The sequence below is a fragment of the Ignavibacteriales bacterium genome (assembly GCA_020635255.1).
GTDB lineage: Bacteria > Bacteroidota > Ignavibacteria > Tepidaquicellales > Tepidaquicellaceae > JAEYVS01.
On sequence record JACKAC010000001.1, the window covers coordinates 403,701 to 519,043 of the forward strand.

The 115,343-nt window shown below is 35.9% G+C and carries 114 protein-coding genes, 2 tRNA genes and 1 pseudogene (2 of these 117 cut by a window edge); 68 read left to right on the forward strand and 49 right to left on the reverse strand.

What is annotated here, in order from left to right; all coding sequences use genetic code 11:
* From H6614_01785 to H6614_01810, 6 genes are all read right to left on the reverse strand, one after another.
* On the reverse strand, positions 1 to 633 hold the 5' portion of the coding sequence (locus H6614_01785) for an inorganic pyrophosphatase (GenBank protein ID MCB9242388.1). 42 nt of this gene lie to the left of the window's left edge; only the first 633 of its 675 coding nucleotides appear in the window; it begins with the start codon at positions 631 to 633; its stop codon lies off the left edge, out of view.
* An 8-nt stretch (positions 634 to 641) separates the two neighbouring features.
* The gene (gene ruvA, locus H6614_01790) at positions 642 to 1,241 is read right to left on the reverse strand and encodes a Holliday junction branch migration protein RuvA (GenBank protein MCB9242389.1); all 600 of its coding nucleotides are present in this window, start codon (positions 1,239 to 1,241) and stop codon (positions 642 to 644) included.
* Positions 1,242 to 1,243: 2 nt separating this feature from the next.
* Positions 1,244 to 1,816, reverse strand: coding sequence for a crossover junction endodeoxyribonuclease RuvC (gene ruvC / locus H6614_01795; protein ID MCB9242390.1), 573 nt, complete (start codon positions 1,814 to 1,816; stop codon positions 1,244 to 1,246).
* A 51-nt stretch (positions 1,817 to 1,867) separates the two neighbouring features.
* Positions 1,868 to 2,608 carry a YebC/PmpR family DNA-binding transcriptional regulator gene (locus H6614_01800; GenBank protein ID MCB9242391.1) on the reverse strand — a complete coding sequence of 247 codons (741 nt, stop codon included), beginning with the start codon at positions 2,606 to 2,608 and terminating at the stop codon, positions 1,868 to 1,870.
* A 62-nt stretch (positions 2,609 to 2,670) separates the two neighbouring features.
* Positions 2,671 to 4,416, reverse strand: a complete 1,746-nt coding sequence (gene recJ / locus H6614_01805) for a single-stranded-DNA-specific exonuclease RecJ (protein MCB9242392.1) — start codon at positions 4,414 to 4,416, stop codon at positions 2,671 to 2,673.
* A 25-nt stretch (positions 4,417 to 4,441) separates the two neighbouring features.
* Positions 4,442 to 4,525: transfer RNA gene (locus H6614_01810), tRNA-Leu, on the reverse strand.
* 112 nt (positions 4,526 to 4,637) lie between these two features.
* On the opposite strand from H6614_01810, the gene H6614_01815 reads away from it, so the two are divergent.
* The 3 genes from H6614_01815 to H6614_01825 are packed head-to-tail and all read left to right on the forward strand — an operon-like array spanning position 4,638 to position 7,784.
* Positions 4,638 to 5,444, forward strand: coding sequence for an ABC transporter ATP-binding protein (locus H6614_01815; protein ID MCB9242393.1), 807 nt, complete (start codon positions 4,638 to 4,640; stop codon positions 5,442 to 5,444).
* Positions 5,425 to 7,341 (forward strand): hypothetical protein, encoded by a 1,917-nt coding sequence (locus H6614_01820; GenBank protein MCB9242394.1) that lies wholly within the window; start codon positions 5,425 to 5,427, stop codon positions 7,339 to 7,341. The genes H6614_01815 and H6614_01820 overlap by 20 nt, the downstream gene beginning before the upstream one ends.
* Positions 7,342 to 7,358: 17 nt before the next feature.
* Complete coding sequence (locus H6614_01825) at positions 7,359 to 7,784, forward strand: ATP-binding protein (GenBank protein ID MCB9242395.1); 426 nt, start codon at positions 7,359 to 7,361, stop codon at positions 7,782 to 7,784.
* 54 nt (positions 7,785 to 7,838) lie between these two features.
* On the opposite strand, the gene mdh is transcribed toward H6614_01825, so the two are convergent.
* The 3 genes from mdh to rplU all read right to left on the reverse strand — a co-directional run bounded on the left by mdh (position 7,839) and on the right by rplU (position 9,444).
* The gene (mdh, locus tag H6614_01830; protein MCB9242396.1) at positions 7,839 to 8,774 is read right to left on the reverse strand and encodes a malate dehydrogenase; all 936 of its coding nucleotides are present in this window, start codon (positions 8,772 to 8,774) and stop codon (positions 7,839 to 7,841) included.
* Between the two features lie 89 nt (positions 8,775 to 8,863).
* Positions 8,864 to 9,121 (reverse strand): 50S ribosomal protein L27, encoded by a 258-nt coding sequence (rpmA, locus tag H6614_01835; GenBank protein ID MCB9242397.1) that lies wholly within the window; start codon positions 9,119 to 9,121, stop codon positions 8,864 to 8,866.
* Between the two features lie 11 nt (positions 9,122 to 9,132).
* Positions 9,133 to 9,444, reverse strand: a complete 312-nt coding sequence (gene rplU, locus H6614_01840; protein ID MCB9242398.1) for a 50S ribosomal protein L21 — start codon at positions 9,442 to 9,444, stop codon at positions 9,133 to 9,135.
* Between the two features lie 143 nt (positions 9,445 to 9,587).
* Between rplU and H6614_01845 the strand changes: the two genes are divergently transcribed.
* Positions 9,588 to 10,085, forward strand: coding sequence for a hypothetical protein (locus tag H6614_01845; protein MCB9242399.1), 498 nt, complete (start codon positions 9,588 to 9,590; stop codon positions 10,083 to 10,085).
* A 46-nt stretch (positions 10,086 to 10,131) separates the two neighbouring features.
* Here the strand turns inward: H6614_01845 and H6614_01850 are convergent, their stop codons facing one another.
* The 5 genes from H6614_01850 to H6614_01870 all read right to left on the reverse strand — a co-directional run bounded on the left by H6614_01850 (position 10,132) and on the right by H6614_01870 (position 13,906).
* Positions 10,132 to 10,686, reverse strand: coding sequence for a hypothetical protein (locus H6614_01850; GenBank protein MCB9242400.1), 555 nt, complete (start codon positions 10,684 to 10,686; stop codon positions 10,132 to 10,134).
* On the reverse strand, positions 10,683 to 11,378 hold the full coding sequence (locus H6614_01855) for a hypothetical protein (protein MCB9242401.1): 696 nt from the start codon (positions 11,376 to 11,378) through the stop codon (positions 10,683 to 10,685). Before H6614_01855 ends, H6614_01850 begins: the two co-directional genes overlap by 4 nt.
* A gap of 13 nt (positions 11,379 to 11,391) precedes the next feature.
* Complete coding sequence (locus H6614_01860) at positions 11,392 to 12,231, reverse strand: DUF2589 domain-containing protein (GenBank protein ID MCB9242402.1); 840 nt, start codon at positions 12,229 to 12,231, stop codon at positions 11,392 to 11,394.
* 247 nt (positions 12,232 to 12,478) lie between these two features.
* The gene (locus H6614_01865; GenBank protein MCB9242403.1) at positions 12,479 to 12,934 is read right to left on the reverse strand and encodes an NUDIX pyrophosphatase; all 456 of its coding nucleotides are present in this window, start codon (positions 12,932 to 12,934) and stop codon (positions 12,479 to 12,481) included.
* Between the two features lie 18 nt (positions 12,935 to 12,952).
* The gene (locus H6614_01870) at positions 12,953 to 13,906 is read right to left on the reverse strand and encodes a fatty acid desaturase (GenBank protein ID MCB9242404.1); all 954 of its coding nucleotides are present in this window, start codon (positions 13,904 to 13,906) and stop codon (positions 12,953 to 12,955) included.
* Between the two features lie 82 nt (positions 13,907 to 13,988).
* On the opposite strand from H6614_01870, the gene H6614_01875 reads away from it, so the two are divergent.
* The 22 genes from H6614_01875 to H6614_01980 all read left to right on the forward strand — a co-directional run bounded on the left by H6614_01875 (position 13,989) and on the right by H6614_01980 (position 40,064).
* The gene (locus tag H6614_01875; GenBank protein ID MCB9242405.1) at positions 13,989 to 14,237 is read left to right on the forward strand and encodes a hypothetical protein; all 249 of its coding nucleotides are present in this window, start codon (positions 13,989 to 13,991) and stop codon (positions 14,235 to 14,237) included.
* Between the two features lie 57 nt (positions 14,238 to 14,294).
* Entirely contained in the window at positions 14,295 to 15,530 is a 1,236-nt protein-coding gene (locus tag H6614_01880; GenBank protein ID MCB9242406.1) for a T9SS type A sorting domain-containing protein, read from the forward strand.
* A 1,691-nt stretch (positions 15,531 to 17,221) separates the two neighbouring features.
* Positions 17,222 to 19,402 carry an SBBP repeat-containing protein gene (locus H6614_01885; protein ID MCB9242407.1) on the forward strand — a complete coding sequence of 727 codons (2,181 nt, stop codon included), beginning with the start codon at positions 17,222 to 17,224 and terminating at the stop codon, positions 19,400 to 19,402.
* A 241-nt stretch (positions 19,403 to 19,643) separates the two neighbouring features.
* Positions 19,644 to 20,297 (forward strand): fructose-6-phosphate aldolase, encoded by a 654-nt coding sequence (fsa, locus tag H6614_01890; GenBank protein MCB9242408.1) that lies wholly within the window; start codon positions 19,644 to 19,646, stop codon positions 20,295 to 20,297.
* A 6-nt stretch (positions 20,298 to 20,303) separates the two neighbouring features.
* Positions 20,304 to 21,386 (forward strand): glycine cleavage system aminomethyltransferase GcvT, encoded by a 1,083-nt coding sequence (gcvT, locus tag H6614_01895; GenBank protein MCB9242409.1) that lies wholly within the window; start codon positions 20,304 to 20,306, stop codon positions 21,384 to 21,386.
* 88 nt (positions 21,387 to 21,474) lie between these two features.
* The gene (locus tag H6614_01900) at positions 21,475 to 22,308 is read left to right on the forward strand and encodes a 2-phosphosulfolactate phosphatase (GenBank protein ID MCB9242410.1); all 834 of its coding nucleotides are present in this window, start codon (positions 21,475 to 21,477) and stop codon (positions 22,306 to 22,308) included.
* A gap of 34 nt (positions 22,309 to 22,342) precedes the next feature.
* Entirely contained in the window at positions 22,343 to 24,850 is a 2,508-nt protein-coding gene (locus tag H6614_01905; GenBank protein ID MCB9242411.1) for a DNA translocase FtsK, read from the forward strand.
* Positions 24,851 to 24,888: 38 nt separating this feature from the next.
* A complete protein-coding gene (locus tag H6614_01910; protein ID MCB9242412.1) occupies positions 24,889 to 26,070 on the forward strand; it encodes a low temperature requirement protein A in 1,182 nt (393 codons plus the stop codon).
* 89 nt (positions 26,071 to 26,159) lie between these two features.
* Entirely contained in the window at positions 26,160 to 27,995 is a 1,836-nt protein-coding gene (locus H6614_01915; GenBank protein MCB9242413.1) for a S9 family peptidase, read from the forward strand.
* A 14-nt stretch (positions 27,996 to 28,009) separates the two neighbouring features.
* A complete protein-coding gene (locus H6614_01920) occupies positions 28,010 to 28,408 on the forward strand; it encodes an SPOR domain-containing protein (GenBank protein ID MCB9242414.1) in 399 nt (132 codons plus the stop codon).
* Positions 28,409 to 28,441: 33 nt separating this feature from the next.
* Positions 28,442 to 29,536, forward strand: coding sequence for a glutamine-hydrolyzing carbamoyl-phosphate synthase small subunit (carA, locus tag H6614_01925; protein MCB9242415.1), 1,095 nt, complete (start codon positions 28,442 to 28,444; stop codon positions 29,534 to 29,536).
* 13 nt (positions 29,537 to 29,549) lie between these two features.
* Entirely contained in the window at positions 29,550 to 30,434 is an 885-nt protein-coding gene (gene folD / locus H6614_01930; GenBank protein ID MCB9242416.1) for a bifunctional methylenetetrahydrofolate dehydrogenase/methenyltetrahydrofolate cyclohydrolase FolD, read from the forward strand.
* Between the two features lie 14 nt (positions 30,435 to 30,448).
* Entirely contained in the window at positions 30,449 to 31,300 is an 852-nt protein-coding gene (prmA, locus tag H6614_01935; GenBank protein MCB9242417.1) for a 50S ribosomal protein L11 methyltransferase, read from the forward strand.
* A 12-nt stretch (positions 31,301 to 31,312) separates the two neighbouring features.
* Positions 31,313 to 31,804 (forward strand): hypothetical protein, encoded by a 492-nt coding sequence (locus H6614_01940; GenBank protein ID MCB9242418.1) that lies wholly within the window; start codon positions 31,313 to 31,315, stop codon positions 31,802 to 31,804.
* Positions 31,805 to 31,827: 23 nt separating this feature from the next.
* Entirely contained in the window at positions 31,828 to 32,154 is a 327-nt protein-coding gene (locus H6614_01945; protein MCB9242419.1) for a cupin domain-containing protein, read from the forward strand.
* A gap of 70 nt (positions 32,155 to 32,224) precedes the next feature.
* Positions 32,225 to 33,448, forward strand: coding sequence for a mechanosensitive ion channel (locus H6614_01950; GenBank protein ID MCB9242420.1), 1,224 nt, complete (start codon positions 32,225 to 32,227; stop codon positions 33,446 to 33,448).
* Positions 33,448 to 33,945 carry a cupin domain-containing protein gene (locus H6614_01955; GenBank protein MCB9242421.1) on the forward strand — a complete coding sequence of 166 codons (498 nt, stop codon included), beginning with the start codon at positions 33,448 to 33,450 and terminating at the stop codon, positions 33,943 to 33,945. Before H6614_01950 ends, H6614_01955 begins: the two co-directional genes overlap by 1 nt.
* 228 nt (positions 33,946 to 34,173) lie before the next feature.
* Positions 34,174 to 34,686, forward strand: a complete 513-nt coding sequence (locus H6614_01960; protein MCB9242422.1) for a hypothetical protein — start codon at positions 34,174 to 34,176, stop codon at positions 34,684 to 34,686.
* Between the two features lie 53 nt (positions 34,687 to 34,739).
* Entirely contained in the window at positions 34,740 to 37,028 is a 2,289-nt protein-coding gene (locus H6614_01965; GenBank protein ID MCB9242423.1) for a TonB-dependent receptor, read from the forward strand.
* Between the two features lie 60 nt (positions 37,029 to 37,088).
* Positions 37,089 to 38,099: an NAD-dependent epimerase/dehydratase family protein gene (locus H6614_01970; protein MCB9242424.1), complete on the forward strand. Its 1,011-nt coding sequence runs from the start codon at positions 37,089 to 37,091 to the stop codon at positions 38,097 to 38,099.
* A 236-nt stretch (positions 38,100 to 38,335) separates the two neighbouring features.
* Entirely contained in the window at positions 38,336 to 39,811 is a 1,476-nt protein-coding gene (locus H6614_01975; protein MCB9242425.1) for an OmpA family protein, read from the forward strand.
* 67 nt (positions 39,812 to 39,878) lie between these two features.
* Positions 39,879 to 40,064 carry a hypothetical protein gene (locus H6614_01980; GenBank protein ID MCB9242426.1) on the forward strand — a complete coding sequence of 62 codons (186 nt, stop codon included), beginning with the start codon at positions 39,879 to 39,881 and terminating at the stop codon, positions 40,062 to 40,064.
* 12 nt (positions 40,065 to 40,076) lie between these two features.
* Here the strand turns inward: H6614_01980 and H6614_01985 are convergent, their stop codons facing one another.
* Together H6614_01985 and H6614_01990 are read right to left on the reverse strand one after the other, a co-directional pair.
* Positions 40,077 to 40,871 carry a DUF3298 domain-containing protein gene (locus H6614_01985; protein ID MCB9242427.1) on the reverse strand — a complete coding sequence of 265 codons (795 nt, stop codon included), beginning with the start codon at positions 40,869 to 40,871 and terminating at the stop codon, positions 40,077 to 40,079.
* Positions 40,872 to 40,923: 52 nt separating this feature from the next.
* The gene (locus H6614_01990) at positions 40,924 to 41,736 is read right to left on the reverse strand and encodes a DUF3298 domain-containing protein (GenBank protein MCB9242428.1); all 813 of its coding nucleotides are present in this window, start codon (positions 41,734 to 41,736) and stop codon (positions 40,924 to 40,926) included.
* A gap of 150 nt (positions 41,737 to 41,886) precedes the next feature.
* Here H6614_01990 and H6614_01995 point away from each other — a divergent pair, with 150 nt between their 5' ends.
* Positions 41,887 to 42,540, forward strand: coding sequence for a hypothetical protein (locus H6614_01995; GenBank protein ID MCB9242429.1), 654 nt, complete (start codon positions 41,887 to 41,889; stop codon positions 42,538 to 42,540).
* A gap of 25 nt (positions 42,541 to 42,565) precedes the next feature.
* Here the strand turns inward: H6614_01995 and H6614_02000 are convergent, their stop codons facing one another.
* A complete protein-coding gene (locus H6614_02000) occupies positions 42,566 to 43,972 on the reverse strand; it encodes a T9SS type A sorting domain-containing protein (GenBank protein ID MCB9242430.1) in 1,407 nt (468 codons plus the stop codon).
* Positions 43,973 to 44,117: 145 nt separating this feature from the next.
* A tRNA-OTHER gene (locus H6614_02005) sits at positions 44,118 to 44,194 on the reverse strand.
* A gap of 255 nt (positions 44,195 to 44,449) precedes the next feature.
* On the opposite strand from H6614_02005, the gene H6614_02010 reads away from it, so the two are divergent.
* Complete coding sequence (locus H6614_02010; GenBank protein MCB9242431.1) at positions 44,450 to 47,707, forward strand: DEAD/DEAH box helicase family protein; 3,258 nt, start codon at positions 44,450 to 44,452, stop codon at positions 47,705 to 47,707.
* A 137-nt stretch (positions 47,708 to 47,844) separates the two neighbouring features.
* On the opposite strand, the gene H6614_02015 is transcribed toward H6614_02010, so the two are convergent.
* From H6614_02015 to H6614_02040, 6 genes are all read right to left on the reverse strand, one after another.
* Positions 47,845 to 48,882 carry a site-specific integrase gene (locus H6614_02015; protein ID MCB9242432.1) on the reverse strand — a complete coding sequence of 346 codons (1,038 nt, stop codon included), beginning with the start codon at positions 48,880 to 48,882 and terminating at the stop codon, positions 47,845 to 47,847.
* 3 nt (positions 48,883 to 48,885) lie between these two features.
* On the reverse strand, positions 48,886 to 49,194 hold the full coding sequence (locus H6614_02020) for a hypothetical protein (protein MCB9242433.1): 309 nt from the start codon (positions 49,192 to 49,194) through the stop codon (positions 48,886 to 48,888).
* Positions 49,195 to 49,270: 76 nt separating this feature from the next.
* Positions 49,271 to 50,884 (reverse strand): ATP-binding protein, encoded by a 1,614-nt coding sequence (locus H6614_02025; protein MCB9242434.1) that lies wholly within the window; start codon positions 50,882 to 50,884, stop codon positions 49,271 to 49,273.
* 134 nt (positions 50,885 to 51,018) lie between these two features.
* Positions 51,019 to 51,420: a hypothetical protein gene (locus H6614_02030; GenBank protein ID MCB9242435.1), complete on the reverse strand. Its 402-nt coding sequence runs from the start codon at positions 51,418 to 51,420 to the stop codon at positions 51,019 to 51,021.
* A 1,016-nt stretch (positions 51,421 to 52,436) separates the two neighbouring features.
* A complete protein-coding gene (locus H6614_02035; protein MCB9242436.1) occupies positions 52,437 to 53,675 on the reverse strand; it encodes a hypothetical protein in 1,239 nt (412 codons plus the stop codon).
* A 232-nt stretch (positions 53,676 to 53,907) separates the two neighbouring features.
* Entirely contained in the window at positions 53,908 to 54,351 is a 444-nt protein-coding gene (locus H6614_02040) for a helix-turn-helix domain-containing protein (GenBank protein MCB9242437.1), read from the reverse strand.
* Positions 54,352 to 54,475: 124 nt separating this feature from the next.
* Between H6614_02040 and H6614_02045 the strand changes: the two genes are divergently transcribed.
* Together H6614_02045 and H6614_02050 are read left to right on the forward strand one after the other, a co-directional pair.
* Complete coding sequence (locus H6614_02045; protein ID MCB9242438.1) at positions 54,476 to 54,994, forward strand: hypothetical protein; 519 nt, start codon at positions 54,476 to 54,478, stop codon at positions 54,992 to 54,994.
* A 241-nt stretch (positions 54,995 to 55,235) separates the two neighbouring features.
* Positions 55,236 to 55,568: a hypothetical protein gene (locus H6614_02050; protein ID MCB9242439.1), complete on the forward strand. Its 333-nt coding sequence runs from the start codon at positions 55,236 to 55,238 to the stop codon at positions 55,566 to 55,568.
* 8 nt (positions 55,569 to 55,576) lie between these two features.
* Here the strand turns inward: H6614_02050 and H6614_02055 are convergent, their stop codons facing one another.
* The 6 genes from H6614_02055 to H6614_02080 form a co-directional block, all read right to left on the reverse strand.
* Positions 55,577 to 55,900: a DUF2958 domain-containing protein gene (locus tag H6614_02055; protein MCB9242440.1), complete on the reverse strand. Its 324-nt coding sequence runs from the start codon at positions 55,898 to 55,900 to the stop codon at positions 55,577 to 55,579.
* Between the two features lie 206 nt (positions 55,901 to 56,106).
* Complete coding sequence (locus H6614_02060) at positions 56,107 to 56,754, reverse strand: hypothetical protein (GenBank protein MCB9242441.1); 648 nt, start codon at positions 56,752 to 56,754, stop codon at positions 56,107 to 56,109.
* Entirely contained in the window at positions 56,735 to 57,391 is a 657-nt protein-coding gene (locus tag H6614_02065; GenBank protein ID MCB9242442.1) for a ThiF family adenylyltransferase, read from the reverse strand. Before H6614_02065 ends, H6614_02060 begins: the two co-directional genes overlap by 20 nt.
* Positions 57,379 to 58,218, reverse strand: coding sequence for a hypothetical protein (locus H6614_02070; GenBank protein ID MCB9242443.1), 840 nt, complete (start codon positions 58,216 to 58,218; stop codon positions 57,379 to 57,381). The genes H6614_02065 and H6614_02070 overlap by 13 nt, the downstream gene beginning before the upstream one ends.
* Positions 58,219 to 58,230: 12 nt before the next feature.
* A complete protein-coding gene (locus H6614_02075) occupies positions 58,231 to 58,494 on the reverse strand; it encodes a hypothetical protein (protein ID MCB9242444.1) in 264 nt (87 codons plus the stop codon).
* 38 nt (positions 58,495 to 58,532) lie between these two features.
* Positions 58,533 to 58,844, reverse strand: a complete 312-nt coding sequence (locus H6614_02080) for a hypothetical protein (GenBank protein ID MCB9242445.1) — start codon at positions 58,842 to 58,844, stop codon at positions 58,533 to 58,535.
* Positions 58,845 to 59,024: 180 nt separating this feature from the next.
* Between H6614_02080 and H6614_02085 the strand changes: the two genes are divergently transcribed.
* The 5 genes from H6614_02085 (at position 59,025) to H6614_02105 (ending at position 66,247) form a co-directional block, all read left to right on the forward strand.
* Positions 59,025 to 60,155 (forward strand): cysteine desulfurase, encoded by a 1,131-nt coding sequence (locus H6614_02085; GenBank protein MCB9242446.1) that lies wholly within the window; start codon positions 59,025 to 59,027, stop codon positions 60,153 to 60,155.
* Between the two features lie 9 nt (positions 60,156 to 60,164).
* Positions 60,165 to 61,754 carry a DEAD/DEAH box helicase gene (locus H6614_02090; protein ID MCB9242447.1) on the forward strand — a complete coding sequence of 530 codons (1,590 nt, stop codon included), beginning with the start codon at positions 60,165 to 60,167 and terminating at the stop codon, positions 61,752 to 61,754.
* A gap of 30 nt (positions 61,755 to 61,784) precedes the next feature.
* A complete protein-coding gene (locus H6614_02095; protein MCB9242448.1) occupies positions 61,785 to 63,581 on the forward strand; it encodes an ATP-binding protein in 1,797 nt (598 codons plus the stop codon).
* A 63-nt stretch (positions 63,582 to 63,644) separates the two neighbouring features.
* Positions 63,645 to 65,273 carry an AAA family ATPase gene (locus H6614_02100; GenBank protein ID MCB9242449.1) on the forward strand — a complete coding sequence of 543 codons (1,629 nt, stop codon included), beginning with the start codon at positions 63,645 to 63,647 and terminating at the stop codon, positions 65,271 to 65,273.
* A gap of 8 nt (positions 65,274 to 65,281) precedes the next feature.
* Positions 65,282 to 66,247 (forward strand): hypothetical protein, encoded by a 966-nt coding sequence (locus tag H6614_02105; protein ID MCB9242450.1) that lies wholly within the window; start codon positions 65,282 to 65,284, stop codon positions 66,245 to 66,247.
* On the opposite strand, the gene H6614_02110 is transcribed toward H6614_02105, so the two are convergent.
* The 14 genes from H6614_02110 to H6614_02175 form a co-directional block, all read right to left on the reverse strand.
* A complete protein-coding gene (locus H6614_02110; GenBank protein ID MCB9242451.1) occupies positions 66,240 to 66,632 on the reverse strand; it encodes a hypothetical protein in 393 nt (130 codons plus the stop codon). The genes H6614_02105 and H6614_02110 overlap by 8 nt on opposite strands.
* A 642-nt stretch (positions 66,633 to 67,274) precedes the next feature.
* Positions 67,275 to 68,372 carry a phosphoadenosine phosphosulfate reductase family protein gene (locus H6614_02115; GenBank protein MCB9242452.1) on the reverse strand — a complete coding sequence of 366 codons (1,098 nt, stop codon included), beginning with the start codon at positions 68,370 to 68,372 and terminating at the stop codon, positions 67,275 to 67,277.
* On the reverse strand, positions 68,356 to 71,592 hold the full coding sequence (locus H6614_02120) for a hypothetical protein (protein MCB9242453.1): 3,237 nt from the start codon (positions 71,590 to 71,592) through the stop codon (positions 68,356 to 68,358). Before H6614_02120 ends, H6614_02115 begins: the two co-directional genes overlap by 17 nt.
* Positions 71,564 to 72,472, reverse strand: a complete 909-nt coding sequence (locus H6614_02125) for a DUF4007 family protein (GenBank protein MCB9242454.1) — start codon at positions 72,470 to 72,472, stop codon at positions 71,564 to 71,566. Before H6614_02125 ends, H6614_02120 begins: the two co-directional genes overlap by 29 nt.
* Positions 72,473 to 72,570: 98 nt before the next feature.
* Positions 72,571 to 72,777 carry a hypothetical protein gene (locus tag H6614_02130; protein MCB9242455.1) on the reverse strand — a complete coding sequence of 69 codons (207 nt, stop codon included), beginning with the start codon at positions 72,775 to 72,777 and terminating at the stop codon, positions 72,571 to 72,573.
* Positions 72,778 to 72,835: 58 nt separating this feature from the next.
* Positions 72,836 to 73,405, reverse strand: a complete 570-nt coding sequence (locus tag H6614_02135; GenBank protein MCB9242456.1) for a bifunctional (p)ppGpp synthetase/guanosine-3',5'-bis(diphosphate) 3'-pyrophosphohydrolase — start codon at positions 73,403 to 73,405, stop codon at positions 72,836 to 72,838.
* Positions 73,406 to 73,412: 7 nt separating this feature from the next.
* On the reverse strand, positions 73,413 to 73,970 hold the full coding sequence (locus tag H6614_02140) for a hypothetical protein (GenBank protein ID MCB9242457.1): 558 nt from the start codon (positions 73,968 to 73,970) through the stop codon (positions 73,413 to 73,415).
* A 13-nt stretch (positions 73,971 to 73,983) separates the two neighbouring features.
* Positions 73,984 to 77,475, reverse strand: coding sequence for a hypothetical protein (locus tag H6614_02145; protein MCB9242458.1), 3,492 nt, complete (start codon positions 77,473 to 77,475; stop codon positions 73,984 to 73,986).
* Between the two features lie 174 nt (positions 77,476 to 77,649).
* Positions 77,650 to 78,159, reverse strand: a complete 510-nt coding sequence (locus H6614_02150; protein MCB9242459.1) for an HAD family hydrolase — start codon at positions 78,157 to 78,159, stop codon at positions 77,650 to 77,652.
* Positions 78,156 to 79,307, reverse strand: coding sequence for a DNA-protecting protein DprA (locus tag H6614_02155; GenBank protein MCB9242460.1), 1,152 nt, complete (start codon positions 79,305 to 79,307; stop codon positions 78,156 to 78,158). The genes H6614_02150 and H6614_02155 overlap by 4 nt, the downstream gene beginning before the upstream one ends.
* Positions 79,301 to 80,266 carry a hypothetical protein gene (locus H6614_02160; GenBank protein MCB9242461.1) on the reverse strand — a complete coding sequence of 322 codons (966 nt, stop codon included), beginning with the start codon at positions 80,264 to 80,266 and terminating at the stop codon, positions 79,301 to 79,303. The genes H6614_02155 and H6614_02160 overlap by 7 nt, the downstream gene beginning before the upstream one ends.
* 24 nt (positions 80,267 to 80,290) lie before the next feature.
* A complete protein-coding gene (locus H6614_02165) occupies positions 80,291 to 82,072 on the reverse strand; it encodes a trypsin-like peptidase domain-containing protein (protein MCB9242462.1) in 1,782 nt (593 codons plus the stop codon).
* 35 nt (positions 82,073 to 82,107) lie between these two features.
* Positions 82,108 to 83,064 carry a hypothetical protein gene (locus H6614_02170; GenBank protein MCB9242463.1) on the reverse strand — a complete coding sequence of 319 codons (957 nt, stop codon included), beginning with the start codon at positions 83,062 to 83,064 and terminating at the stop codon, positions 82,108 to 82,110.
* A 36-nt stretch (positions 83,065 to 83,100) separates the two neighbouring features.
* Positions 83,101 to 83,892, reverse strand: coding sequence for a hypothetical protein (locus H6614_02175; GenBank protein ID MCB9242464.1), 792 nt, complete (start codon positions 83,890 to 83,892; stop codon positions 83,101 to 83,103).
* A gap of 98 nt (positions 83,893 to 83,990) precedes the next feature.
* Here H6614_02175 and H6614_02180 point away from each other — a divergent pair, with 98 nt between their 5' ends.
* The 14 genes from H6614_02180 (at position 83,991) to H6614_02245 (ending at position 93,264) form a co-directional block, all read left to right on the forward strand.
* On the forward strand, positions 83,991 to 84,452 hold the full coding sequence (locus H6614_02180) for a hypothetical protein (GenBank protein MCB9242465.1): 462 nt from the start codon (positions 83,991 to 83,993) through the stop codon (positions 84,450 to 84,452).
* Between the two features lie 12 nt (positions 84,453 to 84,464).
* On the forward strand, positions 84,465 to 84,701 hold the full coding sequence (locus tag H6614_02185) for a hypothetical protein (protein ID MCB9242466.1): 237 nt from the start codon (positions 84,465 to 84,467) through the stop codon (positions 84,699 to 84,701).
* Complete coding sequence (locus tag H6614_02190) at positions 84,701 to 85,258, forward strand: thermonuclease family protein (protein ID MCB9242467.1); 558 nt, start codon at positions 84,701 to 84,703, stop codon at positions 85,256 to 85,258. Before H6614_02185 ends, H6614_02190 begins: the two co-directional genes overlap by 1 nt.
* Positions 85,259 to 85,266: 8 nt before the next feature.
* Positions 85,267 to 86,127: a hypothetical protein gene (locus tag H6614_02195; GenBank protein MCB9242468.1), complete on the forward strand. Its 861-nt coding sequence runs from the start codon at positions 85,267 to 85,269 to the stop codon at positions 86,125 to 86,127.
* A 31-nt stretch (positions 86,128 to 86,158) separates the two neighbouring features.
* A complete protein-coding gene (locus H6614_02200; protein MCB9242469.1) occupies positions 86,159 to 86,527 on the forward strand; it encodes a hypothetical protein in 369 nt (122 codons plus the stop codon).
* A 39-nt stretch (positions 86,528 to 86,566) separates the two neighbouring features.
* Positions 86,567 to 88,054: a DUF2779 domain-containing protein gene (locus tag H6614_02205; protein ID MCB9242470.1), complete on the forward strand. Its 1,488-nt coding sequence runs from the start codon at positions 86,567 to 86,569 to the stop codon at positions 88,052 to 88,054.
* A 19-nt stretch (positions 88,055 to 88,073) separates the two neighbouring features.
* The gene (locus H6614_02210) at positions 88,074 to 88,934 is read left to right on the forward strand and encodes a WYL domain-containing transcriptional regulator (protein MCB9242471.1); all 861 of its coding nucleotides are present in this window, start codon (positions 88,074 to 88,076) and stop codon (positions 88,932 to 88,934) included.
* Between the two features lie 73 nt (positions 88,935 to 89,007).
* Entirely contained in the window at positions 89,008 to 89,853 is an 846-nt protein-coding gene (locus H6614_02215; protein ID MCB9242472.1) for a hypothetical protein, read from the forward strand.
* The gene (locus H6614_02220) at positions 89,781 to 90,380 is read left to right on the forward strand and encodes an NAD(P)H-dependent oxidoreductase (GenBank protein MCB9242473.1); all 600 of its coding nucleotides are present in this window, start codon (positions 89,781 to 89,783) and stop codon (positions 90,378 to 90,380) included. Before H6614_02215 ends, H6614_02220 begins: the two co-directional genes overlap by 73 nt.
* A 77-nt stretch (positions 90,381 to 90,457) precedes the next feature.
* Positions 90,458 to 90,763, forward strand: coding sequence for a phosphoribosylpyrophosphate synthetase (locus tag H6614_02225; protein ID MCB9242474.1), 306 nt, complete (start codon positions 90,458 to 90,460; stop codon positions 90,761 to 90,763).
* A gap of 127 nt (positions 90,764 to 90,890) precedes the next feature.
* Positions 90,891 to 91,274, forward strand: a complete 384-nt coding sequence (locus H6614_02230) for a hypothetical protein (GenBank protein MCB9242475.1) — start codon at positions 90,891 to 90,893, stop codon at positions 91,272 to 91,274.
* A gap of 14 nt (positions 91,275 to 91,288) precedes the next feature.
* Positions 91,289 to 91,936: a sigma-70 family RNA polymerase sigma factor gene (locus tag H6614_02235; GenBank protein ID MCB9242476.1), complete on the forward strand. Its 648-nt coding sequence runs from the start codon at positions 91,289 to 91,291 to the stop codon at positions 91,934 to 91,936.
* 9 nt (positions 91,937 to 91,945) lie between these two features.
* Positions 91,946 to 92,590, forward strand: coding sequence for a GTP cyclohydrolase I FolE (gene folE / locus H6614_02240; protein MCB9242477.1), 645 nt, complete (start codon positions 91,946 to 91,948; stop codon positions 92,588 to 92,590).
* 5 nt (positions 92,591 to 92,595) lie between these two features.
* A complete protein-coding gene (locus H6614_02245) occupies positions 92,596 to 93,264 on the forward strand; it encodes a flavodoxin reductase (GenBank protein ID MCB9242478.1) in 669 nt (222 codons plus the stop codon).
* A 329-nt stretch (positions 93,265 to 93,593) separates the two neighbouring features.
* On the opposite strand, the gene H6614_02250 is transcribed toward H6614_02245, so the two are convergent.
* The 4 genes and pseudogenes from H6614_02250 to tkt form a co-directional block, all read right to left on the reverse strand.
* Positions 93,594 to 94,226 (reverse strand): hypothetical protein, encoded by a 633-nt coding sequence (locus H6614_02250; GenBank protein MCB9242479.1) that lies wholly within the window; start codon positions 94,224 to 94,226, stop codon positions 93,594 to 93,596.
* 45 nt (positions 94,227 to 94,271) lie between these two features.
* Positions 94,272 to 95,234, reverse strand: a complete 963-nt coding sequence (gene tal / locus H6614_02255) for a transaldolase (protein MCB9242480.1) — start codon at positions 95,232 to 95,234, stop codon at positions 94,272 to 94,274.
* A 24-nt stretch (positions 95,235 to 95,258) separates the two neighbouring features.
* Positions 95,259 to 95,701, reverse strand: a pseudogene (locus tag H6614_02260) (RpiB/LacA/LacB family sugar-phosphate isomerase).
* Positions 95,698 to 97,707, reverse strand: coding sequence for a transketolase (tkt, locus tag H6614_02265; GenBank protein MCB9242481.1), 2,010 nt, complete (start codon positions 97,705 to 97,707; stop codon positions 95,698 to 95,700). The pseudogene H6614_02260 and the gene tkt overlap by 4 nt, the downstream one beginning before the upstream one ends.
* A gap of 788 nt (positions 97,708 to 98,495) precedes the next feature.
* Here tkt and ric point away from each other — a divergent pair.
* From ric to H6614_02320, 11 genes are all read left to right on the forward strand, one after another.
* Positions 98,496 to 99,242: an iron-sulfur cluster repair di-iron protein gene (ric, locus tag H6614_02270; GenBank protein MCB9242482.1), complete on the forward strand. Its 747-nt coding sequence runs from the start codon at positions 98,496 to 98,498 to the stop codon at positions 99,240 to 99,242.
* A 608-nt stretch (positions 99,243 to 99,850) separates the two neighbouring features.
* Positions 99,851 to 101,383, forward strand: a complete 1,533-nt coding sequence (locus H6614_02275) for a multicopper oxidase domain-containing protein (GenBank protein ID MCB9242483.1) — start codon at positions 99,851 to 99,853, stop codon at positions 101,381 to 101,383.
* A 12-nt stretch (positions 101,384 to 101,395) separates the two neighbouring features.
* Positions 101,396 to 101,863, forward strand: coding sequence for a hemerythrin domain-containing protein (locus tag H6614_02280; GenBank protein MCB9242484.1), 468 nt, complete (start codon positions 101,396 to 101,398; stop codon positions 101,861 to 101,863).
* Between the two features lie 35 nt (positions 101,864 to 101,898).
* Positions 101,899 to 102,282 carry a DUF488 family protein gene (locus H6614_02285; GenBank protein ID MCB9242485.1) on the forward strand — a complete coding sequence of 128 codons (384 nt, stop codon included), beginning with the start codon at positions 101,899 to 101,901 and terminating at the stop codon, positions 102,280 to 102,282.
* Between the two features lie 208 nt (positions 102,283 to 102,490).
* Positions 102,491 to 102,811 carry a hypothetical protein gene (locus tag H6614_02290; GenBank protein MCB9242486.1) on the forward strand — a complete coding sequence of 107 codons (321 nt, stop codon included), beginning with the start codon at positions 102,491 to 102,493 and terminating at the stop codon, positions 102,809 to 102,811.
* A 305-nt stretch (positions 102,812 to 103,116) separates the two neighbouring features.
* Positions 103,117 to 103,419, forward strand: a complete 303-nt coding sequence (nuoK, locus tag H6614_02295) for an NADH-quinone oxidoreductase subunit NuoK (protein ID MCB9242487.1) — start codon at positions 103,117 to 103,119, stop codon at positions 103,417 to 103,419.
* Positions 103,420 to 103,429: 10 nt separating this feature from the next.
* Entirely contained in the window at positions 103,430 to 103,642 is a 213-nt protein-coding gene (locus H6614_02300; GenBank protein MCB9242488.1) for a hypothetical protein, read from the forward strand.
* Complete coding sequence (locus H6614_02305) at positions 103,643 to 103,723, forward strand: hypothetical protein (protein ID MCB9242489.1); 81 nt, start codon at positions 103,643 to 103,645, stop codon at positions 103,721 to 103,723.
* Positions 103,724 to 103,732: 9 nt separating this feature from the next.
* Positions 103,733 to 103,846, forward strand: a complete 114-nt coding sequence (locus tag H6614_02310) for a hypothetical protein (GenBank protein ID MCB9242490.1) — start codon at positions 103,733 to 103,735, stop codon at positions 103,844 to 103,846.
* Positions 103,847 to 103,898: 52 nt separating this feature from the next.
* Complete coding sequence (locus H6614_02315; GenBank protein ID MCB9242491.1) at positions 103,899 to 104,114, forward strand: hypothetical protein; 216 nt, start codon at positions 103,899 to 103,901, stop codon at positions 104,112 to 104,114.
* A gap of 13 nt (positions 104,115 to 104,127) precedes the next feature.
* On the forward strand, positions 104,128 to 104,574 hold the full coding sequence (locus tag H6614_02320) for a hypothetical protein (protein MCB9242492.1): 447 nt from the start codon (positions 104,128 to 104,130) through the stop codon (positions 104,572 to 104,574).
* Positions 104,575 to 104,749: 175 nt separating this feature from the next.
* Here H6614_02320 and H6614_02325 read toward each other — a convergent pair whose 3' ends face one another.
* Positions 104,750 to 104,965: a hypothetical protein gene (locus tag H6614_02325; GenBank protein MCB9242493.1), complete on the reverse strand. Its 216-nt coding sequence runs from the start codon at positions 104,963 to 104,965 to the stop codon at positions 104,750 to 104,752.
* Positions 104,966 to 105,121: 156 nt separating this feature from the next.
* Between H6614_02325 and H6614_02330 the strand changes: the two genes are divergently transcribed.
* The 8 genes from H6614_02330 to H6614_02365 all read left to right on the forward strand — a co-directional run.
* Positions 105,122 to 106,624, forward strand: coding sequence for a hypothetical protein (locus tag H6614_02330; protein ID MCB9242494.1), 1,503 nt, complete (start codon positions 105,122 to 105,124; stop codon positions 106,622 to 106,624).
* A 167-nt stretch (positions 106,625 to 106,791) separates the two neighbouring features.
* Complete coding sequence (locus H6614_02335; protein MCB9242495.1) at positions 106,792 to 107,016, forward strand: hypothetical protein; 225 nt, start codon at positions 106,792 to 106,794, stop codon at positions 107,014 to 107,016.
* A gap of 26 nt (positions 107,017 to 107,042) precedes the next feature.
* Positions 107,043 to 108,281: a T9SS type A sorting domain-containing protein gene (locus H6614_02340; GenBank protein ID MCB9242496.1), complete on the forward strand. Its 1,239-nt coding sequence runs from the start codon at positions 107,043 to 107,045 to the stop codon at positions 108,279 to 108,281.
* Positions 108,282 to 108,445: 164 nt separating this feature from the next.
* Complete coding sequence (locus tag H6614_02345; GenBank protein MCB9242497.1) at positions 108,446 to 110,920, forward strand: T9SS type A sorting domain-containing protein; 2,475 nt, start codon at positions 108,446 to 108,448, stop codon at positions 110,918 to 110,920.
* Between the two features lie 174 nt (positions 110,921 to 111,094).
* Entirely contained in the window at positions 111,095 to 112,036 is a 942-nt protein-coding gene (locus tag H6614_02350; protein ID MCB9242498.1) for a hypothetical protein, read from the forward strand.
* Positions 112,037 to 112,227: 191 nt separating this feature from the next.
* The gene (locus H6614_02355; protein MCB9242499.1) at positions 112,228 to 112,536 is read left to right on the forward strand and encodes a hypothetical protein; all 309 of its coding nucleotides are present in this window, start codon (positions 112,228 to 112,230) and stop codon (positions 112,534 to 112,536) included.
* Positions 112,537 to 112,538: 2 nt separating this feature from the next.
* Positions 112,539 to 112,787: a hypothetical protein gene (locus H6614_02360; protein MCB9242500.1), complete on the forward strand. Its 249-nt coding sequence runs from the start codon at positions 112,539 to 112,541 to the stop codon at positions 112,785 to 112,787.
* Positions 112,788 to 112,969: 182 nt separating this feature from the next.
* Positions 112,970 to 115,343 carry the 5' portion of an AAA family ATPase gene (locus H6614_02365; protein ID MCB9242501.1) on the forward strand. The gene runs 269 nt beyond the window's last position, so 2,374 of the gene's 2,643 nt are visible here — the first part of the coding sequence; it begins with the start codon at positions 112,970 to 112,972; the stop codon falls past the right edge of the window.

Consider the following 115,343-nt stretch of genomic DNA (forward strand, 5'->3'; position numbering starts at 1 on the left):
ATTGATGTAATCATCATAGCTTCTCCTTACTATTTCCTGTGCTTCCTCTTTATTGTATACGTGTGTTATCTCGACCTCCTTACGATGCTTACCGGGCGCTTCTTTGTATGTAAGGAAGTAGTGCTTTAACCTGTCTATCAATTGCTCCGGACAGTCCGTTATATCTTTCCAGTTACCATAAACACTGTCGCCCTTCATCACCGCGATTATCTTATCGTCCGCTTCATTGTTATCTATCATCCTCAGACCACCGATAGGGATTGCCTTCAGCAAAATATTTCCCATATTGATAACCTTTTCTGTCAGCACGCAAATATCCAGCGGATCGCCGTCTCCCTTGATAGCATCCCTTCCGGCTTTTTCACGGCAATACTCTGCCACCTTTTCACCGCAATAAGTCTGCGGTATAAAGCCGTATGGCGTTGGGCATATATTGGAATACATTTGCGGACGGTCTATCGTTAATATCCCGCTGTTCTTATCAATTTCATATTTAACCGTGTCGGTAGGAACTATCTCTATGTAGCTGGTGACTATCTCCGGGCAATTTTCTCCTATATTTACTCCGTGCCACGGGTGAGCCTTTAATATGCTTCTTATCTCACCCCATATTTTCGCAAGTTCTTTTTCCATGTATGATTTTATGAGTTATACTGTAATGATCTGCGGATTATTTCCTCTGTGCTGAGCTCCGATGCACCGTTCTTTGTTACCTCTGTAATTACCTTATCGGCTTCGTTCTTTGTAAAGCCCAGGTTTACGAGTGCGTTTATTGCGTCCAATATGTTCCTGTCTTTTGAATCTACTGTCTGCTGACCGCCTGTAATTTCCTCACCGCTTGTTATCTTGAATATCTTATCTTTCAGAGTCATCGCTATAAGCTCTATCTTCTTTGCTCCAAGCCCCGGTATCTTAATGCCTCTTCCTGTTCCCGTGATCAATCCCATTACTTCCTCGAATGATGAATGTGTCAGCACGTTGTGAGCGAGCTTCGGTCCTATCCCGCTTACGCTTATAAGAAGTTTAAAAAGCTCTCTTTCTTTATCATCGGCAAACCCATACAATATAAGCGAGTTCTCTTTTACGTCGAGGTATGTTATGACTGCTAACTCGGTATCGGAGTCTTCCGTGCTTTGTGCCAGTTTTTTCGTAACGAATATCTGGTAACCCACTCCGTTTACGTCGAGCAGGATCTCATTTTCGCGTGATGATATTAATTTTCCTCTTAGAGATGATATCATACTTATCTGGAAGAGATTATTTTTTCGGGATTTTCCTCTATATATTTTTTCCAATCATACTTCTTCTTGCCTTTACCATTGGTCGTGATCTTACTCGTTATATTAAAGTAATGACATACTGCTACCGCTAATGCATCGGACGAATCCATGAATTCCGGGTCCTCTTTAAATTCCAGTATGTTCTTTATTATCGTCCTCACGTGCTCCTTTGATGCTGAACCTTTTCCCGTAACGGATTTTTTTATTTCCCTCGGAGAGTATTCCGATATTGTAAGACTGTGGTTTACCGCTGCTATTATTGCCACGCCCCGTGCCTGTCCCAGCTTCAATGTTGACTGCACGTTCTTGCTGTAAAACGCCGTCTCTATCGCGAATTCATCCGGCTTGAATTCATCTATGCACTGCAGACAATTGTCATATATCTTCTTTAATCGGTTGGGGAGTGGTTCGGCAGGCTTGAGATTTATACTGCCGTAGTGAATAAGGGTTACATCCTTGCCGTTCCTGCCGGTAAGGCATTCTATGATACCAATTCCTGTTATCAGCGTGCCGGGGTCTATGCCTATTATGCGCATATTGATATTAACTGCGAATCCCGCCTCTAACACCCGCGGGAATCCTAAAATCTATCCTGCCTCTTCCTCTACTTCCAGGTCGGCATTTGAATATACGTTTTGAACGTCGTCGTTATCTTCTATTGCTTCAACGAACCTTATTACGTCCTCTGCTTCCTTTCCTTCCTTCTCTACAAGGTCCTTAGCTAAATACTGCAGTGAAGATTCTTCGCTTTCTATCCCTTTTCCCTCGAGAGCTTTACGCACGTCCTCGAAATTCTCCACGCTCGATATTACTTCATAATAATCATCGTCGCTTTTCAGATCATCCGCGCCCGCTTCGAGTATTATCTCCATTAGGTCGTCTTCTTTTATCAAACTCTTCTTGATCGAAATTACTCCCTTACGCTCGAACATCCACGCAACCGATCCGCTCTCACCCATGTTACCGCCGTTCTTTGAAATAAGGTGACGCAGGTCAGCCACCGTCCTGTTCTTGTTATCTGTCAAACATTCTATTATAACCGCGACACCATGAGGACCGTATGCTTCGTAGTTGATTTCTTCGTAGCTCACCCCTTCCAGCTCACCCGTTCCTTTTTTAATAGCCCTGTTGATATTATCCATAGGTGTATTATTAGACTTGGCAGTATTTATTGCAAGCCTTAACCTTGGATTTGCATCCGGGTCTCCGCCCTTCTCTTTTGCGGCTACAGTGATTTCCTTGAGCAATTTCGTGAAAATTTTGCCTCTTTTAGCGTCTATTGCCGCTTTTTTCCTTTTAATCGTTGACCATTTGGAATGTCCTGACACTTTATCTCCGGTAAGATTTATTTACTTAAAAATTTCCCAAAAATAACAAACATAGGCTATTTTTAATATGGAAATTTAATATCCCTGATTCTGAGCTTTGTCTTGTAGGCGCCGTTCCAGTAGTTATTATCTATGGAATAGCATATATCGCAGTACCTGCCCGGCTGTATGTCATCGTGAAATTTCTCCGACGAAAAGAATACCGCGTCGAATACAAGCTCACTTTCTTCTTCTTTTACTCGGAATATATGCGTGTGGCTCTTTGCGTAACGTACGTCTCCAACGATCTGCACTTTTTTCGTCGTGAATATAGGCGTCATGTTTTCAGGTCCGTACGGTTCGAAGAATGTGAGTATTTTCACGAACTGGTTGCTTATATCTTCGAATGAAAGCTCAGCGTCTATGAGCATTTCCGGTAAAAGCTGATCCTGTGAAAGCTCCTCGCTTGCTATCTTATTGAGCATAGTCTTGAATCCGTCTATCTTATCTATCTCAATTTCCAGTCCCGCCGCATGGTAATGTCCTCCGAACTGTATCAGTTCGTGCTCGCACTTCTTCAGTGCTTCGTAAATATTAAATCCGGTTATACTTCTTGCGCTTCCTTTTGCGACCCCGTTCACCGTTGTCAGCACGACCGAGGGAAGATGAAATTTTTCCACCAGCCTTGCCGCGACTATCCCGATAACACCCGGATGCCAATCTTCATTATGTACTACAAGCGTATAGTTGCTCGATTCTACCACAAGCTCCTCGCATTCTCTTATAGCATGCTCAGTGATTGTCTTATCGATCTCTCGCCTGTTCAGGTTTTCCTCGTTCAGCTCATCCGCGAGCTTCACTAGTTCCTCATCATCAATACTGGTTAACATCTCCACTGCGCGCTTTGCATCGCCTAGTCTGCCCACAGCGTTTATCCTGGGAGCTAGCGTAAACACTATCTTTGCCGTGTTTAGCGTTCCCGGAGTAACACCGCTTGCCTCGAGTATTGTCCTGATCGAGGGACGCGGATTGTTATTTATCATTTCCAGTCCTTCGTGAAGTATGATACGGTTTTCGTCTATGAGAGGTACGATATCGGAAGCGGTTGCAATCGCGACAAAGTCCAGAAGCGTATAAGCGAACTCTTCTTCCTTCATCAGCTTACATGCGCCTTGTATAAGTTTGAATGCAACACCGGTACCGCAGAGATACTTGAAAGGATATGTGTCGTCTTCCCGTATCGGGTCCAGTACTGCAAACGCATCAGGGATCCTGTCCGGCGGTCTGTGGTGATCGCATATAATAAAATCTATACCGAGTGTCTTTGCGTACTCGACTTTATCATATGCGGTTATTCCGCAGTCTATCGAAACGATGAGTTTTATTCCCTGCTCGTGAGCCAGGTTGATAGCCTTCTCGGAAATTCCGTAACCCTCTTCTATTCTGTCTGGAATGTAAATGATTGAATCTACTCCGAAGTGCTTGAGGAAGAGATAAAACATTGAAACACCGCATGTTCCGTCGACATCATAATCGCCCAATACCATTATTTTTTCTTTGCTGGCGATTATATCGGAGATGCGCTCTGATGCTTTCTGACCGTCCTTTAAAAGGAACGGATCGTAAAGCCTTTCTTTGGTCGGCTTAAAAAACTTTACCGTCTTAGCGTAATTGGTGATACCTCTGGAAAAAAGCAGCCGCAAGATCATCTCCGGAACCTGTATGTTCGTCCGGAGAGCTCTCATCTCTGTTATAAAATTGTCTATGCTTTCTTCGTGATCGGACCCATTACTCCCTACTAATTCTTTTAATTTCCAAATTTTTTCCAACGCCCATAATTATTAAATTAATTTGTGCTCAAAGGGGGAGTCGAACCCCCACCCCGTTGCCAGGACTGCGCCCTGAACGCAGCGCGTCTACCAGTTCCGCCATTTGAGCTGGAAATAGTCTCCATTATGACACAGAGACGGCATAACGGAATGTAAAAATATAATCTTAGAATTGCAATCAATTTAGCTTGGCTTGCACCCCATTCCGGTAAAATTTAACATTGGCTATTAGACTTGAACTAATAGGAAGTGTTTTCATAAATTACCTTATGATACAGGTAAATAATGTATTTAAAGAATATCCCGGTGGAGTGAAAGCGCTCGAAGGGGTGTCCTTTAATATACAAAAAGGGGATATCTGCGGTTATATAGGAGCCAATGGCGCCGGTAAAAGCACCACAGTAAAGATACTTACCGGCATGCTGGAATTTGATAAGGGTGAGGTTGTCATCGGGGGAATAAATGTTAAGGATGATCCCGTAGGACTGAAAAAGATAATCGGTTATGTGCCCGAATCCGGCAATATGTTTAATTCCCTCACTCCAAGAGAGTTTCTTAGCTTCATTACGGAAGTAAGGAACATCGGGAGCGACATAGCAAAACACCGCATCGAAGGATTCGCTTCGATATTCGACCTTACCGCGATGCTTGACTCTTCACTCTCCACTCTTTCGAAAGGGAATAAGCAAAAAGTACTAATAACCTCTGCTCTCCTGCACGACCCTGAGGTGATTTTTCTGGATGAACCTCTTAACGGGCTGGACGCAAATACCATTTTTACATTCCGTGACATGATAGAGGACTTCTCGCGAAGAGGGAAGACCATCTTTTATTGTTCACACCTGCTTGATGTAATAGAAAAGATTTCCTCACGCATACTGCTCATCGATAAAGGCAGGATTGTTCTCGATAAAAACACCCTGGAACTGAAAGGCTCAAAAGATTATACTAACCTCGAAACCCTGTTTAAGTCACTCGAACCCGAAGAAAATAGAAAAAAGTTTTCTTATGAAGAGATTTTTGGTTAGCATGGCATTTTTTTCATGTACTGTCTCCTGCTTTGCTCAAAGCCAGGACAGCATTACTTCTATTGATATAGACTCCGTGCTCACCGGGAATTTCTTCCTTACTGACTTTGACAACAACGTCAGCAGTGCGTTCCTTACATCCCGCGTTAATTATGAATACGAGAATAAGCAATTCAGATTTTTCCTCAATAATAGTTTCAAATCCAACATAACCAAATTACAGGAAAACTTCATTCGTGATTTTGACGACCTTACAATGATAATTGATTATAAAGTAGCGAACGACTTCTATACGGGGCTTGGCACCAGCATCAGTACATTATCGGATGATAAAAACGTCACCCTAAATCAAAGCGCGCACAATTTCTACTTTACTAACTTCGATTTTTACCCGACCTACGGATTATACCTCAATTCAAAACTCGGTTACCTCACCGATGACCAGATCGGAGAGAAGAATACGGGCATCCGGGGTGAAATAAATTCCGAATTGACCGATCTCAATATAGAGGATTATCAGACTAATGCGATCGTGCGCCTCTCGTATGAAGACCTGACACAAAAAGTTAATTACAATTACCAGCTTGCTTCCGAGGTATATAAAGTTTTCTCCCAATACTCCAATAACAGAGCTCGCGTAGGTTATTATAATAGACGTAATGATTTTTATTTCCCGGCTTCGACCGACGTAATGAATACTTTCGGAGTACAGAACAATATAGAGTCCCGCATAGAAAATTACATAAATCTCGAGGATGAAGTTCAGTACCTCATCGGTGAGAATTACCTGCTCACAATAAATGGGGGATTTACTTCAAAGAATATATTAAAGGAGCTGAAATATAAATCCAATACCAGCTCGATCATCTTTGATAATAACTATGATTCCGAGAGAACGGAAAACAGGCTCCGTTTTGGAGCGGACCTTAACTTTGGTTTCCTCAATAATATTACACGTATTGGTCTCCTTCACCAGGAGAGATCGGAAAATAACGTCCCAGTGAATCTCGGCGGACTAAGTCCTGCAACGATTCGCCAGCTCGAGGAGGTCGAAAAAGAGAAGAACAATAACAGCTCCCGAACGTCTCTCTTTCTGGATAATACATACCGCCTTTCCAATACTAACTCGTTTAAATTTTCCGGATCTTCGTCCATACTAAAATATGATACCGATAGTGATCAGAATTATGACGACAGGGACGAACTCCTGCTTGTTGGTTCACTTTCTCACATCTATAATAACCTGAATAACTTTATACTCGAAACAATATTCGATGCCAGCTCAAATAAACTCTCTTATATATATAAAGAGAGGAGCTCGAACAACAATACAAACACCATATACCGCCTCACTTCAAATAGTACCTATGCACCTCTGAAACCCTTGCTGATAAAGAACTCCGTGCAGGTGCTTGCTAATTATACAGTTTACGCATTTGAAGACCTGGTGTCACAGGTCAATAGTTTCTCATACAGACAGCTCACTGTTAAGGATTCAATTTATTATAACATTACAGATAACTTTTTCGTAAATTTATTTACCGGGCTTAAGTTTTCCGAGCAGGGGGAATTCAATGACGATGAATTCTCGGTACGCCCCCTGAGCTATTTCGAAGACGTCAATATGGCTAGCTCGCTCAATTATCTTTTTTTTGAATTTGTAGAGCTTTCCGCAGGGTATAAGTTTTACCAGCAAAAGCGTTACGATTACGTCGACGGAGTAAAAGTATTAAGTAATACGGTGCGCAACTTCGGTCCTGTTGCCGGGGTAAAAGCCTTTTTAAAAAATAATTCATACATTCACGTTACCGGGGGAATTGATTTCTTTAAGTACGACAATTCGTCGAGCGATAATTCTTCCGCGTCTGTGCTTGTTAGAATAATTTGGAATATTTGAAACAAAATTAAATTTATTTGAAGACTCTCTACATCGAACTCGACAGCCAAAGGTCTGAAATCGCAAAATTCGAGGAAGTTCTCGCCCGCGTCAATGAGGAGACCATGTTTGAGATTGAAAGATTTATTAATCTGCAAATAGCTGTCTCTGAAGCGCTCGTCAATGCCATTGTTCACGGCAATAAGGAAAACCCTTCCAAAAAAGTTCATGTCATTATTAATTATGATAAGGATATGATAGAGGTAAAGGTAAAAGATGAGGGTGATGGTTTCGATATTTCGATGTTACCCGATCCTACAAACGAAGAGAATCTCCTTAAGGAATCCGGCAGAGGAGTTTACATTATCATGTCGCTCGTAGATGAGTTCAGTTTTGATTCCAATGACAGCGGTACGGAAATGAGCCTCGTGATCCGCAAAGAAAAAAATTCTACACCGCAATAAAAAAAGTGACGGCAATTGCTCACCGTCACCTCGTACTCTGATACGAATTTTATTTTATCCCTTCATCATATTATCATACACACCCATAACCTCTCGTACTGCTACGGCAGAGTCATTGAGCAGTTTCGTTTCGTCTTCGTTCAGTTTTAGCTCTATTATCTCTTCTATTCCGTTAGTGCCCAGCTTTACCGGTACACCAAGGTAGATTTTTTCCATGCCGTATTGTCCTTCCAGCCATGCGCATACCGGGAATATCCTTTTCTGATCCCTTACAATTGCCTCTACCATTTGTGCCGCCGCCGCGCCGGGAGCATACCATGCTGATGTTCCCATAAGCTGTACCAGCTCGCCTCCGCCTTTCTTTGTCCTCTCTATTATTGGTTGTAATTTTTCGTCGCTGATAAATTCCGTTACAGGGATACCGCTTACTGTCGTATATCTTGGAAGAGGTACCATCGTATCACCGTGACCGCCCATGAGAACTGCTTGTATGTCTTTCGGTGAGCAGTTCAGCTCGGTAGCCAGGAATGCTCTGTACCTTGCAGTGTCGAGTATTCCCGCCATACCCATAACCTTGCTCGACGGAAGTCCCGATGTCAGGTACGCGCAGTATGTCATTACGTCCAGCGGATTGGATACTACTATTATTATGGTGTCGGGAGAATGTTTCATTATGTTTTCCGTTACCGACTTTACGATACCTGCATTTGTCGAGATCAGGTCGTCTCTGCTCATGCCGGGCTTTCTTGGAAGTCCGGAAGTAATTACAACTACGTCCGAGCCTGCCGTTGCCGAATAATCGTTTGTCGAACCGGTGACCCTTGTGTCATAGCCAAGGATAGGAGCTGTCTGCCATATATCGAGGGATTTTCCCTCTGCAATACCTTCTTTAATGTCGAGGAGTATAATTTCGTTTACCAGTTCCTTCTCAGCCGCAACGTTTGCCACTGTTGCGCCTACATTTCCTGCACCTACTACTGTTAATTTCATTTTATCTTCCGTGATTTTAAATTTTTGAGAATAAAAAAAGGTTACCGCTTTTCAGCGATAACCTTTTCCATTTACCTGTGGATTAAAACTTATGCATTGGCAGGTTCGACGTTTATAACTTTCTTTCCTGCCTTATTGGTGAATAACACCTTGCCTTCTATTAATGAAAAGATAGTATAATCTTTTCCTAGACCGACGTTCTTGCCGGGAAGGAACTTAGTTCCTCTCTGTCTTGCGATAATATTGCCGGCTTTTACTCTTTCACCGCCGAATTTCTTGATACCAAGTCTCTGCGCTTGTGAGTCTCTGCCGTTCTTTGTGCTTCCTAATCCTTTTTTATGAGCCATTTGTTATTCTCCTATGCGATTTTGTCTATTGAGATTAATGTGTAATGCTGTTTGTGACCTCTCTTCTTCTGGTATCCTTTTCTTCTCTTCTTCTTGAATACGATCACTTTTTCATCTCTCACGTGGTCAACGATCGTCGCCTCTATTTTTTTGCCATCGAGTACAGGTGTACCAATTTCGAACTTGTTTTCGGCGGGTGAGATCATGAGTACCTTGTCAAAAGTTACTTTCTCGCCTGCGTCCTTGCTGATCTTTGGTACATAGATCTTGTCGTTTTCCTGCACCCTGTACTGGCTGCCCTGTATATCTACTATTGCAAACATATATTTATCGTCTAAATTCTAATTTATAGAATTACAAATATATCGATATTTTGAAATAAATCCAATGGATAATTTAGGTAAACACTGACTGTAACATTGAATATTGACAATAATTAACCTAACTTAAATAAATGAGGTTGGAAATGAGAAGCTTATTATTAGCTGTATTTATGGCGTTTATATTCCTATCCTGTAATTCTAATGACCCAGGAGGCGGTTTGGTGGGATGGAATGATCCTTATGCGGGATCGGAGATACTTGTAACCAATGAGCAGGGTGAAATACTTGGGGGTGATTATGATGACTGGTGCTTACGAGATACGACCTTACCAACAAACGAGCTTAGCTTTTATTTTGGACCTGCCTATCCTAATCCATCGAGTGGACCGAGTCTTGCAATACAATTTGGATTAAAAGATAGCGCAGTCGTTGATTTTTATTTTCAATCCGACACATCAAGGTATTATATTCTCGATAATATGTTCCTGCCCAAAGGAACATTCCAATCTTATATTAGTACCGGTAATTTGCCTATACCGCACGATACAATTGTACAATTGAAACTCCACGCTGAATATTCCAACGGTACCGTATTCCCGCAGGTTTTTGAATGCGAGGGTGACGTATTGATAACCAACTAATAAATCTCTTTGCAGATTCGTCAGTAAGAATTCCATTATGGCTTTGTCAAATACATCTGTCGAATAGGATTATCAGATCTATTTGAGGGAGCATACCATTTAACTTTACTATACCGTTTGTAAGGTCGGGATCGTCCTTCAGCTCTGCTATTAATGATTCTATATGGTTTGGTGAAAATGTACGGTTTTGCAGTAGCCCTTTATGTTCGGCGATAGCGCATATCTGCCGTATAAGTGATGCCGCTTCCTCTATCCTCATTACCGGATTTTGAATTATACGAAGGATCACATTCTGAGCTTCCCTCAATGCCTCTACTCCAACCGCTTCTTTTATTTTGCTCTTTGAAGCTCTGCTTTTAAAAGCTATGTCCCCTTCAACCTGCCCTCGTTCCGCCATGATCAACCTGCCTTCCAGAAGCGAGATGTCCGCCGATTCGGGAATGTTATTTTTTTTCATATAGTCGGAAAGTTCATGGATCCATTCCAGACAGCTGTTAAAAAAATTCCCGCTTCTGTCCTTTAGAGAGTCGATCAATCCCGGTATTTCCATTTCGCGTTTTTGCAGTTCCTCTACCTGCGGTAAATGTATCGCTTTTATCATTCGGGTAATAATTTATTTTCGGTATTACCGTCGTCCTTAGTTATAGTATTCCACATGTAGCCGTCTTCAGTGACGGAAAGATTTATAACGGTAAGCTTGTCTTTTTCGACCGCATCCCGTAATTCGTTTGCCGTGACGATCACGTCTATTCCTGCTTCCGGGGTCTCGATGTGTTTTGGAAGCTCCTTTATCAATTCGGCTTTGATGCTGTCGGAGATCTTTGCGAATTTTGTAAAATCGGTTTTTGATTTTACGGTCTTTCTTGCCGCCTGGCTTTCCTCGGTTGTCAGCTGGGATGTGAATTTTTCGGCTATGTAGTCCACGGTTGGCGGTAGGGTACTGCCCGATCCCAATTCCTTTATTACCGCTTCTATTCGTTTATCCAGCGTTTCTTTTTCTTCAGCCGTAATAGTAAGGTTTTCCTTTTTGATCTGCGCAGTGTATATACCGGTAAAAACTTCCTTCATCTTTGGAAAGTTATAGACGGGCGATGCAGTCTTATCCACATCTTTGATCGCAATCGGGATATCTAGTTTTATCTCCGGTAATCGCATGTGGGGGAGCGGCATGTTTTTAAGTAGAGGGTGGCTCGCATAGAGCTCTGCCACCCTTACTGTTTCAAGGTCTGCCGTTACCCTTGCCTTTACCATTTCCGATAAAAGCATTCCTATATATTCATTTAGTTTTGGCACGGTGACTATTTTTTTAAGTTTGTGGAGCAGTTTTTGATTTCATTGAATCCTCAAGGATGCCCAGGATCTTTTCCATACCGCCGGGGAGCTCATCCTGTGATGCGTGAACGTGTATGTCCAGCGCATACGTCCTATCAACTTTTTCTCCCTGGGTATTGGATTTTTGATACGAAAGGGAAGCGTTCAGCTTTACCGAACCTCCGGGCCATCTTTGCTTGAATTCCAGTGATGCGTCCACACCAAATTTATCCGTCGTATCCTTGTATTCCATAGTGGTGATCTGGGCATGGAATTTTATGTCCACCTCATCTATGCGGATATAAGGTATCGGTACTATTGAGAGCATCGGAACTTCTATCATCATCTGCCTATATTGCGCCTCTACGTCCGGTACCGCAGAGGTGAAGACAGCCGTCGCTGTTGCTCCGCTACCGGGATCGTTCGAAACAGGAGTAAGTGAAATACTTGGAGCGCTAGTGTAACCTGATCCGGGGTTGGTTATTGTGACCTTTGTTACTGTGCCGCCTTCGATCGTCGCTTGGGCTTCTAGACCTGAACCGCCTGATCCTGTATTATCTATATCGACACTGGGAGGAGCGGCATACCCTGATCCCGGTGCAGTTATATTTATGGAGGTTATACCTGCGGGTGTGCCCGGTATAAAAGGAGATACCTCCTTATCGTACTTAAAGGAAACATAAATTGGTTCATTATCTTCATTAAAGCCTACTGCTTTTATGAAGTTCACTGTGCTCATTGCAGCCTGAGCCTGCGCGTCAACACATGATGTTAAAGGACCTCCGATCATGCTTGCAAAGTCGATCGTTGAGAGTTCCTGACCTGGATTTATCATTTTTTGTTGTGTTTAATTTTTGAAATGTGATTTTTAAAGCAAGTATCTACATTTCTTGCGTCCGCGGGAGCAATTATGTAAAGACATATGATTTATCCGGAATATTCGGATTACTCCGGGAAGTATCAAATAAATTTTTTCGAAAAAGTAAGTGAGAAAGGATGATATTTCATAGCTAAAAAGCTACAAAAGTCACAAAAAAAACTTTGATTGGCAAAAAAAAATTTCTAATTGTAATTAAGGGGAATTATTGAAGGTCGTTATTTTTTAAACGGGAATGGAGCTCATACAAAGCGGTTTTGTTGCTGTCGAATCTTAGTATTTTCGTTGCTTTTTCAAAAGAAAGCCATTTGTATTCAGTATGCTCATGAGAAAGAATTATTTTATGATCATGAGCCTCAATGGCAAATGAGTGTTCGTCTACAAGATAGACAGCATCACCCCACTCAGCATGTTCATAAAAAATATATGCGGGTATTGAATTATGGGAGGAAAGCTTGTGGAGTTTGCGGTTTTTGGGGATACCTGCTTCTTCATAACATTCTCTGTATGCAGCAAGATGTAATTCCTCATCATCTTCAACACCTCCTGATATAGCCTGCCAAAAAGGATTGTCAGCCCTTTTAAAAACAGCGAACTCGTATTCGCCTTCCGAATTTTTTCTGAAAGGGAATACGAGTACGTTAACTGGTTGTCTCGCCATTTAATTGAATAGAAATTTTTAAGAGACCTGGACTTCCGGTTGAGGACCGGATATCTCTTCTTCTTCCACCGTTATTTCGGATATATGAGAAGACTGTCCTTTCTTTGCCAACTCTTCCTGCATCATCCTTTCCAGGCGCATAGAGTTTGTCCTGAATTTTGGAATGAATATCGAGAGAAAATAGGCTCTGAAAATATACCACCAGAAACTTCTTTCGAGAAGTATAGGGTCGATATTGTGCTCGATCTCAGCGTGGGCTTCGGGAACCTTGCTCCAGTGGAGTCCTGCTTTATGGTGATGTATAGTGTGCAATCCGTTATTAAACAGCAGAAAGTTCAAAAAACCGGTGAAATTGCGCGAATGATTCCACTCGGATTCTTCATTGGCATGCACGTGCTGTACATAATTAAATATCAGCACGCTGAAGAGCGATACCTGCTGTGGAATTATCACAAAAAAGAGCGCCTTTTTCCAGTCGAGAATAAGGAAGAAAGCTACCCATGCTACGAGCACGACATATTGCGAAATGCAAAGCCAGAACTTCTCTTTGTTATTGGCTTTAGCATCTTTTAGATAATTAAATATAGCCCTTTGCTGGTAGTACCCGCTGATCGACGGATATGAAATGAATGTTAGAAAGTTATTTTTTTCACTAACTCTGTATGTGATCGAGTCGTCGCCTTCGCGGTTATTGAAGCGGTGGTGGTTTTTGTTATGAGTCGGTACCCACGCGAAAATAGGAAAGCCATAAAATACAGTCAGCCACCAGTCAGTTAAAACGTTCATTGTTTTAGAGCGCCACATAGGGAGGTGGTTATGATTGTGAGTCATTACTGCTACCGTTACAGACATGAACAAGAACCATGTATAAAAGAAGGGGTTAAGTCCAAGCCATACCCATTGTGCAACAAAAAGAGACGATGTTATTATTATGTAAATAACGCTCTTTATATCGGCATTGTATCTGAGCATAAAGATTAATTAATTTTCAAAATTTCATTTATAAAGTACACTAGTTAAATTAACTTAATATTTCTTAATATTAAACAAACTTATGAATGACCAATCGCTAAAATCGGGTAAATGCCCCAAATGTGACTCAACCGAGGTATATACGGATAACGAGGCTACCAAGCGTGGTGAAAGAATGATAATCCCGGTGACCTCATGGCGCAGGATATTCCTGGATTCCTATATATGTGTTTCCTGTGGATATATAGAGGAATGGATCCCGGAAAAGGAGCTAAAGGATGAGAAGCTCATCTCCAAGGTGAGGGAGAACTGGGTAAAGGTGAAAAAATAAAATCTTTTCCAAAAAATCCTTATATTCTTATATCTCTTACATCAAAAATTCTATGTTATGAACAGACTACTACTTGCTATCATACTTTCATTATGTACTTATACTACAGCTCTGGCGCAATGGGTGCCTGTTACTAATCCACAGAATAAAGCTCTGCATAGTGTATTTTTTATTAATTCCACTACGGGCTTTACTTGTGGCGATACCGCAACAGTCTTAAAATCCACTAATGGAGGATCCTCCTGGTTCAGCATTAATTCCGGGATACCTTCCTCGGTAAATCTTACCGACATTGCTTTTCTTGACCTGAATACAGGATATTGTACTGGCGGACTTGGTTCTATAAGCGGAAAGATTTACAAGTCTACTAATGGAGGAGTTAACTGGGTCCAAAAATATGATACCAACGGAACAGGATTTAGAACATTGTTTTTTGTGAATGCGAATACCGGTTGGGTTGTTGGTGCCGGAGGAGTGATTAAGTACACTTCTAATGGTGGTGACTCCTGGCTGCCAAGGGATGTTAATATTTCATCTTTGACTGATGTTTATGCTTTATCGGAAGACACTGTCTTTGTTTCCGGATTCGGAAGCGGGGGTAGTATTGTTAAGTCTACCAATGGTGGGGTTAACTGGGCTTTCACTTCAGTGCCCGGTGATTTTGCTGATTTTAAGTTCGTTATGTTTGTTAACTCGAGTACCGGTTATGCAGGTGGACTTAAATTTGGCGGCAACGGCATAATGGGAAAGACTACAAACAAAGGATTGAACTGGACTACGCTCACCGGTTATGTTTCTGCAACTCCATATGAAGCGGCGAATGTAACTGATGATTTGGTTTATGTGGTCAGGACCGATGATACGGTTTCTGTAACAACCGATGGAGGTATAACATGGAGTAAGCAGTATGCTCAAACAGGCGGCTTTGATAAGTCCATTTCAGTAAAAAATGGGTTAGGTGTTACTGCTGGCAGGAATCTTGCTATTAATACTACCGTTGGCATTCATATTTTATCTTCTGAAATTCCCGGTGATTTTTCCTTGAAACAGAATTATCCTAATCCTTTCAACCCTTCGACTTCCATAGAATTTTCAGTACCTCAAAAGTCATTTGTAAAGCTTATCGTTTATAATGTTCTGGGACAGGAAGTGAAAACATTGCTTAATGAAGTAAAAGAACCCGCTTCATACAAGGTAGATTTTTCCGCAATAAGTCTTCCAAGTGGTGTTTATTTCTATAAATTGGAAGCAGAGGGCTTTATTGAGACGAAAAGAATGATTCTGGTTAAATAGGTTCAATTAATCTGTCAATCCTTCGATAATTGTTATCCCCGAACGTCTTAATGGGGGGATTTCCGTAATGGCTTTGAATCACTCCACGAGTCGGGGACTCGATGAGTCGTAGACCTTCGGTGATTATTGGTATAGTGTAATATTTGTTTTGTTGTGGTAGTTGGGTTTTGCTGTTCTTCGTTTTTGTTTAGTGTTAAGGGATTTAGTTTATTTCATCGTTTTTAGTTTTATCTTCTGGATCCCCGTTTTCACGGGGATGACACCTTACAGTGTAATAAACAGGCTAGCCTGATTTCGTTGTATCATACGTTATACAGTATTTACGGTACGTACCCCACAGAGGATAAGGATACAACTGCTCCTTCTGCTAAAGGCGACGGAACACCTTCACGCGATCAGAATCGCATTACAGACGGCTGAACTGTTTCGCCGGACTTTTTAGTAGAGGTCCGATCCAAAGTCACTATTAGACTCTCACCGCCGAAGGGAATAAACATATCACCCTTCCACAACATCCCTCACCGTGAAGAAAGCAACGGTTTGCATGAAATGATCCTCTCACAATTGATGCGCGAGGGACAGCTTATGCTGCCGGTATAGACCCTTCGAACAGAAGTGATCAAGCGGTCCCGCCCGCCTAGCGACCTAGGACATTGACAATCTTTACTTAAGCAACAGTGAAAGCGATGCAAGTTAGACAAACAGAACACCGCAGAGCGCGGATATTACCGTTCCTGCCGTAAATACCGGGTTCATCAAACGCCGAAGGCGTGCCTACTAAGAAACAAGCCGACGGCAGAACCTAGTTATTCGAATAACCAATGCAAAATAATGTGAAGTCAAGTTAGATTAAATGAAGAAAGGGTTATATACGTATATATACTTTTTTGTTTAACCCCCCTTAGTCCCCCCTTTGTAAAAGGGGGGATAAAACCACACTTCGTGTGAGTTCTTTTGGCTTGATCCCCCGCATCCGCTCCGCTTGTGCGGGGCAGGCTCCAGAAGCAAAAAATCAAGGCCCAGGCGTAAATGCGTCTAACAACTCTTCACTTCCGTGAATGTACTTTTGCTCGCACAAAAGTACCAAAATGCGCCGGCTTAATAAAAATTGCCTAAAATTATTTCCGTTTTCCGTTCGGGAAAATAAACTCGCGGTTGAGAGCTGAATTAATATTGGGATGCTCTTATGCTCAGACAGTATTTTCCCGCCCTCGATAAATCGATGGACACAGAAAACTCCATAATTTTTACGACAATTTTTATAATGCCGTATTTACTGGATGACTGGGGTTTTCATGGAATAAGTTAGGGTACTCCAATGGTACGGAAATGACAAGGGTAGGGCTGATGCAAAATAATGTGAAGTCAAGATAGTTTAAATGAAGAAAGGGTTAGTCCGAAGGACTCCTACGGAGATACGTATATATACTTTTGTTGTGTAGGTCGCACAAGATACCGAGGTAACATTATTGGTAGAAACGTTTAAAAACTTCTAATTTTGAACATTTTAAACAACGGGGAATATCTTACAGGGCTTTACTTTAAGAACAAAATTTAATATTTTTTTAATATAAAATTTATAGTTTTTTGAAGTAGAAATACTATATTCTCATTCTTCAATTACTACCTTCTAGATTACCTTCTCAAGATTACCACTTCACAAAACTGACAAATAAAATACGGGGTGTATCATGAAATTTTTGACCACACTGATATTAACTTTTGCGGCATTCCTATGTGAAGATTGTATCTCACAAGTTACGCAGGAGTGGGTAGCGAGGTATAATTCATCAGGAACGAATAGCGATGCAATAAACTGGATTGCCGTAGGCAAACTTGGTAATATTTATGTAACGGGTTCTTGTTCGGGTTCAGGCGTAACCAAAGATTACTGTACTATAAAGTATAATTCCTCAGGTGACACACTTTGGGTAAGAAGATACAACGGACCGGGTAATAACAGTGATGCCGGAAATTCAATCGCAGTAGACAATTTAGGAAATGTGTATGTCACGGGCGAAAGCCCAGGAAGCGGTACAGATTATGATTACTGTACAATAAAATATAATTCCTCAGGCGATACTTTATGGGTAAGAAGGTATAATGGTCCGGATAACCTTATTGATGCAGCACTATCACTTACAATTGATAACACAGGTAATGTTTATGTAACGGGTTTAAGTGAAGGAATAAGTACAGATTATGATTATTGCACAATAAAATATAACTCATCGGGAGATTCATTGTGGGTGAAAAGATTTAACGGTGTTGGATCCGGTCGCGACCAAGCAGCTTCCATTGCACTTGACAGCTCGGGGAATGTTTACGTAACTGGTCTAAGCTGGAGAGGTTCAAATTATGATTATGCCACTATTAAATACAATTCAGCCGGTATTCAACAATGGGTAAGGACATATCACGGGCCGGGCGGCGTCAGTGATAATGGAAAATCATTGGCAGTTGATAAAATGGGTAATATTTATGTTACCGGATACAGTTTTGGCAGCGGCACATCCGACGATTACTGTACAATAAAGTATAACACATCAGGAGATTCTCTTTGGGTAAGACGATATAACGGTCCACAAAACAGTATTGATCAAGCAAATTTTATTGATGTGGATACATCAGGGAATGTTTATGTTACCGGTTCAAGTAATGGGGTCGGAACTCAAAGTGATTTTTGTACTATAAAATACAATTCGTTGGGGGATTCGTTGTGGGTAAAGAGATATAACGGTCCAAACAATACATCCGACCTTGCAAATTGTGTAAAAGTTGACAATAACGGTAACGTCTATGTAACCGGACAAAGTACTGGGATTGGCAGCGGTTATGATTTTTGCACAATAAAGTATAATCCTACAGGCGATTCAGTATGGGTAGAAAGATACAACGGACCCGGCAATGGCGGCGACATGCCTATAAACATAGCATTAGATATCTATGGAAATGTGTTTACTGCTGGTGCTAGTTTAGGACTTGGAACGGGTTCTGATTTTTGTTTGATAAAATACTCGCAGGAGCCTATCCCACCGGATGGTTTATTAGGAAATATACTCCCGGGGGGATTTATTCAATTGCAATATGATGATAATTCTTCAAACGAAGATGGATTTCATATTCTAAGAAGTGTAAACTCATCTTCTAATTGGTCTATCCATGATACAGTGGGTCCTAATACTACCACTTACATTGACTCCATTGGATTGACCTTTAAGGATACTTTTTACTATAAGGTTAATGCATTTAATTCAAATGGAAATTCAAGTTATTCCAATATTATTTCAATATACTATCAATTTTTACCTTATCCTCCTAACAGTCTTGCTCTTATTGTGCTTGATACGGGGATTGTAAAGCTCACCTGGTCTGACAGCTCGAGTAATGAGAACGGGTTTGTGCTTCAGAGAAGGGATAACATCGATACAGCCTGGGCAGTACGTGATACGACGGGAGCTAATGTCACACAATTTAATGATTCTAATTTGACTATAGGGAGAACGTACGATTGGCGTGTTTATTCGTATAATTCGTTAGGTAACTCAGCCTTTTCCAATATAGTATCAACATTGATAACAGGAACAGAGAATTCCGTAAATATCCCGGATAAGTTTGCGCTAAAACAGAACTACCCGAATCCATTCAACCCGGTAACAAAAATAGATTATGACCTTCCTGTAAACAGTAATGTGAAGATGATAATATTCGATATAACGGGAAGAGAGGTATCGGTATTAATTAATGACCATAAAAATGCGGGCAGACACACAGTAAGCTGGGATGGGAGCGGTTTTGGTTCGGGTGTATATTTTTACAGAATAGAGGCGAATGGATTTACGGAAATAAGGAGAATGATGCTTGTGAAGTAAAGCATTTAAGTAAGAATTGCTATAATAATAGGCTCTATTGTCCATCTTAAAGTGCCACAAGTATAATGATTTTATCCGGCGTAGACCCACCCCGTCGCTCTGCGCCACCCCTCCGTCGGAGGGGAAAGTTTTAAAATGAGTTGTTTATACATTATTTAAAAGTCAAGATAAATCTTTCCTGCCTTTTTAAAATTACTTAATTTGGGTATTTTGCGACATCAGTTAATCAAACCTTAGCGTTATGAAAATCTTTATAGATTCAGCGAATATAGAGGAGATAAAAGAAGCCGCGGACATGGGAGTGCTTGACGGCGTTACCACCAACCCGTCTCTTGTATCAAAAGAAGGTCATAAGGACTTCCGTTCGATGCTGGAGAAAATATGTGCAATGGTGGACGGCGACATAAGCGCTGAAGTAATATCGGTAACGGCAGATGAGATCGTTAAGGAAGGACAGGAGCTGGCAAAGATCCATGACAACATCGTCGTGAAAGTTCCTCTGATAACTGAGGGTCTGAAAGCGGTGAAGAGATTAACGGATGAGGGAATCAAGACAAATGTAACACTATGCTTCTCACCATCGCAGGCATTGCTGGCGGCAAAGGCAGGAGCATACATAATAAGCCCGTTCGTAGGCAGGCTGGACGATATATCACAGGACGGTATGGCACTGATTTCACAGATAATTACGATATATGATAATTACGGGTATGATACGCAGGTACTGGTAGCCTCTATCAGGCATCCGATCCATTTTGTAGAGTCTGCAATGATGGGAGCAGATATAGCAACACTACCATTTAAGGTCATAAAGCAACTGGCGAAGCATCCTCTAACAGATATAGGACTGCAAAACTTCCTGAACGACTGGAAAAAGCTGGAAGGAAATTCATAAATAGAAATGGCGAAACAGACAGCGTTTTACGACATACACAAATCACTTGGCGGTAAGCTGGTCGACTTTGCGGGCTTTGAAATGCCGATACAATACGAGGGTATTTTAAAAGAGCATATGGCTGTGCGGGAGTCGGTTGGTATATTCGATGTATCGCATATGGGTGAGGTAGAGGTTCGCGGAAAGGACGCGTTCGATTTTGTTCAGAGGCTGACGACGAACGATGTATCCAAATTAGGTAAGGGTAAGGTACAGTACTCGGCGATGTGCATGGAGGATGGGGGCATAGTGGATGACCTGCTTGTCTATGACTGCGGTGATTACTTCATGCTGGTAATAAATGCGTCGAACATCGAAAAGGATTTTAACTGGATGCAGAAGAATGTGTCCGGTGACGTGGAGCTGGTAAATAAGTCGGACGAGGTATCGCTTCTCGCCGTACAGGGACCTAACGCGCTGAAGACTTTGCAGAAATTAACGGACACGGATCTTTCGGTGATACCATATTACAGTTTCGAATTCGGAAAGGTGGCGGGGCAGGACGTTATAATCTCGCACACGGGTTACACCGGTGAAAAAGTCTGTTTTGAGATATATTCCTCGTCGGATAAGGAAAAGTCCGAGGCATTGTGGAATGCAATTATGGAGGCAGGAGCAGAGTTTGATATTAAACCGTGCGGATTAGGCGCAAGGGATACGCTAAGGCTGGAATACGCGTTCAGGCTGTACGGCAATGATATGGATGAAACGACCAACCCGATAGAAGCGGGATTGGGATGGATAACGAAGATGGACGTCGAACAATTCAACGGAAGGGATGCTATAAAGAAGGTTAAGGAAGAGGGTCTAAAGAGGAAGCTGGTGGGATTTGAAGTGGACGGGAAAATGGTGGCAAGGCATGGAGCAGAGATATATTCAGGCAGTAACAAAATAGGATATGTAACAAGCGGAGGACCATCACCTGTTCTCGGTAAGAATATAGGACTAGGCTACGTGGAAATGGGAAACCACGAGCCGGGTGCCGAGATCGAGATTGACGTGCGGGGACGCAGGATCAAGGCAGTGGTGGTGAAGACTCCATTTTTATAGGGGATAGATTACGGGGCTGAAAATTGCAGGGTAGCGGAGGGTTTCCCTTTGCGCAAAGAATTTTATTTCAGTCAAACTTTAAAACTGTATGAACGTAAATTTATTTTTATCTAACAATCTGATAAGCGACGACCTGTTTTTAAAAGACAAGAACGTTGTGATCATAGATATACTACGGGCGACTTCATCGATGACGATAGCCCTGGCAAACGGAGCGAAAGAGATCATTCCGACAGATACCGCATCGACCGCAGCAAGGATAGCAAAGGGCAGAGGAAATTCGCTTCTTTGCGGGGAGAGAGATGGCAAGATAGTAGAGGGTTTTAATCTTGGTAATTCACCATTCGAGTTCACGGAAGATGCTATTAAAGATAAGATACTGGTCTGGAGCACAACGAACGGCTCGGTTTCAATTGTGAAGGCAAAACACGCCAAGACTGCTGTTCTAGCGAGTTTTTTAAATATCTCAGCAGTCGTGGATTATGTTTCCAAGCTCGATGGGGATCTATACGTTGTATGCTCCGGTAAACTGTCGGATGTGTGTATAGAAGATGTTGTCTGTGCAGGATTACTATTGATGAAGCTGGGAAAAGCACTTGGCAGAGAGCTCGAAGGTATAGACGATCCGGAACAGATAGCGATAGACCTATGTAAATTTTATTTCGCCTCGTCGGGAAGAGTGTCAAGTAAAGCTGTTGAAGAGATGCTTCAGATCACAGAGCACGGGAAATATCTTTCTTCGCTTGGATTCGGACATGATCTTGAGGTGTGTTCTAAGATAGATTCGCTTCCATTCGTACCATTATTCAGAAACGGTGTAATCAAGCTGAAAGAAGTGATCGAATCGGAAGATTCAGCTAAAACGAAGCTAAAAAAAGTGAATCTTATAAAAGATGAAAAAGATAGTGTAAAAAAGGCTTAGATATTGTATTTTTATAGTAGTGTGAATATTAAATATGGCAAAATCCAGCAGTAAACGGAGTACAGGAAAGTCATACGGTTCTAATAAAAAAGGTACTCCTACAGAAGATTTCAGTATATCCGAAGACGCAAAGAAGCAGATCTTTGGATTCCTTCTCTCCCTCGCAGGGATATTAGTCTTCCTTTCTGTAATTTCATATTCAGTAAAAGACCAGGCAGCACTCGAGCGATTCAGTTTCTTCGAAATGTTCAGGAAAGAGACCTATGGTGCGGAGATATATAACTGGCTCGGGGCTGCGGGAGCGATTGTTTCGGAATTATTGGTGAGCAAGTTATTCGGATATTTTTCTGCGGCAATCCCAATATTAATAGCACTTTATGGAGGACTGCTTTTGTTTAAGAAGAAATTCCCTCGCATAATCCAGTTCTCGATCTATTTCTTATTACTGATGGTCGTGACTGCATCGTGCGCAGGACTTTTGAAAATATTCATGGGCAGTGACACCATTCCTTCGCGTTACAGCGGGGCGACCGGGGATTACATTTCGACGGTACTATATCAAACGCTCGGTAGTGTAGGCGCTTCGGTGCTGTTATTTATGGCGCTGGTGCTTAATGTAATGCTGGTTATAGACGGCAACCTTCCTAAGAGTATGGACAGGGTGAGCAGGATGTTCAGCTGGATATTCGCTAAGCTGAAAGGATTGAGAAAACCGAAAGAGGAAACGGACGAAGCAGACGAGACCGCGCTCGAAGAGGAAATAGAACTAAGCCCCGTAGAGCAGGAGAAGGAAAAGATTCGCAGAAGCAAACTTGGCAAAGAAGATGTGGAAGAGGAGGTCAAAGAGGAGCCGATAAAGGAAACTCTTATTAACCGTCCGAAGAATGAAGTACACGTGGAAGAAGAGGAAGATGATCTGCTAACGGGAACAGGGAGCGGAATTGGAAACAAGCTGACTGACCTCAAGCCAAAGGATGAACTTTCCGAGACAGAGATAAACCCTGAAAACTATAATGAAGCCGAGGGATCGGGAAGCGACGAGGATGATTACGAAGAGGAAACACTGGATGATTATGAGACGCCGGTATTGAGCCTGCTGGATGAATCGGAAGATGACGGCGACGTTATTACGGATGAAGAGCTGACTCTAAACGGGAAGCTGTTGCAGGAGAAGCTGTTGAAGTTCGGTATAGAGATAGAGAAGGTGTTTGCAACACCGGGACCGGTTGTTACATTGTATGAGTTGATCCCGGCACCGCACATAAAACTTTCTAAGATAGAATCTCTCCAGGATGACATAGCACTTGCAATGAAGGCAAAGGGTATCCGGATGATAATTCCAATTCCCGGTAAAGGAACTGTGGGCGTAGAAATACCGAACAGTGTTGCTCAGATGGTAAGGGTAAAGGACGTGCTGGCATCGAAGAAATACAGAGAGACGGATAAACTTCTCCCGATAGCATTTGGAAAGACTATAGAGGGTGAAGTTTTCGTTGGAGATCTCGCGAAAATGCCCCACGTATTGATAGCGGGTGCGACGGGTTCCGGTAAGAGTGTCGGTATTAATACTCTTATTGCAAGTCTCCTTTATAAGAAGCATCCGTCAGATCTCAAGTTTGTAATGGTAGATCCTAAGAAGATAGAGCTGAGTTTGTATACAAAGCTAAAGAAACATTTCCTTGCAACGTCATCTGACATAAACGAGAGTATAGTAACCAGCCCGTCGAATGCGGTGTCTATTTTGAAGAGTGTAGAGATGGAAATGGAGCAGAGGTACGACAAGCTTGCAAATGCAGGTGTAAGGAACATTGAGGCTTATAACAAAAAGTATGAAGCGGGCGAGCTAAGGAATAACGACGTGCTGCGACACAGGAAGATGCCTTATATAGTGGTCGTAATAGATGAGCTGGCTGACCTGATGATAACGGCGAAGAGGGATATAGAAGACCCGATCGCCAGGATAGCGCAAATGGCAAGAGCTGTGGGTATTCACCTTGTGGTTGCTACGCAAAGACCGTCGGTCGATGTGATCACAGGTGTGATAAAAGCAAACTTTCCTGTAAGGATTGCATACCAGGTAGCATCGAAGATAGATTCCCGTACTATAATAGATATGGGCGGTGCGGATAAACTCTTAAGGAATGGTGACATGCTCTACCTTTCATCTAATTCACCCAAGCCGATAAGGATACAGAACGCGTATATTTCCACGGAAGAGTGTGAAAAGGTAGTGGAGTTCATCGGGGAACAGCAGGGCTTTTCCAGGTCATACCTGCTTCCATCGATAATAGAACGCAGATCCCATTCGACGAGCGGAATGGAGGACCAGGACGAGCTATTCGAAGAGGCGGCGAGGCTTGTGCTTAAACTGCAGGTATGCTCAACATCAACACTCCAGAGGAGGTTAAAACTCGGATACGCGAGAGCGGCTAGAATAGTCGATCAGATGGAAGATGCCGGAATAGTCGGTCCGAACCAGGGTGCTAAAGGGCGCGAGATAATGATCACCGAAGACGAGCTGGAAGAGATCCTTCACAGCTAACTTCTAATACCACTTCCCAACAATAATATTTATAAAAAATGGCGAGACCACAAGTCTGGAGAAAGCCTGTATTAAATACGGCTGAAGATGAGCACAGAGACAGAAGAGTAACCTGGATAGAGTTATTTTTCGATCTATTCTTTGTGGTGACAGTGGGGCAACTGGCTCATTATTTAGCGCTGAAAATGAACTGGACAGGGCTTTTCGAGTACTTATTGTTGTTTGTACCGGTCTGGTGGGTATGGATTGGCTATACGGTGTACAATGAAAGATTCGAGTCGGGCGGTGCGGAGAACAGGATTTTTGCGTTCCTAATTATGATACCTTCTGCGGGGCTGGCGGTATTCGTGCATGGAGCATTCAATGATACTTACACGGGTTTTGCGTTATCATATGCCATAGCCCGGGCTGTAATTACATTCCTCTGGATAAGGGGAGCATATTACAATAAACCGGCGAGGTCTATCGGAGTTATATACGGATCGGGATTCATTACTTCTATTATACTGGTCGTCATTTCGGTTTTCATGGATGTTCCTTACAGGTACTGGATGTTTGGAACCGCGTTATTCATCGATCTGGCGACACCACTCACAACAGTCGAGCTCACTTCTTATTTACCACGGTTCAGTACGTCAAAGCTTCCGGAAAGGTTTGGTTTGTTTACATTAATTGTTCTGGGTGAATCCATTGTAGGGGTGCTTGGGACCGTTGCGGGGGAGCATCATATCACCGGCAAAATTATATTAACTAGTATAGCAGGAATTGCGATCTCCTTTTGTATGTGGTGGATATATTTTTATTATATAGGGAGACGCCCTTTTGCGAACAAAACTTATCTAACATTTGTCTGGGCATATCTGCACATGCCACTTGTTATGGCTATTGCAATGAGCGGCGCTTGTCTATCAAATGTGATAAATCAAAGTAATGAAAAGATAGTCGACCCGAATGTCAGAATTCTGATGTGCTTTTCAGTATTTGCTGTATTATTATTCGCATCGTGTATCGAATTAACCCTTCGGCGGGACAAAAATGAGCCGACTCATGTTGTAAAGAGCACTTTCTTGAAAGTCATCACCGGGATCTTGATCTTTTTTGTAGGATTAGTTGGGACATCATTTTCTTCAATAGAATTACTATTATCAATAATCGTTCTGCTTGTTGCTAATATGGCATATGGATTTTTCTCATATTACGGACACGAAGTGGAAAATTAAGCATTTCCGTTTTAATAATTGGACTAAACTTTAATTAAAAAAACACGTATCTTTGTAAAATCCCAATTTATTTAAAGTAATAATAAACAATGTCTGACAAGAAGAAAACAGGTGCTAAGGTTAAAAGATACCCGGTTGAGCAATTCTTTTCGATAAGATCTATTACTGGTTTTACACTATCTCCGGACCAAAAAAAGATATATTACATTTCAAATACTACGGGACTACCCCAGATATGGAGTGTACCTATCGAAGGCGGGTGGGCTGACCAGATCTCACTATGGAATGATGCAATTAAAGGCGTAGTTCACTATCCAAAGGAAGACAGGCTTATATTTATCAGCGATGAGAACGGAAACGAGCAAACCCAGATATACAGCATGCCTGATACAGGCGGTGAAGTGGTATATGAGTCAAAGGGATTCGAGGATTCCCAGACGTCGATAGTTTGCTTCAATAAAAAGGGCGATAAATTCCTCTTTTGTTCAAATAAAAAGCTTCCGCATAATTTCGAAACTTATGCAAAGGATACCAAAACAGGTAAGAACAAGCTTATATATTCATTCGAGGACAGGTATCCAACCGTAGCAGAGGCATGGAGCGGTAATGAAAAGTATATTGCGTTCGCGAGATTCTACGGCAATATCAACCAGGATATAATCTTGTATGATACCGAGAATAAGAAACTGAAATTTGCGACAGAGCATGACCCTGCGGAAACGATATTTAACTCCAACATAGAATTCGATAAGAATTCAAAGGGATTCTATTACATATCGGATGAAGGAAGAGAGTTCAAGGGATTAAAATACTATGACATAAAGAAGGATAAGTCTGAGTGGTTTCTTAAAGAGAACTGGGACATAACCGAATATAAGTTCTCTAAAGATTACAAATACCTCGTATATACAGTAAACAGATACGGCAGTAACACTCCGAAGCTGATGAACATGGATACAGGCAAGGTTGTAAAACTAAAACTGCCCAAAGGTAATTATTCATCGCTTAAGTTTACAAAGGATAATAAGAACCTGGTCTTTATCTGTGATAACCCGCTAAACCCGGCTGATATTTATATCTATAATTTTAAGACGCATAAGAATAAGCAGATAACATTTTCTCTTGTCGGCGGAATCGATAAGAGCGCATACACAAAACCGAAGGATATCTTTTATAAAAGCTTCGACGGGCTTAAGATACACGGACTGCTTTATGTACCAAAGGGTTTGAAGAAGGACGGTACAAACCCGGCTATAGTGTGGCCTCACGGCGGACCGGAGTGGCAGGAGATGCATAATTTCAGCAGGTATCTGCAGGTGCTCTCAAATGCAGGTTTTATAATAATCGCGCCGAATTTCAGAGGAAGTGTAGGATACGGAAAGTCCTTCCAGCAGATGATATATAAAGACTGGGGCGGGGCTGAATTTAAGGATGTGGTAGCCAGTGTAGACTATCTCAAGAATACAGGCTATGTGGACCCCAAAAAGATCGCTGTTGTAGGCGGAAGTTTTGGCGGGTTTATGTGTCTCACATGTATTACAAAGGCACCCGAACTATGGAAATGCGCAGTAGATGTATTCGGACCGTCGAATATGTTCACTTTCCTGAACTCGATCCCCGAGCACTGGAAGGATGCAACGTCCAGGCTGATAGGAGACGCAGAAAAAGACAAAGAATTATTATATGAAAGATCGCCAATAAACTTCGTCGATAATATAAAATGTCCTCTAATGGTGATCCAGGGAAGGCACGACCCAAGAGTGGTAGTAGATGAATCGGAACAGATAGTAAATAAACTGAAACAACAGGATAAGCCGGTTGAATATATTATATTGGAAGATGAAGGGCACGGATTTTCGAGAGTAAAAAATACTATTGATGTTTTCAAAAAGAAAATAGAGTTTTTAGAAAAACACTTAAGATAAACTAAAATATTCTCATGAAAAAATTCAGAGTATTTTATCTTTTATGTGTTACGGTTTTGATAGCACTCGCCTCTCACTCATGCGCGTCATTTGATGATGACTGCTGTGAGGAGGATGTTATAATTCCACCGGACACTGTAAAACTTCCTCCGGTCGTGATAGATGAAAACAAGGTGCCTTACAGGGTTACTATACAGCTTGGGGCTTTCAGGAATAAGGAATATGCCGATGAGTTTTATCAGAAGGCAAAGGCAAGCTTAGGCGGAGACGTTACTTTAAGGCTGGATAACCTGGACGGACTATATAAGATCGAAATTGGGGATTACGGCGATGTTCAGACAGCCAATAGCAGTCTGAATGGAATACAATCACGGGGTTACCCGGATGCATTTGTGCATACAATACCCAGATAGTTTTAAATGAATCAATAATACTTAGAGAGTAAATTGAGCAAAGGCAAACTGGTTCTCGAAAACGGTACAATACTTGAGGGTGAGTTGTTTGGTTATAAAGGTGTAGCAAAGGGAGAAGTAGTTTTTAATACCGCATTGTGCGGATACCAGGAAATACTGACCGACCCTTCCTATTACGGTCAGATCATAATAATGACATATCCATTGATCGGTAATTATGGCACTAACAACCGTGATACCGAATCATCAAAAGTCCAAGCGGCTGGTTTTGTTGTGGGAAGCTACGAGGATGAGTGGAGCAACGCAGATGGAAAAGCCTCACTGGACGAATATCTCAAGAAAAATAAAATAACGGCTATTACCGGTGTTGATACCAGAGCGCTGACTAAGATAGTGCGTTCCGAAGGAGCAATGCGGGGTATAATCACCGGTGAGAGAGCCGGCGAGGAAACGCTTCTAGAGAAAGTACGTGAGATCCCGCCGATGTCCGGGCAGGATATGGTGAAGTATGTTACATCCAAGGAAGCCTATGAATTAAAGTCATCTAATCCGAAATACAGGGTAGCAGTATATGATTTTGGAATAAAGGAGAATATATTAAGAGAGTTTTTGCAATTTGATACTGAGCTGAAAGTTTTCCCGGCAAAGACTGATTATCAGGAGATACTCGATTATAAGCCGGATGGTATATTTCTTTCTAATGGTCCGGGAGATCCCGACGCGGTTAAATACGGAATAGAGAATACAAAAGCACTTGTACCGACAGGTGTCCCGATCTTCGGAATATGCCTTGGGCATCAGCTAACTGCTCTTGCACTCGGCGCAAAAACATATAAGCTGAAATTCGGGCACAGGGGAGCAAATCACCCGGTAAAAAATAAGTTGTTCAATAAGATAGAGATAACATCGCAAAACCACGGATTCGCAGTCGATGTAAGCACGATCGATCCGGAGACCACGGAAATAACTCACACTAATCTATATGATATGACTAACGAGGGAATCAGGCATAAGAAATACCCCGTGATGTCGGTACAGTATCACCCTGAATCTTCGCCCGGTCCGAATGACAGTAAATATCTTTTTACTGAATTTATGAAGATCATAGAAAAATATAAAAAGAATTAATCTACACAAATTTATGCAGGAAAAGCTGATAGACGGTAAACTGATCTCAACACAGATAAAGGAAGAAATAAAAGCTGAAACGGAAAAGTTAAAATCGGAGCGAGGCATAACGCCGGGGCTTGCGTTTGTGCTGGTAGGAGAAGATCCGGCTTCAGTAGTATATGTGAGGAGCAAAGGCAAAGCGTGTGAAGAGCTCGGTTTTCATTCAGTTACTAACAAGCTTCCTGTGGAGACGACTGAGGAAGAATTACTTGCTTTAATTGATAAACACAATCACGACGATTCCATTCACGGTATACTGGTACAACTTCCTCTTCCAAAACATATCGATGAAGAAAAAGTTATAGAGGCCATAAACTACAAAAAAGACGTGGACGGATTTCATCCTCAGAATATAGGGAGAATGGCGATTGGAACAAACGCGTTCATTTCATGTACACCATACGGTATCACCGAGCTACTTAGCAGGAGCGGTGTGGATACTAAAGGAAAGGACGTAGTTGTAATCGGCAGAAGCAACATTGTCGGTAAGCCCGTTGCGAATCTTTTGCTTAGAAAAGAATTCAACTCGACCGTAACCGTGTGCCACAGCGCGACGAAAGACCTTAAAGCGCACGCTAAAAATGCGGATATATTGATAGCGGCTATCGGACGCGCTAATTTTGTAACCGCCGACATGATAAAGGAAGGAGTAGTTATTATCGATGTAGGTATCAACCGTGTGGAAGACAGTTCAAAGAAATCCGGATATCGGCTGGTTGGCGACGTGGACTTTGATGCATGTCTGCCTATTTGCAGTAAGATAACCCCGGTACCGGGAGGAGTAGGACCGATGACGATCGCGATGTTGATGAAAAATACTCTCGAATCCGCAAAAGGAACTATATATCCCTCATAAAAAAAACCTCCCATATGAGTTATTTCGAAATAGAAATAAAATCACCGCGGGAAAACTTTGAAGGAATAAACAGCATTTTATATATTTTTGGGATACAGAGCATCCTCGAAGAGGAAAGTTCATTGAAATTCTATATGCCAAAGGAGGACTGGGGACTGATAGAGAATCTCCATGAGGAGCTCGTGAAGAAGAGGCTTATCAAGAAGGGGGATTTTAAGGTAAGCAGGTTCGAGGATAAGGATTGGAATGATGAATGGGAGAAATCGATCAAGCCGGTTTACATAGATGACCGGATAGTGATCCACTCTTCATTTAATAAACATGAAGTAACAGACCCTGAAGGGAAGATACTCATCGAGATAGACCCTAAGATGTCATTTGGTACAGGACATAATTCGACGACCCAGCTAATGCTGGAGATGATGAGCAGGTATATGAGCGGGAACGAAAAGACAATGCTCGATTATGGCTGCGGTACGGCGATCCTTTCTATAGCGGGAATAAAACTCGGCTTAAGCAAAGCTATTGCGATAGACATTGATCCTGAAGCAATGGAAAATTCAAAGGAGTATGTGAAAATAAACGGAGTGGAAGAGAAGGTGTCTTTCCAGGAGTGTAATATAACGGAAGTAAAGGAAGGGAATTTCGATATTATTTGCGCTAATATTATTAGAAGTGTAATAGAAGATAATATCCTGTCAATAAAAGAGAAGCTTGCCCCGGAAGGTAAGCTCTTTATTTCCGGAGTTCTGCTTGGTGAAGAAAAATCCATTACAGGGACATTGATAAATGGCGGGTTTAAGATAAAAAAGATACTGCACCAGGACGAATGGCTGGGAATTTTTGCAACACATACAACAAATTAAAATATATATAATATGACAAAGAAGTTTTTACTAATTATTGCGGTAGTATTTATTTATGCAGGAACTGCTTCAGCGCAAGTAAAAGATCTTAATTTCAAACTCACACACCAGATAATAGAAACACAGTCCTATGTTGTAGGTGATGATGAAGGGCATACGGTCGGTGTAGCCAAAGGAACGGGACTCGGATATTTCGATGAAGGTGTCGCGGTACTGACAGCATACTTTATATTTGATTATACCGACGGCAACGGCGGATTTACGGGTTATTATGTGATAGAATTTACCGATGAGTCCGAGATCACATTAAAAGCGGTTGGTACGGCACTCGAATACCCGGATGAAAAAAAGACGGTCTTTGATACCGAGATAACATACATTGGCGGTAAAGGGAAATACCTTGGTATTACAGGCAAGGGAACAATGATTGGACAGAGGAAGAATCGCGTCGAATCGGGCGCTCCGGTATTCCTCGAGGTTACATCTACTTATGAAAACAGGTAACATTGGGAAAACCCGACGGAAATATTTTTGAATATGACGTGGATGGCAGTTCTAAGTATGAAAAGTTCGACGAACTCTTTGCTTTGGGAGGTACTCTCGTCGAGAGGATAGTCTCGACAGGGCAGTCAACACCCGAAGGTAAATGGCTTGAGCAGGATAGAGATGAATGGGTGGTGCTTTTGCAGGGGAATGCAAAGCTGTCTTTCGAAGGTGGCAATGATGTCGATTTAAATAGAGGAGATTATGTTTTTATTTCCGCCGGTACAAAGCATAGAGTCGAAATGACAAGCAGTGAACCGGAATGTTTATGGCTGGCATTTCATGGGAATTTTACAGAAGAAGGTGAATGAATTTTATTCATTTGAAAAGAAATCAAATTACTGTAAATTATTATCGACCATTCTAATTAAAAAATAACCAATGTTTTATCTTGATGACCTTTTTGATAGGTGGCTGGACAATTGGTTACTAAGTATTGGAGTTCCCGCAGACGTTGAAGTATATCTGGCTCTACTGATAAATTTTGTTTTCCTCGGCATAATATGTTTTATATTTTACTTCCTCACAGTTAAGCTCTTTCGACGGATCCTCAAATCAATTTCGGGTAAGACAAAGAATCTCTGGGATGATGCATTTTTTTCTGCAAAGGTATATAAACCTCTTGCGCACATAATACCCGCATTAATAATCAGTTATTCGATCCCATTTATTTTTGATGACCTGCCGGATGTCATTCCAGCATTTCAAAAGATGGCAGATATTTATATAGTTATTGCTGTTCTTACATCCATAAACGGTGTTATCATACCGCTTCAAAAGTTAGCATCAAGAGGAGAAGTCTTTAAACATAAACCGCTCGACGGTTACTTTCAGACTTTAAGGGTGGTCTTTTACATAACTGCCGGGATAATAATACTGGCGATACTGCTCGATGAATCGCCGGTATATTTCCTAACGGCATTTGGAGCATTTTCGGCTATCATACTTTTGATATTTAAGGATACAATACTGGGAATTGTTGCGGTGCTTCAAATATCCGCGAACGACCTTATTAGGATTGGTGACTGGATAGAAATGCCTTCGGTTGGTGCCGACGGCGTGGTAAAAGATATTTCCATTGGAACAGTGAAAGTGCGGAATTTTGATAATACATTTGTAACGGTACCGACATATAAACTCGTTTCCGAATCTTTTAAAAACTGGCGAGGGATGGCTGAAGCCGGAGGAAGAAGGCTCAAAAGGGCAGTGAAAATAAATCTTCACAGTATAAAGATCTGTGATAATGAAATGCTCAAAAAATATTATGACGTGCATTATATGAAGGATTATATAGATAAAAGGAAGGCTGAAATTGAAGCATTCAATAGCAGTGAAGGCGGAGTACCGGAACCAATTAAAGGGGTACATATAACAAACCTCGAACTGTTACGACACTACATGAATTCTTATTTATGTAACCATGAGCACATACAAAAAAATCTTATACATACCGTGAGGCAATTACCGCCCGAAGGCAATGCAATGCCTGTCGAACTGTATGCATTCACTAATACGACAGACTGGGTGACATATGAAGAGATACAAGCCGACGTATTTAATCACGTTCTTTTTGCCGCTAAAAATTTTGACCTGGAGATATCATAATGAAGAATCCCGAGTACTGGATCGATAAGTTACAAATGAAACCCCATCCCGAAGGCGGTTACTTCAAAGAAGTTTACAGATCTGAAGAATCATACAGCGGTGAACATTTGCCGGAGAGATTTGGCGGAGACAGATCGCACAGCACATCGATATACTTTCTGCTGGTTGGTGAGCAGGTATCCAAGTTTCACCGTATAAAATCGGATGAGGTATGGCATTTTTATGAGGGATCGCCTGTAACGGTTCACAGGATTACAAGGACCGGTGAATTAAAATCGACAGTGCTCGGCAGAAATCATGATGCAGGTGAACAGTTACAGTTTGCTGTTCCTCACGGCGAATGGTTTGGTGCGGAAGTAAACAATAAAGATTCATACTCGCTTGTAGGATGCACTGTTGCACCCGGCTTCCACTTCGAGGATTTTGAGCTGGCTGAAAGAGATACTCTTCAAAAGGAATTTCCCGATCATAGTGATATCATTCAAAGACTAACCTGAGGTAACTAAGCATCCCGAAATTTCGTATTTTAGAATTATAGTGCCGTGTATTTTGTATTTGAAAGGAAAAAAATATTAAGTATCTTATTTATACTGAGTCTTAATAAGGATAAAATTACGTGATTTTGCTCACATTAAAACTTTGCATTTAAATACGATTCGATTACTCGTATTTTTGTAATGTGAAGATAAAATTATAAAACATTACTACAAACTAACTATAAGGAAATGGAAAAGAATCTTTTACAAAGATTTTCAGTTGTTCTTTTTATTCTGGCTATTGTATTCAGTGTTTACAGTTGTAATGAGGGTGATACGATAATTATTACACCTGCAAACAATACAATCAGCGGGAAGATAACTTTTGTTGACACGAACCGCATAACTTCCGGCGGTTATTATGATATAGGTGTATTTCCAAACCCGTCGAATCCACCGACGTATTGGTTTGGACCACCAACTGTAAATGACACGCTAGAGTTAATATTCGTAAATGGCAAGTATGAGGCTTTTTATAGCTTATCAGGTGTACCAGACGGAGATTATGTAGTAGCAGTTGGATTTAGAAAAGATACAGGCGGTCAAAGTCCGATCATGGGCGTATATGGATGCGATACTGCGCGCGCTGTATGGGGCTCGACATGCTTCCTTGATCCGCAGAGGATCTCAATTGTGAATAACGCCGGTGTGACAGATGTAAACTTTCTGTCATGGGCAGATACAACGAATAAAATCTATTAATACGTTTGATCATAGATCTGAAATATTTTTATAAGGGAGCTGTCGTTTGTTTTATGACAGCTCTTATTAATTGCCCGCTAATCTCATCCGCATATTGCCAGGAGGTTGGGTCGCTGTCGGGGCTTGTAGTCGATGATGATTCAAAGGAGGTGATAGCTTCCGCAACGGTTACGCTCGAGAACGCGGATACTAAGAGTTTTATAAAAACCGAGACGGACATCTCAGGGAATTATGCGTTTGCAGATGTACCGGCAGGTCTGTACAATATCTCATCGAACAGAATAGGATACGTTTCGCAATCTTTCCGCATATTAATTGAGGACGGTAAAAAGAAGACATTCAATATATTCCTCTCACCCGCTCAGATAGAAACGGAAAAGGTTAATGTCACTTCGTCAAAAGTAGAGCTAACCCTACAGCAGACACCTTCTTCGATCAACCTTGTAGAATCAGACGAAATTAAGCAAAAGAACTTCCTCACGTTCGATAATATAATGGAGGGAGTACAGGGTGTTACAGTGAATAGGAGCAGTGGTATAAATGTTAGTTCACTTTCCATAAGGGGCTCATCCGATGTGGCGGGAGGTGGCATAGGTAATAGGGTACTGCTTCTGCTGGACGGAAGACCTTCGCTTACGGGCGATTCAAAGGGAGCGCTATGGTCGCTGATACCTATTTCGATGATAGAGCGGACGGAAGTAGTTAAGGGGGCGTTTTCTTCTCTCTACGGGTCGAGCGCGATTGGGGGAGTGGTTAACGTCATAACAAAGAAACCGACTTATAAGCCCTCCCTGTATGTAAATCTCAACTATGGATTTTATGAGAAGCTCCCAAATAGCCAGAGATTTTCCAATGATCTGCTCACATATACCGGAGCTGACGTTCTCCACAGCAATACGATCGGAAAGTTTTCGTATTTATTTAATCTAGACTATAAGCAAAGTGACGGGCATGCACAGCAGACTGATTACGAGTTTTACGGAATTAATTCTAAATTCACATACGATGTAATAGATAACCGTGACCTTGAGGTCTCCCTTCAGTATACGAATTCCAAGAGCGGATATCCTCATTATTGGAGTACGTCATCACAGCCTTACAAGGTTGCGACTTATTATCTTGGCGATGAGATCGATAAGCAGACGCAGAGCTTCGACGTTTACTACCGGGCCTTCCCGAATACAAAATCTAAATACAGCACAAGATTTTATTATTACGGATTGAACAGTAATTCTTTCTATAATCCCAATAATCCCGTATCGCGACAGTTCGCTCCTTCCGGGCAGGGACTGGATACCTATATAGATTCATATAACTTCGGTAATATATCACAATTCGATATGCAGATCGGGAAGTCTAATTACTTGATTGCAGGGCTGGATGCGCAATGGAATATTGTAAGATCGCAGCCTGCGGATATACTCTATGGTGACCAGCAGATGAATAATTTCGGAATCTTTGCGCAGGATAAAATAGATCTCATAACAGACAAGTTCTCTAACCCGGTATTAAGCACTACACTCGGCGCAAGATTAGATTATAATCTTGTTGTATCGGGAATTGAGTCATTCCAGGTAAGTCCGAAGATATCATTTCTCTATACACCGGAGGTATCTTCCGGGGTGTTGAGCAATACGTCGTTCAGATTGCTGGGGGGGAGAGCATTCAGAGCGCCATCGATAGCGGAGCTATATTTCAAAAAAGAGCTATTCGGTGGTTTTGATTTTGTATATAATCCCGATCTCAAGCCCGAAGAAATGTATTCAATTGAATTTGGATTAAGAAAGCAGTTCAGGAACAGGTTTACGTTTGATGCGGCGGTTTTTTACAATCTGTACGATAATCTAATACAATACCGTAATATTGGAACTGGGGTTTACGGACCGTTCCAGGTACAAAATGTTGCGGATGCAGAGATAAAGGGATTTGAGTTTTATATTGACTATAACTCCACATTAAATGTTTCTGGTGAGCCGTTCGGATACTATTTTAATGTAGGTTATACATATATGGACGCGAAGGATACATCACCCGATAGAGCAGACGACCTGCTTCCATACAAACCAAAGAATAATCTGAACTTCACCACAAATTTCGATTACTACGGATTTAATCTAAATATTTACGGCAGGTATCTCAGCAAAGTAGAAGAGGTGATATTCTATAGATATGAAGAGCCTCAGGATTATTTCCTACTTAATGCAAAACTCAGCAAACAACTTACAAGCAATTTCTCGATCTTTATCGGAGCTAATAACATCCTGGATGAGTCTTACCAGGAGCTGGAACGCATCCAGGCTCCAAACAGGAATTTTAATTCAGGTGTAAATATTCAGTTTTAAAAACTGCTCTCCGAATCTTTTCGTTTACTCCGACGTATCATTTAATAAAAAATTCACAACATGAAATTATTGGTAATTGGCGGTACAGTTTTTCTTGGCAGACATATTGTAGAGTATGCGCTAAGCGAAGGACATGAAGTTACATTATTTAACAGAGGTCAGCACAACCCGGAGTTATTTCCGGATGTTGAAAAGATCAAAGGAGACAGGAAAACAGATTATGGTATGCTTGCCGGCAGGGAATGGGATGCTGTAATCGATACTTGCGGGTATGTCCCGGGTGATGTGCGTAATACCGCCGAGACATTGAAAGATTCGGTTAAGAGGTATGTTTTTATTTCGAGTATAAATGCATTTAGGGATGTTGAGGAAGCAGGAATAGACGAATCTTATCCTGAAGCGCAACTTCCCGAAGGCGCATCGATGGATGAAATGACAATGGAGACTTATGGTCCATTGAAAGTATTATGCGAACATGAAGTGAAAAGAATATTCCCCGATGGATATATTAATATAAGGTCGGGGCTTATTGTTGGCCCAAATGATCCGTCCGATAGATTTACTTACTGGGTGAACAGGATAGGTAAGGGCGGAAGTGTCTTATGTCCCGGAAATGGGAATACTCCAGTACAATTTATCGATGTGAGGGATCTGGCAAGATGGTCTGTCAAAATGGCATTGGACGGAGAACCCGGACTTTACAGCGGGACAGGACCCGATCATTTACTGACGATGGGACAATTCCTGGAGACATGCCGAGCTATATGTAATCCGGATGCCGATCTGGTATGGATAGACGAAAAATCACTCGAAGAAAATGAAGTTTCGCCATGGTCCGAAATGCCGGCATGGGCACCCGACTCTGTAAAGGAGTTTCACGGCCTGGGAAGGATAAATATCAATAAAGCTTTGGTGAATGGATTGAAATTTACCTCATTGGAAAACACGATAAAGGACACTTTTAAATGGGATTCCAGCCGTCCAAAACAAACAAAATTGCGCGCCGGGATCGATCCGGAAAAAGAAAAAAAGATATTAGAAAAGTATAAATCCGAAGCGGAAAAGCTATAAATTTGCGCAAACTTTGAACTATTTAATACAAGAATATTTAATTATTTAATCTCGCCAATATTACAAATCAATTAAGGAATTATTAAATTCCCCTTCATTTATTAGTAAAACAACTGCGTTATTATAAGGCTAACTACTTATTTTTTTTTGTTTTTCTTTATTTTATTCATTATATTTGTTTTACTAATTTTTAAAGATTAAGCAATAATTTAATAAATCCAAAAGGGGGATTTTGAATGAAAAAGAAATTTCTTCTTCTACTTTTTCTTATTACAGCAGTAGTTTCTTTACCATCCCAGGCCCAATTTAAAGGTTATAAAGTTAAAGGGGGCTTGCAATTTGGTCCGGCATTATTCTTCTCCGAATTCGACGATAGAGGTTTCTCTTTCAACGGCAGAGGTTTTATAGCTATTGAATTGGGCAGATACTTTGATCTGGAAATTGGAGGAGGTTTCGTAAGGATAAAAGGAAGTGACGGAACTTACAATCCGGCTGACGAAGAGTTCACCACTCAGTTGATTCCAATCGATCTAAGATTGAGAATCGAACCTTTCAAGTTCAAAACAGTTAATCCATATTTTTACATTGGCGGTGGAGTTATGCATTACGACGTAACGGATACTACTTCCGTTAACGTTGCGGCACCTTCAGGGCAAGGTCCAACCCAAAGCGGCTGGACAGGCTTTATTCCTGCCGGTATTGGTATGGAATTTAAGTTAGGTAAGCAGGCTCTGTTTGACGTCAATTTAGGTGTGGCGTATACATTTACAGATAACCTGAACTATTTTGTAGTAGATAATTTTAAAGACTGCTATACGTATTTGAATGTCGGTCTTACTCTGACAGGAAGCAGTGGTCCTACTGATACAGACAGGGACGGCTTGACTGATGATTACGAAGAGCAGATCGGTACCGATCCAAACAATCCTGACACCGACGGTGACGGACTAAAGGACGGCGAAGAAGTTAATGCTTACAAGACCGATCCTCTCAATCCTGATACTGACGGTGATGGTCTAAAAGACGGTGAAGAAGTAAGAACTTACAGCACTAACCCGCTCAATCCTGATACCGATGGTGACGGATTAAGGGATGGTGAAGAAGTGAATACTTACGCAACCAATCCTAACAACGCCGATACTGACGGAGACGGACTCAGTGATGGTGCCGAAGTAAGAGAATATGCCACTGATCCTCTAAACAGAGACAGTGACGGTGATACTCTTACAGACGGAGAAGAAGTTTTAACATACAGGACCAATCCACTGAATAGAGATACCGATGCAGGTGGTGTCGATGACGGCACGGAAGTAAGAAGGGGAACCGATCCTCTGAATCCTGCTGACGACGTAGAAAAGATCGAAATTGGAACGGTAATTATCCTTGAAGGAATTAACTTTGAAAAAGGCAAGGCAACAATTACAATGGATTCCGAAGAGATCTTAAGAACAGGTGCTCTTAAAACTATGGAAGATAATCCTGAAATAGTTGTTGAGATCAGCGGTCACACTGACAGCGATGGTAGTGATTCATACAACCAACAGCTTTCACAGGACAGAGCTAATTCGGTAAAACAATGGCTGGTAGAACATGGAATCAACGGTGACAGAATTGAAACTGTTGGTTACGGTGAAGATAAACCGATTGCTCCGAACGATACTCCTGAAAATAAACTCAAAAACAGAAGAATTGAGTTTAAGAGAATTAGATAATATTTAAGCTTAATTAGCTTACTAAAGCCCGCCTTTAAATTACCGGCGGGCTTTTTTATTTTTGTATATGAATGACAATGAAAAGAAAAGCAGGCTGCCTGACGACTATAAGTTGATCGAAGGCGAGGATTATTATATAGACGAGCTGGGAAGGTATGTTTTTACCTCGGAATATTTATTGAAAAGGGGTTATTGCTGTGAAAACGGATGCAGGAATTGTCCGTATGGTTTTGAAAAGAAACCCTCCGTTTAGGAGGGTCCTTTATTAGTATATTCCTAGACCATTTTCGTCTATCAGGTCTATCAGATCACTATATGGTACGAGAAGTTCTGTAGTACCTGCCGCGTAAGGCTTTATCTCATAGATATTATAAAAGAAATAGATCCCCTGAGGTGTTAATAAAAAATTGTCATTATACTCGATATGATCCTCGAACATGTCTGCGTCGGTTAATGGCTGGTTTGGTTCGAGATCATTTTCCTTGCGGAATGCTTTATCGACCAGTTGATTAAGTTTCTTCTCAAAGCCGTGCACGAAAATATCCTTGAGCTGAACCGGCTTACCTGTATTGTAATCATAATTGTAATAAGTAAGGTAATGAACAGGGTGAGCCCCTCCTGTATACATTTCATACCCGAGCTCGAAACTTACTACCTGTGAAAGCTCATTTAAGTTTTGGTAGCTTGCATCCAAGTACCATCCTACCGGCGGGACATCGGGATATTCCTTCTGGAATTTCACGAACTCGTCGATAAACCCGTCTGCCATTTCTTCTATCGTATTGTATTTTGTATCCTCCATCCTGAATATATCATTCAGTATTACGTTCTTTGCATATCCATTAAACAGATCCTTGTTTTTTCCCTCGGTCATCCAGACATAAGTAAGGTCAAATTCAGGACAGTTACTGGAGGTCGTATCGCACCCTTGGAGCGTTCTTTTGAGCGTCTTGGTTTCATACTTAATGCCGTATGGCGGCTCTTTACCGTCCTGTGAAAGCGCGCTTCCGGCAAAAAGAACTAATAAACAACAAATTAAAAATGATTGGATTTTTCTCATATATTTTTAAAATTATAAATCTTAAATGCATCAGAATGCAAATTGTTTCAATCTAGTATATCCCGTTTTCCTTTAATATGGCTTTTAGGTCAGCATAGGGAATAAACACTTCCGCCGGTCCATATACATAAGCCCAGATCTCATAGATATTATAATGAAAAGTTATACCTTCCTTTGTGAGCAGGAAGTTGTTATTGAAAGTAAGTGAATCAGCAAATAGTCCTGCATCTGTGAGAGGCTTATCTGCGGGGAGATTTTGGTCTTTACGGAATTTTGCGACGACCAAGTCAGTAAGTTGTTTCTCATATCCCGGGTTGAATATGTCATTCAATGTGATAGAATCACCGGTCTCAGCATTAAAATTATAGTAATATTCAAAATATGAGGGGTGAGCCCCACCCGTGAACATGTCGAAGTTTTGCCTGAAACTCAATATTTTTTCGGTACCGGTAGTATCTTTCATTGTTGCATTCAGATACCAGCTTCCCGGCATATCGGGAATCTCTTTCTTTGTAGTTTCGTAATCCTTTATAAACCCGTTCATCATCGCGTCCAAGGATCCGTATGTGCTGTCGCCAAGCGGATACATGGTTGTGAGAAGTATGGTGTTAATCTGTAAATTAACCGCGTTCATGCTTTTTCCCGCAGTCATTTCATCATAAGTGATCTTTATATACGAACAGCTGTCTGAATTCTCCTTGCATCCGTTATAGCTCTGGAATAAAACCTTTTCCTCGAATTTAGGAGCTGATGATGTTTCTGTCTTAGTATCCCCGTTGTTTTGTGCATCATTTTCTTTCTTTTGCCCGCAGGAATAGAAAATAAAGGCAAGTAATAAAACGAATGTAATTGATGAGTATTTCATGATGGAATCTTTAAGTTGAGAAAATGCGGCGTTATACAAAAATACGGAAGTTGGAATGGTTATTCAAATGGATAATCGATAAGGAGTATTTCATTATTGATATTGGAGTAAATTAAAAGTAGTTTTTTAAATCAAAATAAATCAATTGATATGTTTATAGGACACTTTGGAGTAGGGCTTGGTGCCAAAAAAGCCGCTCCAAAAGTATCTCTTGGTACGCTATTTATGGCATGCCAGTTTTTGGATCTCCTCTGGCCGACCTTCCTCTTGCTGGGATGGGAAACTGTAAAGATCGATCCGGACAATACCGTCTTGACCCCGTTGGATTTTACTTCATATCCAATATCTCACAGCCTGCTGATGTCATGTGTCTGGGGTTTTATTTTTGGACTCGTGTATTTTATTATAAGGAAGGATCTGAAGAACTCTGTAATTCTGGGATTACTGGTTATAAGTCACTGGGTGCTGGATTTTTTTGTTCACCGTCCGGATCTGCCGCTTTTCCCGTGGGGATCGGCAATGGTGGGATTGGGACTATGGAATAATGCTATTATCGAAATAGTTATTGAATCGCTGGTGTTTTTATTGGGGCTGGTATTATATGTGAATGTCACAAAGCCAAAGAATAAAAGGGGTATCTTTGCATTCTGGTCGATGATAATATTTCTTGTTGTTATCCACGGATCTAATATGACGGGTCCGCCGCCTCCCAATGTCACTGCAATAGCCTGGGTAGGACAGCTTCAATGGCTCATCGTATTATGGGCTTACTGGGCTGATAGGAATAGAGTTTTAAAAAAATGAGTAAAGGCGGGATAACCCGCCTTTTTTATTTAATTACAACCATTTTCCTTGTTTCCGAAATGCTCCCGGTTCTTAATGTATAAAAATACACTCCGCTGGCATAGCGTGACGCATTCCATTTAGACTCGTAGCTTCCGGCATTTAAGTCGTTGTTTATCAGCTTTTCTACTTCCTTTCCTCCTGCATCATAAACAATCAGCTCGACGTTAGCGGCTTTAGGTACATCAAATCGTATCTTCGTTTCCGGATTAAACGGGTTTGGATAGTTTTGAGCAAGGTTTACTTTTAGGGGCAGTCCGTTTATTCCTGTATTTCCTATACCTACATTATCCACGTTATAACGTCCGACAGAGATCGCCCATGTATGGCTTACGTCCAGCATCTGTGTATATATCTGCGTTGTATTGCTAGCCGGCTCTTTGAAAATAAGTCCTTGGGGTGTATTGGTAGAAGGGTCGGTAAGTATCCAGAGCACACCATGTCCAATACCACTTGTATATATGCGTGAGTCATAAAAGTGTGCCTTTTGTCCGGAGCAGTCATACACCGGGGTTGCCCATACATTATAGGTATTAAGAAAACTTTGTATAGATGTGTCAGGTACGTTTGGATAGATCCTGTTAAGTGTATCGAAATTCACCTGGTAAGGGTCATCAGCCATTACCATGAAGTGACCGTTAGATTCACCACCCGGACCGTAAGCAAATCCCAGGATGTCGCCCTTTCTCGAGAAGTTGTACCCGCCCTTAACGCGTCCGTTATATTGCCCCACCGAAGGGTGAAGCCTGTGATTGTATGCATCGATCGAATCGGCAATAACATTGCCGGATATATACTCCCAGCTTCCCGGGTTATTATCGGGAAGTGTGGGAAATCCAGCACCGATCTCGTATGCTGATGCAACAAAACCTCTTGCCGCCATCACGGTCGTGTTTGCAGTCTTTAATATTTTTATCAGCGATAGGTAACCGTTACCGTTTTCGGTTGTATCCCCCACGGAAGAGAGCACACGTGTCCCATACCCGACGCAATCTGCCAGTGAAGAAAAGGAATGCTCAATATAATTGTAAAACACGTTCGGAATATTTATGTGCCACACGTTCGTGAAAATTTCTATCTGGTATTGACCGTAAAGGGTATGATCCAGGTAATAATTGTTCGGATTACCCGATTCCGGATTCTGATACAGGTTGTTCAGTGTGTAAGCCTGGCCATTGTACATCAGCATCGTGTCATTGTATATGGTTACACCCGGAAGTGTCATGTATCCTTGCTGTAACAAGAACGGCATAGCGACCCCCTCCGCCGCGTCGAATACGGAAGTATATAGCTGCTGGTTATATCCGTTTAGAAGCTGTGCATCGGTGCGTTTCGGGATCGAGGATATTACTATTAATAGAATTACCGAAAGGGAGATAAAGTATTTGTTCATAAAATTTTATTTTCTTTTGAAATTATGAACAGAATGACTGATCGTCCGGTAAGTGCAAATATATGTCTGGTGAAATAAAACCGGTGTGCCGGGTGTTCAGACCATGCTGTTCATCGAAACCCCCCGGTACGTATGCTTGTTTTTGTGCACCCTCAAGGACTCGAACCTTGGACCCACTGATTAAGAGTCGGTATTGGTAGGTAGTATACCGTTAAAAAATGCGTTTTTTAAACTATTTAGTCACTATCCTTACCTAAGTTTTACTGGTTTTTTGTAAAAGTGCTGCCCGAACTGCTGCCCAAAATTTTTAACCCTACCTCAAAGATATTTTCTGCAATGTTTTAATAACCACTAACAATACCTATTTCTCAAAATCAAGCAGAGTTTATTTTATGTGATAAATCTGTTTTATAAATAAATGACAATGATTAAATTTCTTAAAATATATAAAAAATAAAAATGTCAGATAACGAAGGCATTCTAAATTTACCTCCATTGTTGTTTCAAGCTAAATACTCTATTGGCATGGTAGATCATTTAATTAGCCCAGAAAAGCCAGTAGTTGTGAGCCGTATAAATAAGATTAAGATATCTTCTCGAATTGAAGAGGATGTATATATTTTAGAAGATGGACAACGGGTCATTATAACTGAACGGAAGACATTAGAAAGACCTGATGAAATTGACGGTGTTTTAAAGTACAACCCTGAAGGGAAATTGATTTGGATTTCAAATAAATTAGTTGAAGTATTTCAAGAAAGATTTAATAAAAACAGTCTCAGAGAATTGTCAGAAGAAATATCTAGTAACTGGAAAGGTCATTTTAATTTTCATTCAGAGCAAAAAGATGATGATGGGTCTGTAATTGTCAAGGGACTTCGACCTCCTCAAATAGGTAGTCTCCATGCAATAGGTGCACACTGGAGCTTACATAAACAACCCGCTACAATTGTAATGCCCACCGGAACTGGAAAAACAGAAACAATGCTCTCGACTTTAGTAGCCTATTCTCCCGGGAAAGTACTAGTTGTCGTCCCTTCTAAAATTCTAAGGGATCAAACAAAAAATAAATTCATAACCTTGGGCTTGCTCCGACATTTAGGAAATTTATATACAGAAGCTACTAATCCTATTGTTGCAACTATTACAAAACGCCCTAAAAGAGTAGAAGATCTAAAAATTCTAGAAGATGCAAATGTGATCATAGCTACTATGGCTGTATTAAGCGAGCAATCTGCAATGCAATTTGCAAATGATATTGCTGATAGGATTGATTTATTAATTGTGGATGAGGCCCATCACATTGGAGCAAATAGTTGGATTACATTTAGAGAAAATTTTAAACAAAAGGTATTACAATTCACCGCAACACCGTATAGGAGAGACGGTAAATTAGTAGACGGCAAAGTTATTTATGAGTATCCTTTGCATTCTGCACAGCAAGATGGTTATTTTAAAAAAATCTCATTTCGCCCTGTATATGAAATTGATCCTGATGATGGAGATATAATAATTGCTAAACAAGCTATCCAACAATTGAAAGAGGATATTTCAGAAGGTAAAAACCATTTAATGATGGTTCGATGTAAAAATATAGCTAGAGCAACTTGTATTCTTTCAATTTATAATGAATTTGGTTCTGAATTTAATCCAGTTATAATTCACTCAGAAGAAGATGAGTCTGAGGAAGCCTTAAATAACTTAAAATCGGGAAATTCTAAAATTGTTGTATGTGTGAATATGTTAGGTGAAGGATTTGATCTACCTGAGTTAAAAATAGCAGCTATACATGATACTCATAAAAGTTTAGCTGTTATACTTCAGTTTACAGGGAGATTTACTCGAACAGCTGGTGAGAATATTGGAGATGCTACAGTAATTGCTAATATTGCAGATCAGGATGTTTCATATGCTTTAGAAAGATTGTATAGCGAAGATGCAGATTGGAACCAGCTTCTAAGCGAATTTAGTTCGGAAGCAGCTAGATCTCATAACGCATTAATAAATTTTTTAAACTCTTCGGAGAAATTGGATCAATCTGTAGAAGATGAGCAAATTGAAATTTCACATCATTTATTAAGACCAACATTAAGTACTTTATTCTACAAAGCAAACAGTTTTCGTCCAAAGAAATTTATAGAAGGTATTCCAAAAGGAATTTATATACATCGTGTATGGTTGCATCAAGAGTCTAATACGCTTTATTTTGTCACTAGGGCAGAGCCTCATATTCGTTGGACACGATCAAATAAAGTTAAAGATAGAACGTGGCATCTACACGTCCTCCATTTTAATGAAGATCAAAACTTACTTTACTTATCTTCAAGTGATAAATCTTCTAAACATGAAAAAATTGCAAAAGCAGTGGGAGCGACTGAAATAGTATCTGGCGATGTTATATTTAGATCACTAGGGAATATTAATCGATTGCTATTTCAAAATCTTGGATTACAAAAACATGGTCGGCGAAATTTACGTTACGCTTCATACGCTGGTTCAGATGTTGCAACTGCATTGAGTATTTCTGAAAGAACTGGTTCAATAAAATCAAATTTGAATGGAACTGGTTGGGAAAATGGTCGATTTATTTCAATCGGATGTTCGTATAAAGGCAGAGTATGGTCAAGAGAAGCGGGGGTGATACCAGAGCTAGTAGAGTGGTGTGATGGAATTGGAGAAAAAATTCTAGATGACTCGATTGATACTCGAAACATAATAGCGAATGTTCTGATTCCAGAAGAAGTAACAGAACTTCCTGACAAGGTTATTTTAAGCATCGAATGGCCAATAGAAATTTTAAGACAATCCGAGGAAAGAGTAGTGATTTATAACGGAGATAATGAGAAATCCATTTCAATGATTGACATTGAGCTAATTAAAACTGATAAAGAAACAAATACAATAGAATTTTGCTTAAGGTCAGATGATGAACTATGGGGGAATTATGCCCTTACTATTGGGGGAGCAGAAGTATTTAAGGTTAGAAGAACATCCACAGATCCTATATCTATAACTGTTGGGAATATAAGTCTCCCGGTTGAAGACTATTTTTCGGATTATCCCCCTCTAATTAGATTCGTTGATTTATCTGAACTAGATGGTGATTTGTTAGTGAGACCACAAAGTACAGAAAATATAGTTTTCCCCGAAGAGAGATTTGAAGTTTGGGATTGGAGTGAAGTTGATATAACGAAAGAATCAATGTGGAAGGACGGTGCCAAACGCGAAAATACTATTCAAGAACGAGTCGCCCAGGAATTTATTGAAGGCGGCTTTGATGTAGTATTTGATGATGATTCAAGCGGAGAGGCTGCAGACTTAATATGTTTTAAGGAAGAAGAGGACTGCATTCGTTTCGTACTTGTGCATTGTAAATTTACTACTGCACAATCTCCAGGAGAACGTGTAAAAGATGTGGTAGAGGTCTGTTCACAAGCGGTTAGATCTGCAAAGTGGAAGTGGAAATTTAAAAATTTAGGTAAACATATTCTTGAAAGAGAAAAAAAGGCATCCAATGGTCCAAGAGAAACAAGATTTTTGAAAGGAAGTAAGGCGGATATAAATAAATTTGCCAAATTAATGCGATTGAAAGAGCTCAAGCCAGAAATAATTATTGTTCAGCCAGGTTTGTCAAGATCTAATCATACTCCAGAACAAATAGCAGTTCTTGCTGCCGCATATAGTTATCTTAAAGAGACAATAGGAGTAGATCTTGATTTAATCTGTAGTGAATAAAAATAGTCTTCCCTTATCATTAAAGAAAAGGGTTCAGCAAAGGTACAACAGGGCTAGGTCACGACTGTAAGCTAAGTCAAAATTATTCAAATATTAGAAACTCAGGAAAGCACTTCAAATAAGTGCTTTCCATGAATCTATCCGGCAAGCTTTTGGTTAAGCCTGTTCCTAAGTGATTCGATATCAGCTTCAGTGTAATACTGTGTTGTGGTTTTAATGCTATCATGACCAAGTAGATTTGCTACATCAAAGATTGGGACACCTAGAGATGCCATTCTGGTTGCGAATGTTTTCCTGAATGTTTTCAGTGTATATTTATAATTTCTGGGAATGTTTAATTTGTTCTTAATCTCTTGAAATTTGTCACCCACTTTTTCAACCGAATATCCATTAAATATTAAACCTTTTGAGAATTTGAGTTTAGACAACAGTCTTCTATCAATAAATTCTTCAAGCTCGTTATAAATAGGAAACAGGATCTCTTTACTTGACTTAGATACCTTCACCCGAATGATTCTTTTCTTTAAATTAAAATCCTCAGATTTCAAATTCATAAGATCTATTGGTCTTAAACCGGTCAACAAAAGAAGCATAAATATATCATATAAATTTTCATCGCGTTCAATCGATTCTTTTAGAATTAAGTTAACCTCATTGTTCGTAAATACTATGATCGCATTTTTTTCTCTTTTCGGAATCAATTTTTTTGATATAGGTGTTTTTTTAATTAGCTCTTCATCTACTAAAAAGTTAAAGAAGATTTTTAAATATCGAATGTATGTATGCAATGTAGCATTGGATATTTCTGGTTTTACAGTAGCAATGAATGTAGAGATATCGGATCTTGTGATATCCTGAATGGATTTATTTCTGTCGACAATATTCTTAAATCTTTTCATGGCAATCTTGAACTGATCAATATGCGATTTAGAATATAATGAAGGATTGAATTTGTTATTAAGGCAAAATCCATAAGCTTCTTCTAATGTTTGTGTACTACTGTGATTATCCATTACCTCAGGTGAACTCAAAGCATCTTCGATTTCACGTTTGATCCTAGTTGCTTTTTTCTTAGTATCGGGATTTGCTTTTATTCCTGTATTTTTGGTGTGTCTTTTACCATTAACCCAGTAATCAATATGCCACTTTCCTCTTTTTTTGTATAGAGATGCCATAATTTACCTCCTGTGTTTTGAAATAATTGAATTAATTTTATCATTTAAGTTTTGGCTGCTTACCTCCGGTTTATTTATGGAAACTGCTTCGTTCTCTGGTACTTCATTTTGAAGAAATTCATGTATTCTGAATATGGGTACTTTCATCTTGCCTTCAATCATTATTGACTTAATCTTTCCTTCTTCTATTAATTTCTTTGCTGAACTGTAACTTATTTGTAATATTTTTCTTACGCCATTAATAGACAGTAATCTGAGATCTTTCACCTCTATTGATGGACTTTTTTCAATAATGAGTTCCGAAGAACTCATTTTGGCCCCTCACGATTATTCATGATAAATTGTTTGTTGATTAAAAGAATTCATAAAGTAAGTTGTTTTAAGTTTTTTAATAGATTGATGTTAACTTTTGACCTTTTAAACCATTTAACTCTTGTTGAAGCTTATAAAATGAGTCTTTTAAAAGGTTTATTTTAATTATTCTATCTTCACCTTCTCCATCAGAATGTGTAAAGACATTAGATAAATATTCAAGCGCGAGATAGTGAATTAATTCTTTAGTTACATAAGTATTGCCATTTGGTGAATGTTTTATCCTCCTTTCAAAGTCTGGATGTTTTTTAAATATTACAACAGTTTTTTCAATTAGATGAGATCTAAGAGCGATTCCTGAGGCATTAATCACCGGGTTAGATTCACCGTCAATTTTAAGAGTTATTGTATTCCTAAGCCCATATTTACGTTTAACGTTTATCTCTTTCGAAACAAAATCACTATACTTATCAATACTTTTGACTGATTGTTTATCCTCAGTATCATCATCAATGAGGGATATAACCGTAGGATATTCATTGGATAGTAGATTATCGTCTTGTTCAGTGAAAAGTAATATGCATTCTCTTTTGGGGTCGTTCTTATCTTGTGACAATTTTACCTCATCATATTGATGAATAGGAATTTCAGTTTTTTTAATTGTATCAGATTCAATTTGTAAAACTCTCTCATTGAAGAAGTCTTCGATGTGTGAGAAATTATTCAATGTATTTTTGGAAGTATTTTCGTTTACCCAGTCTATAATTTCATCCTCAACTCTTCTTAGCATTGTAAATAGTCTTTTAGCATTCAAATCTTTTTTGTATTCAGTTCTAGAGATGGTTGGCTTTAATATTCCACCGGTATCTACATAACCTGTTATTAATGGGTGTTTCCATATCCTTGATTTTTTTTCCGTGTCAAAGATTTTTAATTCAGATACTTTTTGGACTCTGCGCTTTCTAGAAATAAACACAGGTGATCTTTCTATAGATTTTCCATTGGTAAATTTAAGGTAGATGCGGATAGGACTAGGATACTCGCTATTTGTAGCTTCATCAACAATTTTAAATTCCTTTTTAAATTCTTCTCCTTTATAAGCGTTATAATCAAATGGCTTGCACTTGAAAGACCTACTTCCTTTAATAACTTTTACATCATTTGGTATTTCTTTTAAAAGTAACTCAAAATGATCTTTAATTTCGGAAACTATGTGATGTATATCAATTTCCTGCCAATCGTTTTGTGAAAAATCCGATAGAATAATTTTGGTACCGGTATCATAAGGGAAATTTTTATCATAATCTTTCACATCAAGTTTTATATCTGAAATTTTATCTTTTGAGAAATCATCCTTAAAAATCTCAACAGATTTTACTTTTTTATCTTTTGTTTTTGAAATTATTTGAAGTTTACTACAAGCAGCCATAAAGGAGTATATACCAAATCCAAATTGACCGTTAGTCCACGTTTGCATTTTTTTATCCGAATTACCAATATTCTTTATTATTTCAGAAATATCAGAAATGCCATGACAATTGTCGGTTATTTCAATTCGCCTATCAGATAATGGCTTTTCAATAATATTTACATTTATAATTAAGCTTGTATCATATTTAGTTTTAATCGTACCCGATGAATCGTCATCTTTGTCAGTGAATGCATCGAAGGAGTTATCGACATACTCCATTATAACTCTATTGATATCTGTATAGACCGACGATACACTGGCAACCAATCGAGGGGATATTTCCGGTTGAACTTTCATAACGATCTTGTTTAAGAATTACCCTCCTCCCGGAGGAGGAGAGTAATTCTGTAGATTTATTTCTTATCTATAGTCACCGCGGTCTTCAGCTTTTTAGATTTTTTATTCTTTGCATTCTTATCATCATCTTTCTCATCATTTGAATATTCATCTTTGTCCTTTTGATTGGTTTCCTCTTCTGCTTTACGTTTGACGTCGGAATCATCTTTATCAGATTTGGAAGATGAAGAAGGTTTTAAAGGTTTTTTCCTCTTGGGAGTTTCGCCTTTAAACTTAACACAAAATTTCATTTTCTTAATTTCTTTCGCATCCAGTATTTTGCCAGTTTGAATATCTTTATTCAAATCCTCGACTACGTATTTGGATTTGGATGGCTGGGAAAGATGTTTACAAACGGAGTCGATTTCATCCTTAGTCATGTTATTAGACTTTAGGAGAATCGAGGATGTTGACTGCATTGTTCTTTTGTCACGACCAACTGAACTAAGTAAAATTAATTGTTTGACTGTTACATCTGATGAGAATGTTTGAATTTCGAACTTGTCTTGAATAGATGTGAGTAAATTTGAAATTGTTAAACATTCATTTATTGAAAGTTGATCACAATCTAACAAAAGTATCTCAATCGTCGCGTCTGTTCCTTTTCTATAAAATTTACTTAATAGGTTTAGGATTTCTGTTGCTGAATCACCGTTCAGCATTATTTTTTCCGATTTTTCAATTTCGGGTTTCATGTTTAAACATATATTAAATTATTAATTGGTTACCCTTTTGGGTATACCTGTCTCTCAAACCAGATATCAGCCATCGTCCGTTATGGACATATAGTGATATCCTTTCATATTGTATGAAAGACACCGTATTTCTTCAAAGGCGTAAATCACCCTTGCCTGAAATGTATGTTAAATTTTTGAGTCAGATGCATCCCTTTAAAACTCCAAGGGACCGTCGTTTGATCATTTGATTTGCTATTAGAGATATTCTAAAAGCAGTTTTTCTGAAATGTGTGTTTTGGAAGGTTTGACAAGGTTTGTTATCTTCTGTTTACGGCTTGTCTCCTTATGTTGGGTTTGATTAATTAACTAGCTACCTCATCGTTGTTTGCTTTTTATTACTGTCCTCTGTTGAACAGTGAAAGCAAAATAATAAATCGGATTAATTCAATCAAGGCATAGAGTCGTCCGATACCGTAAATGAGGTTCTAGAATGGTGAGCCAAGTTTGAGCTAACTAATTCTAATTTAACATTTTCAGTTAATCAAACTGTTCAGATAAAATTATTTTTAATTTTTCTGATTTGGGATTCAGGTTTATGGATTTTTCGCAGGTGCCGGCTGAAAGGCTTTGTTCATAAGCCTTTTCAGCTTAAGTTTCCCTTTCTGTAGGAGAATATAATATTAGTAGAAGTAAAATAAAGCTAAGCACTGAATATCCAATCAATAAATACAATATAACTATAATAACCAATAAACCTACTATGATATAACCGGGGCAAAAGGTAAGTGTTTTTTGTATTCTGTCATCATTGCTTGATAAAGCATTTCCTTTAAACTTTTTTTAACAATAAACGAATCATGTATGCAAAGTAAGACTTCCCCAGCATCCATAAATATTTGAATAATTCCGGCAGCAATTTTAGAATCTAAATTTTGCAGCCTTACACCCCTATCCGAATAAAGTAACTGTTTTATCTCAGAATGGTAAGCTTCCCACTTTTCTAAAAGTGTATTAATTCCTTTATCATCTATACTGCTAACTGTACTTTTTAATCCATTCTCCACGATCTGTTTCCTGATAGCTTGTATAGCAGTGTTTTTGCTTAATGCGTTTATAGAACACATTGCCGCTAATTTATAAACTTGCCTCATTTGAGGGCAATTTCCGGATAAGCAGGAATAGGCGTCTGTTTTGAAGTCTTTTCCAATTTGATGGTATAATATACGTACATGGAAGGAATTATAATCTAATTCAATTGTTTCCTCACCATCTATCAAAATTTTTTCCCTCAGTTCTTTGGGCATATTTGATTCAATGCCATTGTAAAATCTTCCTCCCTTTTTAAATGACCCATTGAACACTCTATACATGAAAGGATTCTTCAGTTTTAATTCTTGATCGGGCACAACTAAACTTGCAGAATTCAACATTAGGAAATCCATATTGTCCTGGATCTCATTTGTAGAAAGCCCCTTTAGTGATAGTTTACAATTTTGCCTTAATTCGTTGTATTTTTTTAGTTGATTTCTAATTTCTTTAATTATTCTATCGTCTTTATACTCCATTAATGTATTATCAAATCTCTTTTTTAAAATAACAAGTTCACTTGGTTCCAATTGGGTTATTGAATTAACTGCTAATCCGCCGCTTAATTCTTTAAAACTATCCGTAGGTTTAATTTTTGTAAGCCTTCCTTTTTTCTTTGAATAATCAATAAAACCCGGTACAGATTCTAGTAATCCCATATTTTCAAGCCCATCAATAACAGAAGTCATTATGTCATATGTTTGGAAGTCTGTTCTATACCTTTTTGGAATTTGTGTATAATAACTTGGTTTACGGGCTACGGGAAGGTAACTACGACTTTTCTCAGAGAATTTTAAATTAGAGAAAATATTATTAAGGCATCTTTTCTTAATGTCAACTTTTCTTGCTTTACTAATAGGAAGCTGTTCAAAAATATTTGATTCAATAACATCATTTCCGTTATTAGCCAAATTATAGTTAAATGGTATGGTTCGGTTTATATCATATTGTCGTAGCATATTTTATAGTGAATATTTATTAAAATAGAGGGAAAATTGATGTTAATTAAACGAGTCTCCCGGTATATAAGATATATAACCTTTTAAATGAGAAATCCAAAAAGACAAGAAATAATGTTTAAATTTTGGGTATGGTTGTTATAGACCCAAACTGATTGGACGTCTCTCAAAGCTCAAATAACGCTCAGGGAAGCTTCTTAATGACATCTTTTAAAGCTTTACGGGACTTTGGGGATAGTTTCAGGAAATCCTTCAAAATTGCACTAAAATTGATATTTTGTAGCTCTTTTCTATTGCTGTCATAAGCCCGAATAAAAGGCAACAGTTCTTTATTACGGCTTAACAATTTTACCAGTTGGTAGTTGTCAACAATATCCTTTTTAGCCTCCTTTAAGAGGTCATCCTTATGGTTTTCACCAAATATCTTTTCAATTGGTATTTTTAGGATCTTACAAATCTTAATTCCGTTTTCAATTGATGGAAGATTTAAATTATATTCATATTTCTGAATCTGCTGAAATTTTACACCCACCTGATCAGCCAATTCTTCTTGTGTTAAGCCCATTAATTTTCGGTGGGTTTTAATTAAATGTCCGAAATTTGATTTATTTTTGCTGTATTTTGGCACATTCAAAACTAAGGAAAATTATAATCTTAGTTTACCCGTTAAAAGCTGTATTTAAACTAACTAAATCAATTGAATAATTATCAAATATGCTGTATAATTATTCGCTAATCTTAAAACTCCAAAAATGAAAAATATAATAATTGGATTATTTGTAATGTTGATATTGTATTCTTGTGGGAAAGATTCAGAAAGTGAATCAACCGGCAAAGATTCCTCAAAAAATGAATACACTGAACCTGGACCGTCGGATTATGAAATCGAATCAGGTGTATATGAGCTAATAAGTAAGATCCCTTATAAGAATTATCAATATAATACCGCGATCTTTATGGAAAAAGATGGGGTTTATAAAAATCTTGCTATTACAAACATGGATATCTTAAGTAAAGATGGGGTTTCAAGTTCAACAAAAGGTGATGGAAGAGAACAAAGAATGCAAATTCGTTTGAGCGGTGTAACAGATGTGTATGATGTTGCAGGTGGATTGCCTCCAAGGTTAAGATTTGTTGGCAGAACAAATTTTATTGTAGAGAAGGAATTCAGATTTGTTAAAAATGGAAACTCCTGGATGGGGTTTCTGTATGACAGATTAAGAAATAAGAGTACCTTGAGGCTTGAAGATGATTATATAAGGTTTAGATAGTAAAATTATTTCAATTTTATTTGTCAATAACCAACATATTTATTCAAAAAACATGGGTAAAAAAACGGATTGGGGAAAAATTATTGTAACAATTAAGAAAGCTGCTCCAGTTGTTGCAGCTGTTGGTGCATTAGCCGGAGCAATTCTTGATTTCCTCGGTAAAGGAAAAAAGTAAGAGGTGGAAGAATAATGCCCAAAAATTTTGGGCATTATTTTAAAAATCCTTAAAATTTAGAAGAAAATGAAGTTTCTATTTTTTTGTTCTCTTTTCGGGATGATTGTCGTTGGCATAAATGTAAATTCTCAAACAATTTACCTTGAGCATCTTTATAAGTATGAAAATGACATTTATCAATATGTTTATGGATATTATTCAGAAAGAGATACAATAATTCCTCCTGGGAATCAGAATTACTTCGAAGGTACAAATGCAGATGTTGGTCAACCTGTAGTTTTCAAGAAGGGGTATCACAAAGCTGTTTTTATTTATGTCGGTACAGGTCCAAACATTCGTTGGTTTTTACTGGAAATTCCGGAGGATAGGAGTAAAACAAAACGAAATTTTCATTTTTGAAGATTATTTTAATTATTTTCTTCTTTTAAAAGCTTACGATATAACTCACCTGCGTTAACTTCGTCAAAGTATAAATCTCTTTCAATCTTTAGTCCAAAAGGTAATCTAGTATTTTCTAGATCTGATTTTGAGAAGCTGCCGACTTCTACGCAAAATAAATCAGCTATTCCCCAGCAGTAATTCGGATCTTCCGGGTCTTGGTTTACCAGATACCATGTTCCTGATCCAATTGGATTAAAAAACTTTGCAACGACTATTTGGTTATCAAGATCATTGGCAAGCGGGTATTGTTTTTGGGCTCTATCTTCTATTTCACTTGTAAATAGTTTCATATTAAAATGTTTTAATTAAATAAAAAAAGAGGGAAGTCAAAATTGAAATCCCTCTTCAAGAAGTATAATAGTATAATTTATCTTCGCCGAAGTCTATTTATGATTGCTTTAAGTAATTCAATAAAGATTTCTTTTATTATAATAATAATCATCTTGCTCATATTGCCCATAGGACCTCCAATATTTGAATTAAAAATAAGATTTGACTAGAATCCCTGGAAAACATATTCTTCCATTAGATCCATACGGGTTGTCAATTCGTCGATTGATTCTTCTTTTGATAGTTTGTCTTTAAAAAATTCCTCTTCCTCTTTTTTTTGTGTTTTTCTTTTTATATTAAGGGAAGCGTTATCATCATCAATAAACCTGGAAATTTGCTTTATCTTTTCAATGTTTGAGGTGTCAATTCCATGAATTCCAGAATCGATTGTTATGTGGACGGGAATTTGTATTATCCCTGCTTTATGTTTAAGATTATATAGCCCATTAACAAAACCTTTTTCATAAGTATATAAAAGACTCAAAATGAAATTCTGGTTTATATACTCATGATCTGTACGGCTAAAAGAGTAACAGCCTTCTGGATGGCGATGAATTACAACATTATGAGTGAAATCATCTGGAAGATAATCGATACTGGAATGTGAGACTTTTTGTTTTGGAATATAGTATTCCTCGGATAATCTTATTTCTAGATCTTTTTCTTCATTCATGGTTGTTACAATTGAAAATTCATTATCTCCAACAATTTTACTTATGGCATCGCAAACCAGTATTAATTTTATAGGAACAATTACATCTACACCATTTTTAATGTTTAGCTCAGAATCCCAGCTATTCTTGGCTGATTCCATATGCTTCTCCTATTTTGTTTATTAAATTATTGGATTTGAAGTTTACACTAATCTGCTTTGTATCTTCCAAGAGTAGCATTTCAATAACAGCAATTGCTGAAAGGATCTGTGGAGTGCCAAAAAAGCTTGATACTATCTGATAGGATCCTTCTTCACCCCATCTGCCTGCTTCAAATTCATTCAGACTTAGGGTTGCGAAATAACCGTCATAGCCACATTTACAATATGGTATATGAAGAGTGTCTTGATCCTTCAAATCCTTGATTAGTTTTCGGGATGCCAGGTTATCTGTCGCATCAAAAACGTAATCAACATTATATTTTTCGAGATGTTCTGTTTTAAAATAATCTTCTATTGATAAAACTATCGCATCGGGTCTCCTTTCATGAATAAGAGATTCCACAGCCTTGGTTTTGGATTCACCTATCTGAGTAACCTTAAATAAAGTTCTATTAAGGTTACTTGCTTCAAGTTGGTCTTTATCAATTAATATTATGCTTCCCATTCCTATTAATGCCAGGTCTATTGCAATCCAGGAACCCACTCCTCCGCAACCTATAACAATTGCTGATTTGTCCGAAAAAGAAGGGAGGTGGTCTTCTTGTCTTTTGTATAATTCAGAAATTAAGTTGTCCATGATTCTTTTTGTTCATTTAGTTTGTAAGTTGTAGTTGGAGTATAATAAGCTGATTGAAGGTGTATCTTTTCATATACTGTACAAATTTCCTTCATGAATGAAATAAGTTCCTCGGGTCTGTCAATTGGAATTTCCCTTTTAGATAAAGTACCAGGGCATGCTTCGGAAAACCCTTTCCCACGGACATTAGGATGTTGTTTTTCTGAGGAGACCATAATTGAGCCATTTGTTATTTGCGGATGAAGGATGTTTAGATATATTCCCTTTAGATAACACACAGGTTCATCATAAATTATTTCATGTCCATCCTGGTGGTAAGCCTCGCTAACCGGGAAAGATGGGTTGTAGTATTTATACATCCACATGGTTCCATCTTTAATAACTAAGCAAATTTGTTCCTTCTCAAGCAACTTTATTATTGTCATCATAAAATTGCCTGCGACAGTTTCGTGATACAGAGATTTTATTTTCAATATTTCTCTGTTGTAGATATCATTCATTCTTTCGGTCATATTAAACAGTTCAGTTTCAAATACAATCTTCAACTGCTTTACTGAATTTATATAATCAATCTGGGATTCAAGTATTAATTCTTTTATCTTTATTTTTTCCTGCTTAGTTTGAGTTAATTTAGAAAGAACTTCCTGAATATTTAATTCTTCGATAATAATATTCTTGAAGTGATCCGGCTTGAAATTGTTATTGAGGTCTTGTCCATTCCTGCTAATAATGTTGTATAAGTTATTCTGGTTTTCCATTTGCATTAATTTTGTTTTAACAATTATGGGAGAAGCTCTGTAAGCTTCTCCCATATGAATATCTTTCATTCATTATCGCTTTTAAGCAGCAGCAGAATTGAATCTGATTATAGTAAGCGGGCCTGTGAATTCTCCTCTTTCTATTTCAGAGGGATTGATCACTCTATTACAAGCATCGTAAATGTCGAATTTACCTATTTGATAATCCCGGGCTACTTGTTTAATCTTTTCGGAAAGAGATATGCCGGATAATCCGGTTGCATCTATTTCATTTCCGTTGCATTTGATCTTTAAAGATTCTGTTGTGGACGTACTTTGCCCCTGGCTCCCATTTGAGTTCCACATGAGTTTACTCCTTTTTTAAGTTTTAAATTGATTTTTAATTAAAGGGTGTTTACTTCTGAGAGAAAATAATCTGGTAGATTGTATTGAGAATATTGTGTAGGTGTGTTGTAATACTGCTGTCTTGAAGGAATTTCATCTTCGCTTATATCAGATTCATCTAATATGACCTCAACGTTGTTGTAATCACATTCCGTTTCTCCGGAATCTCCATCATCATCATAATCTTCATTATACATGCAATCATCAACAGCAAGATCATATGCCTCATCCCGGGATTCTGCATAAACATATCCGCTTTTTGTACCATATCTTAGGTATGAGTAGGGAATTTGAACTAAGTATTTGTCCATAATGTATAGTTAATTAATTTAAATAAAGTACTACTTCAATATGATTTATTATATTATACCACATTAATCCTATAAATGGTTATTAATGTTTATTTTAAATGTTTAATATTGCAATGTTTTATTATTTTATATAATTTAAATTCTCTCAAATAATTTATATATCACACATTATATTTTTTAATGGTATATCTAGATAATAATTCTTCTACACAATTAGATTCTCGGGTACTAAAAGAAATGATCCCCTATTATACTGATCTATATGCAAACGCATCTAGCATCCATAATTTCGGATTAGAAATAAAAAGTAGAGTAGAAAGTTCTAGGCAGCAAATAGCATCATTCTTAAATTGTAATTTAAATGATATAATTTTCACCTCTGGTGCTACCGAGAGTATAAATGTTGCACTAAAAGGTTATGCAATCTCTAATCGTTATAGAGGTAATCATATATTGACTTTAAAAACAGAACACAAAGCAGTCCTTGACACTTGTAAATATCTAGAAGAAATCGGCTTTGATATTACTTACTTAGATGTAAATTTTGATGGATTGATTGATTTAGAAGTTTTAAAGGATAATATAACTAAAGAAACAATATTAGTATGTATAATGTTGGTCAACAATGAAACAGGAGTAATTCAACCGTTTAAAGATATTTCAAAATTGGTGAAAAATACAAGTGCTGTACTATTTAGTGATGCAACACAAGCGGTTGGTAAAATACCTGTTGATGTTGAGGAACTTGAAGTTGATATGTTAGCATTTTCGGCTCACAAGTTCCATGGTCCAAAAGGAATTGGAGGCCTTTATATTAGAAATTTTAGCAATAATACCGTTTCTATACAACCATTACACCATGGTGGTGGCCATGAATTTAACTTAAGAAGTGGAACATTAAATGTTCCTGCAATAATAGGATTCGCAAAAATTTGTAAAATTGCTGAAGAAGAAATGGCGGAGAATATTCTTAAAATTAATGATCTAAGAAATTATTTGGAGGAATTAATTTTAAAATTTAAAGGAACTTTTGTTAATGGAACTTCTGACAAAAGAATACATAATGTCTCTAATATTTGTTTTTCTTCTTCCGACATTGATTGGATGCTATCTCAACTAGATGACTTTGCACTTTCAAATGGATCAGCATGTACATCCGCTATAATGCAACCTTCGCATGTATTAACAGCAATGGGTCTAAATATAAAAAACGCTTCAAATTCGATTAGGTTTTCCTTAGGGAAATTCAACACTAAAAATGATGTTGAAGAATTGTATTATGCAATTTCAAAAATTATTGAAAAAAAATAATTAAGAAATATGAACTTTGAACAATTTATCTCAAGATTCGATGAAGATGTAATTCAAGAGATTGTAGGAAAACCGACCATAAAAACTTTGAGCTCTCTTGACACGGATTTAACGAGGATAAGTAGGATGAAAAGAATACTGCTTAAAATTTATTCTCCAATAGAGCTTTTACGAAATAAAATTATTCGCGATATTTTTTTTGATTTATTAAAGCCAGGAGAAGCAAAAAATCTTGTTTCAAACCTTGGCTTAAATGGATCGGATTATTACAGAGAATTGAAAAACAAAACATTTAGATCAAATAAAGATTTGAAGATATTGTTTGAGTTTTTTGAATTAAAACAAAAGGAAGAAGATACTAAAAAATTTGAAAGGAATATTAAATGTAAATGCTTATATCCCTTATATAAATATCAGAGAAACGTAGTTTCAGAATTAACAGATAAATTGAATTCTCAAAATAGTAGAGTAATGCTTCATATGCCTACAGGTTCGGGAAAAACAAGAACTACAATGAACTATTTGTGTCAATTACTAAGAACAAATGAACCGTCTTTATTTATTTGGATGGCTCATAGAGAAGAATTATGTGAACAAGCTGTTGATGAATTCAAGAAAGCCTGGGGATTTATTGGAAACAGAGATATTACAATAAAAAAGTATTGGGCTAATTCTGAGTTCAGTATAGATGACTTAAAAGATGGATTTTTAGTTTGCGGAATAAATAAGTTATATAATCTTGCATCTTCTGACCCGGGTATGATAAGTAGTTTAGCTGATAATTCATCACTTTTAATTATGGATGAAGCTCATATGGCCATTGCTCCTACTTATGAATCAACTCTCAGTATGTTAATGTCATTTGGGACACCCTTATTAGGGCTATCGGCAACGCCAGGAAGAACTTGGAATGATCCTAGTATTGACGAGGAACTTTCTGATTTTTTTAAGAGACAAAAAGTTACTTTAAAAATTGATGGATATAGTAATCCAATTGAATATTTAATTAATAAAGGATATTTGGCGAAAATTGTTAATTCCCCACTATTTTACAGCAGTGGATTAAATATATCACAGAATGATTTAAACTACTTAAAGAATCGGTTACAATTACCGGATGATTTTATAAAAAAGTTATCTGACGATGTAAAAAGAAATATTTTAATAATTCAAAAATGTGAAGAATTGATAATCAAGCATAATAGAATAATTCTTTTTGCTTTAAATGTAAACCATTCGAATTTATTAGCAATGTGTTTACAAGCGAGAGGCATTGATGCCTATTCACTTACATCAGATACTGATAGTGAACAAAGAAAGAAGGTTATTGAAAGCTTTAAGAACAATTCTTCTGAACCAACAATATTGTGTAATTATGGGATACTAACAACAGGTTTTGATGCACCGAAAACGAGTTGTGCTGTAATCACTAGACCGACAGATTCCCTCGTTCTATATAGTCAAATGGTAGGTAGAGCAATTCGTGGGATTAAATTGGGAGGTAATGATATAGCGGAAATTGTAACTGTTGTAGACACTTGTTTACCGGGGTTTGATAAAATAGAAAATGCATTTTACAATTGGGAAGATGTTTGGTAATTCTTTATTATTAACTAAATAATTAATAAAATGGACAATTCAATTGTACCGGCTCACCTTGCAGTTAAAGCAATGAGAGACAATGGTTATAAAAATGCGGCTTATGCACTTGCTGAATTGATGGATAATTCAATTCAACATAAGGCAAAGAATGTAGAATTATTATGCTTAGAAAAAGACGAAAATTTATCTATGAGGACAGTTTCAAGAATTAACAAAATTGCTGTGCTAGACAATGGAGAGGGAATGTCAAGTGAAACTCTTAGAATGGCACTACAATTCGGGAATGGAACACATTTAGAAAAAAATAATCAAAAGGGTATTGGTAAATTTGGTATGGGTTTACCTTCATCATCAATTTCGCAAGCAAAAAGAGTAGAAGTATGGACATGGCAGAATGGAGTTGAGAATGCTATTTACTCATATTTAGATATTGATGAAATATTAGATAAATCTTTAGTCGAAGTTCCCAAGCCCATAAAGAAACCGATTCCAAACATTTGGGAAAAGGTTGGTGAAAATTTTATTAATTCTGGTACACTTGTGGTTTGGTCGACAATTGATAAATGTGTTTGGAAAACCGGAAAAGCAATTATGGATAATTCTGAGTTATTAATTGGAAGAATGTATAGAAAATATTTAGCTGATAAAAAAGTTAAAATAAGAATGGTGACCTTCAATGAACGTGATTTAGATAATTTAGTAACTAGAGTAGCTCTACCGAATGACCCAATGTATTTAATGAAAAATACCTCTTGCCCCGAACCATATAACAACGAGCCTATGTTTGTGAAATGGGGTGACGAATCCTCAGAAAGAATTCATAAAGTATTTTATAACGGAGAAACGTATGAAGTTAAGGTCAGGTATTCTATTGCAAAAAAAGAAGCAAGAGAAGGGCATAATCCTGGAGATAGACCATATGGTAAACATGCTGCTAAAAATATTGGTATTTCAATAATGAGAGCTGGTAGAGAATTAGATTTGGATCAGTCGTTTGTAATACACTACGACACAAGAGAAAGATGGTGGGGAATTGAAATTGAATTTCCCCCTGCTCTAGATGAAATATTTGGTGTTACAAACAACAAACAATTTGCTAATAATTTTAGTGATTTAGGGAAAGTTGATTTTGAAGAAATGCTTAAAACTGAAGGATTAACTATGCAACAGTTTAAGGATAAATTGAATGAGGAAAATGACCCCAAATCGTTATTAATTGATATTGTTGAAGGTATTACTACTAATCTAAGCGGTATGAGGGCTCACCTAAAAACTCAAAGAACAGGCAGCAAATCTTCCGATGTTTCCAGGTATGGAGATTCACCTGAAAAGAGGGCTACGGAAGCAACTGAAGAAAGAAAACAAGAAGGTCATTTTGGAACAAGTGATGAACAGGAAACAATGTCTGATGAGGAAAAAGAAGATGACATTAAAAAAAGTCTAATGGATGATGGTGTTGATGACCCCGCAGGAGTTTTCAAAACTTTATTTAAAAATGATTTAAAGTACTCTTTTGTGGATGCTGATGTTGAAACGCCAGCTTTTTTTACTGTAAAATCAAGGGGGGGCAAAATAATAATATCTTTAAATGTGAATCATCCAGCATATCACAAATTGGTTGAAGTATTGTCAGAATCAACAGAATCAGCATCGGAAGAAGAGCTAAAAGAACGATTAGAGAATGCTTCGTCTGGATTAAAGTTATTGTTGATGGCCTGGGGAAGGTATGAAGATGAACAACCTGATGGCAATCCTAAAAACAGAACGCAGGAAGCCCGACAGGATTGGGGTCGAATTGCTGAAAAATTTTTAAATGAAGAATAAACAAAATTCGGTTAATTCTATGTATTCAAAATTTCTTTGTATTAGTTTTAACGAATACAGGCTATGATATATCCTCAAGAATTTCCTTCAAAATCAAACAATGTTGCCGAAAAAATAATTTTTGAAAAATTATCTTTTTTATCCAACAAATTTGATATTTTCTATGCTAGGAAGTTTGTTGCATTAAGTAACTTTGAAAAAAATGAATATGAAATTGATTTTATAGTGTGCTTACCTTGTAAGGGAATAATTTGCTTGGAAGTTAAAGGAGGAATTATTTTATTTGATGGGATTAAAAAAGAATGGTATCAGAATTCAAAAAAACTCAAACTAGGACCTGATGAACAGGCAAGCTCGGCTACACATAGCTTAATCAATAGATACAAATCAATATCAAAATCTATTCCGATTGGGTGGGCACTCTGTTTCCCAGATTGTCAAATTCCATACGGAACAGATTTGCCTACAAATTTAAACAAAAATGTAATTTTAGATCAAAAAAAACTAACATTTTTTGAGAAAGCAATTGATCAATTGTTTATAGATTTGAAGAATCAATATCCTAGCAAAAACGGATGCAAAAAATGGGAATACGAAAGTTTCGTAAATAGTTTACTTAGGGGTATTGGGTTTGTTCAAGTACTAGGGTCTAGAATAAAAAATGATGAAAATAAGTTTATCGAATTAATAAAAGATCAAATTGAGATTTTTAGACAATTAGCCGAAAACAATAAACTTCTAGTTAAAGGTCCCGCAGGTTCCGGAAAAACTATTATTGCAAAGACACTCGCACAGGAATACGCCGAGAATAATAAAAAGGTATTACTAATGTGCTTTAATAGAACACTTTCTAATAAATTATCATACGAATTGGGAATCAGAAATAATGAAAATATAGTGTCATGCACTTTTCATTCATTTGCTAAAAGAATCATTGAAGAACATGACAAGCATTGGTGGGAAGCAAATGATAAATCAAATGACGATTTTTGGGATCTTGATGTCCCGGCAAAACTTGATAATATAATTAATAGCTTTTCTTTAGGAAAATTTAATTGCATAATTATTGACGAGGGGCAAGATTTCAAGGAACTGTGGTTTGAAGTTCTATTCAAATTTTTAGAAAAAAATTCAAAAACAATAATATTTATGGATATGATGCAGGATATATTCAGACGTAATGTTGCAATTCCTGAGGAAACAACTTTTACAAAATTTAATCTAAAATATAACTGCAGGAATACTAATAAGATTATTTGCTATTTAGAAGAAGTAATTGATGACAAGATTAATCGATATGGTAATCCAGAGGGAGATTCTGTCGTTCTTCGGAAATGTAATAATTCAACTGATATTCAACGTTTATTAATTCAAGATATTGAAAAACTCATGAGAGATCATAGCATAAGGAATGATCAAATATTGATATTGTTAAACTCAGAAAAAAAAGATTCCTCTATCTCAAATTTAAAGCATATAGGGGATTTTGAAATTAAATCCCTTGACAATAAGGGACGATTTCTAGATAAATGTATTCATTTCACAACTATCGAAACTTTTAAAGGGTTAGAAGTTGACATTCTTTTTATTATTGATGTAAGTAACATTTTACCAAATGAATTTAAAAAAAGAATGTATACTGAATCATCCCGTGCTAAACATAAACTATTTCTTTATAGTATCAACAATTAGGTAAAACAATGTCCAGCAAAATATTTAGAAATGGGGTAGACCTTGGTGATAAATTGCTTGATTTTGTAGCTAATGCGAAATTATTAACAATATTTAGTCCATATATAAAGCTAAATTCATTAGAATCTCTAATTGAAAATTCTAAAAGTGTAAATATAGTTGTAGTTAGATGGGAACCTTTAGATTTAATAATGGGTGTATCTGATTTGGAAATTTATCCATACTTAAATAAAAAGGGAATATATCTTTATAGAAATCCAAGGCTTCATTTAAAAGCTTTTATTGATAACGGTAAAAGATGTTTTATGGGAAGCGCTAATATTTCTTCAAGAGCTTTAAATATCCCGAATTCTAATAATTACAATTATGAACTGGGTACAATTGTAGAAAACATCTCAATTGACGAACAGCTCTACTTTAACAAACTAATTAATAATAGCATTTTAATAACGGATGTAGTATATGAACAATTTAAGGAACAGATTGAAAATTCTCAGGCAATAAAACCTCAAATTGATATAGATTTTGAATTAGTAGCACCTGATAGAAACTTTTTAATTTCTTCTTTACCAATGTCCTATAATACAGAAAAATTATTAGATGTATATTATAAAAGGAGTGAGTATTCCGAGATTGATTTTAATTGTGCTCTCCATGATTTAGCACTATATGATGTTAATCTGGATTTAGAAAAAGAAGATCTAATGCTATCAGTAAAGAAAGCTTTTTTTAATCACCCCTTTATAAATGGTTTTTTGGAAAATATTGATGAGAATGGTGAAATTTATTTTGGGAGAGCTAAAGATTGGATACATAAGAACTGTACAACAGTCCCGACACCTCGTAAGTGGGAAATTACGGACAATATTCAAATTCTTTATAGATGGATCGTTGAGTTGAGCGATGGTGTCTATAATGTAGATAAACCACATCATTCTGAAAGGTTATATAAAGTAAAAAATTACGTTAAATAGAAAATTTTTCTAAAAATTTTATTCCATTATCTATATCATCAAATACAATAGTTGAGGGTAAATAAACAATCTGAAAATATTTCCTGAACGTATCATCTTCAAGAGATTTCTCGTCAACTAAAATAATTGTTTTGCCTAGAGAATATGCCAATCCTAGTTCAAAGCAAAGACCATAACCTGATGGATTAGTTTTCTCCATGTATGCAAAGAAAATATCACACTCTTTAATGTAGTGAATATCCCATGTTGTATATTCTTCAATACTCTCGAGTTTATGTTCCCTTGGATTAAAAAAAATAAATCGGTTACCCAATTTGTCTATTATATTTTTTTGCCAATTAGAATGAAATCCTCCCGATAAGTATATTTTAGCTTTATTCTCCATTAGTATTAGAAATATAAATAGTCATTGGTAAAATCTGTGCTATTGTAAAGAATCTTTTTCTTACAGATTTTAAAATTATTCCTATAAATAATAAAATAATTGTAAAAAAATTAAAATTACAATTATCATAAAAGGGGTATATTATTAATAGATAAATCACAAAAGCGATTAAAGATATATTTGCAATGTGATTACTAAATTCTGACCTAAATTGGAATTTATAAATTTTTTCATCCATTTCAGGAAATTTGCTCATACAATAATTACGAACACTCCTGAATGATATTTGCTTAATGTCGACTTTGTAATTTAATTTACATAGATGTTTATAGTAATGTATTTGGGAAATCCCATAAACAGGACCTTCTTTTAATCCTTTCTCAATCCTAATTCGGTAGCGGAATATTTTATCAAATAGCTCGCTAATTCCAAAAATTATATATCCCATTATGTATGTAAGGGTCAATAAAGTTATAACCTCATATTCGGGTATGAGTAGATTTTTGAAATTCTCATATGGAAAAATAAATGTAAGAAGGAATAACGAATAAATTCCGGGAATTAAAAAACCAATTATATCAAGAAAAAAATCTTTAAGAGAATTAAAAAAAGTTCTAGAAGGATCCATTATTTACCAAAATATTAAATGAAACAAGATGCACAACCTTCTCCTTCAGATTCGTCAAGTATATCTAAAAGGTAAGGGGAGTTATTGGTTTTTGAATTTATCTTTTTTGTGTAATCATCCTTTATTTGCTTAATTCTTTCTGGTTGAATTAAATCGCTTAAACTTTCATTTTGCATCCAAGTATATCCATCCTTCTCGTATGACATAGCCTTTTTAAATAATTCGGGGTGTTGCTCAAATAGCCAGACCCATTCAATTTTTTGTTGATAAAAGCAAAAAAAACAACCTGATCTGCTTCTAGCATATTCCCCTTTATTGCCATTGATTTCAAACTCAATTTTTTCATAGTATCTGGGGACTCCAACACCACTATCCCTAAGAATTCTAAAGATGTCATCTCTTATAAGTATATCCTCATTCTCTAAAATCGGATAGTCAAGTTCATTTGCTAAAGGATAATTTGTCGTTTGAAGAAAATCAAATACAACTTTATTAAAAGTGGATATGCTTAAATCTAATAATGTATTTATTTTATTTGCTTTTGTATTGTTGATTGAAAGTGGAGAATCTATTATTTCGATAATCCTATCTGAAACGTTACTATGCTTTAGGAATAATTCTTTGATATACCCGATATTTTCGTTCTTAAATAATTTATTAATAACATCCTCACTCCATATATTCTTTCTAAATGGAAATATAGATTGAATATTATCTTTCTTTGAAATATAACCTTCTCTATTCTCGTCTCCACGTATTCCAACGTAAGATACAACTAGATTGTCACCAACATAATCTTCAAAGGGCTCTAATTTTAATTTTTTTGTGCACCATCTTGCTGTTGAAGAGGGAAGATACCCACCATACAGTTTAAGAAAATGATCAAATGGAACTTCATGACTATCCTGAGCTGCATTAAGTTTTTGAATCTTTTTCCCTAAGTATATTTCTAAATTTTCAACTAGTTGATATGTTTCGTCCAATTCCTTGCCGGTATCACAAAAGTAATATTCAATATCTAAACTTGGGTATTTATCCCTAAGGTAGATTGCAAGTGCTGCACTATCTTTTCCACCAGAGATTCCTAAAACATGTCTAACTCTTTTTTCCATCTTCTAATAATTCTTCTAATATGTATGTTAAAGTTGCAACATTTATTGAGTAGTCATTTGTCAAGTGTTGCTTTAGTATTCTTTGTAGTTCTGTAATGTCTTTTGTTTTGCTTTTTGGAAATCTAATAATATCCTTTTTTAATCCTGTGAGAATATTTGCAATTTCAATCTTATACACAATTTCATTACTTTTATTCACTGTTTTTTCATTTAGCTCGCACATATTATCCAATTCATGGATTATTTCAGAAAATCTTTCGTATAGAATATTTTCTTCTTTGTCACTAATTAACTCTAATGATTTATTTATTAGTGGTTGGGCTAAGGAATTCAGCCAAGAATTTTTATCATCAATTTTTGAGTAAAGTCTTGCATAAAAAACTTTCTGATCTGGCAACAATAAAAATTCTTTTATGTACCGATAGCGTTGTTGCAAAAGGTCACGCATTTTTGAATAAGTTGATTTATCGCCAATTACATTTTTAGCAATAAAATCCTCAAACCTATTTATTAATAAGTCATAACAAGTTCGTAATTCTGTTATGCTTTTTTGTAATTTTGAGATGTACTCCTCTAGGTAATTTGTGTTACTTTTAAGTTTGTTTATATCATATCCAAAGGCTTGCGGAAAAGTTTCAAAGAAAGCATTATCAGGTTCGGTAGAATTCTGTATTGCGCTTCTAAAAGCTAGGGTATCTTTACTTAATCTGGAAGTTGTTCTTGCATATTGAGGTAATTGACGATAAAAAACCAAAAAAGGTTTTATTGTTTCAATTAATGATTGACCTGTAATTTCGTTATTTTGATTTAAGTTTAATAACTTTTTATACTTATTAAATATTTCAATTTTTATGCCGGTAAAATTGTATGCTTTAATCTCATAATTCCTAGGTTTCTTTATAATTAGTTCAAATATATCAGAAGTGAAGTTTGGAATAAAGATATTGTTATTAAAAAGAGCAAAACTATCTCTATTTGTAAACAAAAATATTGGTACCCAAAAATCGAGAAATCCTCTTTTTAATTTGTATGGTTCTTTTAAATAAATATCAAATAAATCTTGTAAATTTTTTCTGTTATTTTTTGAATTGGTAATGAATTTGACACCTTCTTCCCAAAGTGGAGTAAATGTATTATCTTTTGGTATTCCAAGCCCATATCCATCTTTTGTTCTATAGTGGATACCTGTCTCTTTGATCAATGAGAGATAAATTGTTTTTTCGGGTGGATATTTCTCATCTTCAAATCCAAAATCTGCTTTGTTCCATTCCTCCGTCAATCTAGATAGCAAATTTCTTTTTGCGGTTTGTATAGGACTTGATAATTTTGTTTTGTTTACCATTTCATTTCTATAAATTGGTGTCTTTTGGTAAATGCTATCGGATATCTTGGAAACTAAGGTATTTAAGGATTTTCTTCCTTTTATTGTCTGTTTTACCCCTTTAAAATACCAAACTATATTTGAGGTATCGGAATATATACTATCGAAGACAAAATAGTTTAATAGATTTATTTGATGTTTATAAATTGAATTTAGTTCTCTTACTGCAACTCTATCATCAATATTATCCTCTTTTACTTTCTTTATTTTCTCTATTTCAAATAATAAATTTTTGATCTTTTCAGTATTTTTATACACTCCAAAAAGAGTGGCTGTCGTACAATTTTTAGAAAATGCTTTTAGAGATTCTTCTGATAATTCCTCGGAAAAAATTAGGTTTATGTAACCATCAATCTCACGTTCTGGGTGCAGCGATTCTGGTGATTCGCTTAGATGAAATGCAAAATATCTCGGAGTTCCTTTGCTGTAAGTTGTTGCTTTAGCCAAAATAAATGGAAAATTAAAATACTTGTTTAATCCATCAACAACGTTAGATATTCGTTCTATAAAATGCCCGGCTTTGTCTATAGCCAATTCAATGTCTAAATCTGTTCCTTCAAAAAGTATATATCGTCTGTTATGTTTTACAAATCTAATTATCTTATTTTTTTCGAGTTCATTAATTAGTGAATCCGGCTTTTTTATGCCCAGTGAATATTTGGAATACTTACATAAAAAATCCTTATCAATTATTGAGCCATTTGGCGAAAAGATGTTTAATAATCCTAATGTCTTTACAATCTTAATTTGACTTAGTAAATCTTTAGTGCATATACTTTCTGTTCTTTCAACAGAGCTTCTAATCGCAGCCCATTTAGAATAATCAGGATTGTATTTGCTTGAAATAAATGAATGATAATTATAAGTGAGATAATCATAAACACAACTTAAATTATAATAGGGATCCTTTAACTTATCATAATCAAATAAGCTTAAATGTCCTTTGGATTCTAAAAATGTGAATAAGGATCTCTCATTTTGTCCATATTTTTGTAAAGCTATTGTTAATGCAGCAGCAGATAAAATATCGAATGGAGCAAGATTGTGGGATACTTCTTCATTAAGATAATCTTTTAAGGGGAATACCTTTGATGCCTCTATTGCTTTGAAAAGCAATTTTAAGTTATTTCTATCATGCTTTATTCTTAATTTTTTTATTTTTTTAGCAGAAAGAGAAAGAAGCTGTTCCACCGGTTCCTGAAAAGCGATTTCCTTTAATCTTCCTTTTACCTTTGTCCACTCATTTTGTTGTGAACGCGTTAGGGACATTGCGTAACCATTAAAATCTTGGTGTAAGGTAGTTATTAAAATAATATTATGATTTGGATTATTTACATATTCAGCTAATAACTGAATAAAATATAATTCTTTCTCCGGCATATTTTTGGATGCATATTCTAAGAATTTTCCAAATTCATCTATGACTATTAGAAGGCCCTTTTTCTTTGTTTTAGAATAATATTGATCTATTTTTTTAAAAATGCTTTCAACATTTGGGGTTGCTTTAAAACCAAACGATTTAGCAAATGAATTTATAAAAGAATTATATTCTCCAACTATTGGGTGATACTCAAATTTAATATCCGGGTTTTCTGAGTTAAAATAATTTTGTTTGGAATTTAATGATTTCTCTAATGCCCAGAGAAAAGATGACTTTCCAATTCCATATGAACCGATAATACTGAAAGCCCTAATCCCAATTTCATAATCTTTAATAATCTCACTATATACTCTTCTAGAATTTTGAGTCGGGATATAGTCCAACTTTAGATTTCTATCTCTCGAAATATTTACGGATGGTGAAAAGCTTCTATTGTGAATTTTTTTTGTAGTATCCATTTAATACCATGTATGGGTTAAATTTCTTGGATATTTGCAAAATTTGGTTTCCTGCTGTTTCTGAATATGTAACATTATTATAGCTATTAGTAATTTCAATTAATTTTTTGTAAAGTCCATCAGAATTTATTGAAAATATTAACCCTGGAGAGTTGTTACCAATTAATAAATCATTAAAAGAGATTGTTGTAGAATTTTCAAAGTTGTCTAATATAGAATAAAATATAATTTCGCAGGGTATATTGTCCCTTTCATTGTGCTCAAATTGATACCAGTTAACTAGCCTATTATCAACATCTTTTTGCTTAAAGTTCTTTAAAACATCTAATTCTAATAGCAAACCAGAGAAATCTTCTTCTATATCAACTTGATCATCACTAGAAGGTCGCAGGTAATTTTTCAGAAAAATATTTATATCAAGATTAATAGTATTTTCATTATAAAGATTTATAATTCCATTTTCATCATACTTTCTTTTAATGAATGCTAAAAGCTGTTCTTTTGTAAAATATGATCGTTCTTTTTTAAACTCATTGAAAACTAAATTATAAATAGAGGCTTTGTCTGTTTTAATAAGATGGTAATGGAGCAACCACAATGTCCCAATATCTTCCAAATATATGTCTCTTCCGGTTTTCCCAAAAATATAATCTGCAATCTCTGTAGAAAGACCTTTTTCATCAATGAGTCCAAATGCTCTTGACCAGTATTTAATAGAAGCCACCATGTTTTTACCTACACCTAATTTAATTACGGAGTCGCTTTCATTGAAAGAATTACTTTCAATTATAAAGTCGTATGCTTTTTTTAGCCAAAGCAGTTTGCATGCAAATGATTCATGGCCGGAAAAGGTATATTTTTTTGAGTTTTTAATGGGTATTCTTAAGTTTCAAAAATGTAATTAAACGAAAAAACTATTGAAACTCTAAAAATTTTGACAATTAGGTAGGATTGTTTATGGTGACTTTGTAGGTAGCTTTAAACTAAGTTATAGTATTTTGTTAAGATTATTTCATGAAAAGGATTTTCATGAATAAGCGCTAATTCCAGTCTTATTATTCTCTTTTCTATTTTGTTTTTCTTAAAGTCTTTTAGCTCATTAAATTCTATAGATTCTCTAAAATTTTTTAATTCTACAAGCTCTTTTTCCCCTGCTTGTATTAATTCCATGTCCAAGTATTCCATAATAATTTCTTTTTATTATGAAATAACGTTTGACAAATGTCGATGCAAATATTTTCAATTACTCAAAAAGAGCCTTATGGGCTACTAAGAATTCCTTATATAATCTAATTTTTCCCAATCTTTTCTTGAATATTGGTATCATAGATGAGTAATACCATTTTATTTCTTTTTTTGGGGCATTGAATCTTTTAAAAACCTCATTTCCCGAAACTAAGTAGTCGGCATGGATATCATTTAAGTTTGACAGTTTATCAGCGGCAAATAATAATAATTCGTCATCATTTTTGCTTGGTAGTACTTCCAATGAATGTTTTTTCCTCATTTTCCAACTGACAACTTTTTTAGAATCTGATTCTGAAATTCGGTTTTCAGGCTCAGTGTTACTCATGACAAGTGAATAAACCTTACCTCCCCATTCTTTTTTGAGAAGTGGTTCAGTATAAGAGGTATCTTCAATACTATCATGGAGAAATCCTGCCACAATTAAATCTTCTGAAGCTCCATTCTTAATCAAATTTGAAACAACATCTAATATATGGACTATATAAGGAATAGAGGTTCCTTTTCTTGTTTGACCTTTATGAAGTAGAGTAGCTTTTAAAAAAGCCTTGTTGAATTTATTTATCATTAAATAACTATTTTGCGTGAAGGATATCTTGAAGTGTGTATTCTTTGAAATATTCCTGCAATGCTAGTTCGTAATCAGTTGGACCTGAATCAATCACAGCAATTAATATTGTTTCAAGCGAAGCTTGTAAATTATATCCATTCTCAAATTCATAGAACCCATCAATTTCCATTTTTTCATTTATAAGCATTAAATGCCAATAAGATTGATTTGCTAGTTTAAACCAATTTTCAAAGCTTTTCATATCAAAGGGATTTAAAACTCGGTCTGACATATATATTGGATTATCGGGATTGTCTTTATCTGGGATATAAAAAAGTAATGTGACTAAAGGTCCATAAGATGTTTTTACTGCTCCGACTTTCAAATAAAAATCAATGGGTTCGTTTGATTTTATTTCAAAAATATGTTTTCCCGTACTTTTTACTGCTAAAGAAATCTCACTTCCTACTTCCGGGTCTAATATAATGGGTAAATCATATAATAGTGAAGTTTCAAAGTAATTTTCTGGAAAATCTGGAAGTTTAAAGTCAGCATCTCCATGCTGCCATTTATTGTTTCGCATTATTTTTACATTCTTATTTTAAAATATTTGCAAGATTCATTATAATTTTATTTCTGTCAAATCTGTCATTTATCCAGTCTGAATATTTAATCCGATAAAATTCCCACCCGGCTGCTTCTAATACCCTTTGTCTTTCTTCATCACTATCAATATAAATACCATAAATTTCATCAACTTCATTTTGGAAATGTGTAGGTCCATCGCATTCAACGGCAATACGATTGCCATTAATTATATTACTGATTACAAAATCAATCTTAAAGCCACAGCTTTCAACTTGGTTTTGTATTGTATAATTATTATCAAAACTATTCCTTATAAAGTAGTAAAACTCTTCTTCAAAATATGAATCGAAGGGTTTTAAAGTAATTGAATTAATATCAACTCTCCCATACTCCTCAATATATTCCAGGTATTTTTTAATCCAGATACGATTGGGAACATCAATTGTATCCATGCTGGTAAAGCAATGAACTTGCAATTTTGCTCTTGAAAAAGCGACATTAACTCTACCTTTATTAATATCTCCCCGAATATCCCCACCTTCACCAGTTAATGGAATATACCGATTCTTTTGATCAGGGGATCTGATTACAAACGAATAAATAATTATATCTTTCTCATCTCCCTGAATACCTTCAATAATACTGATCTTAAAGTTGTCTCTATCTTCATTTAAATTATTCTTTTCGAAAAGATCACGGATGTAAGATGCTTGGGCATTAAAAAAGGTTAAAATTCCTATTGACTTATCTTTATATTTTTCATCACTTCTTAATTCCTGAAACAAAGACAATATTCCATTTGCTTCAGTTACATTAACATTGTCAGATATTTCTATATTTAAGTCAGGGATCACTTTATGAATATTTAATATTCGATTAGTGTCTTTGTATGTGAGATAGTGACTATTAAGTGGGATAAGATTTTTACCATTAGGTTTATAAAAATTCTTATTACTAAATTCTATTAATTCTTTAGGCGATCTATAATGGTAGTGAAGGGTTTTGTAAATGAACCCTCTGTTCTTTGCAATATCTAATACAGATTGCACTGATGACCCGGTTGCTTTTATTTGTAATTCTTCGGGAATTGAATATCGAGCTGCCAATTCATCAAAAACTCTATTAGATTTAAACATTATTGTATTATCTCTCATTTGCTCACTGTCTCCAACAAACAATGCTTTCCGAGATCTGAACATAACTGGCAAAGTATATGCAACGTTACATTGGGAAGCCTCGTCCAAAAGAACATAGTCAAAAAGTTCATTTTCAAGTGGGATAATCCGACTGGCATCATCTAATTCCATTATCCAGATTGGAATTAATTTTAATATTGTTTTAAAATTATCAGGATCCTTCCTTATATTATCAAAGGTTTTAAATGCTTTTTTGGATTTTCCAAAAGCTCGTGATAACTTTTGGATGATTTTTCGTACTGATTGTCCGGTTTGCCATTGAGACAATATATTTTTGCTTACAATATTTTGTATGTATTGTGCAATGTGATTATTTCGGAGTTTTTCTTCTTCTTTTGAATCAAGATTTAGAGAGGAGCCATCTTGATTCAAAATTGTTTTCAATTCATTTTTTATTGAGAATACTCTTAAAATTGAATTTTTTACAATATTAAAATCAGGTTCACCTCCCTTCTTTATAAAAGAGGCTAATGTTTTAAACTGAGTAAAGGAAATCCCACAATCATTTAATTTTTCATTTAATTCATTATAAAGTGATTCTAGCCTATCTTTATTCTCAAGATAAATACAGTAATTTAAAACTGAATTCACTTTAGTAACAGCTTCACTCCTTGATATATCTGAATTCAGAATATCATCAATACTATCGATTATTTCCCTGGGTAAGTTCTTTCTAAAGGAACGAAGTCTAAAATTCCTGAAAGAATTGTTTAATTTTCTAAATGTAATTGAATGTCTGTCATAACCACTGATTTTTATATCTTCACAATATTTTTTAATAGAATCGGAGTATACGTATCCTTTTAAATCATCGAGAGGGAATTTATTATCAGTAACAGTTTTATTCTCTTCGTATTTTGTTACATTGTTTTTTAACAGTGCTATTTCGGTCAATAATTTTTTAAAGTAGTTCCACTCATCATAAGAAAAGGTATTTGTAAATTTTTCTAAGTTATTGATTTCAATATTAAATTCTTTTAATCCTTTTAATTCTTGATAAAGAGAATAACAATTTCTTTGGATCGATAATTCTTCATTAAGGTTGTTTCTTGTCTTTGCTATCCTATCAACAATCTCATTTAGATTAGTATTATCAGCTAACTTTGCTTGATAAACAAGGTTGTCAACAAAGGAACCAATACCACTTAATTGAGGAGCTATTCCATCTGCTTCATCCTCTTCTCCAATTTGTGTTGAACTTGGATTTGGTATATATCCGTAAAGATATTTAATGTTTAGAGAATTTAATTTATCCTTTACGACTTTAAGTGCTTGAGCTTTTTGACTTACAAAAAGTACTCTATTGCCATTAGCAGCAAGATGACAAAGTATGTTGGAAATTGTCTCTGACTTTCCGGTTCCAGGTGGACCTTGAACTATTGCTGATTTATTTGCTAAGATTGACAATGTGGATAGCTGATATTTATCGTAGAGGAATGGAAAGTATAGATTTCTTTCATACGGGATGCCACCTTCCTCGTTAAGATATTCATCGCTAGTCCAACTTGACAATGCAGTTTGATTTAAATCTTCCTCAGTTAATTTTGATAATTTTGCCAGGTCTTCTGCAAGAAAATAGTTTGCTTTTGGATTAATGGAAAGTTTGACGTCATTTGTATTAAAAGAATCTTCATCAAATCCTGCCTCTTTTAATTTTAGTTGTCTTTTGATATCATGCCAAATGTCATAGAAAATATCCATTTTCACAATTGGCAGGGAAAGCTTACCATCCATTTCGTAAACACCCATCTTCTCAAGTAACTCATAGTATAAATCCTCACCAAGTATTGTTTCTAGCATGCTAATATTTACATGCACTTCAGGATCGACAGAATATATAGAATATACACCGGAATCCTTTTCAATTTTTACCGGAATCGAGAAAAGGGGATATCTATCAATTGTGGTCTCAACTTCAGTATCAGTATCATCAGCATCAAACAAGACGTCATCAGTATTAATAGGGAGTTCAATCTCAAAAAATCCAAAACTAAGGAGGATCTGTTTTGTGAACTGGTTATTTCTATATTTGCTTACAATCTCCTCAATTTTATTTGCAATCTTTTTCTCTTCATTATACTCGCTCCTATCTTCCTCTGGAATTTGATAAGGATCGTATTCATAAAATAATTCGAGATTAATTGTTTCCGCTACTTTCCCGTCAGTATCACCATTAAGCAAGCCAAGTAAATTAAAATATCGGTTTGATAAGAGTAGAGAATCTTTTTGAGGTCCTACAATTGTTTTATCCCGAGCAATTTTTACATATCCGAGACAATATTTAATAAAATTTAATAGATCCATATATTTAAAAGCAATATTTCTTGTGATTATGTTGACTACATTTTCTCAATAGTTTCGAACATGTGTTTTGGTTAATTAAATTGGAATAAATCCATCTAGAATATTTTTTATGTGTGATACATCTTGGTTTTGTATTTCATGTTGAATATTTGGATTTCTACTGATTCTGTTATTTTAAGTAAAATAATTTTCTATAATGGATTTCAGTTCAAAGGTATTGTTTGCAACATAATCTGGAGCAGCCTTCATAAGATTATTTTTATTCTCCGAACCCCATAGGCATGCAATAGATTTCATCCCGGCCTTTTTGGCAGAAATTATATCACTATCTAAGTCACCGGCAGTTAATATTTGACTATTGTCCAATTTTAATAATTCAGATGCCTTAAAAAGGGGTTCAGGGTCAGGTTTTTTTTTGGTAGTATCATGAAAGCAAACTGTTTCATTTATTTCCCATTTATTATATTCTATTATTTTTTCGCAATATGGCCTGGGAGCTGATGTAACAATGGCAATTTTAATTTTTTTTCCGTTCAAATAATTAATCAATTCTGAAATGCCTGGATATGAAGTTAAATATGGAATTAATTCATAAACTTTTTTCCATTTTCTGGCAGTTCTATAAACTTCTGCCTTTTTGGAATTTATAAGAGTCATATCAAGGTCGAAAATCAAAGCACTCATTCTAATGGTAATTTATAATTATCAATTGGCATACCGTAAAATAATTTTTTTTTATCATCATATTTCCATTCATAGTCCGGGTCTAACTTGTTACTCCATTCTTTAAATTTATTTGGTTTGTGAAAATATTTTTTAACGGTTGCCGGTTTTCTATTAACCCTCTTTGCAAAATTTTCAATACTAAGAGTCAAATTACTTTCTTTATTGTTTTCTTCAAATATTTCAGGATTATCTAAGGTATTAGATTTGTTCAATCTTTCAAAATATTCGTATTTAATTTTATTCATTAAATCATAAACATCTTTTGAATCTTTAACAGGAACAGCTCTCTTTTCCTCAATGAGCTTTTTGTTACCTTTTGACATATCATTTTGTTTTTCAACAGGGTGAGATATGCAATATAGTAGCCTTTTTTGATTTTCTGTAAATTTTACAGTATGCATAGATCCTCCTTTTTCGTTAGTCTCGATTACTACCGTAGCAAGGCTGGATCCACTTTGAAGCCTGTCCCTTTCGACAAAATAATATTTTTGCGGTTCTATTCCATATGAATATTCTGAAAGTAAGCAACCTCCTGAATCGATTATTTGGTCGGCTAATATCTGATTTTGCCTTGGATAAATCTTATGTAATCCGTGAGCAAGGAATGCAGCAGTTCTTCCGTTTTTAGATAAACACCCTTTGTGGGCAGCGGTGTCACATCCAAGAGCAAGCCCACTTACAACGGTAATATTGTTTTCTGCAAGATGTTCACCAACTCTGTGCCCCATTTTATCTCCCCATACAGATGGATTTCTGGTTCCAATAACCGCAACCGTGGGATAATCATTTAAACAAGAAATATCTCCTCTATAATAAAGAATCACTGGGGGGTCTTGAATTTCCTTTAGTAAAATAGGGAATTCAATATCATTGAATCCGACAGTATTAATCTTTTCTATTTTTAGTCTATCAAAGTCTTCAATAACCTTTTCATAATGATTCAAAAACAAACTTTTAGATAAGGTTTTGGTTTTTGAGCAAATTGAATTGTAAAATTCAATTGGATCTTTAATAAATGGAGGATTAGATTCAATAATCTTAATAACACTTTTCTTTCCAATGTTAGGAATACTTAATAAAGCTGCAATTTGTAAATTACTTAACATATTAATTTAATTTTTTTTACATTTTTCCCCAGAAATACACCAATAACCGATTTAGCTCCAACCGATTTTAACTCACTAGCCATTTCGCGAAAACTTCTGCCCGTATTGTAAATATCATCAACTAATATAATAGATTTATCTTTTAAGTTTGGATTAAGATTAATTCTTTCATTAAAAGGAAGAGAATTGGAAACTCCGCTTATGTGCTTTGGTTCTCTATCAAGCTTGCTTTGAATTAATCCAAAACCATTACTCATTCCGGTTTCTCTACAAACTTTCTCAGCAAAATTTTGAAATCTTGTTTTTGTTTTTTCTTTGGTTGAAGCTGGAATGAAAGCCAATGTCTGGTTCTTTAAAAATTCACTACCAAATTTATTATTTAAGCAAGATGAAAGAGTAAACACAAATCTATTTTCTCCATCTTTAAATTTCCAAATTGTTTCTCTGAAAACTCTTTGGTAAGGAGTAATCTCTTCATCGGTGTAAGTGAATTTTGCGTAATAATCGTCAATATAATAGCATTCAAAAATGTCTTCTTTAAAATTACCTTTGAATACCCTGAATAAATAATTTTTCCATTTATCACCAATAGTTTTTTCAATCTTGAATGAAAAAAAGCGATCAGGTATTTGATATTTTAAATTAAACTTATCGAACGAAGATTGATATATCCTAATAATTCCATTCTCACCAGAGACCCTAACTTGCCATGGATATTGGCCTTCCCACGCCTTGATATCTATATTTTTTTCTCCATTAGTGACTGCGACGAAAGGTCCTTCTACAAATTGATTTTCTTTTTCTTGTTCGCTTGTAACAAAATGGAGAAATATAATATCACCCTTTTGTACAGAGGATACCGGAGTAGTATCGTTATTTGACTTTTGCCCAAATAGCATTCTGTCAATACATTCCTGGTAAGTCCTTTTGCTACACCTAAATAAATAATAATTTATCATAACATAGAATTAATTTCTTCAGGTTTACTTTTCAGCCGGATCTGCTGTTTTATCATTCTTAAAATATGAACCATAGGATACTTCATACCCGAGACGATTCAATAATTCATAAACTATCTCCAATTGATCCTGGTCCAGCCTGATATTTAATTTATTGTTAAGTTTCACAATCTCTACTTTTCCCTTCTTCATAAGCGGCTTTAATCTTACGGTTTTTTCCATATATTCATCAGCCTCGTCAAAATCCTTTGACATAAAACTTACAATTGCTAAGGCTAAATAAGTTTCGACATTTTTTTTGTTTTTTTCCAAAGCCTTTAAGAGTTCTTTCTTCGCTGATTCGTAATCCTTAGTATCAATGTAGCAATATCCCAAAGCTGTAAAATAATTATCGTTGTCATAATAATCCTGTGAAAGCGCCTCTTTAAGGTCTTCTATTGCTTTATTAATGTGCTTTGAATTCTTATAAGATACCGCCCTTCTATAAAATACCTTGCTGCTAAGAAAGGATTCTTGTGAAAATTTAATCATGTATGAATAATTATAAGCTGATTCAGTATATTTCCTTTGCGTAAAATATATTTCAGCTAATTTTTCATAAGCAATTACATAAGTGGAATCTGTATAAATAGAATTATAATAGTTTGTCATGGCTGATATTGTATCGCCCTTTTTTAAGTAGATATCTCCTTTTAAACTATATGGATACGGGTCATCATAATTCAGCTCAAGTGCTTTGTCGCAATATTTAATTGCATTATCATAATATCCCAAGTACTCATAGTCCATAAAGGCCAGATAGAAGTATGTTTGCGGGTCGTTATTGCGAAGGTTCAGAGATCTGTCAAAATCTTTTGAAGCATCCGTTAATTTGTCGTCTTTCATATATGAATAACCGCGTTCTCTAAAGAACTTTGCATCGTGATCGTTGAGATCAACTGCTATCGTGAAGTTATCGATAGCTTTTTTATAATTTCCAACATTTGAGTAACAAATTCCCTTTAAATAGTATACATTTGCGTCATCCGGAAAACAGGCAATGTAACCTTCTAGTAAATCAATGCACCTGACATAATCAGACCTGCTATAAAGATCATACGCAATACAGTATTCATGCATTGCTGAAACAGCCTTTGGATCGTCAGGACTGATTATTTTTGTGTTCAAAAAATCGTCTGATCTTACGGCAAAATTAAGAGTTTGAACGCCAACATCCTTATAAGAAGAACATGTAATTCCTATCAATTCACCATTTGAATTTACTAATGCTCCTCCACTGCTTCCACCTGATATGCTGGCAGTATACTGCAGGAAGATTTGGTCTTTAAACGGGAACTGGTAAATATTTGAAAGAACTCCATCGGAAAAAGTATTGCTGATGGAAAATGGGTTACCATATGCATATACTTCAGAACCTTTTTTAATATCAATCGTTGACACCGGTTTTATGTAATATTTTAGTTCTTCGTTTAATTTTAATATCAGTATATCCTTTTCCGGATTTGCTCCTATAATCTTTGGGTTATAATACGTAGTACCATCAATTTCTAAATTCATTCTGCAGTCTTTATCGAATAAATGAAAATTTGTCCATATCACTCCTGAAGGATCGACCACTACGCCGCTTCCCTGATTGTTATAATCGCCGCTTCCGTCATAACTTGTAATATAGACGATAGCCCCCGATATCTTATCATGTACCTCATCGCTTCTAAGCTGAGAAAATACTTCACCTGTAAGTGAGATCAATAGAGTGAGAATAATAAATGCTCCGATTAATATCTTATTCGTATTTAAATTTTTCATTTTTTCTTTATCCTTAAATCCGTTATCTGAAAATTTTAGATAACGGGATTTTTTAGTTCTGAAATGTTTAAGTGAACAATCTCACTGTTGAACTGAAGTGAGCTTCCGATAATATTCCCTGTCTGGAGCCTGAGATCTATTCCTTCCCCGACAGGCTCGTTTATATTCTTTGGATTGTTTTCAAATTCATCAAGGAATATTTCTGTTTTGTTTAACAATACTGTCTCTTCTGGCTTTTCCTCCAGGTTCATCCTGTAGATTTCAATAGCCGAAGATGTGATCAGTTTCTTAAAATACTCTTTGTAAATATCTGTTCGGTTGTAAACATCCAGGCTGATAAGATTGTTCTTGAAAAATATCGCCGCTCCATTTGCCTTCTCTGTGATCTTAAATCTGTTTACAAACTTATCAAAATCCACAGGCATATCGGAAAAGAGATTTGTCATGTCCAATGTTTTCGAATGTTTATTATGATCTGTTTGCCTGTATTGTATCTCCTCCCAAACCTTGGACTGTTTTGAACTAAAGGATTTATCATTTCTCAGACTTCTTTGAACATCGATGTTCTTTACTTTTCTGAGAAGTGACGGAGCATAAAAATCTGAAGGTTTGAAATTTCTCCTGGAGTAATTCCACCTGCCCCTTTCTACACAGCTAACCGGGATAATGGTGATGGAATTTGGCCCGATAAATACTGAGGTGTTTAAGAGGCGGTTCTGTTTGCCTCCTTCCAGGATATCTCCGTCTGAGAAAAATACATAACTCCTTGAAGAATTTGTTATCTTCAGTGAATTTACTTTCCCTGAATCAGATATTTCAGAGATGTGAATTATTCCTTCATTAATAGCCCTGTTTCCGGAGATATAGTCCAGGCTGTTTACATTACCGTATTCAAACTGTAGAACTGAAAGGCACTTTGCTGATTGAACTGATTTAAAGATGGTTTCCATATCAACGTTGTTTAGTTTACTGTCAATATAGAAGTTTTTCAAAGAAAGTTACTATCAGTCAGTGATAATAATTTAAGCTTATCTATGGAGTTTTTTGAACATATTTATCGCGTTTTGACGATTTTTTTCCTTAAGAGAAATGGAATCATCAATTTCGCGCACTTTCAAACTAATATTGTAATAGGCTTGATTCAAAGATTTTTCCTCATGTAATAAATCATCATCGTTATCATCTCTAACTAAAGCAGGTCCTTGACGTAAATAAACTGTATTTTGAGATATATATCTTTTAACTTTATCCTCAATTTCATTTCGATTGACTGAAAGGTTATGGAGGTCATTTAACAGTTGAATGTTGCTAAGTTCTTTCGTATTGAAAAAATGTATAGTTTCATCTTTTTGAAAAACAATATTAATTTCATCTAATTTGAATATATGTAAAGGGACACATGAAATAAATCTAACGTCCCCATTTGTATTTTTTACAGACACGTTTATAAAAAGTTTATTTGCAAGGCCATGTATAAATTTCATTACAAGCTTATCTCCGAGGATTTCGTTTAGATCACTAAAGTCAAATGAGTCGTCCAGGTATAATACAGACGAGAATTTTGCTATAATGAATTCATTGCAAATACATTTGTACAAGTTTTCATCAATTTCACTTATTAATTCAACGCCACTCCGTGCTTCTGAATGTATTTGAATCCCAACAGATCGTAAATCAGAAAGATATCTGTCAATTGAGGGAATGCTTTTATCACAAATTTCAGCTAAATCATCACGAGTAACCTTGGAGTTAGAAAAAATTATGTGTAAAGTTATTGTTAATAAATCCTTGGCCTTTTCAGGTTTAAACCTGTCTAGCATTATAATATTGTTTAATTCGTAAACTAATATTAAATTTTTTTAATCATAAAAAAAACTACTAAATAACTGTTATAATTAAACCTGATATTTTATAAATTATGCAGCTTACCTTAGACCGTGCTCAGGAAATTGTTGAACATTATAATAATTCCAATAATAAATATACCGGTATTTTTAAAAGTATTAATGTGTTGCCATATTCAGCTGAAGAGATAAAACACTCTGTCAAGTATCTTTTGTTGTTTTATAGTGAGTTGTATAAACAAAATGGTATTTTAAAAGAAGAATTTGCCGGTTTAATTGATTCTCATATTCAAATATATATTTCGATAGCAACGTATATTGAAGATGAGAAAATTCTAAAGATCTTGCAAAACTCCAAGGTGATTAACGAAACCTTTGCCAATTTTACTGATATGTATCAAGCAATTGAGGTAATTCAAATGGTGAATGTAACCTCTGAAGTATATGATGATTTCTTAAAGACAGCAAACTCTATAATAAAGTTGGAGGGAGAAATCCAAAGATTTATTAGAGAAAAGTGTATTACTTTAAACTAATCTAATTGAAAGATGAGAAAGGATAATTATATATTGTTATCTTCCTTTCAGAAGAAAGCATTAAATGGACTTCTGTCAGCCTGGGTTGAAATACTTAGCCCGGTTGATAAAAAAATTTTATCCGATGGAGACATGAATCGGTATAAAAAGCTTTTTAAAAAATCCAATGGAGTAACATTTGATAAAGCTATGTCAGAGTTAGCTGATCTAAAGAAGAAACTATCCGAAAAAGTTTACGGAGGCTTATAATGTTGAAGATTGGCATACTGGTGTGTTTATTTTTATGTTTATCTTTCAATATTAATCAAAGTACTGTAATAAGAGATACACCCAGTGACTCTATAGAGTACGGAATAGTGAAGAGAATTATCGATGGTGATACTTTTGAATTAGAAAACGGGGAAAGGGTAAGACTAATTGGAATTGATACGCCAGAAAAATACGATAGTGATAAGCTAAACAAAGATATTGAAATGAGCAGTAAGGATAGAGAGACAATTGTTCAATTGGGCTTAATGGCTTCAGATTATGCAGACAGTATTCTTTCCGGCAAAGAGGTAATATTAATTCCTGATTCCACTAATTCGAATAGAGATAGATACAAAAGACTGCTCCGGTATGTATATTATAACGATACAATCTTTTTTAATCTTCAGATCATTAAAGATGGTTTTGCTTATGCATATACAAAATATCCGTTTGTTTACATGGAAGAATTTAGACAGGCTGAACGTGATGCGCGAGAAAACAGGAAGGGACTTTGGGGAAATGTAGATTTTGATGAACTTAAACCTAATAAAAAGTAATAACATTCATGAATTCAGGGGGAAAAAGAGCCAGCTTCAAGCTAAGAGCTATGGAGCATCAAATAAAGTATAGAACTGATATTCTTAAGACTGGATATAATAGACACAAAACCTGGTTAACTGATGATGGCATTAGAAATGGATTAAATTTCTATAATGGATTTGCAGTATTTGATGCAGTCAAAATTCGCTATCCTGGTTTCAAAAACCGATCTTATTATGATATGCTTCGAAGTGAACATATCCCATTCAATTTTTTTATTCCTTTAAAGCAAAATGAACTGTATTGCAGGAACGTATTTAATGATATATTGGGCAGTATAATTAAATCAATTGACAGAGTAGAAATAGAATATGCACCCTCCTCAAGAAGTAATTATTTAAATGACAGGACTTCCTTTGATGCTTATTTAGAATATACTCATATAAATGGTTGTAAAGGGACTATAGGAGTTGAAGTAAAATATACGGAAAGAGGAGATACAGCAGCCGACAAGCAGTTGTTATATTTAAGGGATAAATCCTCTCCATATTATATAGTTTCAGAAAAATCCAAGTTATACAAACCAAATGTTTATGATCATCTTATCAGTAAAGAATTCCGCCAGGTATGGAGGAACCAGCTTTTAGGTGAAAGTATTATTCAGAATGATAATATTTCATACTCAACTCTAATAACAGTATTCCCTGAAGGAAATACATATTATGAAGAGGTATGCGGCAAATATATTAAATTTATGAATAAGAATGAAAATAAATTTATTGGGCTAAAATACGAGGATTTGTTTTCGATCCTTGACTCAAATGTTCCAGGTTCTGATTATTCTAAGTGGTTAAATTATTTAAAAACTCGTTATATTGTAGATTGAATCATCTAAAGTAAATTGTGAGAAATTAATTTTGGAATTAACTAAAGCAATAAAGTTATTAAAGAAAAACATCCATAAAGGAATGCGCCTCGATCCCAATCCCCGTACCAAATATAAGATCGTTACTGAAGTTCCTCCATATAAATGCAAAAACTTTAAAAATTCTTTAGGATATAGAATTCAGGTTGGTAAAAAATCCTTTATAAACATTCCGTTGGATATGTTAGAAATCTTAATAAACGATTCAAAAGAAACCGGTATTTATAACCGGAATAATTTCCTTAAAAAATATCCAAAACAAATTAAAGATAAACCGTGTTATGTACACGCCATTGGAAAGTTACTTCAATGTTCTGGAATAGCAGTGCAAGAAAACGGTAACTATATTATTCAAATTTAAAACTTCTTTTTAGAAGGTTTCATTAATTTAATTATCATTATGAATACTTCTTCACATTTATTAAGTAAATCCACTTTTCTAAGAGGATCTCAGTGTGGGAAATCTCTTTATTTAAATAAATTTCACAAGGAGTATCGAGACCCTATTGATGAGTCAAAACAAGCAATTTTTGATACAGGCCATATAGTTGGAGAACTTGCAAAAAGATTATTCCCAGGTGGAGTAGATTCTAATTTTGGTGCTGACTTGGATACTCAAAAAGCTATAAATGAGACAAAAAGACTTATTGATTCAGGAATAAAAGTAATTTATGAAGCAGCCTTTATGTTTCAAGAGTGTTTGACTGTAGTGGATATCTTGGTCCATGATGGAGATTGCTGGAAAGCTTATGAGGTAAAAAGTTCTGCATCCATAAAAAAGGTAAATATACTCGATATATCATATCAGTATTATATTATTAAAGAATCTGGATTACCATTAGATGATATTTTTATTGTATATATTGATAGTGATTATGTAAGAATAGGTGATTTGGATGTTACAAAGCTTTTCAAAAGAGAATCATTAAAAGTAAAATGTGAAGAAAATAAGAAACTGATAGAAAAATCTGTGAATGACTTTAAAAGTATCCTTCAGTCTTCGGATACTCCTTCAATTGATATCGGGGAGCAATGTTTTTCGCCATATGATTGTGATTTTTATGGTTACTGTTGGAGTCATATCCCGGAAAACTCTGTATTTGATATAGCAGGAATGAGAATGAAAAAGAAATTAGAACTTTATAAGAATGGAATAACAAAATTATCTGACATAGATGAAGATGAAGTAAGTGAATTGCAACTAATACAGATTCAATCCCATAAAACGAATAATTCGCGGATAGACAAACAAAAAATTCAAGAATTTATTGACAATCTTAGATATCCGCTATATTTTTTGGATTTTGAAACTATAAATCCGGCTATTCCACTTTATGATAATACACGCCCATACAGACAGATCCCATTTCAGTACTCTTTACATGTTTTGGATAATATGTCCACTGAACCCAGACATTTTGAATTCTTAGCTAATAGTAGTAATGACTCCAGGGAACAATTCATAATTTCCTTGATTGAACATTTACAAAAAGAAGGCGATATAATTGTATATAATATGTCATTTGAGAGCAGCCGGTTAAGTGAAATAGCATTAGCGTTTCCTAAATATAAAGATGAAGTTGAAGCAATTATAAACCGTGCCAAGGATCTGATGGGTCCCTTTAGAGAGAAATCGTATTATAAACCTGATATGAATGGATCGTATTCTTTAAAAGTGGTTTTACCTTCACTAGTACCCGAAATGAGCTATGATGGACTACAAATCTCAAATGGTTCCTCTGCCAGCAGTGCATTTTTATATTTAATTGGGAATAATATAGAAGGAAAAGAGAAAGAAGAAATTAGAAATAACTTACTTGAATATTGTAAACTAGATACACTTGCTCTTGTAAGGATTTTAGAGGTATTGAACAAAGAAGTAGTATAAACCAAAATCTTAAATTATATTGCCCAAAGAGATAACAAAAGAACTGCTAAGACAGGTTGAAATCACAGCATCAGTTTATGAAAGTCCTGGTAAGTATTCCGAACATGATATGGCCGATCGCTATAATTGCAGTGTGCAGAGTATAAGGAGGGATTTCGTCAAAATTAGAAGTGAAGGGGTTTCTATTCATTCTTCTAAAGGCAAACTATATATTGAAAATAAAATAAAATTAAATAAACTTAATCAGCTCATATCTCTATATCTCGCTCTTAATGAGAACGACCTTATTAGAAATTTGGGACCAATTACAAGAAAGTACGGTAATAAAACCTTGAGCATTTTTGTAAAAATCATTAAAGCAATAAACGAAAAAAGGAAACTTAGTATTGAATACGGAATTACATCATACGGAGATCCTATAAAAAGAGTGGTTACCCCAATTGGGTTTAATAAGGTAGCACATACCTTCAACCTAATTGCTCTTGAGAATGATGTTCAAGATAATGTAAAATTTTTTTTATTTGAGCGAATTATCAGTGTTAAATTTAATAAAGAAAAATCATCCTTGAAAGTTTTTCCAAATTTGTATGACATATACAGGTTTTCCTGGTCAAACTATACCGGTATTAAGGAGTCGAGTAATGTAGAATTGTTATTTGATAAAAAACATAAAAAGTATTTAAAGGATAAGATATTTGTTCAAGAGCAAGAAGTAATTGACGTGCCGGAAGGCATATTATTAAAGCTAAAGGTAAAGATTTCTTTTGAGTTCATTTCCTGGGTAATGGGATGGGGTGGAGATGTAAAGGTAATAAAGCCTTCAAAGCTGAAAAAAGACATTTTGGAAAAGTCTAATTCGATCTTAAGATTATATTCATAAAATTTATTTTAACCTGATGAGAATTAATTAATCCTTGTTTTTACTATTTTTTTGTAAAAAAGGAGATAAATATTTGAATAGGGTAAATAGTAACAACATAAGTGAGATTTCAGATGCAGATTTACAAACCGGAGAATTTCAGTTTACGGATGAGGTATTCCAGACTAAAATTTCAAAGGGTTTAAAAAATGCTCTATATCCGTTTCACCAAACTAAAATCAATGAGTTTGAGTTTGATTTCATAAAATCTTATTTGTTCTCTTTATATGAAAGTGTCAGGATTGATTCGAACATCGAAATAATCGCCTTCAATACACATGCATCACTTCAGAATCCTATTGTTGTAGCTCCTCAAATAAGATCAAGGGATGAAAACAATAACGTTATCCTTGAAAACCAACTTATTACAGTTGATATTGGGTTTGGTAAATCACAATACCAGATGTCAATTTATATGAGAGTAGATGCCGGTCCCGGATTTGATGTTATTAACAATTACTATGTAGCTGCACTTGGTATCGAACCCGAATCAATTACTCCAAGTGGCCTGATAGATTATGTTTATACGGAATCCTTAAAAAATTCTTTTTACCGTAACAAAATTATTTCACTTAAGACTAATCCGACGGAAAGTCAAGAAGTGATAAAAATAGATACATTACCGGTTACTGAGTTTGAGAATGAAACTATTGACGAGATATATATTCCTGATAATATTAAAAATGAATTTATCAGATTTGAAAATACCATAAAGAATTATAAAAATATTAGATACGGGTTGAGATACTTGCTTTGCGGTGAGCCGGGGACTGGAAAAACCAAGACAATCCGTGCCATGATAAATCTGTGTTTTGGGCATGCAACAATAATACTTGTTCAAGGGCATCAGAAATTAAAAACAGCGATCGAGTTATCGTAGGAAGCTTACGCAAAGAATCATATAACCTTAAAACAGCAAATGCACTAATTGCTCTTGCGCCGGACTCTTTATCGCTTGAACTTTTAAACATAACGAATCTTCCAATGTTCAATGAAGATCTGGAAGCAACTCCTCCAAATGAATGGGTAGAATTCCGGAAACAAATCATTAATGCTGATGGACTTCTTTTCCTCACCCCTGAATATAATCGCTCAGTACCCGGTGTTTTGAAAAATGCAATTGACGTAGGCTCCCGTCCGTACATACAAAATTCATGGGCTGGAAAACCGGCAGCAATTGTTAGTGTTTCAACTGGTAACATTAGCGGATTCGGAGCTAATCACCATTTGAGACAGTCCATGGTTTTTGTAAATGTGGCCACCATGGCGCAGCCGGAAGCATACATTGGAGGAGCTGCAACACTTTTTGACGATAAAGGAAAGCTGACCAACGACTCTACTAAAGCCTTCCTGAATAGTTTTATGGCAGCTTTTGAAAAATGGGTTGATACAAATGCACAGAAATAACACAAGCATAGGATTATTATGAATGTTTTAAATAATTTCTTGATTTGATACATTTAGTAAACTCTTAATCAAAAAATATGAAACAATATTCTAATCTTATTGAAGCAATAAACGAACTGACAAAACGAGGTTATACATTCAATTTCAATATAGATACTGATTGTATTGAGTGTGTTGAAAACCATATTCGACTCCGCCCTCATGAATTTGAAATTGACGAAGTGCATAGATTTCAGGAAATGTCAGATATAGATAATGAGAGTATTTTATATGCTATATCATCAACACAAAATAATGTTAAAGGGCTTTTAGTGAACGCATATAGTATTTATGCCGACACTGCCTCGGCTGAATTGGCTCGGAAACTAACTCATATCAGGTAATTAAAGAATAATTCAATGGAACATCAGAATACTGTCAGGTGCCATCAATTTACTTCCTTGTAAAATTTTTTGTAACCTTTCAAAAGTTGATTTACTCTAATAGGTAGAACAACTTAAACCAAAGAAAATGGAAATTACAAAAACAAATCAATCTTTGACACAAACATTCAATCTGTTAAAGGTTACATTCGTTATTGTCCCTATCGTCGCAGGAGCTGATAAATTTACAAACCTTTTGACCAATTGGGAGCAATATATTAATCCTTCTTTGGCTGGTCTATTACCGTTTTCTGCCTCAACCTTTATGATGATCGTAGGTGTAATCGAAATAATTGCCGGTATCATTGTCCTTAAAAAGCCGCAAATTGGAGGATATATTGTTGCAGCCTGGCTTACCCTCATTGCATTGACATTATTGGCCGCATTTAACTATGTTGATGTAGCTGTACGTGACCTTGTGATGGCTGTCTCTGCTTTTGCCATGGCAAGAATATCAAAAATAAGTACTTAAAACATTGCAAACTTATGGTTTCATTTGAAAAGTTTACCGAAACAGAAATTATCGGACGAATTATAAGAGGGGAAAAATCACTTTATGAATTAATTGTAAGAAGGTTTAATCCCTATTTGTATAAGATTGGAAGGTCATACAACTATAATCACGAAGACACACAGGATCTAATGCAGGATACTTTTATTGATGCGTACAAAAATCTGAACCAATTTGAAGGACGCGCGAGCTTTAAAACGTGGATCATTCGCATTATGATGAATAATTGTTACAGGAAAAAAAGGAAGTCTAGCTTTAAAAATGAAATTATACAGGATATGAACGATAACTCAAAACCAATGTTTATCAGCGGTAATAATGACACTGAAAAAACAATTCAAAACCGTGAGTTAGGGCATATCATAGAAAAAGCTCTTGTCAATATTCCTTTCGACTACAGGATGGTTTTTTCCTTACGAGAGATAAACGGACTAAATGTATCGGATACTGCAGACCTTTTGGAAATCAGCGAATCCAATGTCAAGGTCAGGCTAAACAGGGCTAAGTCAATGTTAAGGAAGGAAATAGAAAGCAATTATGCTGCGGGGGAATTGTTCGAATTTAATCTAATCTACTGCGATGCAATAGTAGAAAACGTTATGAAGAGTATAAATGAAATTTAAAATTATTTTATGGAAGATGTAATAAACAATAGTTTAAGCGAAGTCTATACTGATGTGTTGTATCAGGATAATTCTATTGAGCTAAGCGAAGACGAAAAAATTAATAAGATAGAATTTCATTTTGAGCAAATAATGCGCACGCTAGGGCTTAATCTTAATGATGACAGCTTGAGTGGTACTCCAAAAAGGGTGGCGAAAATGTTCGTGAAGGAAATGTTCAGCGGATTAAATCCTGATAATAAGCCGGAGATAACCCTTTTTGAAAACAAGTATGGCTATGAAAATATGCTAGTCGAAAAGGATATTACTCTTTACTCTTATTGCGAACATCATTTTGTGCCAATCATTGGAAAAGTACACGTTGCTTATATTCCCGGAAGGAAAGTAATGGGTTTATCAAAGATAAACCGCCTGGTGCAGTATTATGCAAAACGTCCCCAGGTGCAGGAACGGCTCACGATGCAGATATCAGAAGCATTAAAAGAAGTAGTACAGCATAACGATGTTGCAGTTATTATTGATGCGGAACATTTGTGCGTATCATCTAGAGGAATCAAAGATACTAAAAGTACAACTATTACATCAATTTATTCCGGCAAATTTAAAAATATAATTGTCAGAGATGAATTTCTATCATACTTAAATAAGAGGTAAATATTATGTCGGATATTTTAAAAATATTATCCATCGAACACCTGACGCACGATGTACTCAGGATCACTGTAGAAAAATCTGCACAGCTGGCTTACATTCCGGGACAAGCCACAGATTTGTCAATCAATAAACCCGGCTGGGAAAAAGAATTACGGACCTTCACCTTTACTTCTCTACCAAGTGATGAAAATGTAGAATTCACCATAAAAACCTATCCTTCACACAATGGAGTTACGAATCAGCTCCTTACATTAAACAAAGGTGATGAAATTATTATTCATGATATTTATGGGGATATTAAATATAAAGGTGAAGGTATATTTATTGCGGGAGGAGCAGGAGTAACACCTTTCATTGCAATTTTTAAACAACTTGAGGAGAAGAACGAGATCGGTAATAATAAACTGATCTTTGCAAATAAAACTGTTTCTGATATTATTCTGGAAGATAAATTCAACGCGATGCTGGGCAGTAATTTCATCAACGTACTTTCTGACGAAGAACGTGAGGGATATGAACACGGATTTATTTCAGCAGAACTGATAAAAAAGCACATGGACCAAAACACCCGGTATTTCTATCTCTGCGGACCACCGCCGATGATGAAGGCTACAGAAAAGCACTTAGACACATTAGGGGTTAAAGACAACTTTATTGTGAAAGAGGCTTTTTAGCGTGACCAAAGTTATGCTCGAGATGATTTTAGAACTCCTTCACTTTTCTGATAAGATGTATCAAAACAACCACACCTTATTATCTATAGATTCCATAATAGGAGATCCGATCTCATCATGGTGGCAGGAGGGAGTGTTGAAACAATGAAGAAGATAATTCGGCGAACCGAGACAATAAAGAATCCTCGTACTTCGAAGAATCTCTTAGTAGAAGATTCTCCGGAAAATACTTACATGCAAACTCTGCTACAGAAATAGCCGCACGCATGAACATGTCGCGTATGCTCTGCAGCTGATGCCAGTGATGAATCCAATAATATCAATTAATATCATAAATATTTGACAGCTCGTTTAAGCTGACGCAATTCTCGAACTCTAACAATAGCTTCACCGCGCAAAGGAAAATGCATGACAAAAACTTTTGATGTGCCTATGTTTTCTTGCCAACCAAAAGAAAAATCTTTTGACCCGGTATATTTTTCGTATGTGACTTTACCGATGAAACAGACTACCTTCGGCATCTCTGTTTTCATTATACGAGAGATTTTTTTGTGACCAGGTAACTCCTCATGCTTCTGGATCTCTGTAATATCTACAGTTGGTCTGCCTATAATGTTTACGAATCCAAGCCCGTATTCTCCATTAAACTTCTCTCTGTACATCCGTTCTAATGTATTATCGTCACGCAATTCGTCTCTTTTCTCCTTGATAAGACCGGCTTCCGAGAGAAGATACCAAAACAATTTGTTATTGGAAAAAGGAACGCGACGATTAAACGACCCAGGATGTGGGTTAATACCTACAAAAAGTATATTCGGTTTTTTGTATCTATACCTGATCATATTTTTGGTTCGGGATAAATGAGTTGTCCTTTTCTTACTTTCAAAAAAGGTGTCATCCTGTGCTTTGTAGCGGATGCACGACTCATAATATCCTGCACCAACCCTTTTCAGTAAGCGCATCACCAATGAGTGAACGATGGCATCGCCACGGCAAGGCCTCAGCGCTCATAATTGCGGTGTTTCTGAGGCTCGCAATCTTGATAAGCGCTTTAAGCCCTTCCTCGAATTCCTCGTTCGCCATATTTCCAAGGGAATTGTATTGATGGTCTCTGTACCTATTAAAGCCTCCACATATTTCACATCGCTGAATGAAGGATCTTTACTACTTGTGCTAGCCCACAATACTCGTTGTCGTTTTGCTCCTTTTGCTTCCAGTTTTTTAAAGCGGTCACTATTTATTACCTCCTGGTAAATTTCATAAGCCTTTTTTGCGGAAGCGATAGCCACTTCTCCTGTCAGAGTACTCAACCCTTTTTTCTCCAGCATCGGATCAATCATAACATCAATACGGCTGAGAAAAAAACTTGCTACTGATGCCATCTGATCAATGGTTTGGTTAGAATTCAATCTGTCTTCAAGGCCGTATACATAGGCATCAGCTACTTCCTTATATCTGGGCAAACCAAACAGCAAGGTTACATTAATATTTATCCCTTTGCTGATACAATGTCGAATGGCCGGCAAGCCTTCCTGTGTACCAGGAATTTTGATCATTACATTTTTTCGATCAACTGCTTGCCATAATTCTTTTACCTGAGTTATGGTTCCCTCTGTATCGAGAGCAAGGTGGGGAGAAACCTCAAGGCTCACAAAACCATCTTCCCCTTTGGTTTCATCATAAACCGGTTTAAAAAAATCAGCGGCACGTTTAATATCTTTGATCGCAAGGCCAAAAAATACTTCACTGGTGCTGGTTTTTTGTTTTGAAAGTGCTGCAATATCTTCATCATATGCGGTGCTGTTGCTGATTGCCTTTTCAAAAATAGCAGGGTTGGATGTAAGGCCCCTGATTCCATCTTCTTTAATTAGTTTCCTTAATTCCCCCGAGTCCATAATTTTGCGATCCAGTAAATCGAGCCAGATGCTCTGACCGAAATCGAGTATGTGTTTTACTTTATTTGTTTCCATGATTAGTTCAGTTAATTTTGTTTTCTAACTTTCTAACTTTCTAACTTTCTGCAATCTTCTTATATGTCTCTCAGCGTTGGTAAATTTTGCGCTTAAAAATGCTGAGATAAATTCCTGTGCTGTTGCAAAACCAATAACACTTCCACCAAGACAAATCAAATTCATATCATCATCCTCCACACCCTGATGCGCAGAAAAATAATCGTTGATTAAAGCTGCTCTCACACCAATAACTTTGTTGGCAGCAATTGATGCGCCAACTCCACTACCGCAAATTGCAATACCCCGCTCAACTTCATATGCAGCTACGGATTTAGCAAGCGGAATTACAAAATCAGGATAATCATCTGTGTCATCCAGAATAGTTGCACCAAAATCTATTACCTCAAATCCCTGATTATTCAGGACTCATGGATATTATTTTTTAATATAAATCCACCATGATCTGCTGCAATTCCTATTTTCATTTTTCAAGTAGTTTTTTTGCCCTGGTCACCACATTGTCAATTGTAAATCCAAATAATTTAAACAATTCTTCTGCAGGTGCAGAATGTCCGAATGTGTTGATGCCGACAACATCGCCCTCATCGGTTACATATTTATGCCAGCCTAGTGGTGAGCCGGCTTCTACAGCCAATCTTTTTCTCAATGTTTGTGGAAATATTTTTTCTTTATAAGCGGCATCCTGTTTTTCAAACAATTCCCACGAAGGCATACTTACTACACGGGCCTCAATGTTTTGCTCTTTTAATTTCTGCTGAGCTGCTATTATTAATTGAACTTCAGAGCCGGTACCGATCAAAATTATTTGAGGATATGTTTCTGATTCGGATAGAATGTAGGCTCCTTTTTCCAGTTCATCAGCTTTCGTGTATTTTTCCTGGTCAATTACTGGAACTCCCTGTCTTGTTAATATAATCGCTACCGGACCATCGGTATGTTCCAAAGCAACTCTCCATGCCTGCACTGTTTCATTAGCATCGGCTGGGCGAATAAACGTTATGTTTGGTATAGACCTTAATGAGATTAATTGTTCAACGGGCTGATGCGTTGTTCCATCTTCACCCAATCCGATACTATCATGCGTGTAAATAAATATTGGACGAATTTTCATGATGGCTGCGAGGCGAATGGGCGGCCGCATATATTCGGAGAAAATAAGGAAGGTTGCGCCATAAGGAATAATAATTTTGCTAAGGGCTAATCCATTTAAGATAGCACCCATGGCATGTTCCCTAATACCGAAGTGGAAGTTGCGTCCGTTACGATCCTCAACTGAAAATGATTTGTATTTCTCTAGGTCCGTATATGTGGATGGAGCCAGATCTGCCGAACCACCAATCAAGTTGGGCAAATAGTCAGCAATTACATTCAGAACTTTTTCCGAAGCTTTTCGGGTTGCAATCTTTTCTCCGGTTTTAAAAACCAATAACTTTTCCTTCCACCCTTCAGGCAACCTACCGCTGCTTAATAATTCATATTCATTCACCAGCACTGTATATTTTTCTTTATAGCGCTTGTACAATTCGTTCCAATCCTGTTCCTTTTTTATTCCCCTAATACCGGCTTTACGATAATAATTTAAAACTTCATCTGGAATATCAAAATTCCTATCAGGTTCAAAACCAAAGCTTTTCTTCACCAGTTTTATTTCTTCTTCACCCAAAGGGGAACCATGTGCTCTGGCAGTATCTGCTTTGTTGGGGCTACCATAGCCTATATGTGTACGAACTTTTATCAGGGAAGGACGATTGGTTTCATTTTGGGCATTTTTTATAGCCGAGGATAACGCTTCTAAATCATTGCCATCTGCAAGTACTTGAACGTGCCAGCCAAAGGCTTCAAAACGTTGTGCAAGGTCCTCATCAAATGTTAGGTTGGTATTCCCTTCAATTGTAATATGGTTATTATCATACAAATAAATCATGTTGCCTAATTGGAGATGTCCTGCCAAAGATGCGGCTTCAGAAGTTATGCCTTCCATCAAATCACCATCGCTGCAGATAGCATAAATTTTATAATTGAAAATATCGAAGCCCGGCTTATTGTACCGGGCAGCCATATATTTTTGCGCAATAGCAAATCCCACTCCATTGGCAAAGCCCTGACCTAATGGTCCAGTTGTAACTTCAATGCCCGCTAACAATCCATATTCAGGATGTCCTGCAGTTTTGCTATGTAATTGTCGGAATTTTTTAATATCATTCAATGTGATATCATAACCTGTTAGGTACAAAAAACTGTATTGTAACATGCAGGCATGGCCGTTAGACAAAATAAACCTGTCGCGATTAGGCCATTCATGATTACGCGGATTATAGTTCATGGATTCCGTCCATAAAACATGGCCTACAGAGGCAAGCCCCATAGGAGCTCCCGGATGACCAGAGTTTGCTTTTTGAACTGCATCAGCCGCTAATATACGCACTGTGTCAATTGCCTTTTGCTGAATAGATGTTGTTTCTGTTTTCATTTTTTAAAAAAATAAAAGTATGTGTTGTCTTAACTATGAAAAATTGGTTCAATCTATATTAATTTCATTAATATCTTTTCAATTGATTCCCTTTCGTTAGTATCTTCAGTTCTTATATAATCCTTTTTAAATGTTAGAAGCTCAAAATAGTCAAAAAATTTTTTTGTAAGTTCTTCGCCAAATTCAGTTACTTTTGAATAATCCTTAAGTTCTCAGGAGTATAAGATGTATCTATCTATTTTATCTATATTTAGTTTTGTAATTGATTGTGTGATGCCGTTTTAAAGAATATCAATTAGATCGCTTACTATCAATATAAATAGAAGTAATACCAATTAAGTTCTCGAATAGTAATCTTTTTCTTATTGTGATTGTGGATGAATACATTATAATACTCAGGTTGTAAGAATACCTGCAAAAGAATTCATTGATCTGCTTACTAGAAATCCTGAAATAAGTATGAAAATGTTATTATGGTTTGCGAAAAGGCTAAGAACTCTTACTAGCCATGTAGAGGGGAAGTAACACTAAAAGATGTCACCAAACGGTAGTAGGTTATATCATTACAGAATATGACAGTAAACATGGAAATGATGAATAATTGATAGAGCTCACTATAAGCAAGAATGACTTAGCGTCGTATTGGGTACTATAATCGAGACTCTTTCTCTAACATTTCAAAATTCATCCAAATCAATATTTTAATAGAAAAATCATTATATTGATTTAAGTCAAGGTAACTCCTTTATAAATTTTGTAATTTTATAGAAAAAAGGAGATTACCCAAAATGATAGTAGAAAAAGAAAACAGAATCGGTGATCTGGTCACAAAGAATTTCCAATCAGCCAGAGTATTTGAAGAGTTTGGACTGGATTATTGCTGCGGTGGAAAGAAAAGCATCAATCAAGCCTGTAAAGATAAAGGGATTGATGAAAATTTAGTGATTGAGAAATTATCCAGACTTGAAGAGGATAATTCATCCTCCAGCCATTACGGAGATTGGGATGCCGGATTCCTTGCAGATTATATTGTGAATAATCACCATAGATATATTAGAAAAAATATTCCAAGTATAGAAAATCATTTACAAAAAGTGATATCAGCTCATGGTGAAAGGAACCCCGAAGTTGTGAAAGTAGGGGAGCAATTCAAGATAATGAAAGATGATCTTTTGATGCATATGTCAAAAGAAGAGAAGATGTTATTCCCATATATTCATAAATTGTATTTGGCAAAAAATAACTCACAGGTTATTTCTGTACCACCCTTTGGGAAAGTACAAAACCCGATTAAAGTAATGGAAGAAGAGCACCAGCAAGCCGGCGATGATATGGCGAAAATAAGTAAGCTAACGAATAACTATACACCTCCTAATAATTCCTGCGGGACTTTTCGTGTTTTGTATAGTGAATTAAAGGATTTTGAAAAAGATCTGCACGTACACGTTCACTTAGAAAATAATATACTTTTTCCAAAAGCTATGGAACTTGAATATAGTGTAATGAAAATAGATCAGGATTCCTGCAGCATGTAAAAAGTATTGAGGGACAAAATGAAAAAGACAATTTTTACAATATTTAGTTTACTGTTGATGATAATTTATCCGACCTTGTTATTCGGTGAAACAGAAAATGAAGGGATGGATATGAAACTGTATACAAGAATTCTGAGCTTTGGTTTGTTAGTGCTTATCTTTCTGATATTCATCGTATTGATTTACAATACTTCAGATATTACCGTGAAAGAACCTTCAAGTGAAAATGTAAGTGTTAAGATTTTACCAGACTCTTTTGCATGTTCCGTTGTAAAAAGTAATACCAGTCTAGCGGGAGAAATGAAATATATAAACATTATCTATTATATGGTGATTGTATTGATACTTTTTTATATTGTCATATTTCTTTTTACAATATTTTAGAGAAAACATACTGGAAATAATATCAAATAATGAATCAAAGAGCAAAAATGAAAAGATATAAAATAATATTTTACATTATAGTGGTAGTAATGTTAATGTTATTGACGCAAAATAATACCACTACCTGTCCGAGATGTAATGCAACATTTTATGATGAGTTAACCACAACGAGAGAGAATACACTTGTATCGAAAGAGCTGTTAGGAGCTATCAATAACTACGGCATGGCTAGCTCACAGTACTCGCAACAAGTATCTTCAGTTGTGACCTCAACTACAGGAAGAACAATACAGGTTCCAGATAAAGAAGGTGATAAGAAGGAATTTATTGAAATAATAAACAGAGATAATGGGCTTTCAATTCCGCCAACAAGCTATGTACCGCAGAATACTGCATCTACAAAAAAGGTAAGCATAGATTTGTATGAAGGTGAAGTGTATATTGGAAACGGAGTTATGTATAAAGGATTTGTAACCAATGGAACAATTCCCGGTCCTACAATAATTGTAGAAGAAGGTGACATAGTAGAATTTACAGTCAATAATAAAGGTAATGTACCACACGGAGCATCAATTCACGCGGCATATACTCAAACTTCAAAATACCTGGGTAAGATTCCTTCCGGTGAAAGCAGAACGATGGTATTTAAAGTTACAGTCCCTGGTGTATATATGTATCACTGCGCACCGGGTGGCCATGCAATCCCAATGCATATAATATTTGGTCAATATGGTATGATGGTTGTAAAGCCAAAGAAGCAATATAAGATGGAACAAATACTTAACAAAAAACCGGATGTTGAGATATATTTAAATCAGCATGAATTTTATGCAAGTGGTAAAGATGCTGTAACAAGTGATCCAATGTATGTTACATTCAACGGAAAGATATTCCGATATGTAGAGGAGCCAATAAAAGCAAAGCCGGGTGATTATGTTAGGATATATTTTTTAAATTCAGGTCCTAATCTGCTGTCCACATTCCACATTGTTGGAATAATATGGGATTTTGTTTATTGGCAGGGAAATCCGGATGCTGTAATGCAAGGTGGTCAGAGTGTTACAGCTGGTCCAGCTGATTCATGGGTAATAGAATTTAGAATGCCCCCTGATGAGGGATCATATTATATGATCACGCACGCAGTAGGATCAACAGACAGAGGAGCAATAGGCTTACTGGTATGTGATGACAGTGCTAAGACGCCGGCGGTTGTACTAGGAGATGGACCTACCTACGATACTAAGGAAATGGAAGAGATCAAATCCAAATCAACAAGGACAATATCACCATTTGAGCCTGGTAGTCCAGATGTGGATGTGCCTGTAGTATATGATGAAACTACGAAGGAAGTAACAATTAAGATTATAGGAAATTCATTCAGTCCAAAGGTTGTTAAAGTTACACCTGGGACGAAAGTCAAGTGGGTAAATGAGGATGTATTCTCATATATGGAGGGGGAGTTTGCCGGAATACACAATGTAGTGACGTACGAGGGTCCCAATAATTTTACATCAGAGCTGTTGGCTCATACGGAATCATTTGAGTATACATTCGAAGATGAAGGTGAGTATAAATATATGTGTACTCCGCATCCATATATGAGAGGTGTAGTGACTGTACAAGAGTCTCAAACAACATCATCGGCTTCAGGTGGATTGTTAAACACAATATTGCCAATTATATCATTTGCGATGCTACTTATAGTGTTGTTCTTGGTAAGTTCCATAAAAAGAAAATATAATACTGTAAATGTTTAACGGTGAAATAAAATGGGAAAACCATTAAAAAGAATTGATGAAATTAAGCCATTTAGTAGAGATCATCACCATAGCTTATTATTATGCTGGAAGATAAAAACTGGTTTAAAGAAAGGAATTCCTATCAACAGAATAAAAGCATATACTGACTGGTTTTATAAAAATCACATTGTTCATCATTTTGAATTGGAAGAAAAGCATTTGTACCCGGTTTTAGGAATTGATAATGAATTGATTAAGCAGGCGATTGAAGAGCATAAGCAACTAACTAAACTTTTTACTGAAAAAAATAATATTGATAACAATCTGGAGTTAATTACTACTGAGCTTGAAAAACATATTCGGTTTGAAGAAGGAATCTTATTCAATGAGATTCAAAAAGCTGCTTCTGATGATCAATTGATGAAATTTGAACAGATACATTCCGACGAAAGATTTGTTGACAATTTAAGTGATGAATTTTGGCTATATAAAGAATAAAATTTATAAACATTTTAAAAAGGATGTTGCAATAAATGAAATTCACAATAAAAAGAGTTTATGAAGAACCTGATAAAAAGGATGGTTACCGAATCCTTGTAGACAGACTTTGGCCGCGTGGATTAACTAAAGAAAAGGCAAGGGTGGATTTATGGTTAAAAGATATAGCACCTTCAACTAAACTTAGGAAATGGTTTGATCACGATCCTGAAAAATGGAAAGAATTTGAAAAAAGATATATATTAGAACTCAAAGGAAATAAAGAACCTGTGCAAATTTTAATAGAGCAAATTAAGAAAAAAGATGTAACCTTAGTTTATGGCACAAAAGATGAAGTCCACAATGAGGCTCGTGTGCTTTTGAACGAATTCAAAAGGCACATCTCTGCTCGAACCAAAATTATGAAAAAAAAATTGTAATTTTACCATTTTTATCTTAATGAATCTGAAATTCATTTTATAGTGTAAGCTGTTCTGATATTATTATGAAACTTTACTGGACTATTAATAATGGTGTTATTAAAACGAGGATGGGATTTTTGAAATTAAAATTAATGAGCAAGTATCTTCAGATTTTGCAGGAAGGATGTCGCCTCTGGTTTTTACCGTATTTTAATCGGGGACATTTTTGATAACTTCAAGTGATAGTGTTGTGTTTGTGAAAAGTAAGAATGCTTTAACAAAATATTACATAATAGAAAATAAACCCATAGAATTATTTATCACCCCCAATGAATTAAGTGGTTCATTGAGTGAATTAATAAATTATAATTATTATTTGCGTGTTAAAGATGATTTTTTAGGTCAAGTCACTCTCAATTTTAAAGGTCCTGTAGCATTCTTCTATATAGTTTCATCTGATGATGAAAAATTTACTGCAAAGGATCTGGATAGATACAGGAAAAATGAGAATACTAATATTAGCTATAATTTTACAAGTATCACCTAAGAGCAGATACCCTTATTTCGATGAATCAGCTTGGAAGACACTAGATACCTCAAATACTGTTATATGGCTATTGTATTTACCATTAATTTATCTGTAAATAATAACCTTATACCAGGTTAATGGCACCGTATTGCTTAGTGTACCACAAACTCAAAATTAGGCAATAAACGCAAAGTTTTGATTTTTTATAAATTTTCTTGAATAATCCTCTAAAATAACCATTCGATTATTACAAAATTTTAACTTTTATCCTAGAAATACATTTATTAATTTTACGGATAAAATAATTTACCAAATAATCCTAAATGCTCGAAGTTAATTATTACCTCATTCTCAGCGCATTTTTATTTTCCATAGGTGTTATTGGAGTACTCGTCCGAAGAAACGCAATCATCATATTTATGTGTATAGAGCTTATGTTAAACGCGATTAATCTATCGTTGGTAGCATTTTCATCATATATGGGCGATGTGAGCGGGCAGATATTCGTTTTCATGGTATTAACTGTCGCTGCAGCTGAGACAGCAGTCGGTCTGGCTATCACTATTTCACTTTACAGGAATAAGGATACACTCAATATCGACGAACTCAACATCTTAAAATGGTAAATAAAACCGAATGACGAATTTATTTTTCCTAATAATACTTCTGCCACTTGTTGGATTCCTAATTAACGGAATCTTCGGCAAGAAAATAAATAACGAAAAGTTTTCAGGATGTCTTTCATCGCTGCTCGTATTCATTCCATTTGTGATTGGGGTAGGACTGCTTTTCCAGATGATTGGAGTGCCTGAGGAAGAAGAAACATTACGGTTAACTTTTTTCAGCTGAATACAAACCGGGAATTTATCGGTAAATGTTTCATATCTAATTGATCCCCTGTCGATAACAATGCTTCTTATCATAACGTGAATTGGTTTTTTGATACACGTTTATTCGATCGGGTATATGCACGGCGACCAGGATTTTGCTAAGTTCTTTGCTTTCCTCAATCTCTTCAGTTTTTGCAATGCTGAACCTGATTCTGGCAGATAATTTCCTACTGGTATTTCTCGGTTGGGATGGTGTGGGGCTATGTTCATAACTTCTGATTGGATTCTGGTATGAACAGAAATTCACCAGTGATGCAACTAAGAATGCATTCGTAATGAACAGGATTGGCGACTTTGGTTTTATGATTGCTATGTTCCTCATCTTCGCAAACTTCGGCACACTTACGATTTTTCAGTTTATAGGCATTTGCAGACTAAATCTACCAACATTAATAGTAAGTGCCGAGAAGGCAATTGAAGTAAATTTTTAAAGAACAATAATTCATGGAAAAACTATATGACTTAGTAAAGGAAGGACAAGTAGTTGTTTTCTATAATTGGTGGGCTGGTTACGAAAGTATTGAAATGGCACATTGTTTTACTTCATTAAAGTCTGAGAATATATGGGAGTTGAATATTGGTGATTATATTTGGGCTGATGAAGAGCCATATAGTCTACAAGGAAGAATATGGGGAAGGCGGTTAAAAGGTAAGATAACGAGGATTGAGAATGGAGTTATTTATACGGATATTTCAACGTATAGAGAAGATTACTTTAGATTATGTTTTGTGAAAAGAGCTAATGAGAAAAAGCTTGTTGAATTGATAAATAAGTTCGAGAGGCATGTTTTTAATTTGCAAATGTTACCGGATAATCTTACAAAAGAAGATATTGAAAATATGCCCTCCATGGACGAAGTATATAAAGCTTGGGGTAAAAACACATGCTAAAGAGTGGGATTTTAATGGTTGAAAATTTATAGATTTTTGAGAAGGTGGATTAACAGTCCAAGTTTGCGTATTAGTTGATTTAAGAAAAAAAGTATCAATGTTATAAAACTTAAACTTACCACAAGAAAGCCCATCTTTTTTTTGGGGGATGGGCTTTCTTATTTGTTTAAACCAATTAATCACCCTCGTCATCCGGATATGTATTGATCAGTATACCGTCTTCGTAAACATAAATCCACCACACACCTTCAACAAGAACCTTCTCAGTTGTTATTTCTGTAGTTTTTGAATAAACAACCGAAGAGACTGGTGAGGCTGAAATAAGAAAAACAAAAATAAGGGAAAGAAGAAAATATTTTACTTTTGAAAATAAAGAAGATAAAGATTGCATAATGACCTCCATTAATTTTTTTAAGCATATTAATTGGAGGAATCGATTTTCTAAAACAATCTTTATTTGAACTGCCGATATAAGATTTTGAGCATATTTCTTTTAAAGCTTACTTAAACAATTGAAATTATAAGCTATTTAGAATAACTTAAATTTTTGATTGACGAATTAAATAAAAATATGTTAAAGCATAGTGTGATAGATATTTTAAAATCAATGAGTATCAAAGAGGTCAATCGGCTTACAAACTTTATGAAATCAACGTATTTCAATAAGAGTAGGAAAATATTGTCCTTATATGAAAGATTAATAAAATATTATCCTGATTTTTCGAATAAAGAGTTGTCACGTGAAAATCTTGGGGCATTTTTAAACAAAGACGGTATCCATAAGGGTTCTGAATTAAGAGATTATCTTTCAAAGTTACTTTCATTGATCTTTGAATTTTTAATCATTGAAAAATTAAAGAACAGGAATGATTCAAGAGGATTATTTCTCTTAAGTGATTTATCGGAACGGGATTTAGGGGATATATTCGACAAGCAATATGCTAAGTTTAATGAGGAGATTACTGCCGGTGGATATGAATTAAACAAATTCATGACGGATTATCATTTGTATGCCCAGTTATTTAATAATTTTGTTTCCAATACTAAAGTTAGAAAATTACAGCATGCTTTTACTGAAATTTCTATGATTGACAGATGTGCTCTTAGCATTTCCATTTATCACTATGTTTCATTAGTGACTATTTTTTCAAGTATTGTTATTCATAAAAGGAAGTTCAGTATTGAAAGTGACAATGTAAGTATAGAAGATTTGATTGACCATTTAAGAAGCAGTATAATTAAATTTAAGCATTATACTGCGGATGAATTAAAGTTTATTGAATTATACAACAGCTTATATTTGTCATATAAAAGTATGGATAATATTAGTTTTTATAAAACGTATAAGAAGAATTTCAAAGGTAGCAGTAATATTTTGAGCTATGAAGAAATAAAATTTCATAATTCAAGGCATATTAGTTATTGCTTATTGCAAAAAAGAGTAAGTAAAGACTCCACAAAGTGGAATGAGGAATTATATGAATTGTACAATCAATTTCTTGAAAAAGGTTTCTATATAACTAAGAATGAGAAATATCTTTCTTATACATTATTCCGTGATATCTTAATCAATGCCGTAAATTATAATAACCTTATCTGGTTAGAGCAATACATTGAGGAATATTCAGCAAAACTTCATCCAAGGTTTAGGACAAATATGAAAAGGTTTGCTCTTTCATATTTATATTTTAAAAAGAAAGAATTTCGTAAATCCCTAGATTATATAAGTAAAATAAACCCTGATTACTTTATTTACAAATATGATATTAGAAATTTGAGATTAGTAAATTATTATGAATTAAATGACTTTGTAGGAGTAATGGATCTAATTCATTCATACGAAGTAGCTTTATCAAGAGATAATTTAATTGGAAATTCCTTAAGAAATTTCTATAAGAAATTTCTTTTCTATTTAAAACAACTTGTTCGGTATTTTGATAATCTTGAAGAACTTGAGTATTTTCATAATAAATTAAAATCTGAAGGAAGACTGATGTTTAAATTATGGTTAATAGAAAAATTTGATTTAAGGGGAAAAAGTAAAGTTTAGTATCGGCGTTCTTATGTAATTATCCAGATATATTAAATATAAACATTAAGATAGTATTGTTTAGAGAATTTCTGGGTCGGCAATCCCCCATAATATTGTTTTATTTTTTCCTTCCTTTGTCTTAAAATCCAATAACATGTATTATTAACAAACCCAAACTAAATTTTATGGAAAAGTTTGAATATTCAGTTGTTTTTGGGAAAAGTGTAAAGGATCTCTTACGGGGAGTAAAAAAATCAATTGATGAAGGATATTATCCACATGGCAGTCTAGTGTATGTAGATCTATCTAAGCCGTCGGAAACAATCGGTAACGATTACCCGGAAAGCGGTTTTTATCAGCCAATGGTCAAAGAAAAGTTATCAGATTTTAATGGTGACTTTATAACCTGAAAGAATTAAAATAAAAAAAAGTGATTATGAAAATTAAACTAATACTTATCCTGTTCATTATTTCCTCAGGAATATGCAATGCACAATGGATTCTACAGCCTTCAGGTACGACAAATATACTTCGAGATGTTGAAATGGTTAATGAAAACACAGGATGGATCTGCGGCGATGGAGGAATAATACTAAAGACAACAAATGGCGGAGAGAATTGGATTAACGTTCCAAACCCGGCATCTGGAAAGCCCCTATTTGACATCGATGTAGTCGATGCCAATACCATGTATTGCGTTGGATGGTTTGAGACAATTCTAAAAAGTACTAACGGCGGTGATAACTGGTTTGCAATTAGAAATGGTCAGATAGGCGGTACAGCAAGTTATTATACTTGTAGCTTTATAAATAAAGATACGGGTTGGATTTGCGGAGATCTTCAAAAAATTCTAAGAACCACCAACGGAGGAATATCTTTTGATTCAACATATATATTTATCGCAGATATGTTTGAGATATACTTTAAGAACTCGTTTGACGGGTTGTTAACAGGCGAAGGAGACATTGTTAAAAGATCCACAGATGGAGGTATAAACTGGTACCAGGCAAATATTAATCTGCCTTCAAATCTACCCGGGTTTGAGGATTTTTGTTTCATTAACCAAAATACAGGATTCATGCCGGCAAGAGATGGTAGGATATTTAAAACAACAGATTTTGGTAATAACTGGGATACAATTTCCCGGATAACGTTTACAAATGAAGACCTCCGTACGATAGATTTTGTTAATAGTAATACCGGCTTTGTTGGAGGGACTACTGCACTTTTGTATAGTACGACAAATGGCGGATATAACTGGACAAGGGAAAACATCGGGTTTTTAACTATCAGAAGACTTCGATTTGTAAATGACACTATAGGCTGGGTTGTTGGGACATCTGGAAGAATATACAAAACAACTACCGGCGGAGATCCAATCACTGGAATTACAAACAATACAATCACTTTTGATAATTTTGAATTAAGTCAGAATTACCCTAACCCATTTAACAATTCTACATTGATTAATTATTCGGTTAGAAGAAATGGATATTACAAGCTTGAAGTTTTTAATATAGAAGGAAAACTTGTTAAAGAGTTGTTTTCCGATTACAGACAGTCAGGGAGTTATAGCATAAGGTTTGAGAGCAGTGCGCTTTCAAGTGGGGTTTATTTTTACCGCTTGAGTTCAGTGCTCAATTCCCAAACTAAAAAATTTTTATTGATTAAATAAACTGAAAGGAGGTAATAATAGATGGATCCACCGGATAAATTAAATAATTAAAGGGCAGACCAAGGACTTCCAGTTGCAATTTAAAAGCCTTTATCTATTAACTAGATATTGTCCGCCCTTTTATGCTTAAATTAACCTTTCTATCACATTTAAAAAACACAAAAATGATACAGAAAATTAAGTATTTGAGTCTAATTTTATTTTTATCTTTTGTATTTAGTGAATCCTACTCTCAATCATTTGATTGTTATTATGTTGATAGTTCTGAAACTACAGATAATATGCCGACTTTTCTTGGCAGGGTTAAACCAAACAGAACGACATTGAGCGGAGATACATTGAGCCCTCCTTTAGCACATTTTCCCGTAATAATTGTTTTCGTTCAGTTTCAGGATGATGCCGGTTATTGGGATTGGCCAGATAAAAATACAAATAACGGTAAACCCATCTATCTGGATTCCCTGATAGCAGCTCCGAACCAATACAATAGCCAAACCGATTGGTGGGATGCTTATAATCAGAACACACAACAGTTCAGCGATTATTATATGGAGGCTAGCAGGGGGAACCTTCATGTTCTTGGAAAGGCTTATTCAGTTGTTTTAAGCGGAAACAGGAGCACTTATACTAATGAATATAACATGAACCAGGAAATACTTGATAGTCTTACAGCACAAGGAGTTGACTGGGTCAATTACGATAGGTGGAGCTATAATACAACGGACCAAAAATTTTATTATACAAAGGATAAACGAATTGATATGATATTTCGAGTTGTAAAATCCCGCGCTCCGTCCATGCCAAATTATGCAGGATACAATGCATTCGGAGGATCGTATAGTTCAGAGCATATGATAATTCAGAATAATGACACTGTGTATGTAAATTCTGGTTCAGGTTACTTAGGCTCGGGTATAACAGGCTCAACTTATGCCCAAAAATATGGTTACTTGGCTTTATTCAGACATGAGCTTGGGCATCAAATGTTTTCCGGTGGACATAGTACATATAGCGCTGTAAGTTATGGATTTGGGTTTGATGGGTTTTTCAGTCCCAATGATATGATCACTAATCAGTATATGGAGGATACAACATTTAACTTCAGTAATACTTCTTTTGAATTAGGAGACTATTCTTCAAGAAATTCAAATTTAACAGGGAATGTTTTAACCATACCGATTCAAGGAGATGAAATCTTTTCTATTGCTTATAGAAACAAAGAGTCCTATTGGGATAGACCAATGAGTGGTGATGTTGCACTTATAGGAAATATATATAATGTATCTTATGAATTAGGAAGAGGACTTTATATTTATCACTTTAGAGAAGGATACCACTTGCCTGTTTATCTTAATGATTCATTTTCAGATATGGAATGTGCTGATGGATACTGGAACTGGGAGTTTGGAGGATATGACTATCAGACTGTGCCCTCGACTTGTTACCAATCGCCAAATCCTGATTGGCCATACTGGAATAAAACGAGTGCAAGATATGATAATGATTCGAGCACTCTACATAAGCAAATACTAATCGGTGACGGTATAAGCTTTCACTACAATACAGGTGGTCAAACATATCCAAAATGGTGGGGCAATGGTGAAAAACAATCCAGTGTTTGCGAAGTTGGTACAGATAGAATTGAAACAAATTTAGATGAGATTTATACAAGAGGTGAACTTGCAGGCGATAGAGATGATCCCTGGTTGCCGGGATATAACGAAGTGTTTTCGCCATATTCAAGTCCGAGCTCAAGCCAATGGAATCAATCTAAAAGTAATATTTTTATCTGGTTCCATGAAGAAAATCATGGAAATGCAGAATTGAATATTTACAAGGTTGGACAAGCTGGTCTTGATGAAGATGATATTCTTGAACTAACTCCTCCTTCGCGACCAATGGGATTAAAAAACGAAACATGTGAATTTGTTAACAACTATTTTAGACCTAAGATATCCTGGCAGCATAATATGGAGCCTGATATGATACGAACAGGTGTATCTGAAAATTATTTTAAACGGTATAAAATATACAGATCAGTAGCCGATAGTATGGATTTAGTTCCACCCGATGCTCATAGCTATTCAGAAAATGTATACACTTATATTGCAACAGTGGATATAGATACCGGAACAACTCCAACGTTTGTTGATACATCAGTTATTTCCGGATGTTACCTTCCTGATGGAGAGTGTCCCCCTTATTGTTGGATAGAATATCCAATCAGGTATAGGGTACAGGCAGTGGATGTTTACGATGATGCCTCGGTTTTATCAGATTTTGTTAAAACTACCGGTATTCGAACACAACCTAGCGGACCAGGTGGTGGTGAGGAGGATGAACGTCCGGTAAATGGAAACGGATTGGACATTCCAACTACTTTTGCACTAAAACAGAACTTCCCAAATCCATTTAACCCATCAACAAACATTCAATTTGATCTACCAAAGGATGTATATGTTTCTATAAAGGTATATGACATCTTGGGAAGAGAAGTGGCTACAATTGTAAACGAACTAAGGAAAGCTGGAAGTTACATAATTTCATTTAACGGCTCTAAACTTTCCAGTGGCATTTATTATTACAAAATTAAGGCAGGTAATTTCGTAGAGACAAAAAAGATGTTATTGATAAAATAAACACAAATGGAAAACTACAAATACGTACATAATAACTCCATGTATTAAGTACCAAGTAGATAGGAAAGCATGCGCTCTTTTATTCTGGGGTGCATGCTTTTATTGAACTGTTTGTACCCAAAATTAATAGAAGCGATCGATTTTAAAAACAAATTTATTAATTTTAACAATATCATGAATCTAACAGTCGAATATTTAGATCAATTTGGGAATATTGCAAATCAGACATATTTTATGTCAAAGCTTGCATTTATCAAACACTTTGCTATGGCGGGGTTACATTACGCTCCAAATCCAAGAAAAATTATTAAGGCAATTGGAATGTTATTACATTATAGTCTATATTTGCAAAGAAATGACTACTACAATAATAATAGATTTTCTCTTCCACCAATACCTATGTATGATCCTACAGAAAAAGGTCAATTTTCAAATATAGCAGGTAAAAGCATAGCCGATTTTCTTTCGAAAAGAATTGATAGTTCACTTTATACTGTTAATTATGAAGCCGTTATGCGATTAAATGGTTTTGCTTTAGGGGGAAGTCATCCAGATTTAATTGCATATTCCCCAAATTCAATTTTTGCGATTGAAGCGAAGGGACGCACAGACTCTACGTACCCGAATATGAGTGGTTGTAAAATACAAGCTACATCCGGGCCAGTTAGTGTGAATTTTTCAATTGCTTGTGTTTCATACAACCTTTACAATAGGATTAAATGTAAATATCATGATCCATTTAAAAGAGATATACCATATGATAATTCTTCATTGAAGAATTTAACAAAAGCATATTACACTGGGCTTTTAGAATTCTTGAATCCAGATTACTTTCATATTGAAGAATTGCAAATACAAAAAGAACGGTTTTATTCTGTTGACATCAACTATTGGATTTTAGAGAGCTCAAAAATAGTTGGTTTAAATTTGTTTAAGTTTTATAAACACAACAAGCATTTTTTTAATATTTTCCCAAAGTTAATTTTATCTAAAAAAATAAGAGAGTATGCAAGAAATGGGATTTCAATCGAAACAAAACCGTTTATTCTTGACACAGATAGGGATAGGCTTTTATACGTCGATAACGATAGAGTTGGACTAAAAATTGAGAATTAACCCGGAATTACTTTTACTATAGGCAAAATTCTATTTCTAATAACGTTAATAATGTAATTACATAAAGATATATTAGTCTTCCAAATTTTACTATCGGCAAATTTGAATTAAAATGTTTTCCTTATTAATAGAAAAGTATTAAATAGATGAACAAATATAATTTTACATTTTTAACTAATCGAAAATAAAAAATGAGAGAACCGGTAGTTATTAAACTTAATCATACTATTATTGAAAGAATTAAACCTTATGGTTCTGATGCAAATCTGTATCCTCCAGAAGATAAATTTGCATTGGGCTTTTTCCAAAGAATAATTGAAGAAAAGGAATATTCGGAAAAGGATTGGGAAACAATCAAAAATATACTAAGAGCAATTGCTACAGGGGAATTTGAAACTCCAGAAATTGATAAAGAAGAAAGAAGAGCAATAAGAGAAAAAGCATTCGACGATATAATTTGGCTTGTTCAACATAGTAATGACTTTTCGAGAACAGAATAGTAATGGAGAAAAAAATTAGAGAAATCTTTGACTCACTATCAATTCCTAATGTTAAATTAATCGACATCTTTCCAAAAAGGAAAAATGTAGGATTATCAGATGGAGAAAAAATTGATGATATATATGCTTATGCTTTGAAGATTAGCTATAATAAACCCGAAGATGGAATATTGGGTGAAACTGTTTTAGTAGATGTAAATTCTACAAACGAAAAAATAAAAGAAATACTTTTGGAAAAATTTAAAATGTAAATTTTCCAGTGAATTTTGAGCTGATGAGGGGTTCGATTAACTAAGATAAGATGCTTTTGCCTCGATAATTTTATTTATAGTAGGGATAGTGAAAACATAATTATTTGTGAATAATGTAGAAATTACATTGGTAATTCAAATTTATCCTTAATAAATAATATTAATATTCTATTTTAAAAAATATGTCGCTTCAATTAAAAAAACTTGATTTACATGTTCATACGCCGGCATCATATGACTTTTGTAACAAAAAAGTTACCGCAGACCAAATTGTTGATCAAGCGATAAAAGTTGGTTTAGATGCTATTGCTATAACAGATCATAATACCGTTGATTTCATTGATAAAATAAAAGAGTCAGCCTTAGAAAAAGCCTTCGTTATATTTCCAGGTATAGAAGTTTCTTGTCATGGAGGTAAGGAAGGTCCTATTCATGTTATTGGTCTTTTTGATCCTTCATTTGGTAAAGACGATTTACAAAAAGTAGTCGGGGCTCTAGGTATCAGAGGTAAAGGAGAAGAAGCCTTTACCGCGAAAAGTGTTAATGATGTTGTAAACATTTTAAGGGAAGAGGGAGGTTTATCAGTTTTAGCTCACGCCAATTCTACTAATGGTGCACTTTCGGATATACGAGGAAATCCCCGTATTAATCTTATTCAAAATCCCAAACTTTCTGCGGTTGAAGCGACGGCGGGTGATTTTAAAAAAGAAATAGGTAAAAGATTGCTTGATTATTTGGATGGAAAGGATCCGCAATATAAGAGAGAGCTTCCAGTATATAAATCCTCGGATAATAGAAGCCCCGATGATAATGGTCATTGCTTAGAATCAATAGGTTCTCAATTTACATACTTTAAGATGGGTGAGCTAACTTTGGAATCCCTTCGCCAATGTTTTGAAGACCCAGGCAGTAGAATTATTCAGGATTATGAGCTTGACAAAATAATGCACAATCATCCAATTCTTTTGAGTATGACAGTTAAAGGAGGATTTCTTGATGGTGAACGTTTTGAATTTAATCCCGGAATGAATAGTATTATTGGCGGCACTGGTACAGGTAAATCACTAGCAATCGAATTTTTAAGATTTGTTTTTGATTACAAACCAACAACAAATTCAATTTACAAAGATCATATTGAAAAACTCAAAAAGGAATTAAAGCTTAATGGTGAAATTGAGGTTTATTTTCGTGACTCTTCAGGCGATGAATATAAGCTAATTCGAAGATTGAATGACACTAGGGATCCATACTCTAATGTTCCCGTTTGTACAAATTTATCTACTGGCAAGCAGTACGATGGTGATATCTCATCAATTTTCCCATTGTTAATTTACAGCCAAAACGAAATCCTTGAAATAACAAGAGATTCTAATGCACAATTAAAACTTCTTGATAATTTTAGAAATTTTGAAGGGTATCGTAAACAATCGAATGGTATTGAGGATCAGTTAGCAGATTTGGATCGAGATTTATTTCAAGCAATGTCGGATTCAAAAAACCTTAAAAGAGTTACAAAGGAGTACAAAACTTGTGAAGAAAAATTGCAAAAGATAAATAAAAAAATAAGTGGCCTAGATTCTCTAGGAAAGAGCGATACTTATTTAAAATTATTTGGCGAGAAGGAATCAATTGAAGAAAAAATTAAAGAATATGATATCTTAATAGCAAGTATTGATGAAACAATTGAGTTATTTGAAACGAACTGCCCACCCAAAAAAGCATCTTCTAAAAAAGCCGTAGATATTATTGAGTTTAATCTTAATAAAAGCTATAGTAATGTAATTAAAGCTCTTAAAAAAGAACTTTCAAACATTGAGGGGTCAAGAAATAAATCTGAAGAAGTTTTAAGTAATTGGATTAAAAAAACTAAGTATACTCATGTTGAAAAAGGATATTTAGAGAATATAAAATTGAAGGAAAAAGAAAAGGAATTGGAGACTGAACGGAAGGCTCTACAAAAAGAGAAAAGCAATCTCAAAAAAAGAATTGATTTTGCAAAAAAAGCTTCTGAACAATTTCAAAACATTAGAGAAACTAGAAAATCAATTTTAGAAGATCTAAAACTTATTAAGAAAAATTATTACGATGAGAGGTGCAAGCAAGCTGATCTCATTAACACCAAATCGAATAATAAACTTAATATTATTATTCAACCAGGTGATAATAAAACAGTATATTTAGAAATGCTTAAAAAGTTAAAAGTCGGTTCTCAAGTGGAGAAAACAGAAATTGAAGATATTGTAGAAAAAGTTTCACCGGTAGATCTAATAGAATATGCTTTAGACGAAAATATAAAGAAAATTGCCAAGCTATGTAATTTATCTGAATTGAAAGCAGGTAACATAATTGGAGAATTAACACATCAAAATGTACTTGAGAGTTTGTCGATGCAATATAAAGGATATCCTGAAGATAGGATCGAGATTAATTATCAAAAGAAAGATGAAAACCACTATCCGCTAGCAGAACTTTCTATGGGGCAAAAGGCAGATGCTTTAATAATGATTGCCCTAGGTGATGGAGAAATGCCTGTAATAATAGACCAACCTGAAGATG

Bases quoted from the DNA above. Each gene is read 5' to 3' on its own strand.
- ruvA (MCB9242389.1), bottom strand. From the start codon at position 1,241: ATGATATCATCTCTAAGAGGAAAATTAATATCATCACGCGAAAATGAG.
- ruvC (MCB9242390.1), bottom strand. From the start codon at position 1,816: ATGCGCATAATAGGCATAGACCCCGGCACGCTGATAACAGGAATTGGT.
- H6614_01820 (MCB9242394.1), top strand. From the start codon at position 5,425: ATGAAGAGATTTTTGGTTAGCATGGCATTTTTTTCATGTACTGTCTCC.
- mdh (MCB9242396.1), bottom strand. From the start codon at position 8,774: ATGAAATTAACAGTAGTAGGTGCAGGAAATGTAGGCGCAACAGTGGCA.
- rpmA (MCB9242397.1), bottom strand. From the start codon at position 9,121: ATGGCTCATAAAAAAGGATTAGGAAGCACAAAGAACGGCAGAGACTCA.
- rplU (MCB9242398.1), bottom strand. From the start codon at position 9,444: ATGTTTGCAATAGTAGATATACAGGGCAGCCAGTACAGGGTGCAGGAA.
- H6614_01845 (MCB9242399.1), top strand. From the start codon at position 9,588: ATGAGAAGCTTATTATTAGCTGTATTTATGGCGTTTATATTCCTATCC.
- H6614_01850 (MCB9242400.1), bottom strand. From the start codon at position 10,686: ATGATAAAAGCGATACATTTACCGCAGGTAGAGGAACTGCAAAAACGC.
- H6614_01860 (MCB9242402.1), bottom strand. From the start codon at position 12,231: ATGATAAATCCAGGTCAGGAACTCTCAACGATCGACTTTGCAAGCATG.
- H6614_01865 (MCB9242403.1), bottom strand. From the start codon at position 12,934: ATGGCGAGACAACCAGTTAACGTACTCGTATTCCCTTTCAGAAAAAAT.
- H6614_01870 (MCB9242404.1), bottom strand. From the start codon at position 13,906: ATGCTCAGATACAATGCCGATATAAAGAGCGTTATTTACATAATAATA.
- H6614_01875 (MCB9242405.1), top strand. From the start codon at position 13,989: ATGAATGACCAATCGCTAAAATCGGGTAAATGCCCCAAATGTGACTCA.
- H6614_01880 (MCB9242406.1), top strand. From the start codon at position 14,295: ATGAACAGACTACTACTTGCTATCATACTTTCATTATGTACTTATACT.
- H6614_01885 (MCB9242407.1), top strand. From the start codon at position 17,222: ATGAAATTTTTGACCACACTGATATTAACTTTTGCGGCATTCCTATGT.
- fsa (MCB9242408.1), top strand. From the start codon at position 19,644: ATGAAAATCTTTATAGATTCAGCGAATATAGAGGAGATAAAAGAAGCC.
- gcvT (MCB9242409.1), top strand. From the start codon at position 20,304: ATGGCGAAACAGACAGCGTTTTACGACATACACAAATCACTTGGCGGT.
- H6614_01900 (MCB9242410.1), top strand. From the start codon at position 21,475: ATGAACGTAAATTTATTTTTATCTAACAATCTGATAAGCGACGACCTG.
- H6614_01905 (MCB9242411.1), top strand. From the start codon at position 22,343: ATGGCAAAATCCAGCAGTAAACGGAGTACAGGAAAGTCATACGGTTCT.
- H6614_01910 (MCB9242412.1), top strand. From the start codon at position 24,889: ATGGCGAGACCACAAGTCTGGAGAAAGCCTGTATTAAATACGGCTGAA.
- H6614_01915 (MCB9242413.1), top strand. From the start codon at position 26,160: ATGTCTGACAAGAAGAAAACAGGTGCTAAGGTTAAAAGATACCCGGTT.
- H6614_01920 (MCB9242414.1), top strand. From the start codon at position 28,010: ATGAAAAAATTCAGAGTATTTTATCTTTTATGTGTTACGGTTTTGATA.
- folD (MCB9242416.1), top strand. From the start codon at position 29,550: ATGCAGGAAAAGCTGATAGACGGTAAACTGATCTCAACACAGATAAAG.
- prmA (MCB9242417.1), top strand. From the start codon at position 30,449: ATGAGTTATTTCGAAATAGAAATAAAATCACCGCGGGAAAACTTTGAA.
- H6614_01940 (MCB9242418.1), top strand. From the start codon at position 31,313: ATGACAAAGAAGTTTTTACTAATTATTGCGGTAGTATTTATTTATGCA.
- H6614_01950 (MCB9242420.1), top strand. From the start codon at position 32,225: ATGTTTTATCTTGATGACCTTTTTGATAGGTGGCTGGACAATTGGTTA.
- H6614_01955 (MCB9242421.1), top strand. From the start codon at position 33,448: ATGAAGAATCCCGAGTACTGGATCGATAAGTTACAAATGAAACCCCAT.
- H6614_01960 (MCB9242422.1), top strand. From the start codon at position 34,174: ATGGAAAAGAATCTTTTACAAAGATTTTCAGTTGTTCTTTTTATTCTG.
- H6614_01965 (MCB9242423.1), top strand. From the start codon at position 34,740: ATGACAGCTCTTATTAATTGCCCGCTAATCTCATCCGCATATTGCCAG.
- H6614_01970 (MCB9242424.1), top strand. From the start codon at position 37,089: ATGAAATTATTGGTAATTGGCGGTACAGTTTTTCTTGGCAGACATATT.
- H6614_01975 (MCB9242425.1), top strand. From the start codon at position 38,336: ATGAAAAAGAAATTTCTTCTTCTACTTTTTCTTATTACAGCAGTAGTT.
- H6614_01980 (MCB9242426.1), top strand. From the start codon at position 39,879: ATGAATGACAATGAAAAGAAAAGCAGGCTGCCTGACGACTATAAGTTG.
- H6614_01985 (MCB9242427.1), bottom strand. From the start codon at position 40,871: ATGAGAAAAATCCAATCATTTTTAATTTGTTGTTTATTAGTTCTTTTT.
- H6614_01990 (MCB9242428.1), bottom strand. From the start codon at position 41,736: ATGAAATACTCATCAATTACATTCGTTTTATTACTTGCCTTTATTTTC.
- H6614_01995 (MCB9242429.1), top strand. From the start codon at position 41,887: ATGTTTATAGGACACTTTGGAGTAGGGCTTGGTGCCAAAAAAGCCGCT.
- H6614_02000 (MCB9242430.1), bottom strand. From the start codon at position 43,972: ATGAACAAATACTTTATCTCCCTTTCGGTAATTCTATTAATAGTAATA.
- H6614_02015 (MCB9242432.1), bottom strand. From the start codon at position 48,882: ATGGCATCTCTATACAAAAAAAGAGGAAAGTGGCATATTGATTACTGG.
- H6614_02020 (MCB9242433.1), bottom strand. From the start codon at position 49,194: ATGAGTTCTTCGGAACTCATTATTGAAAAAAGTCCATCAATAGAGGTG.
- H6614_02025 (MCB9242434.1), bottom strand. From the start codon at position 50,884: ATGGAGTATGTCGATAACTCCTTCGATGCATTCACTGACAAAGATGAC.
- H6614_02030 (MCB9242435.1), bottom strand. From the start codon at position 51,420: ATGCAGTCAACATCCTCGATTCTCCTAAAGTCTAATAACATGACTAAG.
- H6614_02045 (MCB9242438.1), top strand. From the start codon at position 54,476: ATGAAAAATATAATAATTGGATTATTTGTAATGTTGATATTGTATTCT.
- H6614_02050 (MCB9242439.1), top strand. From the start codon at position 55,236: ATGAAGTTTCTATTTTTTTGTTCTCTTTTCGGGATGATTGTCGTTGGC.
- H6614_02055 (MCB9242440.1), bottom strand. From the start codon at position 55,900: ATGAAACTATTTACAAGTGAAATAGAAGATAGAGCCCAAAAACAATAC.
- H6614_02060 (MCB9242441.1), bottom strand. From the start codon at position 56,754: ATGGAATCAGCCAAGAATAGCTGGGATTCTGAGCTAAACATTAAAAAT.
- H6614_02065 (MCB9242442.1), bottom strand. From the start codon at position 57,391: ATGGACAACTTAATTTCTGAATTATACAAAAGACAAGAAGACCACCTC.
- H6614_02070 (MCB9242443.1), bottom strand. From the start codon at position 58,218: ATGAAAGATATTCATATGGGAGAAGCTTACAGAGCTTCTCCCATAATT.
- H6614_02075 (MCB9242444.1), bottom strand. From the start codon at position 58,494: ATGTGGAACTCAAATGGGAGCCAGGGGCAAAGTACGTCCACAACAGAA.
- H6614_02080 (MCB9242445.1), bottom strand. From the start codon at position 58,844: ATGGACAAATACTTAGTTCAAATTCCCTACTCATACCTAAGATATGGT.
- H6614_02085 (MCB9242446.1), top strand. From the start codon at position 59,025: ATGGTATATCTAGATAATAATTCTTCTACACAATTAGATTCTCGGGTA.
- H6614_02090 (MCB9242447.1), top strand. From the start codon at position 60,165: ATGAACTTTGAACAATTTATCTCAAGATTCGATGAAGATGTAATTCAA.
- H6614_02095 (MCB9242448.1), top strand. From the start codon at position 61,785: ATGGACAATTCAATTGTACCGGCTCACCTTGCAGTTAAAGCAATGAGA.
- H6614_02100 (MCB9242449.1), top strand. From the start codon at position 63,645: ATGATATATCCTCAAGAATTTCCTTCAAAATCAAACAATGTTGCCGAA.
- H6614_02105 (MCB9242450.1), top strand. From the start codon at position 65,282: ATGTCCAGCAAAATATTTAGAAATGGGGTAGACCTTGGTGATAAATTG.
- H6614_02110 (MCB9242451.1), bottom strand. From the start codon at position 66,632: ATGGAGAATAAAGCTAAAATATACTTATCGGGAGGATTTCATTCTAAT.
- H6614_02115 (MCB9242452.1), bottom strand. From the start codon at position 68,372: ATGGAAAAAAGAGTTAGACATGTTTTAGGAATCTCTGGTGGAAAAGAT.
- H6614_02120 (MCB9242453.1), bottom strand. From the start codon at position 71,592: ATGGATACTACAAAAAAAATTCACAATAGAAGCTTTTCACCATCCGTA.
- H6614_02130 (MCB9242455.1), bottom strand. From the start codon at position 72,777: ATGGAATACTTGGACATGGAATTAATACAAGCAGGGGAAAAAGAGCTT.
- H6614_02135 (MCB9242456.1), bottom strand. From the start codon at position 73,405: ATGATAAATAAATTCAACAAGGCTTTTTTAAAAGCTACTCTACTTCAT.
- H6614_02140 (MCB9242457.1), bottom strand. From the start codon at position 73,970: ATGCGAAACAATAAATGGCAGCATGGAGATGCTGACTTTAAACTTCCA.
- H6614_02145 (MCB9242458.1), bottom strand. From the start codon at position 77,475: ATGGATCTATTAAATTTTATTAAATATTGTCTCGGATATGTAAAAATT.
- H6614_02150 (MCB9242459.1), bottom strand. From the start codon at position 78,159: ATGAGTGCTTTGATTTTCGACCTTGATATGACTCTTATAAATTCCAAA.
- H6614_02155 (MCB9242460.1), bottom strand. From the start codon at position 79,307: ATGTTAAGTAATTTACAAATTGCAGCTTTATTAAGTATTCCTAACATT.
- H6614_02160 (MCB9242461.1), bottom strand. From the start codon at position 80,266: ATGATAAATTATTATTTATTTAGGTGTAGCAAAAGGACTTACCAGGAA.
- H6614_02165 (MCB9242462.1), bottom strand. From the start codon at position 82,072: ATGAAAAATTTAAATACGAATAAGATATTAATCGGAGCATTTATTATT.
- H6614_02175 (MCB9242464.1), bottom strand. From the start codon at position 83,892: ATGCTAGACAGGTTTAAACCTGAAAAGGCCAAGGATTTATTAACAATA.
- H6614_02180 (MCB9242465.1), top strand. From the start codon at position 83,991: ATGCAGCTTACCTTAGACCGTGCTCAGGAAATTGTTGAACATTATAAT.
- H6614_02185 (MCB9242466.1), top strand. From the start codon at position 84,465: ATGAGAAAGGATAATTATATATTGTTATCTTCCTTTCAGAAGAAAGCA.
- H6614_02190 (MCB9242467.1), top strand. From the start codon at position 84,701: ATGTTGAAGATTGGCATACTGGTGTGTTTATTTTTATGTTTATCTTTC.
- H6614_02195 (MCB9242468.1), top strand. From the start codon at position 85,267: ATGAATTCAGGGGGAAAAAGAGCCAGCTTCAAGCTAAGAGCTATGGAG.
- H6614_02205 (MCB9242470.1), top strand. From the start codon at position 86,567: ATGAATACTTCTTCACATTTATTAAGTAAATCCACTTTTCTAAGAGGA.
- H6614_02225 (MCB9242474.1), top strand. From the start codon at position 90,458: ATGAAACAATATTCTAATCTTATTGAAGCAATAAACGAACTGACAAAA.
- H6614_02230 (MCB9242475.1), top strand. From the start codon at position 90,891: ATGGAAATTACAAAAACAAATCAATCTTTGACACAAACATTCAATCTG.
- H6614_02235 (MCB9242476.1), top strand. From the start codon at position 91,289: ATGGTTTCATTTGAAAAGTTTACCGAAACAGAAATTATCGGACGAATT.
- folE (MCB9242477.1), top strand. From the start codon at position 91,946: ATGGAAGATGTAATAAACAATAGTTTAAGCGAAGTCTATACTGATGTG.
- H6614_02245 (MCB9242478.1), top strand. From the start codon at position 92,596: ATGTCGGATATTTTAAAAATATTATCCATCGAACACCTGACGCACGAT.
- H6614_02250 (MCB9242479.1), bottom strand. From the start codon at position 94,226: ATGCGCTTACTGAAAAGGGTTGGTGCAGGATATTATGAGTCGTGCATC.
- tal (MCB9242480.1), bottom strand. From the start codon at position 95,234: ATGGAAACAAATAAAGTAAAACACATACTCGATTTCGGTCAGAGCATC.
- tkt (MCB9242481.1), bottom strand. From the start codon at position 97,707: ATGAAAACAGAAACAACATCTATTCAGCAAAAGGCAATTGACACAGTG.
- ric (MCB9242482.1), top strand. From the start codon at position 98,496: ATGATAGTAGAAAAAGAAAACAGAATCGGTGATCTGGTCACAAAGAAT.
- H6614_02275 (MCB9242483.1), top strand. From the start codon at position 99,851: ATGGCTAGCTCACAGTACTCGCAACAAGTATCTTCAGTTGTGACCTCA.
- H6614_02280 (MCB9242484.1), top strand. From the start codon at position 101,396: ATGGGAAAACCATTAAAAAGAATTGATGAAATTAAGCCATTTAGTAGA.
- H6614_02285 (MCB9242485.1), top strand. From the start codon at position 101,899: ATGAAATTCACAATAAAAAGAGTTTATGAAGAACCTGATAAAAAGGAT.
- nuoK (MCB9242487.1), top strand. From the start codon at position 103,117: ATGCTCGAAGTTAATTATTACCTCATTCTCAGCGCATTTTTATTTTCC.
- H6614_02300 (MCB9242488.1), top strand. From the start codon at position 103,430: ATGACGAATTTATTTTTCCTAATAATACTTCTGCCACTTGTTGGATTC.
- H6614_02320 (MCB9242492.1), top strand. From the start codon at position 104,128: ATGGAAAAACTATATGACTTAGTAAAGGAAGGACAAGTAGTTGTTTTC.
- H6614_02325 (MCB9242493.1), bottom strand. From the start codon at position 104,965: ATGCAATCTTTATCTTCTTTATTTTCAAAAGTAAAATATTTTCTTCTT.
- H6614_02335 (MCB9242495.1), top strand. From the start codon at position 106,792: ATGGAAAAGTTTGAATATTCAGTTGTTTTTGGGAAAAGTGTAAAGGAT.
- H6614_02340 (MCB9242496.1), top strand. From the start codon at position 107,043: ATGAAAATTAAACTAATACTTATCCTGTTCATTATTTCCTCAGGAATA.
- H6614_02345 (MCB9242497.1), top strand. From the start codon at position 108,446: ATGATACAGAAAATTAAGTATTTGAGTCTAATTTTATTTTTATCTTTT.
- H6614_02350 (MCB9242498.1), top strand. From the start codon at position 111,095: ATGAATCTAACAGTCGAATATTTAGATCAATTTGGGAATATTGCAAAT.
- H6614_02355 (MCB9242499.1), top strand. From the start codon at position 112,228: ATGAGAGAACCGGTAGTTATTAAACTTAATCATACTATTATTGAAAGA.
- H6614_02360 (MCB9242500.1), top strand. From the start codon at position 112,539: ATGGAGAAAAAAATTAGAGAAATCTTTGACTCACTATCAATTCCTAAT.